Genomic DNA, 86,273 nt, shown 5'->3' with positions numbered 1-86,273 from the left:
GATGCTGACAAGCCATAAGCGTTTGGCACTTTGGATGACGACGTTTATGGCGATGGGTTACTCGGGCGGTTTGCTGTCGCTGATCATGCAGCAGAAACCGATTCTGGAAAGCCCCCATTTCTGGACGGGGACGCTGGTGCTGGGATTATTGGGTGCCAACGGTGCGATTTCCATGTCGAAGTTTGGGGGCGGTCAACCGGCATTGCGGACGGCCCATGCTTATTTGGGGTCGTTGGCGTTTGGTGTGATGGTGCTCCATGCAATTTTCGGCTTGCGGTTGGGCCTGTCGCTGTAAGCCATTGGCGATCGGGAGTGGGTTCGATGGCTAGTCTGAGCGCGGGTGCAGGGTGTTGGCGCGTTACAGACTGGCGCTTGGCCGAGTAAAGAATTGGGGCGATCGGGTGGCAGGATGTCTACTCGATCGCCCTTTTTAATCGCTTCCTGGTTTCAAAACGAGAATTTCACAACGAGGAGTTGAAGCAACGATGACGGGGCCGGCAATTTTGGGGTTGGCATTTGTGGCAGGATTGCTGGCTTGGGGACTGCCGGGTGGCGGGTTGTGGCTACTGGGTTTGGGGCTGGTGATGGCGGGGGTGCGATCGAGTGCGATCGCCCGGCGGTTGCCCTGGCTTGACCCGAGCTTGAAGCCCTTATTTTGGGTGGTGGCGGGTTGTGTGGGATTGATGGCCACGCTGTATTTGCAATGGCGGCTGCCACAGCCGGGCACGGATGACATTAGCCGCGCGATCGCCCGTTTGGAACAGACTGGCCAGGCGATCGAGCTGGCCACCGTTCGGGGTCAGGTGGACTCGGATTATCAGATCACCCAATCCGGTAAGGCCAGATTTTGGCTGCAATCCACGCAATTACTACAACTGCCAACGGCCACCGGCCCCGCCACCAACCCACCCCCTCAAAATTTGGCCCAGAGTGTCACGGGCCGAGTCTATGCAACGGTGCCTCTGCTCCAGGCAACGGGGCTGAAACCGGGTCAGATGGTGGAAGTGACGGGACGGTTATATCGACCGCAACGGCCCACCAACCCCGGCGGGTTTGACTTTGCTTGGTATTTGCAGCGGGAAGGTAGTTTTGCGGGGGTGGCCGGACAAACGGTTCAGACCATTGATGGGGCGGTGCAACCGGATTCCTGGTGGAGCCTCAGTGCCTTCAATCCCCAAATGGTACGTAAGCGCCTGGTGCAATCCCTGGTCAAGGTAATGGGATTTCCAGAGGGGGCATTTCTGGGGGCCTTGATCTTAGGTCGGCAGGCAGTGGACTTGCCCGCAGATCTACAGACGAATTTTGTGCGGGCTGGCCTGTCCCATGTGTTGGCTGCATCTGGTTTTCAGATTGTGGTGATTTTGGGGGTCTTTTTAGGGTTGATTCGGGCGCGTCCTTTGCCCCTGGTGGTGGCGATCGGGGGTGGCATTTTGCTTGGAATCTATGTTTGGCTGGCGGGGGCCAGCCCCTCCGTGCTGCGGGCAGGATTAATGGGTATAGCGGTTTTATGGGGGATGACTCAACAGCGCCAGGTCAATTCCTTAGGCGCATTGCTGGCGGTGGTGGTGGTGATGTTGTGCTGGAACCCGCTCTGGATTTGGGACTTGGGGTTTCAGTTTAGTGTGCTGGCCACTTTGGGGCTGGTGGTGTCGGCAACGGCGATCGCCCAGCGGTTAAGCTGGCTGCCGGAGTTTGCGTCGGAACCGATCGCCTCGGCCCTAGCGGCAACAATTTGGACGATTCCAGTGCAGCTATGGGCTTTTTATCAGATTTCTGTCTATGGGCCGATCGCCTCAGCCTTGACCAGTCTTTGGGTATCGGTGTTAACCGTGGCGGGGTTGATCGCAGCGGTGGCGATTGGCCTGTTGCCACCCCTGGGAAACTGGTTAGCCAGCGGCTTAGTTTATCCCGTGCGGGGATTGTTGACTTTTGGAGAATGGATTGCAGGCTGGCCAGGCAGTGCGATCGCCGTGGGAGCCATTTCGATCGGGCAGTTGTTGGCGTTATATCTCCTGCTGGTGGCCGTTTGGCAACTGCCCTGGTTCCAGCGAGCCAATCGTTGGGGCCTAGTGGCGATCGGGGCTTTAGTGGTGGCGATCGGGCCCGGCTGGTTGGCTCGCAGCGGGGAACTCACAGCCACCGTACTGGATGCAGGCAGCCAGCCAATGTTGGCCGTGCGGGATGGGGGACGCTTGTTGCTGGCGGGGGCCGGAGACTTGCCCATGGCCCAGTTCACGGTGTTGCCCTTTTTGCGCCAACAGGGCCTTAACCGCATTGAAGTTGGGGTGGTGATGAGCGATCGCCCCGATCGACGGCGGGGATGGTTGCGAATTTTGGAGCAACAACCGATCGCCAACCTATACGATCAACCGCTACAAACAGCCGCCTCCAACGTCGATCGAGCCATGGTCAGTGCTGCCCGAGTTCGCAACGGTCGCTACAGCAACCTGACAGCCGGTCAAACCTTTCGCATGGGCCGCGCCAACCTCACGGTCATTGACCCGATCGCCCCCGCCTTAACCTTGGAGTTGGGGAAAGAGCGCTGGTTTCTCCTGGGCAATTGTTCCGTCGCTCAACAAAAATTGCTCGCCCAAACGGGACAGTTGCGATCGGTCACGGGTCTTTGGTGGCCAGGTCAAGACCTCGCCCCGGAACTGGTGGCCGCTTTGCAACCCCGCTGGGCGATCGCCTCCACCCGTGAACTGGCCCCCACCGTTACGCCCCTCTTGCGATCACAACGGGCGCAACTCTACCAAACCGGCGAAGACGGAGCGATCACCTGGACGGCCCATCAAGGTTGGCGGGCCGCCCTAGACAGCACCCCCAGCGATCAACCGCTTTAGGCTTCAATGCTCAAGGCCCCAACACCCAAAAATTGAACGGGGGCACGCACGGGGTTATGAAATCTTTTTAGCGTTCCGTAGCAACGTTTCGGTCATTTCTGCCAACCGATCGAGATCCACCTTGAGGGCTTGGGCCCGCTCTTTGGCCGCCAACTTCCGAGCGATCGCCCGCCGCGCGACCGGCTCCTTCCCTTGCTGCATGGCTAACAACGCCACCTCGTGCCAATCCCGCAGCTCATCCACAGCCCGGTTGTATTGCGGTTGTAGGTTGTTCCAAACCGGCTTGATATCCGCCAAGGCGCGATCGAGAATTGCCTGCACCTGGGCCTGCTCATCTCCCGACTCCGTAGGCTGATGCAGCACCTGATCCACCCAATCAGGATCGGCTTTTTCCAGGAAAGGTAAAAAATCTTGTACTTGATGACTCACCGCCCGGCCCGTTTTGCACCAGGTGGCGAAATGCTCGCAATTATTCAGCAGCAGACTATATTTTGTTTCCCCTAACCGACTGGCCGCGCGCTGGATTGTCGCATCGGGCAAATAGCAAGTGGCATAGCGCTTCACGGTGACCGGCTGAGTGCTGGCAAATTCCAGCAGGGATGTGCGCGTCACCTTGGGTACTTCACCGCGCTTGGAGTAATGGATCACGGTTCCATCACCACAATCAATCCCGTGATGCTCATAGGCACTTTGCAACCCGGCCAGAGATCGCATCACATAAATTTGGTCGCCCCACGCCATGGGTCAAAATCCTCGCACCAAACCTCAAAACCAACCAACTTTCGACTGAATGGATCGCCACCGCTACAGTGATCGTGCTCATCGACAGTGATCAACGTAGCGATAGTGATCAACGTAGCGATCGAGAACAGTTACCATCGCCCCTTAGCCCCTTAGGGCCTGTCGTCGTTGAGCACGAAACCCTAGATCTGTCGTTAGCGGATCGCGGGAGACAAGGGACTGGGGACAAGGGGCTTAAGCCCCTTGTTACGACGATGAGGGGATGGAAGATCAAATGACGACACCCCCTAAGCCAAGAGGGGATTCGATCGAAATCGTATCCCCTCCAAGCTAGCGTTCTTTATGGACTTTCGGAATAACTTTCGGGTGCCGGGCCCGGTGTTCTTAGGAGGCAAACCATTCAACATGACATTGGGGGGGTGGTGTTCGGGAGCGTTTGAACCAGAGGGCTATGGGCAAGTCGGCGCACAGAGTCAGCAGCCAAGCTCAGCAATTCAATTCTCAGAACAGCGGCAACCCTTTGGACTTGGGTGGGAGAGCGTTACCCCAACACCCCCAGTTCGGTTCACCACAGGAACAAAGCGGGAGATGGAGGCAGCTCACACCGAGTCGATCGGGTTGAAGTTGAAACGGATGGGAACCGCTGCTTAGGGCGCTGGCTTAGGGCGCTTGGAAACGCTCACCGAGACCCCACTCGTGCTTCAGAAACTCCTTGTACATGGTTTCTTTGACGATCATTTGGCGATACAGCTCAACCAAGAATTGCTGGGCCTGCTCAAGGCTCATGTGGGCTACCTGACTTTCGAAGGAGCGGATGTTGAACTGCTGTTCGAGGCTCAATTCAAATGAATGATCCATGGTAGTCACCTCACTGGGTGTAGCGGTTGCGAAGTCCCGCGCGATCGCCGAGTTGTTGTGTCGTCGTAGGGATTCGGCTCGATCGCACCGCAGATGGTCGTTGGTTTCGGTCTTGATCCCCGTGGGTGGGGCAAAGTCAAGGTTGAATGACCTATCTGCTTTTTAGATTATGACATCTTGTAACGAGTGTTTGACAAAATGCATACAGTTTCACCTAAAGACTGATTGCATTTCCTCATGGTTCCCATCACGGTTGATAGCAATCCGGATGACTGGACACTTTTTCCCGATCGCCCTAGCAGGAAGCCAAAGCCTGTAACCGCGCGATGTTGGAGCGATTGGTTCCATTTTTCCCGATTGAAATCATCGATCGCGCAGGTCTGAAAACGGCTTCGGGAGACGAGGGCAAGGCAGCAGGGTGCTGCATCCGCAACCCAAGGCCACAACCCGATCACAGGGGGCGATCGGGGAAGTGCTAATGGTGTAGCGAATTTTTCCGAGGCAAAATGCTTGTGGCCAACAAAGAGCACGGAGCCAGAAACTGATGGGTTACACCAACCCATCCACCCAACAGCTCGGCCCCTGAGTCAGCCGCCGGGAACGATCGGGCCAAAAAGCAACCCCTGCCTGGTATTGACGACCACCAGGCAGGGGATTGATTAGCAACTTAGATTGAGCAATCGATCGGGAATTCGTCAGCAATCGATCGGGAATTCATCGGGATCAAATCGGCAAATTAGCGATCAATACCCGGGTTCCCTGACAAATCATCATGGGTTGTGCCTCATTTCAGCTTCCCGATCGCTCAGTACCGCCCAAATATTGCTCAATATTGCTCAATATCGCTCAGTGGCGATGGAAACGAATGCCCAAAAACACGTCATACATGAAATTCCAAAAATTTTTTTGATCTCCCAGAATGCCCAAGGTTTGCGGCGATCCTTTCTGATCCAACAACGGCTTCACCCGTTCATAAACCGTTTTGTAGTGATACCAGGGAATTGAGGGCCAAAGGTGGTGAATCAGGTGATAGTTTTGCCCCAAAATCAACCAATTCAGCAGAGCACTCGGATAGACCCGCGCATTTTTCCAGCGATTGCGCTCCTCAAACGGCCGATGCGGCAAATAGTCAAAAAACAGCCCCAGGGCCAACCCCACCACCAACGCGGGCGAGAACCAGAAATTCATCACATAGCCAATGAAATCCCAATGGATGCCGGCCCACACAATGCCCACCAGCACCATCCGACTCAGAAACCACTCCAGCAACTCATACTTACGCCAGAGCTTGCGTTGGAAGAAGAAAATTTCGTGATAGAAAAACCGGGGCGCAATCAACCACAGGGGCCCGCAGGTGGAAACGAAATGATCGGGGTCATTTTTGGGGTCGTTGACGTTGGCGTGATGTTGCAGGTGAACCCGCGTGAACACGGGAAAGGCAAACCCCAACATCAGGGCGCTGCTGTGGCCCAAGATGGCGTTGACGATCGGGTATTTGTGGGCGGCGTTGTGGGATGCGTCATGAATGACGGTTCCCGACAGGTGCATCGCCAGCACATTGGCACAAAAACAAATCCAGTCCGGCCAGTGCCATAGCCAATAGCCACAGACGGAGAGCACCACAATCGCGGTGGCGGCCACCATCATTAGCAGCGTGGGATTAAACAGTTCCTGGGGTGGGTCGAGATATTCTCGCGGAACGTGCTGCACTGCGGTCGTGGGCTGCTCGGGGGCCACCGCGATCGTCATGGTCGCTCCTTGGCTGAGAAACGTTATGGTTTGTTAAAAATACTTCTAAGAATGATACGGCAACAACCCGCAATCCTTTTTAACCAATTGTTGTATTTCTCTAAAGTCTTGTCTTTCAAGCCTGCAAAGTCCGGCAAGTTCTGGCCAACCGGTGCAGAGCGATGCTGATTGATCCGATTGCTCATCATGGGCCAAATCCATGAGGGCGCAGAGGACGCGCAACCGCACGCCCCTGATCAATTAACACTGAAGGCATTGACTGAGAAGGGCAGAAAAGAACCCGAGTCGTGATCGATAAGCCGTGATCTTACATTTTCCTAATCGGGAAGGCGCACCTCATTGGCGATCGGTTGGTGTTGCTCAAAGGCGGTGAGGTTTTCAATGGTGGTGCGAGCAATGTCCCCCAAGGCTTCGCGGGTAAAGAAGGCTTGGTGAGCGGTGATGATCACGTTTGGGAACGATTGCAGCAACTGGAAGGTATCGTCCTGAATCACGGTGTCGGACAGGTCACGAAAGAAGAGTTCGGCCTCTTGTTCATAAACATCAATGCCCAGATAGCCAATTTGACCCGATTTGATGCCTTCGATCGCGGCTTTGGTGTCCACTAGTTGGCCGCGACTGGTGTTGATTAGCATTACGCCGGGCTTCATCTGATTGATCGCCTGTTTGCTAATCAGATGGTGTGTGTCGTGGGTCAGAGGGCAATGGAGGGAAATGATATCTGATTGGGAAAACAGTTCCGGTAAGGAGACATAGCGGGCTGTCCCGATCGTTTCAAAGTGGGTGTTGGGGTAGACATCATAGCCCAGCACTTTGCAGCCAAATCCGGTCATGATCTGAGCCAAAATCACGCCAATTTTCCCGGTTCCCACAATCCCGACCGTTCGGCCATGAAGATCAAAGCCCAACAGGCCATTGAGGGAAAAATTATCGTCCCGCACACGGTTATAGGCTCGGTGTAGCTTGCGGTTGAGCGCTTGGATTAAGCCCACCACATGCTCAGCCACGGAGTAGGGAGAATAGACCGCGACACGAGCAACGGTGAGGCCACAGTCTTGGGCGGCACGCAGATCAACGTTGTTGTAGCCCGTGCAGCGAAGGGTGATCAGTTGTGTGCCGTTGTCGGCCAGAAGTTTGAGGGTTTCGGGCCCTCCGTCATCATTCACGAAAATGCAGGCGGCGGGAAATCCAGCGGCGAGGGCGGCGGTGTGGGCTTCGAGGCGAGTATCAAAGTAAACCAGTTCGTGGGGATGACCGGCGTTGGCGTTGGCGGCATCCAAAAATTGGCGATCGTAGGGTTCCGTGCTGAAAACGGCAACTTTCATAGATTTCCCCAAACTCTAAACGTCCCAAAACCCTTGAATCGGGCCTGTGGGCATGATGCCACGGAAATTTTGGGGATGGGCCGATCGCGCCGATGGCCTGCGATCGGCCCTGGTCCACTCCAGCCCCAGCCAGCAACCAAGATCGATCGCCTAGGACTGCTTGAGGGCGGTCACTTGGATTTCAATTTTCATAGCCGGGTCAGCCAACCCCGCCGAGATCATCGTGCAAGCGGGGCGCACTTCCCCGAAATACTGCTTCAGCACCGGCCAGCATTGGGGAAAATCCGCCGCATCCGGCAGGATATAGGTGACGCGCACCACATCCTTCAGCGAGGATTCGGCTTGTTGGAGAGCGGCTTCGATGTTTTTGAGGCACTGCTCGGTTTGCTCGGCCACGCTGTCGGAAATCGTCATGGTGTCATAGTTGAAGCCCGTCGTGCCCGACACGAAGACCCAGGGATCCTGGCGCACGGCGCGGCTATAGCCGATTTCTGCTTCAAAGGACGAGCCGGAGCTAATCAGTTGTCGAGCCATCTCGAAACATCCCTAGGAAATGATTTTTGAACCATGGGATAGGATAACCGACGCTAGCGGGGCCGACTGTTGACATATTCCCTTAATTTCTGGGCATCAGCAGAGTTGGGCCAGCGCTGAAGAACGATGTCTAGCTGGGCCCTGGCCTCGGCCCAACGATCTGACCAAACCAGGGCTTCGGCAATGCCCACTTCAGCCCGTTCCCGATCGGGATGGTCGGGCGGCAGTTGGGCCAGGGCAGCGCGGAAGGAGTCGATCGCCCGTTGCTGTTGTCCCCAAGTGAGATAATTTTTCCCCAGCTTCAGGTAAAAACCCGGCCCCTGGGGAGCGAGGGCCAGGGCCCGTTGATAGGCGCGATCGGCCTCGGCCGAGTCTCCTCGGGATTGGTATAAATCCCCCATCAGGTCTTCGACGATTGCCGCTTTGTCCGCTTCTCCCCAGGAATCGAGACCCGTGTGGGCATCCACCACCTGCCGCAGGGCGGCCCGGGCCACCGTTGGTTGATAGCGAATGGTGAGCAACGCGCCTAGGCGATAATGACCCCAAACCAAGTCCGGCTCTAATTTTAGGGCGGTTTGATAGGCTCGGATTGCACCTTCATAGTCCATCTGTCGCTCCAGAACCATGCCTAGCCCCAGGTGGGCTTGGGCAAAGTTGGGCCGCAGTTGCAGGGCGGTGCGATAGGCCTGGAGGGCGGCGGTCATTTGCCCAAGGCGATAGGAGTCGTAGGCTAGCTCAAACTGGGCACTGGCTGCGATCGAGGGTTCCGCTCGGGTGGGGCCGCTGTAGCCATTGCCCCGCAATCCAGAATCTGTGACCGGTTCCCCGAGGGGCGAAACCTGCCGTTCCAGGAATAAATCCAAGAAGCCATAGATCGGATCTCGCTCGATCGCTTGGTGGTAGTAATCCAAGGCGGCGGCGGGCTGTTCAGCCGTCAGGTGGGCCCGGGCGAGTTTGAACAGGGCGATTGTGACGGACACCTCGGCACTTTCTCCCAAGGCGCGGTAACCCGCCAAGGCCGTTTGATACCACTCGATCGCGGTTTCAGGATGCTGGGTGCAAAGCTGCCAATCACCCAGATTTTCGGCGGCTTCGGGAGGGAGGGTTTTGCTGCGATCGGGAGCCGGTTGCAGGTTTTGGCAATCAATCAAAACGGGCAAAACCGGTGGTTCGAGCGTTGGCGAAGGCATGGCCCGGGCGATCGGCTGGCCAGGGGCCGTCATCCCTAGCCACAGTCCCCACCCCGCTAGGCTGATTTTGATCGATCGCAGCATAGATGTTTGCTCCCTCTCCTGTGCTTTAGGGGTCGATCGTTTGGGGATCTAGCCCCAATTCCCGCAGTCGGGCCGCCAGGCGATCGGCTCGCTCCCGTTCCTGTTCGGCCTGCTGCTGGGCTTGCTCGGCCCGTTGGCGCTCCTGTGCGGCTTGTTGCTCGGCTTGTTCAGCCCGTTGGCGTTCTTCCAACAGGGTTGAAAACGGCTGGCCATCGGGCCACAACAGCGTCAGGGTTTCCTCATCCCACTGGAAGCGAATGCCCAGCCGGGGACTGACCCAATCATGGGGATCGTCAACTGGCTCAAAACTCCCCTCCGCCCCCCGCATCAAGATGCTCAGGTCGTTGCGATCGGGGTCATAGATGTAATATTCCTCCACGCCGTAGCGGTGATAGAACATCTGCTTTTTCATCATTTCGGTTAGGCGATTCCCCGGCGACAAAATTTCAAACACCACTTGCGGGGCGATGTTGTTTTCGCGCCATTGCATATAGGAACCCCGATCGCCCTTGGGTGCGCCAAACACCACCATCACATCGGGCGCTTGGCGAGTTTTGTTGTCGCCCTCGACGGGATACCAGAGCAAGTCGCCCGCTACAAATATTTGGGGGTCGTTGGCAAAGAGGGCGGCAAGGTTGCTGTGGATCGTTTGAATCCAAAGGAACTGTTTGGTGTTGTCTGCCATGGGTTGGCCGTCGCTGTCGGGATAGTCGATCGGTTTCGGCTGGATTATTCCCGGTGCGCTGGGGGTTTGGGCAATCATCGGTGGTTCCTCACGATCGCAATTGCTCCCATTATGGCAAGGGGCGATCGGCCGGGTCGGAATGGCCCGCGATCGCCCCTTGGATGGTGCTAAATGGTTCCGAAATCCGCCGGGTCAAACACCGCCGGACTCACACCCTGCACAAAGGCCAACACCTCACTGCCAAAGCGAATTTCTGCCCCGCCGCTGACCGTGGCAAAACTCAGGCCCCCAAAGGCCAAGGGAGCCGCCAGCAAAATTCTGTCCGTGCCGTCTTGGTAATCAGTAATCGTTTCCGTGCCCTTGCCGGAACCAATGATGAATCGATCGGATCCTGCGCCCCCCGTGAGGAGATCGTTGCCCAAATCGCCCGAGAGCAAATCGGCCCCGTCACCACCCACCAGGGTGTCATTGTCTTGCCCCCCAAAGAGGGAATCATCGCCCAAATCGCCCGAGAGCAAGTCTGCGCCGATGTTGCCAAAGAGGCTGTCGTTGTTTTGGCCGCCAAACAGGCTATCCGCATCACGGCCACCATACAGCTCGTCGTCACCGATGTTGCCAAAAAGCTGGTCGTTGCCCAGGTTGCCGAAGAGTCGATCGCGATCGCGCCCGCCAAACAGGAAATCCGCGCCATCACCGCCCAACAGGCTGTCATCACCCGCGTTCCCAAACAGGCTGTCATTGCCCGCATTCCCGAAAATATTGTCACTCCCGCTGAGGGCCACCACCCGATCGTTCCCGGCCAGGGCATCGGCAGAATCGGCATTATCCGTCAAGTTCACGTCATCATTGCCAGCGGTGAACTGACCGGCTGGGGGTGGAGTTGTACCACCGCCACCCCCGCCAAATTCCGTGGAGCCAATGTCGATCGCCCCATCGCGCGGCACACTGCGCTGATCCGTCGTCACGCCGGCCACGGCTTTTCCGGCATTAATGGCCGGGCTGCCCGCTTGCAGTAAATAGCCCAATTGCCCACCGCCAATGTCTTGCAGGGGCCCCAACTTGGGATCGACCACGATCGCGCTGCCGGTGATTTGTGGATCTTTGCCCCCGGGCAACGAGGCCGGAAATTGCAGGTTATTGCCCCCATCGGTCAGGGTGCGGTTGGTTTGGAACGATTCGCTAAAACTGTTGCCGGCCCGATTGTTCACAAACAAACTGTTCGTGACTTCCACGGAAGACGCATCGTTTTTGAAAATGCCGCCGCCAAAGCCGCTGGCGGTGTTGTTGGCCAAGGTGACATTAATTAGCTTGTTCGCCTGATTGTTGGCAAAGAAAATGCCGCCGCCAATCCCCCGCAGCGGATCGGGATTCACCGCTTTGTTATTCCCGATCGTGGTGTTGATGATTTGCACCGAAGCATCTTCGGCAATCCAAACCCCGCCGCCTTGGGTTTCAGCATTGTTATTGGCGATCGTGCTGTTGCGAATGATCGAATCGCCCACGGCCAAGCGCACACCGCCCCCCAGTCCATTTCCACCTGGATCGGCCACCACGGTGTTGTCAACAATGATTGAATTCTCAATCAGCGCCTTGTCTGGTCGGTAGGGATAGAGCGACAGCGCCCCCCCTTGGGCAGCAGCTCGGTTCGCCGAAAAGTAGCTGCTCCGAATGATCATCTGACCGCCCACCCCGTCGCCAAATTTGCTGGCCGCGTCAGCGTAGATGGCCCCACCTTGGCCCCAAAAGGCCGCGCCGCCTTTGCTGGAATCGTTGCCCACAAACCGGCTGTTTTCCACCAGCAGTTCGGTTTGGATTGTCCCGATCGCCCCGCCGTTGGTTCCTTTGTTGTTGGTGAATTCGCTGTTGCGCACCACCAGCGTTGTTTCGGCCCAGCTTTGTACTGCACCGGCCCCAAACTCCACGATCGAGCCGCTATTTTTTTGGCTGGCCCGGTTGTTGTCAAAGCGGCTGTTGGTGATTGTGCCCTTGCCTTGAAACTCCAAGGACACCGCACCGCCGGAGAAATTCTCCGCCTCGTTGTTGCGGAAGGTGACGTTATCGATCGTCAGGTTGACGCGAATGTCAGTGCCAATCCCCGCACCGGAAGTGCTGACGTTGGTGGCTCCTCGGGTGCGCCCATCGGCCACGGTCAGGTTGCGAAACGTGGCGGAACCGCCCTGCTTACTGACATAAAACACCCGGCTACTTTCATTGCCGCTAATCACCAACCCTGGCGCATTGGCTCCATCGATGATGATGTCTCGATCGACCAACAGTTGGCCACCAGTGAGGCGAATGGTTTGGTTGGCCAAATTGGGGGCGAAGGTGATGGTGTCGCCATTGGGGGCCGCTGCCAGGGCCGCACGCAAGGAGCCGGGGCCGCTATCGGCCAGGGAGGTAACGAGTGTCATAGATTTCCGGGAGAGACTTAATGAGGCCTGTTTTAGCAGACGCAACTTCCTGAATTCGAGTGCCGCCCCCTGTGCCACTTACCTCATAAGCACCCTGGATTTGAAAAACCGAATCTAAAAAGCCAAATCTAAAAAGCCCAAACCGATTTCTCCAAAACCAGTTCCTCAGTCATCTCATTGCTCAACCAATCCCAAATCAACAAAGACAAAAAGCTTTATCAATCAACCAAGACAAGGGGCTTAAGCCCCTTGCCCCATAACAACTGGTGCTCAGTCATCTCATTGCTCAACATCAGAGATCAACAAAGACAAAAAGCTTTATCAATCAACCAAGACAAGGGACTTAAGCCCCTTGCCCCATAACAACTGGTGCTCAGTCATCTCATTGCTCAACCAATCCCAAATCAACAAAGACAAAAAGCTTTATCAATCAACCAAGACAAGGGGCTTAAGCCCCTTGCCCCAGAGTCACTGGTGCTTGGTAAGTGCCTGGAAATACGTTTCAGAAATTCGCTTAGCCCTTCAGCCAGCGAGCCACATCCTTGGCGTGGTAAGTCAGAATCAAATCTGCGCCCGATCGCTTAAAACTGGTCATGGTTTCCATCACCACCCGCTGCTCATCAATCCAACCGTTGAGGGCCGCTGCCTTCACCATCGAATATTCACCGGAAACGTTATAGGCCGCCACAGGCAAATTGCTAGCCTCCTTCACGCGCCAAATGATGTCCATGTAAGCCAGGGCCGGCTTCACCATCAACATGTCCGCCCCTTCAGCCATGTCCAGGGCAATTTCCTTGATGGCTTCCCGACCATTGGCCGGATCCATTTGATAGGTGCGGCGATCGCCAAATTGTGGGGTTGATTCAGCCGCATCCCGGAACGGCCCATAGTAGGCCGAGGCATATTTGGCCGCGTAGGAAAGGATCGGAATATCTTGAAACTTGGCCGCATCCAAGGCTTCCCGAATGGATTTCACAAATCCATCCATCATCCCCGAAGGTGCAATGATGTCGGCTCCGGCATTGGCTTGGGAAATAGCGGTTTTCTTCAACAATTCCAAGGTGGGATCATTCAACACTCGCCCACTGAGATCGCCCGTTTCCAAATAACCACAGTGCCCATGGCTGGTGTATTCGCATAGGCAAGTATCCACCGCCACCACCAAATCGGGCACGGCTTTTTTAACGGCTTCCGTTGCCTTTTGGACAATGCCGCAATCATGCCAAGCACCGGTTGCATCGGTGTCTTTGTCGGCGGGAATTCCAAACAGAATGATGGCGGGAATTCCCAGGTCATAAACCTGTTTGGCTTCTTCAACAATTTTATCGATCGAGAGTTGATAAACACCCGGCATCGACTTCACTTCGTTCGCCACCCCTTCACCCGGCACAGCAAACAACGGGTAGATCAAATCGTTGGTGGTGACGACGGTTTCCGCAACCATGCGGCGCAGGGTTTCGCTAGTCCGCAAACGACGAGGGCGATGGGTGGGGAACATAGGGTGTTAAAGGATTGAGTCTCAAAAACAGGGAGGCCGATCGGCGTTTTTAGCGTAAAGCCTGAGGGGGCAATGGAGATGAGGGCGTAAAGATACGTAAAGTTTGATCAGGAAAAATTTGTTCAGGATTTGCCCGGGATTTGCTCGGGATTTGCTCGAGATTAGTTTTGGGCAGCTTGCCCTCCCCGATCGCCCCCTGGATCAGCGGGGGAACCCAGTGGCACTAATCGTCGAAAATGAGTGCAAATAAACATTACAAGCCGTCGAGACCTGAGGATGCTGTCCCCAAAAGCCGATAGAACTAAGGTATCGATCGAGTTGCCATTGGATATCGATCGACCAGCGATCGGGAAGTAGCCAGCAGCAGTAACCCGATACCAATCACGTCAAGGCTGCCTATGGAACCGCCCATCAACTGCCCATCTAAACAATCGCAGTCATCGCGGTTTTCTTGTGGCCCTGTTTTGACCTTGTTTTGGTTTCCTGATGGTTTTGTTGTGGCGTAGTTGCTAATACAAGTTGATTGACCCTGTAATTGAAACTCGGTTGAGACGGCCGCCGCGCATCGTCGCCCGCATCGACCGGTCAGGAGGTGTTTATGCGATGGCAACTTGGGCAATGGCAGTTTGAGCCTTGGCGCACCAATCCGCCCCAGCCGGATCAATCCGATTGGTTGGCAACCCTGGCCCACTGGTCAGTGTTCCTGGGCTGCGGTTTGGGCATGGTGACCCTGGCCCCGATCGGGGTCGATCGAGCAGTGTTGTTAGAGTTGGCCTGCTGCGGCTTGGCGATCGCAATTATGGTGGCGGCTCCTGACCCCCACGCCCAGGCCAACGCCCGATCGGCCGTGAATTTTCACCTCAACGTTTTGGTAGCGGCCGCCCTTTGCAGCGCCCTGGTGGGAATTCCGTTCCTGATTGCCCTCACGATTAAGGCGCTGGTGTCGCCCCTGTTGGCAGCCGCCCGCGTGGCCGAGGAACCCGGCTATATCCATCACTACGATTTCCTGTGGCAATGGCTGAACCCCGATCGCGATCGGGTGGGGATTTAGTGGAAATTTAATCGAACTAGGACTCCACGAACCAGCATCAATCAAACCAGCACTCATCCCCAAGCGAATGTCCATGGACGACAGGCCCTAAGCTGGATGGGTCGAAATTTATTGCGCTTCAGGAATTATTGCGCTTCAGAAATCCATGACCGCTCTACAAAAGCTTTACGAAGGCAAAGCCAAAATCTTGTACGCCACGGAGGATCCCACCCTTCTGCTGGCCTGTTACAAGGACGATGCCACGGCGTTCAATGCCCAAAAACGCGGGACGATCGCAGGCAAAGGGCGCATTAACTGCACCATGTCGGAACACCTTTTTCGCAAGCTGGAAGCGGCAGGCGTGCCGACCCACTTTGTGGACTGCCCCGCTCCCAACGAGATGCATGTGCGGGCCCTGACCATCGTGCCCCTGGAAGTGATTGTGCGGAACTTTGCCGCTGGCAGTCTTTGCAAGCAAACGGGCATTGCCCTGGGCACGCCACTGGAACCCCCGTTGATTGAGTTCTGCTACAAGAATGATGAATTTGGGGATCCGTTGGTGACGGAGGGCCGGATCTACGCCATGAAGTTGGCCACGCCGGCTCAGGTGCGAGAAATTACGGAGCTGACCCAACGGATTAACGAAATTCTGCGCGACTTTTTCCAGCAGTGCGACATTATCTTGGTGGACTTCAAGATCGAGTTCGGCATCGACTCCGGTGGGCGAATTGTATTGGGGGATGAGATTAGCCCGGATACCTGTCGCCTATGGGATGCCAAGGAGACCGACCCGATCGCCCGAGTGTTGGATAAGGATCGCTTCCGCCAGGATTTAGGGAATGTGGAAGGGGCTTATCAGCGAGTCCTGGAAAAGGTTTTGGCGAATTAGAGATCCCCTGGTCACTCTCAAGCGACGAACTCCTGCGGTAGGATTGCACTGTTTTGGTTGTTGGTTGGGTTGTCGGTTAGCGAACCGAATTCAGATGGAGTGAGATGGCTCCCGGTGGCGCGTGGTCGATTGCAATCCTCGATCGATGTCCGACCCCTAAATTCGGAGCAACGGCGCAACAGCGAGCCTCAAACCCATCTCAATGGCTAAATTGGACGCTAACCCGTTGTTTCCACCGCCACATCGAAAGTTGGCTGCGTCCTAAGGTGAGGAGTGTATGCGTGTTTTGCGTTTGATGATCCTGTGGCCAGTGCTGGCTGCAAGTGCCGCGATCGTCTCGGTGACCAGTCCAGCAGCCCGGGCGACAGAACCACCCACGGCAACGGAATCGGCAGCAGCATCAACGGCGGAATCGGCAACGAAGCCAACCACGGACTCGGCCTTGGCCACCCAGTCAACGGCGGAGCCAGCGGCGGAATCCGTGGCCATGACTCCGGAGTTGTCGCCGGTTTCCCCAACGGTCACGGCCCATCCTGTGCCACCCGCCCCGATCGCGGTGGCCGCCGGCCCGACAGCACCAACCCCAACGGCCAACCCGGTCAACGGCCCGATCGCCACCGGGACTGAACCCCCCAGCACCCAGCGCCAACCCGGGTCGATCGCCCAAGCGGAACCCGCCCCCAGCCCAGCCACCGAAGAACCCGCCGCCCCTGAGCAAACCCCAACCGAAGCCAGAGTTCTGGTTGCGGAAGTGGTTGTGGCCGGCGCAGAAGCCGCCTTGCAAGAGGAGGTTTACAAAGTCATTCGCACCCGGCCGGGCCAAACGGCCACCCGCAGCCAACTGCAAGAGGACATTAACCGCATTTTTGCCACGGGGCTATTCGCCAACGTGCGTGCCGTACCGGACGACACCCCCTTGGGGGTACGGGTCACCTTTGAGGTCACCCCCAACCCGGTTTTACAGGCAGTGCAGATCGAAGGATCCACGGTGCTGCCAGCCACGGAAATCGATCGCATCTTCAGCCCCCTGTATGGCTCCACCCTGAACCTGAACAAGCTGCAAGAGTCGATCAAACAGCTCACCCAGTGGTATCAGTCCAATGGCTATGTGCTGGCCCAAGTGGTGGGGTCGCCGCGCGTGGGTCGAGATGGCAACGTGACCCTGGAAGTGGCGGAAGGGCAAATTGAAGACATCAACATCACCTTCCTGAACGACGAGGGCAAACCCACCAACGAAGACGGCACAACGGTCACCGGCCGCACCCGCGATTTCATTGTGTTCCGCGAAATGGACACCAAACCGGGCGCAGTGTTTAACCGCGATCAAATTCAGAAGGATTTGCGGCGCGTCTTTGGGCTGGGCATTTTTGAAGATGTGCAGTTGACCCTCAATCCCGGCACGGATCCGCGCAAGGTGGATGTGTCGGTGAATCTTCAGGAGAAAAACACCGCCGTTTTGGGAACGGAAGTGGGCTTCAGCTCCACCAGCGGCATTTTTGGTTCCGTCAGCTTCCAGGAACAAAACCTGGGGGGCAATAACCAAAAGCTGGGCGCAGAAGTGCAACTGTCGGAGCGGGGTTTGGGCTTTGACCTCAGCTTCACGGATCCTTGGATTGCAGGTGACCCCAACCGAACGTCCTACACGGTGAACCTTTACAAGCGGCGATCGATCTCGCTGATTTTTGATGGGGGTGAGCGAGAAGTGGAGTTGGACAACGGCGATCTGCCTCGGGTCGATCGCACCGGGGGGCGCGTGGTCTTTAGCCGGCCCCTGTCCAGCACCTGGAGCGGCTCCTTGGGGGCAGAGTTCCAGCATGTGCGCATTGTCGATCGCGATGGCGACCTCAGCCCCGAAGACGAAGACGGCAACCAACTGGCCTTCAACGAGGATGGCAAGGACGACATCTTCACCCTGCAACTGGCCCTGACCAACGATCGCCGAAACGATCGAGTCACCCCCACCCAAGGCTCCTTCTTCCGCGTGGGTCTGGATCAAGCCATTCCCATTACCGGTATTTTCTTCACCCGACTGCGGGCCAACTACAGCCGCTATTTCCCGGTGGAATTCACCAAGTTCACCAACGGCCCCGAAACGATCGCCGTGAACCTGCAAGCGGGCGGCGTGTTTGGGGACTTGCCTCCCTATGAAGCTTTCCCCCTGGGCGGCACCAACTCCGTGCGCGGGTTTGATGAAGGCGAGGTGGGCAGCGGTCGCTACTTCTTCCAATCTTCGGTGGAATATCGCTTCCCGCTGTTGAAGGTGACGGAACAAATTCCCGTGGGCGGCGTGCTGTTCCTGGACTTTGCCACCGACCTTGGCTCCGGGGAAGATGTGCCCGGGCAACCGGCCGTTGTGCGTGAAAAGCCCGGTTGGGGTGTGGGCTATGGGGTTGGGCTGCGGGCCCGCACCCCGTTTGGCCCCATCCGGCTGGATTATGGCTGGAACAGCGAGGGCGGCAATCGACTGCACTTTGGTATCGGTGAGCGGTTCTAGGGGCGATGCAAAGGGAATTACCAACAGCATTAGAACCAGAACTGCAAGCGGAACCCCAACCGGAACCCGCAATGGTTGGGCCGTCCTCGGAGGCCATGGCGATCGCGCCGGAGATCCAGTGCCCGATCGCCCCCCTGCGCACCCTAGGCCAGGCCTTTAGTCGATCGGGCGTGGGGCTGCACTCCGGATTGCCTGTGACCCTGTGGGTGCAGCCCAGCTTGGAACCGGGCATTCGGTTTGTGCGCACGGATTTGCCCGATCGCCCGGTCATTCCCGCGCGTTGGGATTTGGTTTCCCAGACGCAACTGTCCACCGAGGTGCGGTCGCCCCAAGATCCACAAGCCACCGTCCGCACGATCGAACACCTGATGGCCGCCTTGGTGGCCTGTGGCGTGGGGGCAGCCCAAGTGGAAATTAATGGGCCCGAAGTGCCCCTGTTGGACGGTTCGGCCATTGAATGGTGTCGGGCGATCGCCCTGGCCGGTCTGCGGGCATTACCAAGCACCCGCACGCCAGCAACCGATCCGGAAACCATTGCCGAACCCCTTTGGATCCATGAGGGCGATGCTTTTGTGGCCGCCTTGCCCGCCACAGAACTGCGATTTAGCTATGGGATTGACTTTGCCCTACCGGCGATCGGCAACCAATGGCACAGTTGGTCACCCGGGGAAACCTTCTGCCCGATCGAGCCGGAACCCCAACCCGGCTCTTTTGCCCACGACATTGCCCCCGCCCGCACCTTTGGCCTAGCCCACCAAATTGAACAACTGCGGGCCGCCAATCTGATCCGAGGCGGCAGCCTGGATAATGCCTTGGTCTGTGGCGAAGCGGGCTGGCTGAATCCGCCCTTGCGGTATGAAAATGAGCCAGCGCGTCATAAAATCTTAGACTTAGTTGGCGACTTGGCCTTGCTCGGAGCCATTCCGCGCGCCCATTACTTGGCCTACAAAGCCAGCCATCGTCTTCATGGGCAACTGGTGACCAAACTGGCGGCAGTGATCGGCAATGGGTCATCGATCGAAAGTCGGTCGGCAATTGATTGATCAAAAATTGATTGATCAAAAGTCGATCAGTCATCGATCGAACCTTGATCGGAACCCGATCGGCAATGAGTCCTCGACAATCAGCGCCAACCCAGGGTCCCGCCATTGCTCAGTCAACACCCATCCAATTGCCCAGCAGCGGATAGGCACGCCCATCCCTCGCAGGAGTTCGTGACCATCCGTGGTTTTGCCCGCTCGATCGCCCACTGGCCCGTTGTTTAGGTTGTAAAGTCCTATGTCCACTGTTTCTGCTCCAGAACCCGTTGTCACCGCCCAGACCCAGGACACAACCACAACGGATCAGACCGATCGCCCCGCTGGGCCCACCACCTTCACCGTTGAAGACATTCATCGGCTGCTGCCCCACCGCTACCCCTTCGCCTTGGTCGATCGAATCATCGACTATGTTCCCGGTAAGCGGGCCGTGGGGCTAAAAAATGTCACCTTCAATGAACCCCACTTCCAAGGCCACTTTCCCAATCGCCCGATCATGCCAGGGGTGCTGATTGTGGAAGCCATGGCCCAGGTGGGCGGCGTGGTGCTCACCCAAATGCAAGACAACCCCGGTCAAGGATTGTTCATGTTTGGGGGCATTGACAAGGTGCGCTTCCGTCGGCCCGTGGTTCCCGGTGATCAACTGATCATGACCGTCGAACTGCTTTGGGTGAAGCAAAAACGCTTCGGCAAAATGCACGGCCGGGCGGAAGTGGAAGGGCAACTGGCCTGTGAAGGCGAGTTGATGTTCTCCCTGGTGGACTAGCGGACTAGTTGACGAACTAGACTTTTCAGCATTGGCTAAACGTATTAGTGTGTCAGGGCAGCGCGATCGCACCGATCCCATGAAAGCAGCGATTCATCCGACGGCGATCGTTCATCCCGACGCAGAACTCCATCCCACGGTGACAGTCGGCCCCTATGCCGTCATTGGCCCCGCCGTTTCGATCGGGGCCGAAACTCAGATTGGCCCCCATGTGATCCTTGACGGTTACACCATCTTGGGGGAACGAAACCAAATTTTTGCAGGAGCCGCGATCGGCACAGAGCCTCAAGATCGCAAATATCAAGGGGCCCTCAGCCAAACCATCATTGGCAACGACAACAAAATTCGCGAGTACGTGACCATCAACCGCGCCACCCACGAAGGGGAAGTGACCCAAGTAGGGGACGGGAACCTGTTGATGGCCTACAGCCACGTGGCCCACAACTGCCTGATTGAAGATGGGGTGGTGATTGCCAATGGGGTGGCCTTGGCGGGCCATGTGACGATCGAGTCGCGGGCCACCATTGGCGGCGTGTTGGGAGTTCATCAATTTGTCAGAATTGGCCGGTTGGCCATGGTCGGCGGCATGAGCCGGATCGATCGGGATGTGCCGCCGTTTATGTTGGTGGAGGGCAGTCCCGGCCGGGTGCGCACCTTGAACCGCGTGGGGCTAAAGCGGGCCGGCTATGACGAGCTAGACAACGGCCTGACCACCCAAACCCTAAACAAGGCCTTTCGGATTTTGTATCGTTCTGAAGCCACGCTGGAGCAAGCCCTTGAGGAGCTAATGTTGCTGCCCTCCTGCGAAGCACTGCAACACTTAATTCAGTTTTTGCAGCAGTCTAAGGCGGGACGGCGGGGCCCGATGACCGGCCGCAAACCACCCCGCAGCAGCCATGACTAACCTGGGCACGCCCGATCGACCCTTGCGGATTTTTCTGAGCACAGGGGAAGTGTCTGGGGACTTGCAGGGGGCCCTGCTGATCCAGGCCTTGCAACGGGCGGCAGCAGCTCGGGGTCAGGTTTTGGAAATTACGGCGCTCGGGGGGCCACGCATGGCGGCGGCGGGGGCCCGGCTAATTTTTGATACAAGTGCGATCGGCTCGATCGGCCTTTGGGAAGCTCTGCCCTTCGTGATTCCGACCCTGAAGCTCCAATGGCAAACCAAGGCCACCCTCCGCCAGCAGCCGCCCGATGTGGCCGTTTTTATTGACTACATTGGCCCCAATTTGACCATGGGCCATTTCTTTAAGCGCCAATTGCCCCAAGTGCCCACCGCTTACTACATTGCCCCCCAAGAGTGGGTGTGGTCCTTGGGCGATCGCAACACCACGCAGGTGGTGGGGCTGACGGATGTGATTCTGGCGATTTTTCCCCAGGAAGCCACCTACTATCAGCGTTATGGAGCCGCCGTGAAGTGGATTGGGCATCCGTTGATCGATCGCCTGGCCCAAGCCCCCGATCGGGCCGCCGCACGCCAACATTGGGGACTGAGCGCCGATGAATTGGCAGTGGTGTTACTGCCGGCTTCTCGTCGCCAAGAGCTGAAACTCTTGATGCCCAGCCTTTTTGCGGCCGCTCGCCAAGTACAGGATCATCACCCCAAGGCTCGGTTCTTGATTCCGGTTTCTCTGCCCGCCTACCGACCCGCCATTGAACAGGCGATCGCTGAATTTGGTCTCCAGGCGGAAATTGTCGGTGATAGCTTGCTGGCCATGGCCGCCGCCGACTTAGCCCTAACCAAATCCGGCACAGTGAATCTGGAGTTGGCGCTGTTGAAAGTGCCGCAGGTGGTGATTTACAAAGTCAGTCCGATCACCGCTTGGATTGCCCGTCACCTGCTGAAGTTTTCAATTACATTCATGTCGCCGCCCAATTTGGTGGCCGAACAGGCGATCGTCCCGGAGCTGATGCAAGAACAGGCCAGCCCCGATCGAATTGCCCAAGAGGCGATCGCCCTGCTGCAACCCGATCGGGCCGCCCAGCTTCAGCAGGACTACCAAGCCATGCGCGATCGGCTCGGGGGCGACGGCGCAACCGATCGGGCGGCCCAGGAAATTTTGAACCTGATTTAAGCGCTCCTAGCTTGCAGGCATTATGGGCAACAACCGCAGCCTTTAATGCTCAAAAATATTGTCATATTGCAGCAAATCGAGTTGCACGATCGTCTGGAGAGCCACAAAGCATTGTTGGGCCAATTCCCAACGTTCTTCACGCTGCAACATTGCCACTAATTTCTGTTGGGCATTGAGCAAATAGCGCACATCATTGGAAGCATATTCCAATTGCGCCACCGATAAATTCACCGCATTTCCCCAATCGGAACTCTGTTGGCGTTTATCCAACTCCACCCCCTCCAGTTCATTAATCAGGTCTTTGAGACCATGTTTAGGGCTGTAGGTACGGGCTAATTTGCTAGCAATTTTGGTGCAGAAAATGGGGTTCGTGGCAATGTCCAGGTGGTATTGCAACATAGCCACATCAAAGCGGGCAAAGTGGAAAACCTTCTCGATCGCCTCATTTTCCAAAAGCTGCTTCAGGTTGGGTGCGGCAGTCTGTCCTCGGGCAATTCGCACCACGGCCACTTGCCCCGCCGGATTACAAATCTGTACCAAACAGAGGCGATCGCGCCAGGGTTTAAGGCCCATGGTTTCCGTATCGATCGCCAGGGCAGAGGCTTGGCAATAGTCAGCGAGAGACTCCGCTGATAAGTCTTGTTCAAAAACCTGAAAATTTTCTAGCATTTTCCTCAAGAATCACGGACTAAATGAGTGTTACTCAAATCAGCATTAATTGAACTGGCACTAACCCGATTTATTGGACATTAACCCAATTGCAGCCTTTTCCTGAAACCATGGTTACGTTCCATCACAGATGCCATGAATCAGTGATTAGGTGGGCCATGATCAACCCAGGAGGGCACTCAATTCGCACTAGTCAGCTTGGTACTCGCCAACTCGAAATTCACAAAATTGGCAATCCCCAAATTAGCATTAACCCAATGGGCAATTCGCAAATTAACATTATTCAATTAGCAGAATTAACTCAATCTAAAGAAATAGCCTGCTCATCCACCCATAAGAGGATGTCTGAAAAGCCAAAATTGCTACTCTGTCCGCTCCAGTGCTCGACTTAGACAAGGGGCTTGAGCATCTTGCCCCCACAACTATTGGTGTTTGGCACAGGCCAAAAGATACTTTTCAAACATCCTCTAAGCGCCTCAAGCTAGCACAGAGAGCAAACACCCAGAAATAACCTGATCCAAATTCCAAAACCCCGGTGCTCGCGCTGCGATCCTGAACAATCAGGCCCTTGAGTTGCGAGTCAACTTCTGGCCAAGGGGCTGATTTTTTGGCCTTGGGCCCATGGCGCGGATGAATATCCCTAGAATGGGGGCGTAGTTTTTGCTGCAATCGTCTAGCACGCGCCCCAGTGGTTCAGTATGGATGCTTCGGATAGGGCTAAGAAGGCTGAATCGAACCAAACTGCCAAGCCTTCCTCGGCGGCGGGAGCGGGCCCCAAAGTGTCAAAACGCACGCGCCCCGATCGCGCTTCCGAGTTGGAAGCTGGCTTGCTGACAGTGGTGGGGAGCGCCGAAGTGCCGGAAGCGGTGCGCGATGCGAATCAACAGGCGGTGAATGGGCCAGCGCGGCCCCAGGGGCGGCCCTGGCTCGGTCTTTTGGGGGGATTGTTGGGCCTCGGAGCGATCGCGGCGGGCGGTTTTGCCTACCTTTGGTCAGCGCGGCAGTTGCCCAATGCCTGGCAGGCTCGCTTAGACCAAATGATCGGTAGCACCCCCAGCCCCACGGCTCCCGCCAGCCCTACGCCAGATCCCAACTCCCTATTGGGCCATTTACCCTACGAAGAAGCACCCCAATCGGAACTTAGCCCCATTGGCAACGATGGCCAAATGCGATTGCGGCGATCGGCGGCTCGGGCCTATCGCTCCATGGCCGCTGCGGCGCGGGCGGATGGGGTGAATTTGGTGGTGCTGTCGGCGTTTCGCTCCGTGGAACAGCAACAGTCCGTGTTTTTTAACATCAAGGCTGCCCGTAACCAAGCGGCCACCAAACGGGCTGAAGTGAGTGCGCCCCCTGGCTATAGCGAACACCACACGGGCTATGCGGTGGATATTGGGGATGCCAATGCGCCTTCAACCAATTTGAATCAAAACTTTGAACAAACGAGGGCTTTTCGCTGGCTGGCGGATCATGCGGCTCGGTTTAATTTCGAGTTGTCGTTTCCAGAGGGCAATCGTCAAGGCGTGTCCTATGAACCTTGGCATTGGCGCTTTGTGGGCGATCGCCACAGTCTGGAAACCTTCTATAAGGCTCGTCAGCAAGGGGTTGAACGATCGGGAAGCAGCCCTGCTGGAGCTGAAGTTCCTGAATCTACGCCAACTTCAACCGATCGCCCCAATTCGTCCTCTGAGTCTGATGAGGTAGACTCCCCGATCGAGTCGCGTCCCGATGCGGTGGATCAGCAAGATCGCGAAAGCCAGGATTCTAATAACTCGCAGCCTAATAACTCGCAGCCCTCTCCCCGCTCTCTAATCGATCGCTCCTAGTCGATCGCCTAGGTCTTGGGCTTCCGACCCCCAGGCAATCGGAGTTGCACCAAGGGACTGAGGGCGCAACCCCAGAAAAAGGATTGGCGCACCGTGGCCGTGAGGGCGATCGAGGGGTCAGAACTTTGGCGCAATTGTCCTAATTTCAGGGCTTTGTAGCCATTGGCAACCATGATTCGCAGCGCCAACCCGGGCCAGGCGATCGGGGGGGTAATGATCCGTTTGAGGGCAAACGTAGCCAACCCACAGGCCCGGGCCAGACGAATCAGATAGGCGCGATCGAGCCGCCAAGCGGGAATTTGGTGATGGGTTTTTAGGCGGGGTGCAAACCAAATTTCCCAGCCCGCACGCGCCAGGTACAGCAAGGGTTCATAATCATCCCCCTGCACGAATCGACCGGCTAATTTCCCGCTTAATTGGGGTTCCGGGGGCACGGTGGCTAACCAAGCGGCACGATTGACAATCAACGCCGCAGCGGGCGGGAGGCGTAACTGCTGGGCCAGGAAGGGGCCGGGGCGATCGGCAAACTCAGGATAGCTGCGAATGGCTAAATAGCCTTCCAAGTCACGCAGGGCAGGCGGCGGGTCGATCGCGTAGGCTCCCAAAACCTTGCCCCCAAAGGCCCCAACCTGGGGATGGGCCTCCGCAAAGGCGATCGCCTCCCGTAGCCAGTCCGGTTCCGGCCAGTTGTCATCGTCCAAAAAGGCCACCCAAGGGGCGGCCGTCAACCGCACGGCCCGTTGTCGGGCAAAGGCAGCTCCCTGGCGTGGTTCTTGGCTGATGTGTAAAGGGCAGCGGTTCCAAGTTTGTTGAATTTGGCGCAGTTGGGCGATCGTGCCGTCGTTGCTGTTGTTGTCGATCGCCCAAATTTCCCACCGCAAATCGGGCGGCATTTCCAACGCTTGGAGCCGATCGAACAGGGCAGGCAGTCGATCGGCTCCGTTGTAAATCGGAATCGTGATCGCAATTTGGGGAGTCCATGGCTGCGACGAGCTGGCCGCCAGTTGAGCTGCACGGGCAATGGCTTGGCGATCGCCCCGGTGCTCTTGATCGCGAAACCAGCGACCCATCACCCAAGGACTCGTCAGGGTGCTGATCAGGAGCGATCGCTCGCAAACCAAGACCGGATCTGACGATCGCCACCCCCCTGGATGTTGCAGCCACCAGCCCAACAACCGACGCAAATCGGACAGACCATAGAACCACGGGATGAGGAATCGGCGCGATCGATCCACCCGCAACAGCCGCACCACATAGCGACTCCAGCCAATGCCCTGAGCAAAGGAACGGAGATAATCCGCCGTGAAGCGGGTTGCCGGGAGCCGGTGACTCATTCGCAATGTGGGGCAGTAGGCTACCCGGTAGCCCGTTCGCTGAAGATAAACCAATGCTTCCAAATCTTCGGAAGTGAGCCAGGTGTTTCCCGTTCGCCCGCCCAAAATTAACCGAGGTGGCACGGCCGCCAGCCAAGCGGCCCGACGCACCACCAACCCCGCAGACGGCGGCAACAGGCCGCGCCCTGGCTCATAGACAAACGGCCGATCGCCCCGATCGACAATCGCAAAGAGCGATCGAATCCGTGCAAACCCCACCGGTTCCGGCCCCTCCAAAACCGGCAGGATGCGCCCCCCAAAAGCCCCCACCAGGTTTCGATCGACCCAATCGCTCTGGGCAAACTGCCACGCCTGGGCTACCCAATCGGGATCCGGCACGGTGTCATCGTCCAGAAAAGCCACCCAATCCGCACCCGATCGCACGATCGCCCGTTGCCGGGCAAAGGCCGCGCCCTGTTGTGGCTCTTGATCCCAATGAATTCGGGCCGATCGAGCTTGGAAGGCGGCCACCACCTCCCGGGTGCGATCGTCACTATTGTTGTCAATCACCCAAATGTCCCAGTCGATCGCCTGGGTTTCCACCTGGGCCAACAACGCCTCCAGAACGATCGGCAGGCGATCGGCCCCGTTATAGGTCGGAATCGCAACAGTCAGCACAGGATTGAATTAGGGGGATTCCATTCCGTCAGGGTTCAATCAACCACCTAGCCCCGAAAAGCACGAATTGCCGCTTCCACATCCGACCACTCCGCTGGGCTCCGATCGGGTTTCACAGGGTAGTGCTCAGAATCGCGGGTGATGGCAAAAGTCCGCTTTGGCTCAACCGGCGGCCCATCATAGTCATGTTGCACTTCGATAAAAACCCCGATTTCCTGAACAATGCCTTTGAAATAGCGCAAGGCAAAATCTAAAGACACACCATGACGATGCAAATCAACCAGCACATCGGTTGGAATCACATAGCAAATTTCCCGCAACAACCAACGAGCCTTTAGCGTTGCTTCCCAAACTTGATAATGCCAAACACATAAATGAAAATAATCATCTTCATTAATGTATTTCCGATGCCCCATGATAAATGCAGAATTCGACCAATTGTAGGGAGTCCAAAGCTCTAACTCCGCCCCAGAAACGCAGACGCGACTAATTTCCGGAAAAATGTGCCCCGTCCAATCATTGTCTTGGACATGCTCTAGAAAGTGGGATGAGTAAACCTTGTCAACACTTTGATCGGGCAGAGGAATAGGGTCAGACGTTAGATTTAAGACATAATCAACACCTGGCTGCGGAAAATTATCGATGCCAATCGTTCCTTCTCGTTTGCATCCACCACAGCCGAGGTCAATTTTAAAGAACGGTGCTTTCTTAAGAACAGAATTAGGATGGATCTTCATAGATAAATGAAACCAGCTAAAAATGATAACAGCCTAATCTCTGGGCAGTTGTGACTAAGATACAGCCTTTACCTACAACAATTGGTTCGTCATATTGCAGATGACCTGAAGCAGTCAGTAGATAGGTAATGCCTACTTTGCAGATCACTTTGCCTATGCAGTGAGGTAAAGGCTGTATGCTCACCCTATCTCCAAACCCATCGCACGCTCAATCATAGCCAGCTATAGGCCGATGCTTCACAGTATCAGGAGTTAGAACCATTTTGGCAACTCTTGAGTTGGACTCTTGATTTCAACAAGTCTTGACTGGGTTAACATCCGAATGACTTGAAGTTTTGTCAAAAACAGCAGCCTGATGACTGGTAGGAATAAGCGAATCTGAGTCATCACTCTGAAGAAGCATGACGAAACCTTTAGAAGAGAACCATTGAATTTGAGTTTTGAGTGGAGTTTGTGATTGATGGTTCAGACACCAGCAATTCAGAATCGGAATTGGAAGGTGCTCCCTGCGCGTTTGTCAGCTCTGCTTCCGAGGGACGGTCAAAAACAAAATATTTTGCGGGCGGATTATAGGAGGAATATTCCGCAATGATGGGCATGTCCGGTCGATGATTCACACTGGAATAATGCGTGATGATCGTAGGGCGCAAAATTTCCGGATCTTTCGGGAAACTGCCACGATGCAGCAGCCAAGCGTGCCAGATGAGTACATCTCCCTTTTTGCCACACCAGGTCACTGGTCTTGCACCCTTACGGGCAATCTCTTCATCGTAAAGGGGATTGAGAATCTTTTCTGCGTGCCATGGCCAATCTGGGTCGTGACGAACTTCCGGTGGCAATGCGGAGAGTACCTTTTCCATGCGACATACATCCCATCGATGGGAGCCGGGGACAAATTCAAACGGCCCCGCATCGGGATGGATATAGTCCAAAGCAAACCAAACACCTGCATAGTGGGCATTCACCCCCATTGGGTTTAGGTAATCATCCTGATGCCAATTACGCTGAGTAGATTTCCAGTTGGTCAAGTTCAGATGCATGGCCATTTCATGACCAATGAGTTCCCGCATTTTTTCTAAAAGTGGTGGATAAAGACAAAGATTCTTAATTTCATCCACTTCCAGATAGGGGGTTGGGCTAAGGTAGCCAATCTTTCCAACACTTAGAGTGTCTTGAACGAATCTCTCACAGTAGCGATCTATTAGATCATGTGGAATAAGATTTTCGACAACAAGATAGCCATATTTGCGCCAGTACTCCTGGTCGGGAGTCATGTGGGCGGGTGGGCTTGAGCGGTCTAGTAGCGGACGATCGGAGTCAGGAACTGTATCTGTAAATTGGCTGAGACTGTATTCCATGGAGGATTTAAATTCAGCGATAATGGGTTGACTGGATAACCTGAGGAGGAAAATACTGAATTTTTTACCCATCAAGCATCACGCTCAGTGTATATCACTTAAAGTTGTTTTTGATGAATTTTAGGTTAAATCATTTGTCTAGCTCAAAGTCTACCTAAATAGAGTGTTCTCGGTCAGAAAATGGCGTTTTCGGGGTTGGCCTTGGATGGCATTTTGAATCGCTGGCCTGAAGCAATGGTTGAGTTGGTTGTGGGCAAGGGGGACATTTATCCGATCGCCCAGAGGGAGTTGCTGAAGCGGCAAATGACCCGATAGGGTTGTGTTGCTTTGTTGATCGCCTGTTCTAGCACCCCTTTGCCATGATTGCTTCTGCCTTTGCCGAATCGGAGCTATTTCCCCAGGATCGGGCCCAGATGGGCCGTGCCGTGGATTATTCGGGCGCACAAAATTTGACTCAGGTGTGGGTGCGGGCGGCCCAACGCTTTGGCACGTTGCCGGCCCTGCGCGATTGCCACTCGTCACCAGCGCTGGAGCTGAATTTTGCGGAACTGCTGGAATACCTGCAAACGTTTGCGGCGGGACTGCAAACGCTGCTGAGTCCTGAGGATGCCAGTGCGCGGGAGGAGGCCGGATTGGCTGTGCCGCCTCGGGTGGCGCTGTTTGCGGACAACAGTGCTCGGTGGTTTGTGGCGGATCAGGGCACGATGGCGGCGGGGTTTGCCAATGCGGTGCGAAGTTCTTTGGCAGAAACGGAGGAGTTGCGCTACATCCTGGCGGACAGTGGGGCGCGACTCTTGATTGTTGAGAATCAAAAGACTCTGAATCGGTTGGCCGATCGCCTGGGAGATTTGCCTTTGGTGGCGATCGTGCTGTTGTCGGATGAGGAGCCGGTGCGATCGGGTGCGATCGGGGATGATGTGTTGCTTTTGAATTTTTTGGCGTTGCTGGAGCGGGGGCGCGATCGCCTGAAAACTCACCCTTGGCAGCCGCCCCAACAGGATCCAAACACCCTAGCCACGCTGATCTATACCTCCGGAACCACGGGGCAACCGAAGGGGGTGATGTTGTCCCACGGGAACTATCTCTATCAGCTCAGTGCGTTCCGAACGGTGGTGGCTCCCCAACCGGGCGATCGGGTGTTGACGCTGTTGCCCACCTGGCACTCCTTTGGCCGCATTGGGGACTATTACTTGCTCTGTCAAGGTTGCGTTTTGGTTTACACCAACATTCGCCAGCTCAAGGCGGATTTGAAGACCCATCGCCCCCAATACATGATGGCTGTGCCGCGCCTGTGGGAGTCGATTTATGAAGGGGTGCAAAAGCAATTCCAATCCCAACCGGCCGGTACCCAAAAAATTGCCCAAACCTTTTTGGGGTTCAGTGAGCGTTACGTGCGGGCCAAGCGCCGTTGGCAGGGGCTGGAGTTGCGATCGAAACCGGCGGCGGGTTTGGAAAAATTGCTGGCGGGGGCAGGGGCGATCGCCCATTGGCCGCTGCACCGATTGGGCGATCGACTGGTGTATCAAAAAATTCGGCAAGCCACCGGGGGCGAGCTGCGGTATGCCATCAGTGGCGGCGGTTCCTTGGCGGCCCACCTGGAAATGTTCTTTGAGATTGTGGGGGTGAATGTGCTGGTGGGCTATGGTCTGACGGAGACTTCCCCGGTGCTGACGGTGCGACGTAATTGGCGAAATTTGCGGGGGACTTCTGGGCTGCCGCTGCCGGCCACGGAGTTGCGATCGGTTGATTTGGAAACCCGCCAGCCGCTGCCAGCGGGCGAAAAGGGCCTGATTCTGGCCCGGGGCCCACAAATCATGGCGGGCTACTTTGGCAAACCGGAGGCAACGGCAAAGGCGATCGACCCGGAAGGCTGGTTTGATACGGGAGATTTGGGTTGGCTGTCGCCGCTCAGGGACATCACCATCACCGGTCGAGCCAAGGACACGATCGTCCTGACCAATGGGGAAAATATTGAACCCCAGCCGATCGAGGATGCCTGTATTCGCAGTCCCTACATCAGCCAAATTGTGTTGGTGGGTCAAGACCAAAAGACGCTCGGGGCTTTGATTGTGCCCAACCAGGAGGCGATCGCCGCTTGGGCCACAGAGCAGGGGCTTGATCCGGTGGATCTCCAAAGCGATCGGGTACAGGCCTTGATTCGAGATGAGTTGGCGCGGGAAGTGAAAAATCGCCCCGGTTACAAAGCCGAAGAACGCATTAGCATCTTCCGTTTTTTGGCGGAACCCCTGTCGATCGAAAACGGTCTGTTAACCCAAACGATGAAAGTGCGGCGAAACGTGGTGTTTGAGCGGTTTGCTGACCTGATTGCCACCATGTTTGCCAGCTAGCCCCCTAGGGCGATCGCAGCTTTGGCCCTTGGCCACTCCTTTAGAGGATGTCTGAAAAGCCCAAATTGCTACTCTGTACGCCCCAGTGATCGACTCAGACAAGGGGCTTAAGCCCCTTGTCCCTACGACTATTGGTGCTTGCCCGTGCCAAAGAATACTTTTTAAACATCCTCTTAGGCTTTGATCGCCCCTGAAATCAGACAAGGGGCTTAAGCCCCTTGTCCCTACGACTATTGGTGCTTGCCCGTGCCAAAGAATACTTTTTAAACATCCTCTTAGGCTTTGATCGCCCCTGAAATAGGTTTGAGAAACCCAGTTGCAATGATGTTCCAGGATCCAGCCTTGTTCAAACAGTTCCTTGGGCGGGCCGCCTTGCTCTCCGTGCTGCTCTGCGCTGGCGGCGCGGCCCGGGCGGGCGATCGCCCAGGGATGCCGGTTGCAAGGGAACAGCCGATTTCGGTTCAAGAACGGCGCATGGAACTGGTTTCGATCGCGGATCTGTTAGCCAATCCGCAACGGTGGGTCGATCGACTCATTGAAGTGCGGGGCCGTTTGCAACCCAGCCCGGATCCACAGGGGGCGATCGGCTGCACCCGTATGGCCTGTCCTTTTCCCAGCACCGCCCAACCCGGTGACCAGCGAGATTGCAATCGCTGCCAAGGGCCCGCCGGGTTACAAGCGGGGTCTCAATGGTTAGCCCTCAGCAATTTGCGGTGTACGGGCGTTGAGCAACTGACTTTGCGCCTGGGTGGTCAGGTCGATCGCGCCATTCGTTGGGAAAGTGCCCAACTGGAGGATCAAGCCTGGAGCCTCGATCGGTCTTACAGTGCCGTGGGAATCTTGCGGCGCAATACCGGCCCCGGGGCCGATCGCACCCGATACGAATTGGAGGTTCGATCGCTAGTAAACCTCGATCAAAATTCCTCTGAGCCGATTCCTGGACTCTGGTAGCGCTCAGTCAAAAGCGAGATCCCCTCAAAGGAAGACCTCGCTTTTGATTCAGATCGGTTTGCAGATTGATTGGTTGGCAGATTGATTGGTTGGCAAATTTAGCGATCGACCGATCCCATAATCACGTCAATGCTGCCCAGGATGGCCATGATGTCCGCCACCTTCACGCCCTTCAGCAAGTGCGGCAGAATTTGCAAGTTGGTGAAGTCCGGAGCCTTGATCTTGAAGCGCCAGGGGAACACATTGTCATCGCCCACGATGAACACGCCCAGTTCGCCCTTACCGCTTTCCAGGCGCACATAATGCTCGCCCTTGGGAATCTTGAACGTGGGAGCCAACTTCTTGCCAATGAATTGGTAGTCAAAGCCGTTCCATTCGGACTTTGGCCCACTCAGCATCCGTTGGGCTTCCAGGTTTTCGTAGGGGCCGCCAGGGATCTGATCCAGCGCTTGCAAGAGCATCTTGTTCGACTCGCGCATTTCCCGCACCCGCACCAGGTAGCGAGCGAAGCAGTCGCCGCCGGTTTCCCACTGCACATCCCAATCCAGTTCGTCGTAGCACTCGTAGTGATCGACTTTCCGCAGATCCCACTTCACGCCCGAACCGCGCAGCATCGGGCCCGATAGACCCCAGTTGATTGCTTCTTCGCGGCTGATTGTGCCAATACCTTCCACGCGGCGGCGGAAGATTGGGTTATTGGTGATTAGCTTTTCGTATTCGTCGATTTTGGGCGCGAAGTAGTTGCAGAAGTCGCGGCACTTGTCGATCCAGCCGTAGGGTAGGTCGGCAGCCACGCCGCCCATGCGGAAATAGTTGTTGTTAATCAGTCGTGCGCCCGTGGCCGCTTCCCACAGGTCATAGATCATCTCCCGTTCGCGGAAGATGTAGAAGAAGGGGGTTTGCGCACCCACATCAGCCAGGAAGGGGCCAAGCCACAGCAGGTGGTTGGCGATTCGGTTCAGCTCCAGCATGATCATGCGGATGTAGCTGGCGCGGCGGGGCACTTCAATGCCGGCGAGCTTTTCAGGAGCGTTAACCGTGATCGCTTCGTTGAACATCCCGGCGGCGTAGTCCCACCGACTGACGTAGGGCACAAACATGATGTTGGTGCGGTTTTCGGCGATTTTCTCCATGCCGCGATGGAGATAGCCAATGACGGGTTCGCAGTCGAGGACGTTTTCGCCGTCGAGGGTGACGATGAGCCGCAACACGCCGTGCATGGACGGGTGATGGGGGCCCATGTTCACGACCATCGGTTCGGTTTTGGTTTCAATCCGGGTCATAGGATCGATCGGTCTCCGTTGGTGGTTGCACTGGGCATCGCGTGTGGGCGATCGCCGCGTTGAATCAAGTCGGTGGCTGGGCGCACGACCGGTGGATGGCGATAGAACACCGCTTGCCATTATCAACCGAAATTGCGGCGGACTGGCGGATCAGTGGGGAGCGATCGATTGTTTTTTGTTTGATCGCCCATAATCGCGGTTGTCGGTCATGGAAATTCGGTCATGGCAATACGATGGCAATTGCGGTTGAGTTGCCCATCATCACCCCGCTGGACTCCTCTTTGGACTCCTCATCGGTAATGGGTCTTAATCCATCTCGCTTAATTCTGATTCATCCTGATTCATCCTGCTGGATCTTGATTCTGCTCAATTCTGGTTAATGTTTGATGCCTGATGCCTGAGGAATCGCAAGGGCCATGGGACAATGAAGCGACAGAAATTCAAAAGCGCCCCTTCAGGACTTGATCCATGGCTAATAGTTGGTGGGAAATCAACATTCGCTGCCACCCATTACTCGAAGACACCGTTTATTGGCGAACTCAAGATTTTGGTTGCCGAGGCACCTCTAGCCAATATAAAGGCAAGAATTGTTTGATTTCCGCCTATTTGCCCCAAGAGCAGGCGCAACTCTTAGATCTTTCTGCCCTGGCGCTTTGGTTACGCCAAGATGCCATTTTGGCCAATTTGCCTGAGCCAACGGTCAAATGGAATTTGATTGATGAAGAGGATTGGTCGAGCAGTTGGAAAGAACATTGGCAACCGCAGGAAGTGGGCGATCAGTTCTTGATTTGTCCGGCTTGGTTGGATGTGCCGGAAGCAGGTAAGCGGGTAGTGGTGCGTTTGGATCCGGGGGTTGCCTTTGGCACGGGGGCCCATCCCACCACTCAGCTCTGCATGGAGTCGATGGAGATGCGCTTTGACGGCAAGCCCACGGAGCAGATCATTGCGGACATTGGTTGTGGGTCGGGAATTTTGGCGATCGGGGCGTTGTTGGTGGGGGCCAAAACTGCCTACGCGGTGGATATTGATCCCTTATGTTTGCGGGCAACCCAAGAGAATATTTCACTGAATCAGATTCAGCCCGATCGGGTGCATCTGGAGCAGGGATCTTTTGAGAAGCTACAAGAGATGTTGGGCGATCGCAAAGTGGATGGCTTTTTCTGCAACATTTTGGCGGAAGTGATTGTGGATTTGATTCCGCAATTAGAGCAAATTAGCCATCAAAAGACTTGGGGCGTTTTGAGTGGCATTTTGTTAGATCAAGCCAAGGCAATTTCTGACACGTTGGAGCAAAGTGGTTGGATTGTGGCCACGTTGTGGAAGCGTCAGGAATGGTGCTGTATTAATGTGCGGCGATCGTAAAGAAATGGATCTAATTCTGGTCTGATGCTGGTCGAATTGCGATCGCCGGATCATCGCTCATCACCAGCGTCAATTAACCCAAGCGCGAGATCGAATCCTGGGCGATCGAACGCTTGGTTGATTGATTACAGCTTTGATCGCAGATTTGATCACAGATCACAGGTGGCTTTGGGCTGCGCAAAGTCGGGTAATTTGGCGCTTGGGGCCCACGGAAACCAGATCGCAACTGAGGCGATCGCCCTGGCCCACTTGGCTCAATTGTTGTTTGCCCGCTTGCCAATGGCTGGCCATTTGGTTGAACCAGCGCCCGGCCAGGTTTCCAGATCTGGCGGAGGCCACATCTTCAACGGTGGCCACCGCGATCGCCCCCAACAGAACCATGCTCGCGATTTGAATCAGACGCTTCATAAAAACGGGCGCTCCAGCGGATCGTAGCCAGAAATTGGATTCACTCAACAACACCAGCCGATCGGGGTGATTGTGCTGCGATGTTCATGGGTTGTGGCGCTCAGCGTTGAATCGCAGGATCGCTCAGCCTGGCACTGCTGCCCAATCCCTGCAACACCACTGCTACAGCCTTACTGTTGAATATGCCCTGCAACAGGACGATCGCTTCAGGTAGAAGGCCAGTTTAACAACTGCATGAAGGTTCTGCTGCAAAACGGCTTAAAGACTTGCTTAAAACCTTGCTTAAAAAATCTGTAGAAATCTTGTTTTAGAGTTTTAGTTCTGGCTGAGTCTGGCTAAATGGCAACTCAGCGTTAATGGCATCAATTTGTTGTTGTTCACATTGATTAATTTCATCGATATAGGTTCGCAAAATGCGATCGAGCCGGGGGTGATAAAGCCGGTGCAGGCTGTGGTTAGGGGTTGCCGGGAATCCGCGCCGCCGTTTGTGTTGTCCCCCCGCGCCGGGGTCAAAGAGTTGAATTCCGTGGGCGATCGCCCAGTCGATCGGCTCGTAATAACAGGCATTGAAGTGCAGATGGTCAATTTCCCGCGTGCAACCCCAATAGCGACCGTAGAGCCGATCGCCCTTGGTGATGCAAAAGGAGAGGGCGATCGGGTGGCGATCGTCACCGTGGGCATGGGCCGTAAACAACACCACGCGATCGGCTAATTGATCGGCCAAATCCACAAAAAACTTGCGTGTTAAATACTTACTGCCGCCCCAAAACTTCTCGCAAGTGCTGCTGTAAAAATCATAAACCTTGGAAAAATAACCATGGGGAATTTGCGAACCCTGCCAGGTTTTGAACTCCAAGCCACTATTCACCATCGATTTGCGCTCGCGTTTAATATTGCGGCGCTGATTGGCGTTGAAGCTGGCTAGATAATCTTCAAACGTTTGGTAGTTATGGCTTGTCCAAATGTAGCTGTGATGTTTCCAAGTAATGAAATCGCCTAAGGATTCAATGAGTTGTTGCCATTGGGGATCCACAAATAGAAAATGACAGCCCGACACATGATGTCGGCTACAAAAATGATCAATTTCTCCTAGCATCATTTCAGTGATTGCCCGTTCATCTTCAGCGGGATCAATTAAGAATCGATAGCCTTCCGCTGGCGTAAAAGGGGTCATTCCTAACAGCTTAGGATAGTAATCAACCCCTAGGCGATAGGACAAATCTGCCCACTGCTGGTCAAACACAAATTCGCCATAACTGTGTCCCTTGAGATACAGGGGAGCCGCCGCCACCAACTTTCCCGATCGGCGCACAACCAAGTGGGATGGCAACCAGCCTTCTTGAGGGATTGCGCTGCCCGATGTTTCCAAATTATTCAACCAAGCCCATTCCAAAAAGGGAGTTTTTAGGGGGTTGGCTAATGCATCCCACTCCTGCGGACTCAGATCCGCCATCCGACTAACCCAAGAAAGTTCGTAGGCAATTTGTTCGGTGGTTGCGGTTTGGGCCATGGTTCACAGGGCGATCGAGGGGGGCTGATCTGGTCAAAATGATGCGCAATCGGTGCTGCTCGGTCAACGGCAGCGCTTTCGATACCCTAGCGCGATCGCCCTAGGCTTTCAAGGCAAGTGAGACAAATGACAAAACCCCGGAAGGTGGGGTGGTATCCATCCTCCGGGGTTTTCTCGCTGTGGGGAATCGGCTTTCCTCAGATAATTATCAGATCATTAGAAGTAACTGATGATTACCTGAAATTACTTGAGGGCCGTTTTGGAATTGCTGGGGGATGACCTTTTCCAAAAGCCTGTCCAACGCCGCCAAAGAGCACGAACAACTTTCCACTGATCGATCGCGTGGGCAATCACAAACACCAAGAAGCTATAGGAAAACCAAAAGTGCAAGCCGCGTCCCAAATCCACCATTTCAGAATTTTGGGGAAACAGTTCCGGCACAACAATGCCAAAGAATTTGACATTATTAGGTCTAACGGAATTAGACAGAAAAACACCCGTGACCGGAACCACAATCATGAAGCCATAGAGGCTGCTATGCAGCAGAAATACACGCCACCAATGGGCGGACAGTTTGGGCAGCCGACGGGAATATTTGCGCCACCAAACTCGGAACAACAACAGCACCCGTCCCAACAACAAACCAATGGTTAAAATCCCGATCGACTTGTGGAAATCATAGAAACCGGGGCGAAAGGAAACCTCGCGCGGCAGTTGGGCCATGAAGGTTCCTCCCACAAACAAAACGAGATAGGCCAGCGCCATCCACCAATGCAAGGACATCAAATTTTGGAAGGCATTGTTGAGGCGGCGTTTGGGTGGGGCAACCTGGGCAGAATCAGCCATGACGTTTGGGAGTTAGTCATCATTATTTAGTCATAATCATAACGAGTACATATTGAATTGTGGGTACTTGCAGCCACTTGTGGGGATTCAGCCAAACCGGTTGGGCATTGTCGGGGCGATCGCCACCCACAGCACGGCCCATAAGGGGAAACAGCGCGGTAGCATAGAGTGCGCCAAAGTGTGCGACACAATGCACACCCAAAACCTCAAAATCTGTCGGCTCGATCGCCCCTTCCTATGGCTGAAAACTGGTTGGAATCCTTGGTTTGGACGGACTACCGCGTGGCGGTTTTGTTTACCGTTTTGATACCGCTAGGGCTGTTGCTGTGGGCGCTCGTGACCAAGGCCGACGCGCTGCAAAAGCTGATGGTGATCTATTGGCGGGTTTCGAGCCTGCTGGCCATCACCGTGTATTTGATGATTGGCTCTTTGCCCGTGAGCTTTGTGGCGGCGCTGGGGGCGCGGGTGCTGATTCCGCTGGGGCTGTGGTTCTGGGTCGATTTAAATGAAGAAATTGACGACCAACCCCAAGGCCGATTGAAGTTTGCGTTTAAGGCCTGGCGCTGGGCCATGACGATTTACTGCGCGATCGGGACGGTGGCGCAGGTGTTGACCTTGCCCTGTGCCCTGAAACCCACCGAAGTGCTGGTGAAGGATGCGGCTTGCCGTGTTTGGTTGGAACCCACCTGGCTCTATCGGGAATATTTCCACAACAACACCAATCCCAGTTTCTTGGGTGTGTTGGGGGTTTTAGGCTTGGCAATTTATGTCATTTATTTGGCCTATTTTGTGGTGTTTCGGTTGGGCAAACAGGGGCGATCGGCAACAGGGGTTTAGGGCTTATCGTCATTTCCTAGGATCAGGCGGAACCGATTGATTTTCCTTGTCCCAGTCGTTGTAACAAGGGGCTTGAGCATCTTGTCCCCCACGATCTGCCAACGGCGGAATCAGGGTTTCAATTGAAGCCCTGGGGTCTTGATGTTTCCGTTGCCAAATCTTGAGGGCAAGGGGCTGACCGTTCTGGCCCAGGGCGATCGGGGTGTGGATTTGGATCTGCGAGGCGATCGCCTAATCCTCTACAAATTGCCGCATTGGAATTTCAATCAAAAAGCTAGTTGAATGATTCAGTTCCGATCGACAAGTTAACCGGCCGCCATGTCGCTCCACCACAATCTGTTGGGCAATGGACAAACCCAAGCCAGTTCCCTTGCCCACATCTTTGGTGGTGAAAAAAGCATCAAACAAGTTTCGTTGCACCTCGGGTGCAATTCCGGGCCCGTTGTCCGTAATCACAATCTGCACCGTTTCGGGATCGGCCAAGGTGGTGGTGATGGCGATTTGTGGCGGTTCCCGATCGCCCCGCTTGTCCTCATCGATCGCGTCGATCGCATTGGTCAGCAAATTCATAAACACCTGGTTCATTTGCCCCGCGTAACACTCAACGGGAGGTAAATCGCCATAGTGCTTCTGAATCTGAATCGCTGGGCGTTGATCCGTGGCCTTCAGTCGGTTGCTCAAAATCATCAGCGTGCTATCCAACCCCGCGTGAATGTCTACGCTTTTCACCTCCGCTTCGTCCAGCCGCGAAAAGGTGCGCAAGGACAGGACAATTTCGCGAATGCGATCGGTTCCCACCCGCATTGATTTCAACAATTTGGGTAAATCTTCCTGCACAAACGTCACATCAATTTCGTCCGCCAGCTCCAAAATTTCCGGCGTGGCTTTGGGAAAGGCCAATTGATAGGCAACCAACAGCGCCAACACATCTTGCACATAGTTGCAGGCATGTTCGAGGTTGCCGTGAATGAAATTCACCGGATTATTAATTTCGTGGGCCACCCCCGCCACCATTTGCCCCAAACTGGACATTTTTTCCGTTTGAACCAGTTGTGTTTGGGCTTTTTTCAACACCGTCAGGGCTTCCGATAATTGGGCAGTGCGTTGTTTCACCCGCTGCTCCAGATCCTTGGCCAAGTCTTGCAGGGCGGCTTCGGCGGCCTCGCGATCGCGCACTTCCTGCTGAAGTTGCAGGTTTTGGTTGTCCAACTCCTCCTCAGCGAGTTCGCGGCTCTCATCGGTCAGCACCCACCACCAGACCGCAATCCCCGACAAAACCAGCAACATCGCATACAAAACCCCAAAGGTTTCCAGCAGCGGCATCGATTCGGCATCGGGTTGCGCGAGGGGCAACTCGGCGATCGGCCCGAGGGTGTAAACCAGCGCAAAAATTGCCCCCAGCAGGGCCGCCATGGCCGCAAACAACCCCACAAAACGCACCATCCGCTTGCCCAACCGCAAAGACAGGCGATCGCCAAAAATCGCCCGCGCCACAATGGGAGCCAAGCGCACCTGCTCGCCTGCGGAGGGCTTGCAGGAATCGTGACAATGGGCATCCAGACTGCAACAGAGGGAGCAGATATGGCCGTCGTAAACGGGACAAAAGGCCAAATCCGATGGCTCATACTCGTTGTCACAAACGCAGCAACTAACCAGGGTGGCGGCCGGAAAATTCAAGCGCACTTCATTGGGGCGGGCGATGTAGTAGCGGCCTTGGGTTGCCCAGGCGATCAAGGGCGACAGACCGAAGGCAATCCCCAGGGCCAAGAACGGCGCATAGGCCCGCAGTGTTTCCCCCAAAAGCCCCACAAAGGCCACCATGGCAATGACCGAAGCCACCGCCATTGAGCCAAATCCCACAGGGTTGAAGTTGTAAAGGTAGGCGCGTTTGAACTCAATGTAGGACGGACTGAGTTTGAGCGGTTTGTTAATCACCAAGTCCGCCACGATCGCCCCAATCCAAGCGATCGCCACGTTGGAATAGAGACCCAACACGGCCTCTAGGGTTTCAAACACCCCCAACTCCATCAACAGCAGGGCGATCGACACATTGAACACCAACCACACCACTCGCCCGGGGTGGGAATGGGTGAGCCGCGAAAAGAAATTTGACCAGGCCAGGGATCCCGCGTAGGCATTCGTGACGTTGATTTTGATTTGGGAGATGATTACGAAAAACACCCCCACCGTCAGCACCACTTGGGGATCGTCAAAAACGGTGGCAAATCCGGCCAAGTACATTTGAATTGGCTCCTTGGCCTTGGCAAAGGAAGCCCCATGCTCGATCGCCAAAGTGGCCAAAAAGGCCCCGCCCAACTGCTTGGCCGCCCCCAGCACAATCCAACCGGGCCCCGCCGCCAACACCGCTAACCACCAGCGAATCCGATTGTTGGGGCCACATTCCGGCAAAAAACGGAGATAGTCTACCTGTTCGCCCAACTGGGCAATCAGAGAAAAGGAAACGGTGGCCGCCGCGCCAAACAGCAAGGGATCAAAGGCGGCTCCGCTGGGGGAGTTTCCGGCAAAGTGCAGCCAGCGATCGAGGGCGGCCGGTTCCTTGAGGCCCACAAACACGAAGGGCAACCCCATCAAAATCAGCCAAATCGGTTGGGTCCAAAACTGCAACCGCTCGATCGCCGTGATGCCATAAAACACAATCGGCAACACCACCAAAGAGCAAAGGATATAGCCCAGCCATAGGGGAAGGTGCCAATAAAGCTCTAGGGCTTGGGCCAGGATCGCCGCTTCCAGCGCAAAGAAAATGAACGTAAAAGAGGCGTAAATCAGCGAGGTAATGGTTGAGCCAATATAACCAAAGCCTGCGCCTCTGGTGAGCAAGTCAATATCGACATTGTATTTGGCGGCGTAATAGGAAATCGGAATTCCGGCTAGGCCAATCAGCAGCCCCACCACCAAAATTGCCCAAAAAGAATTGCTGAATCCATAGCTAATCACTAAGGATCCGCCGATGGCTTCAAGGGCCAGAAAGGAAATTCCTCCTAAGGCCGTATTGGCAACTAAAAACTCCGACCACTTCCGAAAAGACTGGGGTGCATAGCGAAGGGAATAGTCCTCGATCGTCTCGGTGGCTACCCAAGCGTTGTACTCTCGACGCTTCTGCACAACCTTTTTGCGGGGAATATACGGGGTCGTCATAGCAGGTCAAAAAGATGACAGAATGGAGCAATTAATATACGGAGACGATTTGAATCCCCTTGAGCGGGAAATCAATCGATTGCGTTGGTTGCCGAAACTGGGCGATCGCGGCCATGGGCGGCAATTATGAATAACCATGAATTCCATGGATTTATGGCTAAAGCCGGGTTACACCCAATTAAATGGGCGATCGCGTCAAGGCTTGGCATCAGTACCCGGCATTAATGCACGAGTGAATGATCAAATGAATGATCGAAAAGACTGCTGCATCACAACTAGCCCATGGTTCTACCCTAGCGCGCTCCAAAGACTGACGATCGGGCTGATTCTTGGCAACAGAATTATTGATTATTTATTAATCATATCTATGATATCAATTGTTCTTCGGCCGCTTCTAAAGTGTTGCTCGATTGTCTCAAAGTTGGCCACATTCACAGCGATTAAACATGCTCAACTGAGTTGTCCCTTGGTTTTAGTATTCCCTGAGACAATTTGCTGAAGATTTATAAATCTCTCTTCATTAAAATTGCGAATTCAGGTCAGTTAGAGATAACCCAAATGTGCCAATGGCGCGTCCCTATGGCACGTAATCGCCTAACTGTTCTGATAGTGACCGACCTCCAGCGGGGGTTCAACCAAGCTGGGTAGGGTGATGGTGACGGTTGTTCCTCGATCGAGCTGACTATCCAAGCGGATCTGGCCCTGGTGGACTTGCACGATCGCCTGGACAATAGCCAGCCCCAACCCCGACCCGGCAGATTGACCAGTGCGATGGCGCGATCGAGCCACATCGGCACGGTAGAAGCGATCGAACAGATGGGGCAGCGCTTCCGGTGCAATGCCAATGCCGGTGTCCTGGACTTCGAGCTTTAAGGTGGGTTTGCGCAAGTCCCGATCGAGCCGCACCCAAACCCGCCCACCCGATGGCGTGTATTGAATGGCGTTGCCAATCAGATTGGTGAGCAACCGCGCCAACTGATCTCGATCGCCCCGCACCATCCAGGCTCGCGGATCGGGAATTTCGCTGAGTTCGGGAATCAATTCCAATTCTTGGCGGGTGGCCAGGGCCATTTGCTCCTCGATCGCCTCCAGCAGCAATTCCGCCAAATCCACCGTTCCCCACTGGGGTTGCACAATGCCGCTATCTTGGCGGGCCAAAAACAACAGATCGTCCACCAATTTTCCCAGGCGGCGAGTTAACCGCTCGATCGCCTCCAACTGCGATCGCTCCATTTGGGGATCAGTTTCCGCCAGCGCCACCTGCACATTGGTTTGAATGGTGGCGATCGGGTTGCGCAGTTCGTGGGATGCGTCGGCCGTGAACTGCCGCAGGCGTTGGTAAGACTCGCGCACCGGTTCCATGGCCAACCCCGACAGCCACCACCCGATCGCCCCGACAGCCCCAATCAACGCCACCACCCCCAAGCTCAGGTCGATCGCCAACTGCTGGGCCGGTTTGGTGACCTCAAACCAAGGGTGACTGACTCGCAAATAGCCCAAGGGTTGCCCACCCAGCGCGATGGACTGGGTACGTTGCCGCAACACCAATGGCGGTTCCACCGGGCCCCGCCCCTCAACTGGCTTTCCTGCCCCATCACGCAGCACTTTCACCGTTTCGCTTTTGCGCGTGGGATGCAGGGGAATGGTCAAAGGTTCCGCAAAACTGGTCCAAAGCTGCTGGCCCGTGGGGCTAAACCACTCCAAATCGATGCGATCGTCTTCCACATCATTCCAAACCGTACCCGTGTTGTCCCGAAAGCTGGCTTCCAGGTTCACCCGGGCCCGAGTAATCATCTGCTGTGGATCGATGGCGGCCAGGTCGCGCACCTGCACCGATTCAATCACCAGCGATCGAGCAACCAGTTCGATCGCATGTTCGATCGTGTCATCCACCCGATCGACCAGCGTGGCCCTCGCATAACCATAAAAGGTGATCGCAGCCACCAGCACCAACACCGCTGTTACGGTCGCGTACCAAAGGGCCAGCCGTCGCCGCGTTGTCTGAAACACGATCGTCCTCGAATGATGAGTAGTTGCATTCCCCCTAATCGTAATTCACTCGATCGGCTTGATTTAGCCTATGAATTGACTTGAGCTGGCTAGTTAGTTAACTTCTTGGATGTTTTTTGATTAACTTCTTGATTAACTTGATTAGTTTTGATTAGTTAAGTTTTTCCTGAATTGCTTGATTGAATTGGTTGATTGAATTGATTGGTTTGATTTTAAGAATTTAGATTTACTTCATCCCATAGATGATGACCAAATCGTGGGGTGCAAACTTCACACCCCCCAAAAACGCAACTTAGTTACAGTTCGCCACGAATTTCTTCCACGATGCCATCCCGTAGCAGAATTTCAACCTGCATTTTGTCAATCAAATTGTCGCCCTGTTGCACCTGAAACAGGCTTTCCATTTGCGTTTGAATCACTTCATTGTCCAGTTCCAAGGAGTGAACCCGGTTGAGCTGTTGCAACACTTGGTTTTTTTGCTCCAGCATTTGGGATTTCTGGTCGTTCACCTGGGCCTGAATATTTTCGATTTGGCGAGTCACTTCCGGGCCGGGCGGTTGAATGCTTTGGCGCTGAATTTCCGCGATCGCCCGCTGACCTTGGGTTTCCAGTTGCTGTAACTGGCGATCGAGCTGGTCAATTTGCCGCTGCAATTCAACCTGCGCATCTTCCTTCCAGCGCGGCGTAACAACGGCCTTCACAATCACGGGGCGCTTGAGCCACAGGCCCGCTGAAGTCGTATCCATGGGAGTTTGCACGCTTGAGGTGTACTGGGTGTTGATCATCGGTCTCACTGTTCTTGCATCGGCCAGAGACCATGGCCCGGGCGCGATCGTATCGCGGGACTGTGAGCCATGGCAATCAACCCTTTCCCCCCTTCACTTCATATTTGCCCGTTAATCGGCCATTTACTTGACCAAAAATTCATCAAAAAACTCAGGAACTGCCCCTACGATCAGGGAAGAAAGTATTAAGTCCTTTGGGTGTGTCTTCGGTTTCTAGCCATCTGAGTCAAAGCTTCAATTGCAAGTCAAAGTAATTTTTTATACCTGCAACGACTCAGGCAAAACCGCTCTCTAACTGTGCAACTATTCCACTCTCTGAAGTCTTCTCTACTCATGCGTAACCACATTCCTTCCTTCCTGCTCAAAGCAACCGTCACCGCCTCCGTGGCAACCCTGAGTGTTGCAGCCGGATCGGCCCAAGCATTTGACATCAATCCCCGTAGCACAGCACCGGATTACTTCCAAGAAGTGTTGCCCTCCATGGCTCCCTTTGTAGGCAAGGAAGCTCGGAAGTTAGACCCCAACGAGATTAACTTCCGCACCTTGGATGAGTCGCTGCTGCAACTGAAGCATGACCACGATGTGAAGGTTTACTTCCTCGGTGAAACGGCTGGCGGCTATCGCAACCGTCTGGACTTTGCCACCACCGGAACAACGGTTACAGCGCAGACGAAGATCTTTGGGGACACCTCTTGCAGCCCCAGCCAAAGCAAGACCTTGGTGAACTTCAGCGGCTTTTGCCAAAATCCGAACGCTGCCGTAGCAGGGCGATCGGTTCAAGACAGTCCCCTGAACGTGGGTGACTGGGTGAGCCTGGGCAAGTTCAAGGCTGGCACGATTTTTGATTTCAGCCTGGTTTCCAACTGGATTAACGGCGGCATTTCCGGCAAGGATGTGCGCACTGGCAAGACGGTTCCGGGTCAGTTCCGGGCTAATGCCAAGGACAATCCCGATGGCAAGCAACATGCCATGTCCTACTTCTACGAAGATTTGCTGGTGCTGGCTTTTGAAGATCTGTGGGGCGGTGGTGACCAAGACTTCAACGACACGGTGTTCGTGATCGACTTCGGCCGCAAGAACAACCGTGAAATTGCAGGGGTGGCCACGCCGGAACCGACGGTCATGATGGGTCTGGGCCTAGTGGGTCTGGGTCTGGCTGGGTCGGCGAAGCGTCGTTCGCGCAAGTCTGATACCGCATCCTAAGCACTGCAAAACCTGCGGATAGCAGGAGTTGAGCTAGGGTTGTTGAACTCTCTGGGTTCTGAAGGCTGAATCATTCGTCAGGATTTCGCAGGAATTGAACTGAGTCGAAGTTGATCAAAAAACCCCGGGGTTCCCTAATGATGGGAACCCGGGGTTTTTCTGATCAGATGCGTTGAATCAGATTCTGGTTTGGGTCAATCTTGAGCCAAATTTCCTAGCCAAATTTCCTAGCCAAACTTATAGTGCTTGCGGATGGTTTGGGTGATGTTCCATGTGCAAGCCAAACCGGCAGAGAAGGTGACTAAATCGCCTTTGCGAATGGTGATGGGTTCGCCGCCATCAGGAGTGACGGTCACTTCGCCTTCAAGGATGTAGCAAGTTTCCGCTTCATCATAGGTCCATGGAAATTCCGAAACCTGTTTGGTCCAAATGGGCCAGTTGTACACGTCCAAGGCCGCGAGTCGATCGGGGGTGGGGTGCGATTCGAGCTGAATAGTAGTGGTTGTGCTCATGGCAAAACATGGAAAAACACTAGAGAATTGATGGCGATTGTAGGACGGGATGGATTGCACTTGGCCAAGGGTCGGGATTTATAAAGATCGGCATCCCCAAGAGCAGCGCTCCAAAAATCAGGATTCAAAAGGTCGGCACTTGAAACCCCCAACTCACGCCGCTGTGAATCCCCATGCTGGGCACCGGGCCCGATCGCTCCGGTGGGGAGTGCTGTTGGCGGGGATGGCGGCCATTTCAACGGGGGCGATTTTTGCCCGCTGGGCGATGCAGTCGGCGGGGCGATCGGACTGGGGGTTTGGCCTGTGGTTGGCGGCGGGGCGGGTGACGTTGGCGGCGCTGGCGGTGGCTCCGGCTTGGCCCCAAACCGGGCGATCGCCCCGATCAGCCTGGCCTTGGGCAGTGGGGGCGGGGGCTTGCTTGGCGCTGCACTTCGTCTGTTGGCTCAGTTCGTTGGGCTACACCTCGATCGCCGCTTCCACTGTGCTGGTAACCACCACGCCGGTTTGGGTGGCCCTGATTACCGGTGTCATCACCCAAAAATTCGCCGGTTGGATTGCCTGGGCTGGTTTGGCGATCGCCTTGGGGGGCAGCGCCGTGATTGCCCTCAGCCAAGATGCCGGAACGATCGGCAGCGATCCTCGGTTAGGGAATGGGTTAGCCTTGGCAGGAGCCTTGGCCGCAGCGGGCTATCTACTCCTTGGGCGGGTTGCCCAGCAACGGGGGCTAGCCATTGGTTCCTACGCGGCTTTGGCCTATGGCAGTGCGGCCCTGTTGCTGAGTCCGTTGGTGGCCCTGTGGGGTGGCGGTTGGCAAACCATCACCCCCACAACGGTGCTGGCGATCGCCCTGTCGGCCTTGGTTCCGCAACTGATTGGCCACACCAGTTTTAATTGGCTGGTGACCCAAATGCCGCCCCTGTGGGTGACCCTGGCTATTTTGTTTGAGCCGGTGGGAGCCAGTAGTTTGGGGTGGGTGGTGTTTGGGGAACAACCGGGAATGGGCGTGCTGTTGGGGGGCGTGATTGTATTGCTGGGGGTGGTGCTGGTGGTGCTGGGGGGGCGATCGGCCCAGGGGTGATCCCGCGCCATTTGGCCGAACTGCGCTGAACTCTGCCGAACTGTACCGATCACCAAGACGATGGAGTGAGTGATGAAAGGGATAGTTCAGGGGTTGCCCACAGGGGAGTCAAGGGGGGCGATCGCCTGGGGGTAGGGGCACTGTCCGCAAGGATTTGAGGATTCATCGTGCTGAAGTTTTGGTCTGTGGCAGCATTTTGCACCTTTGCCCGATCGCGCTGGGTCCAAGAGCGAATCCCTGTGGGGCGCTGGTGGCGTTGGGCCCAGGCTTGGGCCGCAGCGGGCGAACTGGAGGCGGTCTTAGCGGCCCTGGAAGCGGCGGTGATCCAGCGTCCCGGCTCGTTCAAATTAGTACGGCAACTGCTGGATACCTATGGCCAAGCGGGCTATCGACGGGCGGCCTGGCGACCGGTACAGCGGTTGGTGGCCGTGCGGCCCCGGGTGGCCGGGCGGGCTTGGGCCGCTTTGGGGGACTTGTATTGGGCGATGGGCGAATGGTCGGAAGCCATGCACGCCTACGATGAGGCCAAACAAAATCAGTATCAGTCCACCTATCTAGAGGAGCGGGCCGCCCGCTTTTGGGCCAGTCGTCAGGATTGGACGCGGGCCAAGGGAGCTTGGTGGACGGCGATCGCCTGGGAACCGAGCGATCGACCCGATTGGCACGAGGCACTCTGTTTTGTGCTGCTGAGCGATCGCGATTTTGACGGGGCCATCAAGGCCGGAGAAACGGCCCTGGCCCTGGGGGGCGATCGGGCGGTGACTTGGCATCGGTTGGCCCAAGCGCACCGGGAACGGGGCGATCGCCCCACGGGTAACCGCTGTTTGCGGCGGGCCTGGCAAGTGGGAGCTAAGGATCCCTGGAGTTGGTTCCCCCAGGTCGGTGAATGTGCCGATCGCCCAGAATGGCAACGGGCTTGGCAAATGTTGCAGAGTGCGCCGGGTTTGGCCGTTCCCGAAACGGCCGCCGATTATCGCCGCTGGTCGCAACTGGCCAGCCAAGCGGGGGATTGGCCAGCGGCCATGGCCGCCCTCGATCGGGCCATGGCCTTGGATCCGTTGGCCCCGCCTGATGATTGGTGTGCCTTGGCGGATCTCTGTGCGCGATCGGGACAAGACCACCTGGCCAGCCTGGCTTGGCAACGGGCCTTAACCGCCGGAGCCAATCAGGGCGGAGTTTATTATGCCTATGCCGAATCCCAGCCCCGGTCATCATTGCCCGATCGCTTGGCCCTGTGGCGGCGAGCGATTCAAGCCAACCCCACTGATCCCCGGATGTATGACAACTACGGCCAAACCCTGGAAGCGGCCAACCGCCCGATCGCCGCGTTGGCCGCCCATGGCCGGGCCATTCTGCTAGCCGGCCGACGTTTGGATATTCCCTTTCGACAAGGGGGAACCCTGTTGCAACAATTGGGTTGGTGGCGGCTGGCCTGCTGGTTTTGGGATCAAGCCAGTCTGCTCGCCCCCGATAGTGTTTGGTTCCAAGCGGAACGCCAAGCGGCCCTGGCTCGCCGGGCCCAATCACAGGGGCAATGGCAACGGGCGATCGACCATTTCATGGCTGCCCTACGCTATCAGCCGGAATTTTGGCCCGCCTATGACGGCATCCAAGCGGTACTGGCGGCCGCCGGATTGCCCCCGGCCGATCCATCGCCCACTTCCCCGAGCCTGTTTTGCCAACTGCCTGATGGTCTGGCAGAAGCCACCAGCCTCCTAGCTACCGATTGGCAAGGTGTCGCGGCCGAGCTGCCGGGAACGGACTGTTTTCCCGCCTTTGAACCGGAAACCCATCCCCTGCGCGATTCCCAAGGCTTGGGCGATCCCCTGCCGGAATTACAGGCGATCGAGCCTACCTTGGATGCGCCGGCCGCCTACACCGTTGCGATTCCCCAAGGGCGAGCCTGGGGCGATAACCTTTGCAGCGTGGTGTTCAATGCCCACAATCAGGTGATTCGCGACTGTTCAACGGGTTACAGCGCCATTGTTGCCAGTTCGCCGCACCTGCCGCCGCCCCAACATTTCGCCGGAACGGTGGCTTTTTTGGCCACGCGCTGGGGCAAGGTCACCTATTTTCACTGGATGTTTGATCTGTTGCCTCGGTTGGAGGTGTTGCGGCGATCGGGCTTTGAGTGGGACTCGATTGATCGCTTTGTGGTCAATCTATATGAATTGCCCTTCCAGCACCAAAGCTTTGAGCGGTTGCAAATTCCCCTGGAAAAAGTAGTGGCCTGCTGCCATACGGAATGGTTTGGTTCCGTGGATCCGGTTCAGGGGCGAATCCCCCATCTAACGGCCGATCGGCTGTTGGTGCCAGCGATTCCCGAGTTGCGGATCTATCGGGGATCGCGCTGGGCCCATCAGTTTTTGCGCAATACCTTTTTGGAGTCGGCCCGCATTTCCCGCTTTCCCGATCGCCTCTACATCACCCGCCGCAGCGCCGCCTACCGCCAAGTGCTGAACGATCGGGAGGTGATTGAAACCTTGGAACAGTTCGGCTTTCGGGCGATCGATCCGGCCCGCCTGCCGCTGGTTGATCAGGCGGCGGCCTTCGCGGCGGCCAAGGTGATTGTGGCGGTGCATGGGGCCGGGCTAACGAACCTGGTATTTGCCCAGCCTGGCACGAAGGTAGTTGAAATTTTTCAACCCAGTCACCGCCAAAATACCTATTGGCTCCTAAGCAACTTGGGTGGCTTGGAACACTATCACCTCACGGCGGATCTAGCACCCGGCGCGGAACAGGCCACCGCCGTGCAACAGAACATTACGATCAACCTCGATCGCCTCAAAGCCCTGCTGAAGCTAGCCGGAATTGATTAGCAGAGTCGGGCTAGCGCAAAGCAGTAAAACATGAATGAAACCTGCGCAATCAAGTGCTGACAATTCCTGACCATTGCACGGTTTTCGTACCGTCGCGGCGATAGGAAAAGAACCGATCGCCCTCGCAATAGGTGCAGTGGGGCGCGATGGTGACCTGCTCCCGATCGAGACCCAAATTCAACACCTGCTGGACGATCGTTTGGCGCACATCCAACCGCGCCTTTCCCGGTTCCGGATCCGGCAACACGGGCGGTTGTTCCCAGCCTTGGGCCTCCTTCAGGGGCACTGCCAGCGAGGCCACCACCTCTTCAGCCACCGCTTCCGTCACTTGATAAACCGCACCGGAAATGGCCGGGCCCAGCGCCACCCGCAAATCCGCCAGTTGGCTGCCCTGTTGGCGCATCCGTTCGATCGCCTTGGGCACAATGGCCGCCGCCGTTCCCCGCCAACCGGAATGCACCGCCGCCACCTGACCGGTTTTTAAATCCGCAATCAAGGCCGGGGTGCAATCGGCGCTGCAAACCCACATCACCTGCCCCGGGCGATCGCTCAACAGTCCATCGGCTTGGGGATAGGTAGATTGCTCGCTGGCGGTGGCCGTTGCCTCCTGGAGCACGGCCCCTGCTGTAATTTCTGCAATTTCTGCTGGAGCCACCACCCGATCGCCATGCACCTGCTTGACTCGGAAGGTTTGGGCCGCGTCATCCAGCACCAAAGCCAGCTCAGCCGGCGGGCGGGGTGCAAAGTGCCGGGTAAAAAAACCGTGGGGAATTGGCTCCAACAGGGAGCAGGTGAGATAGGGCAGTCCTTGCCAGTTGCGCCAATGCCAGCCAGTCACGATCGAGCCTCCCAAGCATTCTGAGTTGGCATGATAGGTGGAATGGTAACCGAACCCAAAGTTTGCGGGTACAGAACAGCCATTGGGGCTTTTCAAAGATCCAGCCCAGAGATCCCGCCAAGACTGAAGAGTTGCTCAACTCTTGCCTCTCGTCCCCCTTTGCGGGGTATGATGGGACGGCTCAACGTTACCCGTTAACTTGAGTTGTCCTTAGGGGCGAGTCAGCTTAATTGATCGGTTTAATTGATCAATTGGCTCCACTAAGGGGGCATGGCGGAATGGTAGACGCTACGGACTTAAGACAATTGAGCCTCGGTTGAGAAATCGATCGAGTGGCAGCTCTCAAACTCAGGGAAACCTAAGGCACGGAACCAATTCTGGGACGTTGTTCGCAGATCACCCCGATCGCTACGGCAATCCTGAGCCAAGCCGAAGGTGCAAAAAGCTCGCGGGCTTTTCCTTCGGAAGGTGCAGAGACTCGACGGGAGCTACCCTAACGTAACCAGCCGAGGGTAAAGGGAGAGTCCAATCTTCAACGCCAAACGGTCGATCGAGCAGCTTTGCTGACTCACGAGCCGAATTGTGCAGGGGCGAAAGCCACAGGAAGATGAAAATCCGTTGACCCTAAACGGTCGTGAGGGTTCGAGCCCCTCTGCCCCCATCTTTAAACCCATAAACCCATTTCCGATCCAAAGCTCCGGTCAGTTCTTCTGGTCGGAGCTGCGCGTGATTCACCGGCAATTTAACTAGAAGCGCTGGTGTAGAACCGGAGGGCAAAACGCCAAAATTGATTGGACAAATACAACAGCCCGATCGCCAGCAACCCTGAAACGCCTACCAAAAACCAAGCATCGCGGCCCAAGGCAATTTGTGCCGGTACGGTTGTCATAAACAACACCGGCACAATGAACGTGAAAAAGAAGCGAAACGCCGCCGGATAGGCCGTGAGGGGATAGCGACCAGCTTCCAAAAGCCCCCGCAACACTTCCGTGATGTTATAGATTTTGGTGAACCAAATGCTGGTGGCCCCTAACACAAACCAGAGGCTATATAAAATTAGTAATCCAAAGCCAAGCGGCAACATTGCCCAGCCATATTGCCACCAGGGAAGTTGTAGGTTGATCCCGGCATAGAAAATCAACCCCAAACCGAGGGCAATGTCAGGAAAGCCCCAGAGGGAAACGGCGCGGGTGGATAGCCAAAATTGGCTGCTAATGGGTTTCAGTAAAACAAAATCCAGGGTTCCTAGCTCCACCTGGCGCACGATGCTGTTCAGGTTGGGAGCTAAAAAGGTGTTGGAAAAGCCTTGCAAAAACAGAAAAAGACCCAAGACCAAAAGTGCTTCATACCAGTTCCAGTCCTGGAAGGTATAGCCTGTTCGATAAAACAAAAAAAGCCCAAAGCCGCTGGCAATTCCCCCGCCAATGGAAGAGATGCTGGCTAAGAGAAAGTTGCCGCGATATTCCATTTCGGCCGCGATCGCGGTAGTGACAAACAACCGCAGGAGTTTCCAATGATGAAGCAGCATGGGGACGAAGTGGTAAGGGCCGATTGCAGCCGGGGCGATCGGGTTGGGCGATCGCCCTCAGGATGGATGGTTGAAGCGGACGGGCGGGACTAAGCCATTACCCCACCGGCTCCAGGGACTCATCGATCGCCTGTTCAGCGCGATCGCGGGCCGACTGTTCCGCCATTGCGATCAGGAACTGGAAGGCCTTCACCATGAAGGTGGCGCAATTGTAGGGCGACGTTTCATAGAACTGTTGCCAGGCCTGACCCTTGCGCTCGTTGTAAATGGGTTCATCCTCGGGATGGCGATCGAGCCAGGCCAACCGCACCGCATGGCCCACCAACACATCCAACACCAGGTAATCATCAATTTGCAACTCAGGGTTGCGATCGGTCAGGGCCGCCAACTCCGCCAACGCTTCCATGCAAACCTGTCGGTAAAGCGGCGCACCAATCTTGTTCAGCAGGTGTTCCACTTGCAGGGCGAAGTTTTTTTCACCGGGGGTCATTTCCGCCAACACCAAGGCACTGTCGAGCCGATTGCGGCGTTCCAGCTTGTCCCCAATCACCAGGCCCTTGCAATGGCCCAACAGGTTCCAAACCTGGGGATAAAAATCCTTGGGCACGCGATTTAACGCGCCGTCCAGTTCCCGCTGGCGGGCCCAACTCCCGGCGGGGGGCAGACCCTCTTCCCGCTGTGGCACAATCGTCCACTCGATCGCCCGGCCCGTGGCCCGCAGATGCAACGATTCCTGCTGTTGCAAGGCCAAAGTTGCGCCCTGATAGCCTTCCAGCACGTGGCGCAAGCGCAATTGCACCTCGTAGGGACTGAGTTCCATCAGTTGCTCGTAGGCCTCATCGGGCGTGACGAGCATTTCGCGACCCAATTCGCTCACCAACAGCAGCAGAAAATAGCTGGTGCGAAGGGTCAAAAAGCCTTTGAACAGGGCGGGGTTGGACTTAATCAAAACGCCCAAGGCCACCAAAATTTCCTGGCTCAAGACCCGATCGCGGATGTCTTCTCCGCAAAATTCGTCAATCTTGGCCATGATCTCGTCGTGGGGCATGGGGCGATCGATCAAGGATCCCTCGCTGTAGGCCCGGCCGACGGCAATAAACTTTTGCCGCACCAGCAAATCGGTCACCGCGTCCGAAAGGTTAATGTCTGCCTTGTTCAACAGGCCCGCCGCCCGCCGCACAATTGCCCAATAGGGCCGACAGCGAGCAATTCCGTCAGATTCCACAACGCTGTAGCCCTGAAGGGCCCGGTTATAGATTTCTTCCACCAGCAGGTTGAGGGGCACGGCGCGATCGTCCCCGGCAAAGCCCGTCTCAAAATCCGGGCCCACCAGTCGCCACAGATCTTGAATTAGCTCAATTTGTTCATAGAGATTCACCGTAGCCCGCAGCCGGGTGAGCAAGCTCTTGGGATTGGTTTCCGACTCCAGTTGAAATTCCTGGCGACTGCTGAGGGGTTTGGTGTCCGCCGCCGAAAAGGCCAGATATTGGGACAGGGGCAAGGGCCCACCACTGGTCGCAGATTGCTCGAACTCGTAGCCGTGGAGAAAGTCAATCCGCTCGCTCCCGGCGGTGAGCACAAAGGATTGCAGTCGTCCCAGGCGGATCGGCACATTGTTGCATTTGCCAGATTTGAAATCCGCAATCAGGGAGAGCAGGGGCGATCGGGTGTCGAGGTCGGCTTCTGTGGATCCCAACATTTCCCGGGTCAGCAACAGGGTCATGGTGGGTCGCCCCAACTGTCGCCACTGGCGGGCAATGTAAGCCAGTTCGCTGCGAATTTGGGAGGTCAAAAACTCCGGATCTGCCCCCGAATAGAACTGCTCTTGATCTAAAAAGGAGGGCAGAAACACCATGGTTTTGCCGCAAATCGAGAAAATTCGCGACGTGGTGAGGGTGCGCAGCCGCCGCAGGGGCCGCCCCGTGAGGCCCAGGGCTTCGTTGCGGCCGATTTGGGCATAGGCCGCCGAGAGATCCCGCGCGGGCCGCACCTCGATCGGGGCCACTTGATCCGGCGTTTGGGTTTCAATTCCGTAGATTGCCAGTTGATGTTGCAGGGCCGCATCTTCCGCCAACAACACCATTTGCACCAACGGTTCCCGCACGGCTCCCGGGCGCGATCGCCGGCCGAGGGGATCCAAATCCGCCACATCGATCAATTCTTCCAACACCAACTGACCCAGCAGCCACAGGGATTGGGCCCAAACCAGGGGTACGTTGTCGTTGGGCAAGCGGGTTTGGGAACCGGGGTTGGCCTGTTCGGCGGCGATCGCCTCCTCCGGTACGTAATAGACCTCCGGCAACAGGGCGAATCCCTCCCGCTCCACGGCCACCCCTTGCAATCGCTGGTGATAGTCCAAGGCCCTGTCCCGATCGCCCCGAAACAGGGCATCCAACATCAAATAGGTCCAAAACAGCGGCCACTCGCACTCAATATGCTCAAAGCGCTTGAGTTCATAGGGTTCGTAATGCAGACGGCTGGTGTCTTCCAGAACGGTTTGGTGACCATCCCGCAGGAACCGCTTGCAGCCGTAGCGCCCCTCCAGTTTTTCGACAATTTGCCGCCGCGTGCGATCGACCAAATTCGCATCATCCACCGCGAACGCCGGGAAGCCAATGATGCTCAACAGGGCCCCATCCACCTCCTTAGAAGCCGACTCGCGCGGCAACAGGGATTCCAGCGTGGCCCGCGATCGGGCAATTTCATCCTCCAGCACATGCAGCACGGATAATTGCGATCCCCTTGCCCCAAACAGATCAAACCCATTCAGCGCTTCCAACGCCGCCTTCGCCATCCCGATCGAGCTGGCGTTTAGCTCCGGGTTGCCGTGATTAATCTTGTTGCCCCGTTCCCAAATGCCGTAATCGGCCGTGCGGTAGGCACGCCCGATGTAATAGACCAGATTTTGGACAAAATTCACCTCGTCGGTGGTGTAAATCACCTCCAAACCCGAAGCCGTCATTTGCGCCAAGATCAACAAAAATACCGAAGTGGCATCAATTTGTAGATGGCCCCAGCCGTCATCGGCCACCACCGTGTTACCCGTGCTCGTGTCGTACTTGGCATGGAGCGCATCTAACGGATCTTGGGTGTGCTTAAAGCGCTCCACCTTGTGGGCTTGCCGCATCATCGATGACAACAGCCCCCGCATCAGCTTCACCACGCTCTGCTGAATTTCGTAGCCGCGTCCCGCTTCGAGTCCCGCCTTGCGATAGGCCAGCGCCAGCCCCCAGGCTGCCAAGATGCTGTAGACGTTATCGCGCACCCAAGCATCGGTGTAGTCCCCATGGATATTAACGGCGGTGCTGGCAGGCATCAGGCCGCTGATGGGGTGTTGGCGGTTCAAAATGACCTGGGAAATCAGCCGATCGAAATACTCCAGGCGATCGCGACGGGACTGAGAGGCGGTCATAGGCTACGGCAGGGACTTAAAGACACTATAGACGGTTTATTTTCCTGGATCGCGGCAACGCTGAAGCCTTTATAAAAGCCTTGGTTAATGCTCTAGGTTCAGGCTTCTGGATTCCGGCCTCTGGATTCAGGCTTCTAAACTCAGGCTTCGTCGTTGGTGAATGAATTGCCCATGATTCGGTGGCCTGACCCTTGAGGGAGACCCAGGAGCCACAAGCTGTGCCGGGGCGATCGGGAACATCCGCCCAAGGAGTGGGGGCAGTTGTGATCGGAATCTCCCTGGCTAGCCAGGCGATCGCCGTAAAATTGGCTCAAGGGGATTGCAACGGTTGTCAATTTCTTGTCAGCCCTTGGTCAGCAATTTGCAGCCACCAACGGTCAGCCGCTCTTAGCCCTGCCTCCAACAGCCCCCCAAAACGGGCCCAAGCTTCCCCATCCAGCGCGTTAAATTTCGGCTAATGAATGGGCCTTGCGTGTTCACGAAGTTCGAGAGGGGGGAATTGAGGTCTAACTCGAAATTCTACGGAGTCTTGCTCTGGGAACCGTTAGAATCGATTTCTAGATCTCAATGATGGGTCTCACCCCCCATGGCGATTGATCGGGGGAGTCCGCGCCGGGGACAACGGGGAGCCTATTCAACTTCAATGGGATGGGGGCTGGTTGAAAGTGATGCAACAAAACCGTTTGGGAGGCAAATCGGTTCGGAGAATTCGGCAAAATCGGGGTCGAATAGAGCGATCATTGCTGTTGGGGGCCGCTGAGTCCACAATCCCGCAAGAGTCTACGGCTGGGTTCAGCCTTGGGGTTGGATGTCTGATGTTGGGGGTCACAGCGCAAGTTGATGCAAGGCTGCAACAATCTACGCGGCTCTCTATGCGACTCTGTGCGAATCGATTGAGGCATTATCCCGACCATTGCCTCGCTGCTGTGGCAATTGAGGAGTAGCAACGCAAACACCTGCCTGAGTAATTCTTGTTGGACGAGTGAATGGTTAGTAATTGCTCGCGACTAGGGCAATTTGAAGCTAGGGGTTTCACCCCTCCTATGCTTGAGTTAGAACCCTACGGAATGACACTAGGGTTAAGTTGGGCGTGGGAGTGCGCTCCGAACCATTGTCGCGAATTGATTGGTCGCCAATTAAGTCTCCAATTGATCGATCGCGAATTTATTCAGGTGCATTTGCCGTTGCTGTTGCAAATCGTTGTGCAGTCGCCATGGCAGCTTCCAAGTCAGGTTCGACCGAAACCACCGGCCGAGACCCAGGGGTCTCCAGCCGATCGGGGGCAGTGGATCGATCAACCCTGTGGTCAACCATGGGTCAGGTCAGGTCAGCGATGTTGGCCCGAATCTATTGGCCAAGGGCTGATGTGGTGGAACTATCAGGGGGCCAGGAGGGTGATCGCGTGAACTTACGCCGAAAAACCTTGGCGATTGTGGGGATGGCGGCGGTGGTGTCGATCGTGACGCTCTGCATTGCGCTGTCGGTGTTGGTCTCTGGGGACTTTCGGGCCCTGGAGGTGCAATATGCGCGCCAAGATGCTCAACGGGCCATGGATGCCCTCTCGGCGGATTTTGACAGTCTGGCGGTGGCGGCTCAGGAATATGCAGAGTGGGACGATACCTATGAATTCATCGAAACGCGCAACCCTGCCTATATCCAATCCAATCTGATCGATCGCACGTTTACGGCTTTGCGGCTGAATGCGATCGCGATTGTGAATCGCCAGAAGCAAGTGCTTTACAGCCAAGGATTTGATGCGACGCGGGGGCGGTTGCAACCGGCCGATCGATCCCTGTTGAACTATTTGGCTGGGCCGGGCCAAACGACGCTTTTACAACAGGATCAGCCCGATCGCGTAATTTCGGGGTTGGTGTCCCTGCCGGAAGGGGTGTTGATGGTGGCGGCCCGCCCGATCGTCACCAGCCAAGGAGCCGGCCCCATTCGCGGCGCGTTGGTGGTGGGCCGCTGGTTGGATCAAGTGGAAATCGATCGCCTGGCGGAGGGGGTAGAATTACAGCTTTCTCTGCGGCCGGCGGTCAGCCTAGAGCAATTTCAGGCTGCGGACTCTGGAACCCTCGGCCAGCCCATGACCCTGGAGGTGAGCCGGCCCGGTTTGGCCCGCAGCCCAATCTCCATCACGGCCCTGGAATCCCTGGATCTGCTGCGGGCGGAAATTCTGCTGCGGAACCTGGAAGGGGAACCGGCCCTGATTTTGGAAGTGACCCTGCCTCGGGAAATTTATCACCGCAGCCAACGGGCGATCCGCTATCTGGGAGCCGCCACGGTGTTTTGTGGGGTGCTCTTTGGGGGCGTGGCCCTGCTGTCGATCGAGAAATTGGTGCTTGCCCGGTTAACTCGCCTCAGCACTGCGGTGGCCACCATTGGCCAGAGCGGCAACCTGGCCACTCGCTTAGAAATGCCTGGCAGTGACGAGCTGGGTCTTCTATCCAACAATATCGATGAGATGCTGGAGGCGCTCGATCGATTCCAACGGGAGCGATCGAGTGTCGAAGAGCGCTACCGGATCATGGCGGAGAACTCCACCGACTTGATCTCCCGGCAAACGGCCGACAATGTTTATATCTATGCCTCCCCCGCCTGCATGGCCCTGTTGGGCTATCACCCGGAAGAAATGGTGGGGCAACAACGTTGGGACTTTATCCATCCGGCCGATCGCGCTCGCCTCATCGAAGAAGACCAGCACGCCCGCGATCGCAAAGCCACCTACACCACCCAATATCGAATTCGTCGCCACGATGGGTTCTACATCTGGTTTGAAACCACCAGCCGCGCCATCTACGACTCCCACAGCGGCGAATTTCAGGGCACGTTGTCCGTTTCGCGGGACATCACCCCCCGCAAACAGGTGGAGCAAGATCTGCGCGACAGCGAAAGTTCCATTCGTCGCCTCTATCAAATTGCTGCCGCTCGCCAACTGACCTTTGACGATCGATTGCAACGGTTGCTGCAAATGGGTTGCGAGCAATTTGGCTTGGAACTGGGGCTGCTGGTGGAAATTGACGATCGATTTGCCACCCTCCCGGATCCAGACCCTGCGGACTACAACGGTGGCATGGCCGCCGTGGGCGATCTGCAATGTCGCGTGGTGGGCATCTTTCACACGGGCGATCGCGCCCAAATGCCCAGCACCTGGGACTGGCAAGCGGGCGATCGGTTCCCCCTGCGCAACACCATCTTTCAGATTGCCGTTGCCCGCGAAGAGCCACTGTATTTCGAGTCCAAATCCCTGGCCCAGCTTGGCCCCACCGCCGTCGATGCGGCCCTGGAAATCGAAGCCTACCTCGGCACGCCAATCACCGTCGGCCGTCGGGGCTACGGCACCCTCTGTTTTTGGAGCAATCAAACCCGCAACCAGCCCTTCAAAGCCGTTGATATTGGTCTGTTGGAGCTGATGGGGCAATGGATCGGCGGCGAACTGGAACGCAAACAGGCCGCCGACGATCTGGCCCGGGCCCGCGACCAAGCCTTAGAGGCCACCCGGGCCAAGAGCGAATTTTTGGCCACCATGAGCCACGAAATCCGCACCCCCATGAACGCCGTCATCGGCATGACCGGGTTGCTGTTGGACACGGAACTAACCAGTCAGCAGCGGGACTTTGTGGAAACCGTTCGCAGTAGCGGCGATGCCCTGCTGGCGATCATTAACGACATCCTGGACTTCTCCAAGATCGAATCCGGCAAGCTGGATTTGGAATCGCAGCCCTTCGATTTGCGCAGTTGTATTGAAGAGTCCCTGGATTTATTAGCCGCCAAGGCCAGCGACAAGGGCTTGGATTTAGCCTACTGGATGGGATCAGCCGTCCCTAACCTAATCGTGGGGGACATTACCCGCCTGCGCCAAATTTTTGTGAACTTGGTGGGCAATGCGGTCAAGTTCACGGCCCGTGGGGAAGTGGTGATTCAGGTCGAGGCCAAGCCCCACACCACCAGCGACGAATCAAATGCCTTGCTGCAAAGCGACAGCACCCTTCCCCCAACCCGTTCCCACGACTACAACGCACCGCTGTACGACATTCACTTTGCGGTGCGGGATACGGGCATTGGCATTCCGAGCGATCGCATGAACCGCCTGTTCAAATCCTTCAGCCAGGTGGATTCTTCCACCACTCGCCAATACGGCGGCACAGGGCTGGGGCTAGCGATCAGCAAGCGGCTCTCGGAAATGATGGGCGGGCGGATGTGGGTAGAAAGCGAACTGGGCAAAGGTTCCGTTTTTCACTTCACGATCGTGGCGGCGGCGGCTCCCTATGCGTCCCTGGTGGATTTCTATGAAGTCCAGCCCTATCTGCAAGGGAAGCGGGTGTTGATTGTGGATGACAACGCTACCCATCGGGATATTTTGGTGCGGCAGGTGGAGGCCTGGGGCACGGTGACCCACAGCACCGCTTCACCCCAGGAAGCGATCACCTGGATGATGCAAGGACAATCCTTTGATTTGGCGCTGCTGGATTTGCAAATGCCGCAGATGGACGGCTTGCAGTTGGCCCAGCGGTTGCAGGATTTGGCATTGCCCAAAACAACGCCATTGCGGATGATTGCCATGGCTCCAATGGGCTATCAGGAGCGCAGTGCCTCGCCGGTTTTTGCGACAGTGGTGAACAAACCCATCAAGCAATCTCAGCTCTACAACGCGATCGTGACGGTGTTGGGCGGGCGCACGGCGGAAACGGTGGCCGCGCGATCGGTCACGGCCGATGTGGATCCCCACATGGCCGAGTTCCACCCGCTGCGGATTCTGTTGGCGGAAGACCATGCGGTGAACCAAAAGGTGGCGTTGCAGATTTTGCAGCGCATGGGGTATCGGGCTGATGTGGCGGGTAATGGGATTGAGGTGCTGGAGGCTCTGCGCCGTCAACCCTATGACGTGGTGTTGATGGATATGCAGATGCCGGAGATGGACGGGCTGGAAGCCACGGAGCGAATCCGACAGGAATGGGTGACAGAGCAGGGGCCCTACATCATTGCCATGACCGCTAACGCGATGCAGGGCGATCGGGAGGCTTGTATTCGAGCAGGGATGGATGATTACATCAGCAAGCCGATCCGGATTCAGAAGCTGGCGGAGGCTTTGGGGCGCTGTCCCTCTCGGGGGTTTGTCCAAGGGGGAACCGGCGAAACTGCGCCGGAACCGCCAACCTTGTCCGATTCGGTGTTGCCTGCGGTGGCGGAGAACGGTGCGGGAGCCGTGGCGATCGCCTTGCCGCAATTGGTGACGGCCCTTGTGAGCGCCGACTCGGAAGCGGTTGTGACCGAGGCGGTGACCCATACCAGCCCTGGGGAGCGGAACGGAGTCGGGCCGGACGTTGATCGAGCGGGTGACCGAACGGCCTCGGAACCAGCCGGGCCGCCGTTGCCTCCGGGGTGGACAGCCCATCAGGAACCCATTTTGGATGAGCAAATCCTGAGCAGCCTGCGGGAGGTGGAGGTGCTAGATGAGGCGATCGAACTCTACTTGCGCGATTCTCCAATGCTGTTGGAAAAGGTGCGATCGGCCCTGAGCAATGGCAACACAGCCCACCTGAAAGATGCGGCCCATTCCCTCAAGTCCACCAGCGGAACCATGGGGGCCCTGTTGGTCTATCAAACCAGCCAGCACATTGAAACTGCCGCCAAACAGGGAGACTTGGCCCTCGCGCAGCGATGGTTACCCGCTGTGGAACAAGAACACCAACGGGCGGTGAATCAGCTCAAAAGTTTGGGGTTGGTGTTCCAGTCTTTGGAAGCGGAGGCTTGAAGCGACTGGGGCCGAAGTCTGATGGATCGGTGATCCCAGGCAGAGTAGCGAGAAACCCACAATGCAGTTTTGCTGTGCTACGAATCACAGCGATCGGGTAGTAATGGCCATACACTAGGAAACAGGGTGTCAGACCCCCTAAAGTCAACGCACTACCCTGCTAGTAACCATGGCTGCTCGTCCTGCTTGTATTGCGCCCAACGATCTGCGCGCCCGCAGTTTGGAGTTGCTGAATGCCTATCGGGCCTGTCCCTCAACGGAACTGCGCAATCGCTTGGTTGAGCTGAACTTTGGCCTGGTGAAGAAAGAAGCGGCCCACTGGGTTGCCCAATGCCAGGAAAGCTACGAAGATCTGCTCCAAATTGGCAGCATTGGCCTCATTCGGGCGATCGAGCGGTTTGATGCTAGCAAGGGCAACGCCTTTAGCTCCTTCGCCCTTCCCTACATTCGGGGCGAAATTCAGCATTACCTCCGCGATCGCAGTAGTTCAATTCGGATTCCTCGCCGCTGGTTGGAACTCCAGCAGCAATCGGCCGCCATCACCCGCAACTTGCGGGAATCCCTGGGCCGTCAGCCCAATGATTGGGAAATTGCGGAGGCCCTCGGGATTGAGCTGAGCGAGTGGCAGCATGTGGAGCTGGCTCGTCAAAATCGATCGCCCCTCAGCCTGGATGCGCCGGTACGCAGCGACGAAGAGGAACCGTCATCCTTGGGGGACACGCTCCCCGATCGTAAATATCGCAGCTTCCAACTGGCCGAAGAAGACCGCCTGCGTTTGAACCAAGCCTTGGTCAAACTAGAAGAGCGCACCCGCCAGATTCTGGAATTTGTTTTCCTCCATGACTTGACCCAAAAAGAAGTGGCCGATCGGATGGGAATCAGCGCTGTGACCGTTTCCCGTCGGGTGCGCAAGGGTCTCGAGTCCTTGAAGGACATGATGGAACCCGTTGACGATTAGTTAATGATTAACCATTGATGATTAAGCGTTGATGATTCAGCGTTGATGACTAAACCTTGACCACTCAGCGGTTCAGGTTGAACCTTTGGGTAATCACATAGCCCCGTTCTGATCGCTTAGGAGTTGATCTCCTCAAGCTCCAGAGGCCAGTTCTCAGCCCGATTGAAGTCGCTTCCGAGGCAGCATTGCCAAACCCGAAGCCAATCGGAGATCAGGGCCCAGAAAACGAGACGATCGCCTAGCCATTGGTTACAATGCTGGGCAGCTCAGTCCCTTGGACTCAACCATCCCGCGGACTCAACCATCGGAGAATTCACCTATGCCCAGCCTGGTACGGTTTGGGGCAGCCGTAGCCCTGCTGGTGGCAGCCACCAGTTGTGGTGGCCCCACAGACACTGCAACCACTGACGAGGCCAGCCCAACTGCGTCCCCCGCCAGCGGTACGGATGCGCCCGCCGCCACCGTGCCCAAGGCTGACTTCAAATCGCCCATGGTTGCCGGTCGCCCCAAGACGGCCGTACCCACCATCCAGCGGTTTATTCAGCCCACCAACATCGACGCAAGGGCCAAGCAAACCCAAACCGAAATTCAGCAAAATAGCAAAAACAGTCGGCGCGATCCCTTTGCGATTCCGCTGCAAGTGCAGCCCCTGGCCAAGTTGCCGGATGGCAGCCCTGTGGGACCCAGCGTGACCCAATCCCCCCGACCGATCGCCATTCCATCCCCCACTTGGCAAGAGCCGGAAACCGATGTGGAAGGCCGCGATTTCCGAGGCTATCCCCCGCCAACGCTGGTTGATCCGCCCAAGCCGCGGCCGGCGGTGCGTCGTCCCACGCCTGCTCGCTCTCCGGTGGCCGCGCGGCCGCAAGTGCCGCCTGTGACGGTTCCCAGCCAGCCGCCCGCGCCCCCTTCGCCCACGGATGCCCTCAGTTTGCGGGTGACCGGTGTGGTGCAAGTGGGCGATCGATTCCAGATCATTGTGCAAATTCCCGGTGAGAACTCCGAGCGCTACGTGAATGTGGGCGATCGAATTGCCAATGGCCAGGTTTTGGTGAAGCGGGTGGAACTGAGCAAGACTCTGGATCCGGTGGTGATTTTTGAGCAATATGGCCAAGAAGTGGCGAAAAATGTGGGTGACAGTGCCCAACCGATCGCCATGCGTTAGGGATTGCTTCAGCAAAATCGTTCAAGCAATTGCCGAACCCGATTTGCTCAGCCAAAGTTCCCGAACCCGATTTGCTCAGCCAGAATTACCCGGACAGAATTGCCCAACCAGAATTATTCAGCCAAAATTGCTTAACCAAGTTTGCTGAACCAAATTTGCCTGACGGTCTGTTATCAAATTTCTAAAACCCTGATGTTGTCGTTTGGGTGACTGGTGGCTGCTGATGGTTTTGGGTATCCGCAGTTCCCGACTCTTCATGGTTAAAGGCTGTGGAGAGAGTCCTCGGGTGCTTAAGGTTAAGAGCGGTTCAGCGATGGTTGAGCCACGCATCCGAGCGAGGAAGAAGTGAACCAGAAAGGAGTGAGGACATGGCTGGTTTAACGCGAACAACGTGGATTCGGGCCGTTTTGGCCACAACTTGCATGGCGGCCACTACAGCGGTGGTCATGGTCGGTAACTCGTTACCGAGCAACGCCCAGCAAAGTTGGCCGCCGGGTTTTTATCGGCGAATGAGCGATTCCACTATCCGTTGGGTTGCGGGTGATGGTCGCATGTGCCGCGTGATGAATCGCGATCAGTTGACGGCTTTTGGGGGCGATGGTGTGGTGCGAGTGGTGGGCGATCGCTCCACATTCGATCGGGGCCGGACGGATACGGGGATTTGCCCCTGGCCCGATGGCATCTATCGCGAAAGCAACTGGCGTAATATTTGGCAGCTTCTCTACACCGTGGGCAGCCGCCGGTATTACTGCAACATCACCACTCAGCAACACCTCCAGGCTTACAACTTGGTCGATGAGCAAACAAACCCTGTGATTTTGACGGTTCCCAATCGATCGCGCCTGGGCTTCAAGCGGGAATGGGCGGGGGACTGTGTTTGGCCCAACATCGGCGACAACTAATCAACGAGATTGATGATAACGATCCGCTTCAGGGTTCTATGCCAATGACTCGATCGACGGACTGATCGGCTGTCCTTGGTTTAGCGAGTAATAAAACTTAAAACCTCACCCCTTTAGTCGCTGGCTAGGCGATAGTAGCCTAGAGAGCAGCCACTTCACCCTGAATGGGACTGGCCTTCTGGGCTGTCCTTCCGATGTGGATGCGATTGTCACGGGCAGTCAGTCCGAGACTCAACATCGACGCGCCGATCGGGTTTCTCCAGATTTCTGGGGGCGATCAATGTAGCGTCAACCCATGGACGAATTAAACAGTTTCGACTGTTTAATTTAGGGCCGAAATTCCTGAGTCTTAGACCTGGGGATTGGGTCAAAAGAGAGAAAAATAAACCAAAGGAAGATAAACCTATGGCGGTTCAACGCGGTGCTAAGGTGCGGGTTCTGCGCCCCGAGTCGTACTGGTATCGGGATGTGGGCACGGTTGCTTCGATCGACCAAAGCGGCATCAAATACTCGGTAATTGTCCGTTTTGATAAGGTCAATTACTCGAACATTAACACCAACAACTTCGCGCCCGAAGAGCTGGAAGTGGTGGAAGCACCGAAGGCTGCTGCGAAAAAATAGGCGAATCATCGCTGCGATCGCCCGTTGGGGATGGTGGCAGCGTTTCGCAAGCCAAGGCCGTTGGCCTTGGTCTGATTCGTGGGTTGGTTCTTTGCAAGGCCGGGGGATGTTGTGCCAGAGCTGCCAGAGGTAGAAACCGTCCGGCGGGGGTTGGCCACAGCAACTCCCGGCTGGCTGATTGTGGGGGGTGAGGTGCTGCTCGATCGGGCGGTGGCGGCCCCGGAACCCGAGGCGTTTTTAGCGGGCTTGCAGGGCTGTTGCCTGGTGAGTTGGAAACGACGGGGCAAGTATTTGTTGGGCGAGTTGCAGCGAGCGCAACGGCCGGCCGGCTGGTTGGGGGCCCACCTGCGAATGACGGGCCAGTTTTTGTGGGTGGATCCGGCGACTCCGGTGCATCAGCATACGCGGATCCAATTGCGATTGCGATCCAACGCGATCGAGCGAGAATTGCGATTTGTGGATCAGCGCACCTTTGGGCATTTGTGGTGGGTGTCACCCGATCGCCCGATCGAGCAGGTGATTACCGGTTTGGCTAAGTTGGGGCCGGAACCCTTTGACCCGGCTTTTTCGATCGATTATTTTGCGGAGCGGCTGCGAAAACGCCACAAAACCATCAAAGCCACCCTGCTGGATCAAGATCTAGTGGCCGGTTTGGGCAACATCTACGCCGATGAATCCCTTTTTTTGGCGGGAATTTGGCCAGAAACAAGGGCCGCAGACCTGAGCTGGGAACAAGTTGGCAAGCTCCATCGGCAAATTCGGCAAGTGCTGGAAGCCAGCTTGGCGGCGGGCGGCACAACCTTTAGCGATTTTGTGAACTTGGAAGGGGTAAACGGTAACTACGGCGGGGAAGCTTGGGTCTATAACCGCAAAGGGCAACCCTGCCGCGTTTGTGGCACGGCGATCGAGCGGTTGCGGATTGCGGGCCGATCGAGCCATGTTTGCCCTCAATGCCAGCCCCGGTCGCCCCAAGCCTGAACCTGGAGCCATGGGGGCTAATCACTGGCTATGGCTCCAGGATGGCCTGGGCCCGATCGGCCGCTGACTTCACCAACGCAGGCAAGCTGAGGCTGCTGTAGTTGGCAGGCATCGAAGACGGTGCGGCCGTGAACCCGTTGTTCTGCGCGGCTCCCGATTGGGTAGGGGCCGTAAAGGGCAGTTGAGGGCTGGTGGTCGATCGCCCGGTGGCCGGCTCTGGGCTGGTTGCCTCTGGGCCAATTTCAAAGGAAATCGATCGGCGCGGGTTGCTGCCCATGGGGCTAGGTGTTGCTGATGGGCTTTCCGCCCCAGCCGCGCCGGCCGCCACGGAACGGTTGCCAGACCCCAACGCTTCATCCGTGGGGGCTTCCGCATTGCGCACCAGTTCGCTCAGTTCTACGGCAGTCATCAGTTGCGCCAGCCGATCACGTGCCGATTGACCACTGGCTTGAATTCGCTGGCTGATCGCGCTGCCGTCAGAGGGACTGATGGGGTTCGCCTCAACTTGGGAGGGGTTTTGAGGGGCGATCGGGGCACTGGCCACGGCGGGCGAGCTGCTGGGCATCAGAGCCGCTGCGGGGCTGGACAAGGGGGCAACCACGATCGGCAATTGCCCGTTGGCGGTTGCGGCCGATCGGGTAAAGCTCGGCAGTTGGGGTTGGGGGCGATCTCCGGTGGCCGTGAGTGGAGCCGTTGGGGCGATCGTCATTGGGAGGGCACTGGAACCAGGATTACCAAAACCGGGATTGCTTGAGGCAGAATCACCCAAGCCAGAGTTGGGAGCCAGATTGGGAGCCGATCGAGCCGTCAACACCATGGATTGGGTCAGGGGTTGGTCAAACCGGCGGGAAATGTAGGTTAGCTCCTGCAAAATCTCCTTCGCCCGATCGCCCTTAGCCACCCGGGGTTGGTAGTTTTGCACCCGCACCGGCACAAAGTCCACCTTCATTTGGCGATCGCGCAGGGCCACCCTCAACACCGCCGTATCGTAGGTGCTGCGCGAGTGGCCACCAAAAATGAAATTACCCAAGGAATAGACAATCGCCCGATCCTTGTAAACCTCAGCGCCTTGCAGCACATGGGGATGGTGACCCACCACCAAATCCGCCCCCGCATCAATAGCCCGTCGGGCGATCGACCGTTGATAGGGAGCGGGATAGCGTGCTAGTTCTTCGCCCCAGTGGAAATTCACCACCACCCAATCCACCTGATCGCGCACGGCTTGGATATCTGCCGCCAAGGCCTCGTTTTCGCGTGGGTTAGTGCCCGCGCTGGTTTCCGTGGCCGCGTGCCAATGGGCGTTGTAATAGCCAAAGTAGGCAATCCGTTGACCCTTCACCTCCAAAATTTTGGGGCGACGGGCTTCGGTGATGTTTTCTCCGGCCCCGATCGCGTGGATGTCGCTTTGATCCAAGGCTGCCAAGGTGTCCAACAGACCCGGCCGGTTATAGTCCATTGTGTGGTTGTTGGCCAGGGTCACCAGATCAATGCCCCCCGCTTCCAGGGCGGCCACCGATTCCGGCTCGGCGCGGAAATTGAACCGCTTGCCCGATCGCTTACGGTCAGCATCCGTAATTGGGTTTTCCAAATTCACCATGGCCACATCGACCGATCGGGACTCGGGAAACTGGGCCAACGCCGCCGACCAATCCCCGCCTAACCGTCGCTTCACCCGATCACTCAGGGTCACATCCCCCCCAAACATCAACGTCACCGCCGGATCCGTGGGGTTAGCGGGTGGGTGATTCACCACCGGCAGCAGCTCCAAAGCGCCCTGCACCACGGGCGGCCGCACTTGGCGCACCCGATTGGCCACGGGGGCGATCGCCGTGCGCAGGGGCAAGACCTGTTCCGTGGGGTTGCCGCTGCGAGGATTGGCCACGGGTTGCTGGGGGCGCGATCGGGTGGCATCGGGCGACGAACTGGCCAACCACAGGGCCAACACGAAGGGTACGATCGTTGCCCCGCCCAACAACACCGATCGCCAAATGGGTTCCAGGGCCGGATCCGTAGCCCATTGGGTTAGCCCCGCTAGCCCTAACTCCCGCCGACCCGCCGGAGCCGCAATCCGAATCGTTTGTTGCCAGAGGGGATCTGCCTGCCCCGTGACTGTGGCCCGAATTCGCACGCCGCTGACTTGGCCTTGTTCTGAGGCATTGAATTGCCACAGTCGTCGGCAAATGGTTTGGACAATATAGGGTTGACTCAGGGATTCTGAAGCGCTGTCTGAAGGGCTGCCTGAAGCGTTTGAGGTCGCCAGACTTTCCCCATCACTGGAGGTGACTTCGGCGGCCGTTGCTGCCATTGCGGCCTCCGGTGGCAACTGCACCTCCACCACCAAGCAGCGACCATTGAGCCGATCGACCGTTAGCCCAGCCCCCAAGCTTTGCCCCACCGGCTGTAGCCATTGGGAAATAGTGCCCAGATCCATGCCAGCGGGCGACTTCCAGCGATCGCGCGTGGCCGTCGCCAGCGCTGACCAACCATCCCGCGCCACCAACCAGCTATGGGCCAAGCGTTGCATCACCCGCTGCTCGGGCGATCGGGGTAACGCTTGCTGATAATAGGCCGTGGAACTCAGGCCCGGCCGCTGCTCCAACTGCACCGACTGCTGCCACAGCAATTCCGGTTGGCCCACGCGCCGGGCCATGATCCGCACCCCTTCCACCGCCGCCAAATTCAAGCTATGGAGTCGGTGGCAGATGAACCGCACCAACCGATCGCGCTCCGGTTCTTGTTGGCACTCCACCCACACATCAATCTGGCCGCTCATTTGCGCCGAAACCTTGGTGCGGATGCCATGGGGAGCCAGGTAGCGATCGAACCAACTCGCCAACGTGCCCGCATCCCACGTCAACCCGATGCTTCCCGAACCACTAACCCCAGCCGCATAAACCATTGTGTTCTAACTCCTCAACATCACGCGATCGGGCCCTGGGCGATCGGGGAATTGATCAACCGGGGCGATCGCTGGCGATGAACCCACTTAGTTGCCTGAACCGCTTGAATTACTTGGATTACTGGCACTGCTGAAACTGTAAGAATTGCAGGAACTGTTTGCACAGTGCTGCTATCCAGTCGTGATCTAAAAACTTACCCGCATCAAACTTGTTTGGGTAGGTTTGTTTGAGCAGTCTCTCAACCGTATTTCAGCAGGATCGCAATCTCAATCTCAATCGGTTTTAAACGATATGCGCGCAGGTTGCATGTTTTTGGGGCCGTCCCCTGGGGCGATTGCGAGCGCCTATAGCATCGCACCGATCGCTCCAAATCGGCTAACCCGCGCCCGGCCCCACGGCTTTGCGATCAGACAACAATGGTTGATTTTCCATGCCCCAATCGTCGTAACAAGGGGCTTGAGCATCTTGTCTTCCATGGTCTGCTAACGGTGGAATCAGGGTTTCAGGCGATTTGATGACAACGGTTGCTTTTCCACGCCCCAATCGTCGTAACAAGGGGATTAAGCCCCTTATCCTCCATGATCTGCTAACGGTGGAATCAGGGTTTCAGGCAAGGTTTCAGGCAACTTGACAACATGCCCCCAGCCAAAACCTAGAACAAGCTTTCTAGCCAATCCGCAATGCCCATGGCAATTCCCGGCTTGTCTAACATCCGCAGGGGCGATCGATCCCGCGTGACCAAATAGGCCACCTGTTCCCCCCGGGGCCCCGTCTCATTCCCCCGATTGGCCACCACGGCCAAGTGACCCCGCTGGAGCCGATCGTGGGCAATTTGCATCAGGGCTTCGTGAGTCACCCCCTCTTGATATTTGAAGCTGATCAGGCCTAACTGGGGAGCCAACTCGCTCACCAGGTCAATCACCTTTTCCGTGGGTTGCAGTTGGATGGTCTTCCACTGGCCGCCGCTGGGAATTTTGCCCGGGTGAATCTGAACGGGTTGATAGTCCGCCACAGCCGCCGAGAAAATCCCAAACCGATAATCCCGCTCCTGCAACAGGGACAACACCCGATCGCGGTAGTCCTGATAGGTCGGTGTAATGGTGTGGGGGATCCAGTCCGGTGGCGTGGTGGTTCCTGCCCCATGCACTAGATGCACCTGGGAGCCTCGGAGATAAAGTTCTTTGGCAATTTCAATCCCCAATTGCCCCGTGAAGCAGTTGGTAATTCGGCGAATGGCATCCAAGGGAACCGGCGTTGGCCCACCGGTCACGATCATCGGCACACCGCGCAGGGGCGATCGGCTCAGCAGTCGGCAAACATTCACCACAATGGTTTGCAGATCGGGCAAGTTGTTCTTGCCATAGGCGCGGCGGGGTTGAATCATCCGTACCCCAATCGATCGCAGGGCCTGCAACGAATCCGTCAGGAGGGAGTTGTGCATCGTGCCATGCATTGTCGGAGCCACCAAAACCTCCGTGCGGCCTGCCTCCATGCGCCCAATGGCCGAAGCCAGGGTCGCCGTCACTACGCCATCAGCAATCCCCAGCCGCATCTTATTAATCGTGTCGTAGGTGGCGGGAGCCACTAAGTAAGCCGCGAAGGGGTGAGCATCGCTCAGGTGTTCGGCCGCCGCCGTAAGCTTGGTGACAACGGGGTTTGTGGTGCTCCATTCCAGGGCCTCCAACGTGACGTAGCGGCGGGCTTCCTTTGACACAAAGGCCACCACATCCGCTCCTTGGCGACGCAGGGCCCGGGCCACATCAGGCGATCGATAGGCGGCAATGCTGCCACAAACGAGGAGGGCAATGCGCCGGCCGGCCAGATGCATCCCATCCAACAGCACCTCGCGATCCCCCATTTCAGAGGGCGGCGGAGGCGACAAATCCCAATCATCCATAGGGGGATTGATAGGCCTAGAAGAGGGGTCAAAATACCAGGAAAATGAGTCGGCAACGGTCATGGAGCAATCGGGGTCAGGAAGCTACCTGGATGGCTGGAAAGGTTGCCAACGGATGATGAAAAGTCTATTGAAAAATGGCTATTGAGTGGAAAAAGTCTTCAGAAATCGAGTCAATAGGATTGAAACGGCTGCAACAGTTGAATTGACAATTCAAAACGATCAAAAACGATTAAAACGGTTGAATTTAAGTTGCACTTGAGCGAAATCATCTTCAATTCAAGAAAACTTGCACGGAGTCATCTTGGATTTAAGCGGTGGGTTGGGTCGTGCTTCCGGCCAGTGGTTGGGGCTAGCGGCTGGCGAGACCGAACCGATCGAGCGGCCAAAACCGCCACCAGGCCCGCCCGATCGCGTTCTCGATCGGCAAAAAGCCCCACACATGGGAGTCATTGCTATTGTTGCGGTTATCACCCATGACAAACAACATTTGTGCAGGAACGGTGACGGGCGTTAGCTCATAGGTGGGTGGTTCCAGGGTGTAAGGCTCCGTGAGGGGTTGGTCATCCACATAAACCTGGCCGTTTTTGACGGCGATGGTTTGGCCCGGAAACCCAATCACCCGCTTAATAAACGCTTGATCGCGGGGGTAGCCAAGGGCTTGCAGTTGGGGCGGCGGCGCAAAAACCACAATGTCGCCCCGTTGCAGGGGCCGAAACCAGTGGGAAATTTTTTCCACCACTAGCCGATCGCCCACGGCCAAAGTGGGGTACATCGACTCAGAGGGAATGACGCGCGGTTCTGCCACAAAGGTGCGAATCAACAGGGCCAGCACCAGGGCAATGCCGATAATTTGCACGCTTTCCCGCCACCGCTGCCAACCGGATGGGCGATCGGGCAAGGGGCTGGGCTTGGGGCAATCGGCTGAATTTTGACTCAGTGGGGCCATGAACAACGTTCTCCAAAAGTTCTGTTGATTAACCCCCAACAGCATGGGTGGAAAAGAGGAATGGGAACAATGGGCCTATGTGGCTTTTGGGGTTCCGGACGGTGTTTCCTGCACTGGGTTAAAAATGCTGGCAAATTGAAGATCAAGGGCCAGCAATGCCCAGAAACCAGCGCAAGGGACACTGAACGCATGGTACAGGAGCAATTCACACCTGGTGCATTCTCACCGGCAGTTTATTAATTCAACGCTGTCGATTCATCATGTTCGGGCAGCCCCCCAAGTCAAGGGACTGAACGATCTTCCCGCTACTTTTTGGATTGAGCAATTAACTTATGACCGATGTTTCGCTGACGGATGACCGAACTGATGGCCGCACGGTGGCCGCGCCGATTACGCCAATGGCAATGCCGATTCCCCTGGTGGATTTGTCGATTCAGCACGAGAGCTTGCGGGCCGAACTCGATCGCGCCATTGCCAGCACGCTCGATCGGGGCGATTTTGTGCTCGGCCAGGCCTTGGCCACCTTTGAGGCGGCTTTTGCGGCGGCCTGTGGAGTCGAACATTGTGTCGGCGTGGGCACGGGAACCGATGCGTTGGCCCTGGGGCTAACGGCCTGTGGTGTGGGGCCGGGAGATCAGGTAATTGTGCCAGCCAACACGTTCATTGCCACGGTGCTGGGGGTGTTGCGATCGGGGGCCCAACCGGTGCTGGTGGATTGCGATCCGGACACGGCGCTGATCGATTTGGCGGCGGCGGAACGGGCGATCGGCCCCAAAACCAAGGCCCTGATTCCGGTTCACCTCTATGGGCAAATGGTGGATCCTGCGGCCCTGCTGGCCTTGGCCGATCGCACCGGGCTTTTGATTTTTGAGGACGCGGCCCAGGCCCACTTGGCGCAGCGAGGCGGCCGGTTGGCCGGTTCCTTGGGGCGAGCGGCGGCCTTTAGTTTCTATCCGGGCAAAAATTTGGGGTCGATCGGGGATGGGGGAGCCGTGGTTACCAACGATTCGGCCGTGGCGGCGAAGGTGCGGATGTTGCGCAATTACGGCGCACCGCGCAAATACTTCCATGAAGAACTGGGCATGAATTCGCGGCTCGACACCTTGCAGGCGGCGGTGTTGTCCGTGAAGTTGCCCCACTTGCCCCGCTGGAATCGAGACCGGGCCCAGTTGGCGGCGGCCTACGATGCACGGTTGGCGGCCCTGGCCGATCGGGGCATTGTCCCGATCGCCAACCAATCGGGGCCGGGCCATGTGTATCACCTCTACGTGGTGCGGGTGCGGCCCACCTGTCGGCTCGATCGCGATCAACTACTGGCGGCCCTGCAACAGCAACAGATCTTTGCGGGCATTCACTACCCCATTCCCTGTCATCTGCAACCGGCCTTGCAATCCTTGGGCTACGGAGTTGGATCCTTCCCGGTGACGGAACAGTTAGCCAACGAAATTCTCTCGTTGCCCCTGTTCCCGGGTCTGACCCTGGAGCAGCTCGATCGGGTTGTGGGGGCGATCGAGCTAGCCACCCGCTAGGGCCGCTCCCTTAACCAGCGGGCCGCATCCACCGCGTGATAGGTCAAAATCCAATCGGCCCCGGCCCGCTTCATGCCCAACAGGGTTTCCAGCACGATCGCCCGTTCATCAATCCACCCCTGTTCGGCGGCAGCCTTCACCATGGCGTATTCCCCAGACACGTTGTAGGCCGCCACCGGCAGTTGGGTTTGGGCCTTCAGTTGCCAAATGATGTCCAAATAGGCCAAAGCCGGTTTCACCATCAACACATCCGCCCCTTCTGCCAAATCCAACAGCGCCTCCTTGAGGGCTTCCCGTCGATTGGCCGGATCCATTTGGTAGGTTTTCTTATCCCCAAACTGCGGGGCCGAATCCAGGGCATCTCGAAAGGGGCCGTAATAGGCCGAGGCATATTTGGCGCTATAGGCCAGGATGCCCGTTTGCCAAAATCCAGCCGCATCCAAGGCTTGGCGAATGGCCCCCACTCGGCCGTCCATCATGTCGGACGGAGCCACAAAATCCGCCCCTGCTTCAGCTTGTGCCAACGCCTGTTGGGTCAAGACCGCTACGGTTTCATCATTCAAAATCCGTCCCGCCTCATCCACAATTCCATCGTGGCCGTGGGTCGTGTAGGGATCGAGGGCCACATCGGTGAAGACCAATAGATCGGGAAAGGCGGCTTTGATGGCTTTGACGGCCCGGGGCACAAGGCCGTTGGGGTTGTGGCTTTCGGAGCCGATCGCGTCCTTTTGGGCGGGCGGAATCACGGGAAACAGGGCGATCGCCCCAATGCCCACCCCTTGCACCATCTGCAACTTTTCCAACAACCGATCGAGCGATCGCCGATCGCAACCGGGCATTGAAGGAATTGGCTCCACCAGCCCCGTTCCTTCCATCACAAACACCGGATAGATCAAGTCTTGGGCCGTCAACACCGTTTCCGCCACCATTCGCCGCAGGGTGGCCGATCGGCGCAATCGGCGTGGCCGCGCGATCAACTCCGCTGTTGGTTCCAGCGTGGATTCCGGGGCGATCGGGTCTGTGGTGTGGGTGGCTGTGTTTGAGTCCGATCGCGCTGTGGATAGCCCTGTTAATTGCCCCGCCGTAGCTGGCTCCAGTTCCATGGGAGCGTTGGCTGTCGCATCGGTGGTTGGCGAAATGGGGGTGACGGTCATTAAAACACTCCGATTTTCAAAAGCCGTTTTCAAAAGCCAGTGCGATCCAGATGGCGCGATCACGCGTTGGCGCGATCACGCGTTGGCGCGATCACGCGTTGGCGCGATCGATGGGTAAGCCTCGCGCGTCAACCGGCATCAGCGATCTGCATCGATCTGCATCAGTGATTTGATGCTAAAGCGATCGCATGAGAATGATTATCATTATAATTTCTAGAGGGAAATTCAAGCCAGTTGCTCCAAATAACTGGTCTGATGCCAACCCCAGTCATGGAGCCAACGCTGGTTTCTAGGGCTGAATGGGTTGCGCCGCCCAAACTCTGAATCTCTTCAACCTGCACGCTCACCTACCCGATCGGGCTGGGTGGGCGTTTCCCAATCCACTCCAATTCACCGCGATCTCAATCCCTATGACCCTTTCGATCGAGTCACCTCGGCCCAACCTGATCACCACGGCGGCCAAACCCCCCGTCAGCCAGGCCGAGATGGAGCAAGCTGTGCGGACGCTGTTAATTGGATTGGGGGAAGATCCCGATCGCGAAGGCCTGCGCGACACCCCCAAGCGAGTGGTCAAAGCCTTGCAGTTTCTGACTTCGGGCTATCGACAATCCCTCGATGAACTGCTCAATGGTGCTGTTTTTCACGAAAACGCCAATGAGATGGTCTTGGTGCGCGATATTGACCTGTTTAGCTCCTGCGAACACCACATCCTGCCGATTATTGGCCGGGCCCACGTGGCCTACATTCCCGATGGCCGAGTGATTGGCCTGTCTAAAATCGCTCGGATTTGCGAAATGTATGCCCGACGGCTCCAAGTGCAAGAGCGGTTGACGGCCCAAATTGCCGATGCGATTCAAGGGTTGCTAATGCCCCAAGGGGTGGCCGTGGTGGTGGAAGCAACCCACATGTGCATGGTGATGCGTGGGGTGCAAAAGCCAGGATCCTGGACTGTGACCAGCGCAGTGCGTGGAGTTTTTGCGGAAGATCCGAAAACCCGCCAGGAGTTCATGGATTTGGTGATGCACCAACGAGGATTCCGCGCCTAGATCTCTAGGCTTTAGATTTCTAGGCCTGGGTCTCTAGGCTGAGAGGATGTCTGAAAAGCCAAAATTGCTACTCTGTACGCCCCAGTGATCGACTTAGACAAGATGCTCAAGCCCCTTGTCTCCCCGACTATTGGTGCTTGCCCGTGCCAAAGAATACTTTTTAAACATCCTCTGAGGTCTCTAGGCTAAAGATCTAGAAGTCTCTTGCTGGCGACGACATTTGGGGGGCTGCTGGCCCCCTGCCAGCCAATCTGGTCTTTTGAGGGGGCTGATTTCGCTGGGTTAGGCAACCCCAATCAATCGCCACCAGCGCCGTAACCAGCAAGGAATCGATCGGAAAAGGGATAAATCCAATGAAGAATTCAAAAATCGAAAATAGAGCAACAAAAATAGAGTAGTAAAAAATAAAAAAGGACTGCCTAGGCAGCCCTGGATGATTCCTTAGGTGATGGATTCTTTAGAGATCGAAGGGAAACTTAATGTTGATTGACCAAAAGAAGACTTTCTGAGAACGGATTCCTTGAAAAATGAGAATCCGTGGGTCTCGGGTGGCGGGTCAATTACAGGTTGGTGAGCCAAGTCACAACGCCATGGCCGGTGACTAATTCCACAGCCAGGGCAGACAGGAAGCCAATCATCGCCAGGCGACCGTTCAGTTGTTCGGCGTATTGGGTGAAGCCCACACGCTGCACGTCGTCTACATAGACCTTGGGTTCAACAGCAAAGTTGTTCAGACGACCCAGTTCTTCCGTGGTGTAGCCGCGTTGCGTCATGGTGATTGCTCTTGTTTGGGATGTTGTAAACAATTGTAACTCCTTTTTAAGAAATGTAAAGAGGTTTGTAACTTGTTTTTAACTCGGGGGCTGCCCGATCGCCCCGTGATCCCAAACACCAACGCAAAACTGCCCGATCGCCCTTGGCCACCCGTGCCACAATAGTCACTGGTTTTGCCGGATCGTGACGATTACTCTGGGGCCGTTTGTTGGCTGCATCCGTCACTGGCTGCATTCCCCGCCACCAGCCCCAGCCCGATCGCCCGGCTAAACAACTTTTGAACGTCCTGTCTTGTAACACAGGCTTGTGCGATGGAACCGCTTTACGAGTATGCGTGGCTCGTGCCGGTCTTGCCGTTGCTTGGTGCAGCGCTGGTCGGCCTGGGTCTGATTTCTTTTAACCAATTCACCAACAAGCTGCGGCAAATTAACGCGATCGTCATCCTCACCACGATCGGTGGGGCCATGACCATGGCCTTTGCCCTGTTTTGGAGCCAACTCAACGGCCACGAAGCCTTCGCCCGCAGCATTGAATGGGCGGCCGCCGGAGACTTCCACATCACGATGGGCTACACGATCGACCACCTGAGCGCCCTGATGTTGGTGATTGTCACCACCGTGGCGTTCTTGGTGATGATCTACACCGACGGCTACATGGCCCATGATCCGAGCTACGTGCGGTTCTATGCCTACCTCAGCCTGTTCAGCTCATCGATGCTGGGCCTGGTGATCAGCCCCAACCTGGTTCAGATCTATGTGTTCTGGGAACTGGTGGGGATGTGCTCCTATTTGCTGATCGGCTTTTGGTTCGAGCGCAAACCCGCTGCTGAAGCCTGCCAAAAGGCCTTCGTGACCAACCGGGTCGGCGACTTTGGCCTATTGCTGGGGCTGTTGGCGCTCTACTGGTGTACTGGCAGCTTTGACTTCACCGTGATGGGCGATCGCCTGCAAGAGCTGGTCTCTTCCGGTTCCCTGAGCGCGGGCGTGGCTAGCCTGTTTTGCATCCTCGTATTCCTCGGCCCCGTCGCCAAGTCTGCCCAATTCCCCTTGCATGTCTGGCTGCCGGACGCAATGGAAGGCCCCACGCCGATTTCGGCCCTGATCCACGCGGCAACGATGGTGGCGGCGGGCGTGTTCCTGATTGCCCGGATGATTCCGGTGTTTGAAGGGCTGCCCGACGTGATGAACATCATTGCCTGGACGGGTGGCTTCACGGCCCTGCTGGGCGCTTCGATCGCCATCACCCAAAACGACATCAAAAAAGGCCTCGCCTACTCCACCATGTCCCAGTTGGGCTACATGGTGATGGCCATGGGCGTGGGCGCATCCAGTGCCGGCATGTTCCACCTGATGACCCACGCCTACTTCAAGGCGATGCTGTTCCTCGGTTCCGGTTCCGTGATCCACGGGATGGAAGCGGTGGTGGGCCACAACGCCGTGTTGGCGCAGGATATGCGCTTGATGGGCGGCTTACGGAAATATATGCCGATCACGGCGGGCACGTTCTTTATTGGAACGCTGGCCATTTGCGGGATTCCGCCCTTTGCCGGGTTCTGGTCGAAGGATGAAATTTTGGGTCTGACCTTTGAGGCCAACCCGGCCCTCTGGGCGATCGCCTGGGTGACGGCTGGTGTAACCGCGTTCTACATGTTCCGGATGTACTTCAACACCTTTGAAGGCGAATTCCGGGGCAACGACAAGGACATCCAATCGCAACTGCTGGCGGCGGCCGCTGTGCCCGTGCCCGTGGAAACCGTGCCCAACTTCGGCCCCGGCGCGATGGATCCCAAGGAACTGAGCCACGACCACGACGATCACCACGCCCACGAGCCGCATGAGTCGCCCACCACGATGGTGTTGCCCTTGGTGGTGTTGGCCATTCCGTCGATGCTGATTGGGTTGCTGGGTGTGCCCTGGAACAACCTGTTTGAGCATTTCCTGGAGTCGCCCCACGCCGCCGAGCAGGCGGAGCACGCCTTTAACCTCACCGAATTTTTGGTGATGGGCGGTAACTCCGTGGGCATCGCGCTGATCGGGATTACCTTGGCTTCCTTGATGTATTTCAAGAAGTCGATCGACCCCGCCGCGATCGCCCAAAAGATTCCCTTCTTCTACCAACTGTCGCTGAACAAGTGGTACTTCGATGAAATCTACGATCGGCTGTTTGTCCAAGGCAGCCGTCGCCTGGCCCGCCAGGTGATGGAAGTGGACTTCCGGATCGTCGATGGTGCGGTGAACCTGACCGGTTTTGTAACCCTGATTTCCGGCGAAGGTCTGAAGTACTTCGAGAACGGTCGCGCCCAGTTCTACGCGCTGATCGTGTTCGCGGCGGTCTTGGGCTTCGTGGTGCTGTCGGGCATCACGGGCTAGTAATCTTTTGCTTTGTGGTGCTCTCGGGCATCACCCGTTAATAACTGAATTGACGGTTGAACGACCTGTTGAATTGCCGGTCAATTCATCACCCCCTGAACTGGTTCGGTTCAGGGGGTTTTTGTTGAGCGATCCAAACCCTTGAACTCAGCCTGACAAAAATTCCCGTGTCCCCACGTAGAGCTAGGGAATTTTCCCCAAACCCATGACAGCCAACAAAGCTTGATTGTTGAACTGTTAGTGGCCAATGGTGAAGTATTTGGGGGGGTAGGGCTGACGACACTCTACCGATAGTGAATCTGAATTTGCTAGACTCGGGATACGTTCATACTTAAGTGTTATTAAGTGCCTTTTTTTACACCAACTTGCTTTCGCTAGTGCTTACCTCTTGATTGCCATCACAAACCTTCGCGACTGATGAGCCAGAATTGGCAAAACTCGGCAGGAATTGGCGCTGGCCAATGCGAATCCCTGCTGAATCAATGTTGATCAAGTTGCTCAACTGTAATCATCAAGCAGCTATCAAGCAGCTATCACTAGGCCTGATGGCTGCGATCTCAATGAGTAAAGGTTCCGGGCTAATGCGGCAGGTTGGTAATCAGTTTGGAATGAGCAATTTCCAACCTATTCAACCCCATTTAACGTATTGCTTCTGGTTCATTGCATCTATAACCGATGGGTTTTTGGCATCACTCCACCATGGACGCTCTCCTGCCCTCCTCTCCTCTTTCTGCCATGAGCGATCGATCTGCCAGCCGCCACCAGTCCGATTCTCCGGGGCTAGGAGCTTCGCCTGCGTCCAAGGGTGAACTTCCAAGCCGTTTAACAGTTCCGCAAATTCAAGACATTATTTTTCAACATCTGATTCGATCGGTGCAGAATCTTTCACCGGAGGAAGTGCTGCACGAATTTTGCTGCTTGTTTATTCACTGCTGTGACACAACCGATAGCAAGCCTTTAAATGCTTTATATCAACTGGTTTTTCTAAATAATCAAGAGGCTTTTCAAACGACCCTTAAACGATCCTGTTATATTTTGATCAATAACTGGGCCAGCCGTCGGAATGAGGCTTTTATTTATCGCCTGATTGCGATGTTTGAGCATTCCCATGAACATAGTGATAGCGCGTCCTTGTCGTTGAATCGGGTGCGCAAGTGGGTTGCGGATTTCATTAGTAGTAATGACTATGACGAGCTGAAACTGTTCATTGCGCGTCACGAACTGGATCACTCCCAAGCTTCTGACCAAAGTCAGTCGGAAATGACGGCCACGCGCACTCGATGGCAGTCCGATCAGATTACGGAAACAGCCATTACACCCGAGGAGCAGCATTGGAGCAGTCGCTATGTGGGACAACTGTTGGTGGCTCAATCGGTGGATCCCAACAATCCCTTGGAACAACGGGAAGCGGCGGCGGTCTATGCGCGACAGTGGCGGGAGCGCTTTAAGTTTGATTTGGCGATGTATATGGCCAAATCGCAATCAAGCCGGAGCGATCGGGAGCGTCTGAAAAATCCAACCAATTTGGGTGATCAGGTGCTCAAAATCGTGAAGTCAATTGTTTTGCGAACGGGAAAATATAGCTACTCCAGTTTGGCCAATTTGTTTTTGCAACAAACGGAAGGGCTGAGGTATCACGGCTATAAGAAAAGCCTGCTGAAATACATCAGCTTGGAAAGTACCCAAGATCACATGACAAAGGTGGTTCGCCGAAAGTTGCAAGACAAGTTGGCAAGCCTGTTAGCGGAAGACCATGATCAGGTGATTACGGAGGATTTGCAAGCGGAAACCTGTCGCCATTTAATTCAATTTCTGACGACGGAGGACTTGCATAATCCCTCGCGGCTTTTTTTGCTCATTTTGTCGAATGGCAGTGCCTTAACGCTGACCATTTTCCTGCTGAAGTTGGTTTTGATTGCCCCCAGTACTCGATCACACTTGGATTTGTGTATTGCGCGGTTGGTGAAATATTACGAACAGTTTGATGAGGAGAAATGTCGCTGGGCCATTTATTTCTTTGACATTTTCAATGTGACGTTTGCGATTTATACGGAAAATGTCCAGTACAACCTGGTTTCGATCGATGGGCCGGAGCCATCGCCCTCGGCCTTGGAAACCACCCCCAGGGGAGATCGGGTGGTGCTTGAAGGGTTGTACGACAATGAGTTACGCCGCAGCCTGCGATCGGCCCAGCTAGATCGCTATCGGCTGTTTTTGCAAATGGCTCCCCATGCTCAATTGCCGTCCACGGGGGATTTGTTGGAAACGGATCCGGTGCTCGCGGATTCGCTGATTGCCGATGGGCCCGATCGCTAGGGGGCTTCAGGCCCTTTGCGTTTGGTGATCGTTTCCGTTTCGATCGTGCCGTCCTCTTGCACCCAAGCGAGCCGCCCAATGCGGCGGGCCCGGGCGCGATCGCGGGCCGACTCCCGAGTCACGGTGGGTTGCAAGTCCAGTTCCACCCGAATCAGGCTGGGGGCTTCCGTGCGCAGACGACGGGCATAGACAAAGGCTGCGGCTCGGGCGCGGGGCCCCGCCGGAACCACTAACCAGTCACTGGCGGGCAGTTGATTGGGCAGGCGCTCTCCGCTGGAAAGAACGCGGTGCAAGGGTTCCAGGTTTAAGCAAAAGCCAATGCCGGGATAGCTGTTGCCGTCGGGGTCGTATAGGCCCAGTAGTTGATCGTAGCGCCCCCCTTGGCCGAGGATTTCGTGGCCGGTGTCGGCGCTGCTGATCGCTTCAAAGACAATGCCGGTGTAGTAGTCAAAGGTTTGAATGAGGCTCAGATCCAGGACGATCAGCAGGGTTTGTTCGGTGGCTCGACCGTAATCTTGCAGCAGGTCAACGGTGGTTTTGAGCCGATCGAGCATGGCTTGCTGGTCGGGGGTTAAGTCCAGTTGGCCCACCTGTTGAATCACGTCCATGGGGCGGCCGCGCAGATCAAACAAAATCAAAGCCCGATCGCGCAGGGCGGGGTCAAGGGGCATGGCTTCGATGGCCAGGCGATCGAGCCGCGCCATGGCCGAACGCACCCGATCGCGCCAGGGTTGCGGGAAGGGTTCCAAGAGCGATCGGGTCAAGCCCGCCTCACTCAAAAGCAAGTGCCAATCGGCCACGCCCGATCGCTCCAGGCAATCCGTCAGCAGCAACAGCACCTCCACATCAGCCGCCACACCCCCAACCCCCAACAGCTCCACCCCCGATTGGAAAAATTCCTGCTGGCGGCTGGCACTGCCCTTGGGGGGCTTGCGAAACACATTGGCGCTGTAGCAAAGGCGCTGGGGGTGAGTCACGCCGGCCATGCGGGTGACGGCGGCCCGGGCGATCGAAGCCGTCAGCTCCGGCCGCAGCCCCAGATCCTCACTTTCGCTGTCGTAGATTTGGATCACCTTGTCTCGGCGCACCGAACCGCCCGCCACCAACGCATCGACCCGTTCCAGGGTGGATGTGACAATCCACTGATAGCCCCAGCGCTGAAACACGTCTTGCAGCTTGGTTTCGATCCAATGCTTCTGGGCCACATCAAGGGGCAACAGATCGCGCGCGCCGGTCGGGGGTTGGTGAATTGCCATGGTGTCAGGGGGGAAACGAAATCGATCGGGCAGTGAACATCGGCCCCCTACTTCTTACGGCCAAACAGGCCCCCAAACAACCCACCGCCGGGTTTATCTTTGCCACCCCCGATCGTTTTAGGCTGTGGTTTGGTGGTTTTGGCGGTTTGGCCCGTGGCTTGACCCGTGGTTTGGCCGCCCGTGGCGCGATCAAGTTCCTGCTTGGCGGCCAGGGCGATCGCATTGCGCGGATCAATGGCCAATGCCCGCGTCAAATGCACCTTGGCCAAGGTTCCTTGCTTTTGGGCCAAATACACCTTGCCCAACCAAGCGTGGCAATCGGCATTGTTCCCATCAATCTTCAGCGCATCCTTCAGCTCCTGCATCGCCATCGCAAATTGGCCCTTCGCGGTTAATTCCTCCGCCCGGTGCAAAGCCCGCAGCACAAACTGCGTATTGCTGGCGGCCCCTTCTCGGGCCCCCGTGGTTTCCCCGCCACTGCTGGGGGTGGATGCTGGTCGCTGGGCCGGCGGCGGTGGGGGTGGAGCAGCGGCCGGACGCGCTGGGCTGGCGCTGCCCGATGTGGTTTTGAGCAGGTAAACCAAATTCAGTTCGCTGATTTCAGCAATCCGGTTCAGCACCTGTTCCAAATCGTCATATTGGCTGGCGGTGAGGGTTTGTAACGCCTTGAGATACGCGCCCTGTACATTGGCGGCCTGACTTAGCTCGCGGGCCAGGGCCCCTTGGATGGCCACTTTGTTGGCCTGTTGGGGCAAGCGGCTATGCAACGTGCGCAACACGGCCTCGTAATCTGCCCGCTTGGCATCGTTGGAGAGGGTCGCATAGGCGGGGTTCACCAGCCGCGACATCAGTTGCTGGGCATAGGCCTTGCCCTGAGCATTGGCGGCGGAGCAGGTGTCGGGATGCAGCCGGGGGGCAATTTGTAAAAACCGCTTGCGCACGGTTTTGGGATCTGTCCCCAACGGAATGCCCAGGATGGCATAGTGATCCGTCACATCGTGACCAAAAAGCCCTCGTTGAATCTCGAATGACATAGCGCGCCGCCGGTGCTGTGAGTCGCTAAAGGGGGATGGGAGCAGGGGAAGTAGACGAGACAGGGGCAGAGCCTGGCCGGATAGAGCCGGGCTGAATGCCGTTGGGATAGATGCAGCCTGAGGAGCAATCTGAAAGATCGCCGTTGAATTGCTATTTGGTTAATCGCTATTTAGTAGTGTATCGGGTTCCTGGGGTGGTCATGGTGATCTTTGTTGCGGGTGCGAACTGAGGAATCTGACGGTTGTTGAACCCCCACTGGGCCCTATTGACCGACTTTGGGCCAGGTGGCGGGGGGCTGGTGCCACAGGTCAAGCTTGGGAACCGTTGCCAGAGCCGCACAGAGTTGATCATGTAGGTGGCCGTTGGTGGCCACGAGTCGGCCGCTGCTGGGATTGACGGGGCTGCCATCATAGGCACTGACTTGGCCGCCGGCCTCTTGCACCAACACGATGCCGGCGGCAATGTCCCAGAGGGAGAGGCCCCGTTCCCAATAGCCATCCAACCGCCCACAGGCCACATAGGCCAGGTCGATCGAGGCTGATCCGCCGCGCCGTACCCCTTGGGTTAAATGGGTGAGGTAGCAGAATTCAGGATAGTTGGTGTCGTTGGTGTCGCGGCGATCGTAGGCAAACCCGGTCACCAACAGGCTACGGCTCAGTTGCTCGGTGCGCGACACCCGCATCGGGATCCGATCGCGCGTGGCCCCGAGTCCTTTGGCCGCTCGAAACAGTTCCCCGCGATCGGGATCGGCCACGACCCCAACGATCGGTTGCCCCTGAAAGAGTAGCCCGATCGAAACGGCAAAAAACGGGTATTGGTGAGCAAAATTGGTGGTTCCATCCAGGGGATCGATCGCCCAAAGATAGTCACTGGTTTGGGTTCCCCCGATCGCCCCGGACTCTTCCGCCAAAATGGGAATTTGCGGACAGTGGCGACTCAGTACCTCAATGGTGGCGGTTTCCGAGGCGCGATCGGCTGCGGTCACCAGGTCGCCCGATCGCCCCTTTTCCTCGGCCTCAATTTTGCCGAGAAACGATCGCACCACTGCCGCTCCGGCCAGGGCCGCTTCCGTGGCAATCTCCAGCAGTCGTTGCAACGTTGCCTGATCTGGTAACTGACTCATGCTTCAATTCCACACTCTCTAAAATGTGCATCTTGCAAACTATGCATCTTGCAAACTTGCAGAAGTCTTGTCAGCTTCACGATGCCAGCTAGGAAGGATTTTGGCGGCGGAATTCGCTGGGCCGCAACCGCATGGGCGATCGGGGATTCCAAACACCTAACTCCAAAATCCGAGCATATTCCTGGGCGTAGAAAATGCGGCGATCGTACTTCAGCAGTCCCGATCGACTGGCGGGAACCGCATAGCCCGCCTTGGTCAGTTGCTCATTCACAAGCTGCCCATCCCGCCAAACATACGCCAAAAGCCGGCCGAGGCGATCGCGCGCTTCCCCGGACTCAAATTCCAACCAAACCGTTTGCCCCGCCACCAGTTCCATCAGGGTTTGTTGGGCCTTAATCCCCCAGGGCTGTTGGCGCAAGTCCGGAGCATCAATGCCCAAAAGGCGGACGGTTTCCAGTCGTTTGGCATCGGCCCCCGTGCCGCGCACCTCCAGGGTGTTGCCGCTGGGCACGCGGTTCACCACCACCTGCACCCCGGTGAGGGGCGAGTTGCCACAACCGGTAAGCAACCCCAAGATCAGGCCAAGGGCGATCGCCCTTGGCCAAGGCTGGCTGCGAATGACTTGGGGGAGTGGCCCGGTGCGGGGTTGAGTGGGCGTTTTGGCAAGCTGTTTGGGGCTGGTGGCTGTCTTGATGTTTGGGATTGCTGATGGGGTCGCGAATGGGCTGGTTGATGGGGTGCTCGATCGGCCTTGGGGCAACGGTTGACCCCGATCCAGTGGCTTAATCTTCATCCAGGGGCAGGCCGCGGCGGACTTTGCCCTTGCCAAAATAGCGGCCAAATTGCAGTTCATATACTTCGTCTTCGTCCTGGGTTTCCACCACCAGATCCGATTCGGCATAGCTAACACAAAGCAAGGCATAGCCCCGATCGCGCAAAGCTGGTGACAGGCCCATGGCCTCCGGCTGGCTCAGTTTGCCTTCCAACACGCGCACCGCACAGGCCGTGCAAGCCCCGTTGCGACAGGAGAAGGGCAGCGTTGCCCCTTGATTTTCTGAGGACTGCAAAATGTAGCGATCGCCGGGCACTTGCACTTCATGAACCGTGCCCCGTTGGCGGTTATGAATCCGCACCCGATAGGTTTGGGCGGCGGTCGATCGATCTTCAGCACTGTAGGTCATGGGGGATTTGGGCATCTAGGGGCCAACCAGTACAGCGCGATCGGATCCCAGGGATTGCCGCCGCGCTGAAGCTAGATTTTACCGTTCTCTTCCCATAACCGGCATGAGCCTGATAAGATAACGTCCTGTCATCTGGAGAGATGGCCGAGCGGTTGAAGGCGCAGCACTGGAAATGCTGTTTAGGGGTAACTCTAACGAGGGTTCGAATCCCTCTCTCTCCGTTTTTTAAGATCGCTCAAGCTCAGTTCCCTCAAGGGCGAGGGAGTCCCGACCAATCAGCGCACGGGGCTAACCACTGGCTTGGGCCGGCGGACTGTGGCGATCGATGGCCCAACCCAAGCGCTGCGAAAGTGGCTCAAACGAGCTACTTTGAAAAGCGATCTTGATCGCCCCCACTGGCTGGCGATCGGGGGGCTTCTATCGTTCCGCTGGGTGGTACTAGGCGATTGTTATGGTGACTTCCACTCCGTCCAATCAAGCTGCTAATGCCTCGCCGCTCGAGTCAGAGTCATCTGCACCGAGCACCGTTTCCCTCGATCAGCACGAGGTGCAAAACAGCGTGCGCCAGGCGGGCATTAACCCCAACTTCTGGTATGCGGTGGCTTGGTCTAATCAGTTGGCAGCGGGGCAAGTGTTGGGCGTGGAAGTGTGGCAGCAGAAAATCGCCCTCTATCGAGATCGATCGGGAGCGG

General features: G+C 56.5%; 65 protein-coding genes and 1 tRNA gene (2 of these 66 only partly in view). 31 read left to right on the top strand and 35 right to left on the bottom strand.

The features are described 5' to 3' along the window. On the top strand, positions 1-295 hold the 3' portion of the coding sequence (locus tag AC2IAX_RS13995; RefSeq protein ID WP_494388025.1) for a DUF4079 domain-containing protein. It extends 206 nt beyond the left edge of the window; the window shows 295 of its 501 coding nt (coding positions 207-501); the start codon falls outside the window, past its left edge; it ends in the stop codon at positions 293-295. A gap of 190 nt (positions 296-485) precedes the next feature. After that, positions 486-2,843 (top strand): ComEC/Rec2 family competence protein, encoded by a 2,358-nt coding sequence (locus AC2IAX_RS13990; RefSeq protein WP_494388024.1) that lies wholly within the window; start codon positions 486-488, stop codon positions 2,841-2,843. Positions 2,844-2,897: 54 nt separating this feature from the next. Here the strand turns inward: AC2IAX_RS13990 and AC2IAX_RS13985 are convergent, their stop codons facing one another. From AC2IAX_RS13985 to hemB (AC2IAX_RS13945), 9 genes are all read right to left on the bottom strand, one after another. Further along, complete coding sequence (locus AC2IAX_RS13985; protein WP_494388023.1) at positions 2,898-3,584, bottom strand: lecithin retinol acyltransferase family protein; 687 nt, start codon at positions 3,582-3,584, stop codon at positions 2,898-2,900. A 660-nt stretch (positions 3,585-4,244) separates the two neighbouring features. Then, a complete protein-coding gene (locus AC2IAX_RS13980; protein WP_099533531.1) occupies positions 4,245-4,442 on the bottom strand; it encodes an NblA/ycf18 family protein in 198 nt (65 codons plus the stop codon). An 846-nt stretch (positions 4,443-5,288) separates the two neighbouring features. Then, a complete protein-coding gene (gene crtR / locus AC2IAX_RS13975; RefSeq protein WP_099533522.1) occupies positions 5,289-6,191 on the bottom strand; it encodes a beta-carotene hydroxylase in 903 nt (300 codons plus the stop codon). Between the two features lie 317 nt (positions 6,192-6,508). Next, entirely contained in the window at positions 6,509-7,516 is a 1,008-nt protein-coding gene (locus tag AC2IAX_RS13970) for a 2-hydroxyacid dehydrogenase (RefSeq protein ID WP_494388022.1), read from the bottom strand. A gap of 150 nt (positions 7,517-7,666) precedes the next feature. Next, positions 7,667-8,050 (bottom strand): RidA family protein, encoded by a 384-nt coding sequence (locus tag AC2IAX_RS13965; protein ID WP_393010546.1) that lies wholly within the window; start codon positions 8,048-8,050, stop codon positions 7,667-7,669. A 53-nt stretch (positions 8,051-8,103) separates the two neighbouring features. Beyond that, entirely contained in the window at positions 8,104-9,324 is a 1,221-nt protein-coding gene (locus AC2IAX_RS13960) for a tetratricopeptide repeat protein (protein ID WP_494388021.1), read from the bottom strand. A gap of 25 nt (positions 9,325-9,349) precedes the next feature. Next, the gene (locus AC2IAX_RS13955) at positions 9,350-10,087 is read right to left on the bottom strand and encodes a Uma2 family endonuclease (protein WP_494388020.1); all 738 of its coding nucleotides are present in this window, start codon (positions 10,085-10,087) and stop codon (positions 9,350-9,352) included. An 89-nt stretch (positions 10,088-10,176) separates the two neighbouring features. Continuing rightward, positions 10,177-12,420 carry a choice-of-anchor Q domain-containing protein gene (locus tag AC2IAX_RS13950; protein ID WP_494388019.1) on the bottom strand — a complete coding sequence of 748 codons (2,244 nt, stop codon included), beginning with the start codon at positions 12,418-12,420 and terminating at the stop codon, positions 10,177-10,179. A 514-nt stretch (positions 12,421-12,934) separates the two neighbouring features. Next, positions 12,935-13,918, bottom strand: a complete 984-nt coding sequence (gene hemB / locus AC2IAX_RS13945; protein WP_494388018.1) for a porphobilinogen synthase — start codon at positions 13,916-13,918, stop codon at positions 12,935-12,937. 598 nt (positions 13,919-14,516) lie between these two features. Here hemB (AC2IAX_RS13945) and AC2IAX_RS13940 point away from each other — a divergent pair. The 7 genes from AC2IAX_RS13940 (at position 14,517) to lpxB (ending at position 22,209) form a co-directional block, all read left to right on the top strand. Next, positions 14,517-14,969, top strand: coding sequence for a hypothetical protein (locus AC2IAX_RS13940; protein WP_494388017.1), 453 nt, complete (start codon positions 14,517-14,519; stop codon positions 14,967-14,969). A gap of 145 nt (positions 14,970-15,114) precedes the next feature. After that, positions 15,115-15,837: a phosphoribosylaminoimidazolesuccinocarboxamide synthase gene (gene purC / locus AC2IAX_RS13935; protein WP_494388016.1), complete on the top strand. Its 723-nt coding sequence runs from the start codon at positions 15,115-15,117 to the stop codon at positions 15,835-15,837. 277 nt (positions 15,838-16,114) lie between these two features. Beyond that, positions 16,115-18,331 carry a BamA/TamA family outer membrane protein gene (locus AC2IAX_RS13930; protein WP_494388015.1) on the top strand — a complete coding sequence of 739 codons (2,217 nt, stop codon included), beginning with the start codon at positions 16,115-16,117 and terminating at the stop codon, positions 18,329-18,331. Between the two features lie 95 nt (positions 18,332-18,426). Continuing rightward, positions 18,427-19,374: a UDP-3-O-acyl-N-acetylglucosamine deacetylase gene (lpxC, locus tag AC2IAX_RS13925; protein ID WP_494390396.1), complete on the top strand. Its 948-nt coding sequence runs from the start codon at positions 18,427-18,429 to the stop codon at positions 19,372-19,374. Positions 19,375-19,609: 235 nt separating this feature from the next. Then, positions 19,610-20,134 carry a 3-hydroxyacyl-ACP dehydratase FabZ gene (fabZ, locus tag AC2IAX_RS13920; protein WP_494388014.1) on the top strand — a complete coding sequence of 175 codons (525 nt, stop codon included), beginning with the start codon at positions 19,610-19,612 and terminating at the stop codon, positions 20,132-20,134. A gap of 79 nt (positions 20,135-20,213) precedes the next feature. Beyond that, positions 20,214-21,038 carry an acyl-ACP--UDP-N-acetylglucosamine O-acyltransferase gene (lpxA, locus tag AC2IAX_RS13915; protein WP_494390395.1) on the top strand — a complete coding sequence of 275 codons (825 nt, stop codon included), beginning with the start codon at positions 20,214-20,216 and terminating at the stop codon, positions 21,036-21,038. Next, positions 21,031-22,209, top strand: coding sequence for a lipid-A-disaccharide synthase (gene lpxB, locus AC2IAX_RS13910; RefSeq protein WP_494388013.1), 1,179 nt, complete (start codon positions 21,031-21,033; stop codon positions 22,207-22,209). Before lpxA ends, lpxB begins: the two co-directional genes overlap by 8 nt. Before the next feature lie 42 nt (positions 22,210-22,251). Here the strand turns inward: lpxB and AC2IAX_RS13905 are convergent, their stop codons facing one another. Beyond that, complete coding sequence (locus tag AC2IAX_RS13905) at positions 22,252-22,878, bottom strand: ribonuclease D (protein WP_494388012.1); 627 nt, start codon at positions 22,876-22,878, stop codon at positions 22,252-22,254. Positions 22,879-23,576: 698 nt separating this feature from the next. On the opposite strand from AC2IAX_RS13905, the gene AC2IAX_RS13900 reads away from it, so the two are divergent. Continuing rightward, positions 23,577-24,701: a M15 family metallopeptidase gene (locus AC2IAX_RS13900; RefSeq protein WP_494388011.1), complete on the top strand. Its 1,125-nt coding sequence runs from the start codon at positions 23,577-23,579 to the stop codon at positions 24,699-24,701. An 8-nt stretch (positions 24,702-24,709) separates the two neighbouring features. Here the strand turns inward: AC2IAX_RS13900 and hpsE are convergent, their stop codons facing one another. The 3 genes from hpsE to AC2IAX_RS13885 form a co-directional block, all read right to left on the bottom strand. Next, a complete protein-coding gene (gene hpsE / locus AC2IAX_RS13895) occupies positions 24,710-26,692 on the bottom strand; it encodes a hormogonium polysaccharide biosynthesis glycosyltransferase HpsE (protein WP_494388010.1) in 1,983 nt (660 codons plus the stop codon). A gap of 47 nt (positions 26,693-26,739) precedes the next feature. Further along, positions 26,740-27,429 carry a methyltransferase domain-containing protein gene (locus AC2IAX_RS13890; protein ID WP_494388009.1) on the bottom strand — a complete coding sequence of 230 codons (690 nt, stop codon included), beginning with the start codon at positions 27,427-27,429 and terminating at the stop codon, positions 26,740-26,742. Positions 27,430-27,842: 413 nt separating this feature from the next. Beyond that, complete coding sequence (locus tag AC2IAX_RS13885) at positions 27,843-28,859, bottom strand: phytanoyl-CoA dioxygenase family protein (protein WP_494388008.1); 1,017 nt, start codon at positions 28,857-28,859, stop codon at positions 27,843-27,845. A 108-nt stretch (positions 28,860-28,967) separates the two neighbouring features. On the opposite strand from AC2IAX_RS13885, the gene AC2IAX_RS13880 reads away from it, so the two are divergent. From AC2IAX_RS13880 to AC2IAX_RS13870, 3 genes are all read left to right on the top strand, one after another. Then, the gene (locus AC2IAX_RS13880) at positions 28,968-29,102 is read left to right on the top strand and encodes a hypothetical protein (RefSeq protein ID WP_494388007.1); all 135 of its coding nucleotides are present in this window, start codon (positions 28,968-28,970) and stop codon (positions 29,100-29,102) included. Positions 29,103-29,146: 44 nt separating this feature from the next. Continuing rightward, complete coding sequence (locus AC2IAX_RS13875; protein WP_494388006.1) at positions 29,147-31,135, top strand: AMP-dependent synthetase/ligase; 1,989 nt, start codon at positions 29,147-29,149, stop codon at positions 31,133-31,135. Positions 31,136-31,477: 342 nt separating this feature from the next. Beyond that, entirely contained in the window at positions 31,478-32,086 is a 609-nt protein-coding gene (locus AC2IAX_RS13870) for a hypothetical protein (protein ID WP_494388005.1), read from the top strand. Between the two features lie 98 nt (positions 32,087-32,184). On the opposite strand, the gene AC2IAX_RS13865 is transcribed toward AC2IAX_RS13870, so the two are convergent. Continuing rightward, a complete protein-coding gene (locus AC2IAX_RS13865) occupies positions 32,185-33,369 on the bottom strand; it encodes an NAD(P)H-quinone oxidoreductase subunit H (RefSeq protein WP_494388004.1) in 1,185 nt (394 codons plus the stop codon). Between the two features lie 41 nt (positions 33,370-33,410). Between AC2IAX_RS13865 and AC2IAX_RS13860 the strand changes: the two genes are divergently transcribed. Together AC2IAX_RS13860 and prmA are read left to right on the top strand one after the other, a co-directional pair. Continuing rightward, positions 33,411-33,749: a hypothetical protein gene (locus AC2IAX_RS13860; protein WP_494388003.1), complete on the top strand. Its 339-nt coding sequence runs from the start codon at positions 33,411-33,413 to the stop codon at positions 33,747-33,749. 88 nt (positions 33,750-33,837) lie between these two features. Then, positions 33,838-34,731 (top strand): 50S ribosomal protein L11 methyltransferase, encoded by an 894-nt coding sequence (prmA, locus tag AC2IAX_RS13855; protein ID WP_494388002.1) that lies wholly within the window; start codon positions 33,838-33,840, stop codon positions 34,729-34,731. Between the two features lie 156 nt (positions 34,732-34,887). Here the strand turns inward: prmA and AC2IAX_RS13850 are convergent, their stop codons facing one another. From AC2IAX_RS13850 to AC2IAX_RS13840, 3 genes are all read right to left on the bottom strand, one after another. Next, complete coding sequence (locus AC2IAX_RS13850) at positions 34,888-35,139, bottom strand: hypothetical protein (protein ID WP_494388001.1); 252 nt, start codon at positions 35,137-35,139, stop codon at positions 34,888-34,890. A 307-nt stretch (positions 35,140-35,446) separates the two neighbouring features. Next, on the bottom strand, positions 35,447-36,649 hold the full coding sequence (locus AC2IAX_RS13845) for a GNAT family N-acetyltransferase (RefSeq protein ID WP_494388000.1): 1,203 nt from the start codon (positions 36,647-36,649) through the stop codon (positions 35,447-35,449). A 243-nt stretch (positions 36,650-36,892) separates the two neighbouring features. Next, positions 36,893-37,495 (bottom strand): cytochrome b, encoded by a 603-nt coding sequence (locus tag AC2IAX_RS13840; protein WP_494387999.1) that lies wholly within the window; start codon positions 37,493-37,495, stop codon positions 36,893-36,895. Between the two features lie 237 nt (positions 37,496-37,732). Between AC2IAX_RS13840 and AC2IAX_RS13835 the strand changes: the two genes are divergently transcribed. After that, positions 37,733-38,332, top strand: coding sequence for a DUF3177 family protein (locus tag AC2IAX_RS13835; RefSeq protein WP_494387998.1), 600 nt, complete (start codon positions 37,733-37,735; stop codon positions 38,330-38,332). A gap of 231 nt (positions 38,333-38,563) precedes the next feature. Here the strand turns inward: AC2IAX_RS13835 and AC2IAX_RS13830 are convergent, their stop codons facing one another. From AC2IAX_RS13830 to AC2IAX_RS13820, 3 genes are all read right to left on the bottom strand, one after another. Beyond that, on the bottom strand, positions 38,564-41,488 hold the full coding sequence (locus tag AC2IAX_RS13830; protein ID WP_494387997.1) for an ATP-binding protein: 2,925 nt from the start codon (positions 41,486-41,488) through the stop codon (positions 38,564-38,566). Between the two features lie 594 nt (positions 41,489-42,082). Beyond that, entirely contained in the window at positions 42,083-43,498 is a 1,416-nt protein-coding gene (locus tag AC2IAX_RS13825; protein WP_494387996.1) for a sensor histidine kinase, read from the bottom strand. 296 nt (positions 43,499-43,794) lie between these two features. After that, entirely contained in the window at positions 43,795-44,244 is a 450-nt protein-coding gene (locus tag AC2IAX_RS13820) for a YlqD family protein (RefSeq protein ID WP_494387995.1), read from the bottom strand. A 336-nt stretch (positions 44,245-44,580) separates the two neighbouring features. Between AC2IAX_RS13820 and AC2IAX_RS13815 the strand changes: the two genes are divergently transcribed. After that, the gene (locus tag AC2IAX_RS13815) at positions 44,581-45,486 is read left to right on the top strand and encodes a DUF4114 domain-containing protein (RefSeq protein ID WP_494387994.1); all 906 of its coding nucleotides are present in this window, start codon (positions 44,581-44,583) and stop codon (positions 45,484-45,486) included. Positions 45,487-45,713: 227 nt separating this feature from the next. On the opposite strand, the gene AC2IAX_RS13810 is transcribed toward AC2IAX_RS13815, so the two are convergent. Beyond that, entirely contained in the window at positions 45,714-45,998 is a 285-nt protein-coding gene (locus tag AC2IAX_RS13810; protein WP_494387993.1) for a cupin domain-containing protein, read from the bottom strand. A 139-nt stretch (positions 45,999-46,137) separates the two neighbouring features. Here AC2IAX_RS13810 and AC2IAX_RS13805 point away from each other — a divergent pair, with 139 nt between their 5' ends. Together AC2IAX_RS13805 and AC2IAX_RS13800 are read left to right on the top strand one after the other, a co-directional pair. Beyond that, the gene (locus AC2IAX_RS13805) at positions 46,138-47,076 is read left to right on the top strand and encodes a DMT family transporter (protein WP_494387992.1); all 939 of its coding nucleotides are present in this window, start codon (positions 46,138-46,140) and stop codon (positions 47,074-47,076) included. Positions 47,077-47,243: 167 nt separating this feature from the next. Further along, positions 47,244-49,895, top strand: coding sequence for a glycosyltransferase 61 family protein (locus AC2IAX_RS13800; protein ID WP_494387991.1), 2,652 nt, complete (start codon positions 47,244-47,246; stop codon positions 49,893-49,895). A 49-nt stretch (positions 49,896-49,944) separates the two neighbouring features. Here AC2IAX_RS13800 and pgeF read toward each other — a convergent pair whose 3' ends face one another. The 3 genes from pgeF to AC2IAX_RS13785 all read right to left on the bottom strand — a co-directional run bounded on the left by pgeF (position 49,945) and on the right by AC2IAX_RS13785 (position 55,673). Further along, positions 49,945-50,733 (bottom strand): peptidoglycan editing factor PgeF, encoded by a 789-nt coding sequence (pgeF, locus tag AC2IAX_RS13795; protein WP_494387990.1) that lies wholly within the window; start codon positions 50,731-50,733, stop codon positions 49,945-49,947. A 742-nt stretch (positions 50,734-51,475) separates the two neighbouring features. Continuing rightward, positions 51,476-52,258: an ABC transporter permease gene (locus AC2IAX_RS13790; protein WP_494390394.1), complete on the bottom strand. Its 783-nt coding sequence runs from the start codon at positions 52,256-52,258 to the stop codon at positions 51,476-51,478. Positions 52,259-52,358: 100 nt separating this feature from the next. Next, positions 52,359-55,673 carry a phosphorylase b kinase regulatory subunit alpha/beta gene (locus tag AC2IAX_RS13785; RefSeq protein WP_494387989.1) on the bottom strand — a complete coding sequence of 1,105 codons (3,315 nt, stop codon included), beginning with the start codon at positions 55,671-55,673 and terminating at the stop codon, positions 52,359-52,361. Between the two features lie 1,213 nt (positions 55,674-56,886). On the opposite strand from AC2IAX_RS13785, the gene AC2IAX_RS13780 reads away from it, so the two are divergent. From AC2IAX_RS13780 to AC2IAX_RS13755, 6 genes are all read left to right on the top strand, one after another. Further along, positions 56,887-61,428, top strand: coding sequence for a response regulator (locus tag AC2IAX_RS13780; protein WP_494387988.1), 4,542 nt, complete (start codon positions 56,887-56,889; stop codon positions 61,426-61,428). A 169-nt stretch (positions 61,429-61,597) separates the two neighbouring features. Beyond that, the gene (locus AC2IAX_RS13775) at positions 61,598-62,386 is read left to right on the top strand and encodes an RNA polymerase sigma factor SigF (RefSeq protein WP_494387987.1); all 789 of its coding nucleotides are present in this window, start codon (positions 61,598-61,600) and stop codon (positions 62,384-62,386) included. Positions 62,387-62,705: 319 nt separating this feature from the next. Then, a complete protein-coding gene (locus tag AC2IAX_RS13770; RefSeq protein WP_494387986.1) occupies positions 62,706-63,551 on the top strand; it encodes a hypothetical protein in 846 nt (281 codons plus the stop codon). 368 nt (positions 63,552-63,919) lie between these two features. After that, entirely contained in the window at positions 63,920-64,453 is a 534-nt protein-coding gene (locus tag AC2IAX_RS13765) for a hypothetical protein (protein WP_494387985.1), read from the top strand. Between the two features lie 405 nt (positions 64,454-64,858). After that, the gene (locus AC2IAX_RS13760; protein ID WP_099535372.1) at positions 64,859-65,074 is read left to right on the top strand and encodes a photosystem I reaction center subunit IV; all 216 of its coding nucleotides are present in this window, start codon (positions 64,859-64,861) and stop codon (positions 65,072-65,074) included. Positions 65,075-65,185: 111 nt separating this feature from the next. Next, the gene (locus tag AC2IAX_RS13755; RefSeq protein ID WP_494390393.1) at positions 65,186-66,052 is read left to right on the top strand and encodes a DNA-formamidopyrimidine glycosylase; all 867 of its coding nucleotides are present in this window, start codon (positions 65,186-65,188) and stop codon (positions 66,050-66,052) included. A gap of 28 nt (positions 66,053-66,080) precedes the next feature. Here AC2IAX_RS13755 and AC2IAX_RS13750 read toward each other — a convergent pair whose 3' ends face one another. The 3 genes from AC2IAX_RS13750 to lepB all read right to left on the bottom strand — a co-directional run bounded on the left by AC2IAX_RS13750 (position 66,081) and on the right by lepB (position 71,798). Next, positions 66,081-68,951: a CapA family protein gene (locus tag AC2IAX_RS13750; protein WP_494387984.1), complete on the bottom strand. Its 2,871-nt coding sequence runs from the start codon at positions 68,949-68,951 to the stop codon at positions 66,081-66,083. Between the two features lie 653 nt (positions 68,952-69,604). Beyond that, positions 69,605-70,849, bottom strand: a complete 1,245-nt coding sequence (locus tag AC2IAX_RS13745; protein WP_494387983.1) for a phosphopantothenoylcysteine decarboxylase domain-containing protein — start codon at positions 70,847-70,849, stop codon at positions 69,605-69,607. Positions 70,850-71,201: 352 nt separating this feature from the next. Then, on the bottom strand, positions 71,202-71,798 hold the full coding sequence (gene lepB / locus AC2IAX_RS13740) for a signal peptidase I (RefSeq protein WP_494387982.1): 597 nt from the start codon (positions 71,796-71,798) through the stop codon (positions 71,202-71,204). Between the two features lie 389 nt (positions 71,799-72,187). On the opposite strand from lepB, the gene AC2IAX_RS13735 reads away from it, so the two are divergent. Continuing rightward, a complete protein-coding gene (locus AC2IAX_RS13735) occupies positions 72,188-73,327 on the top strand; it encodes a DegT/DnrJ/EryC1/StrS family aminotransferase (RefSeq protein ID WP_494390392.1) in 1,140 nt (379 codons plus the stop codon). On the opposite strand, the gene hemB (AC2IAX_RS13730) is transcribed toward AC2IAX_RS13735, so the two are convergent. After that, positions 73,324-74,481, bottom strand: coding sequence for a porphobilinogen synthase (hemB, locus tag AC2IAX_RS13730; RefSeq protein WP_494387981.1), 1,158 nt, complete (start codon positions 74,479-74,481; stop codon positions 73,324-73,326). The two genes, AC2IAX_RS13735 and hemB (AC2IAX_RS13730), sit on opposite strands and share 4 nt — an antisense overlap. Before the next feature lie 410 nt (positions 74,482-74,891). On the opposite strand from hemB (AC2IAX_RS13730), the gene folE reads away from it, so the two are divergent. Then, complete coding sequence (folE, locus tag AC2IAX_RS13725; RefSeq protein WP_190354324.1) at positions 74,892-75,527, top strand: GTP cyclohydrolase I FolE; 636 nt, start codon at positions 74,892-74,894, stop codon at positions 75,525-75,527. A gap of 560 nt (positions 75,528-76,087) precedes the next feature. Here folE and AC2IAX_RS13720 read toward each other — a convergent pair. Beyond that, on the bottom strand, positions 76,088-76,300 hold the full coding sequence (locus tag AC2IAX_RS13720; RefSeq protein ID WP_099535357.1) for a chlorophyll a/b-binding protein: 213 nt from the start codon (positions 76,298-76,300) through the stop codon (positions 76,088-76,090). Positions 76,301-76,346: 46 nt separating this feature from the next. Further along, positions 76,347-76,601 (bottom strand): hypothetical protein, encoded by a 255-nt coding sequence (locus AC2IAX_RS13715; protein ID WP_494387980.1) that lies wholly within the window; start codon positions 76,599-76,601, stop codon positions 76,347-76,349. 11 nt (positions 76,602-76,612) lie between these two features. On the opposite strand from AC2IAX_RS13715, the gene AC2IAX_RS13710 reads away from it, so the two are divergent. Both AC2IAX_RS13710 and AC2IAX_RS13705 read left to right on the top strand, forming a co-directional pair. Next, complete coding sequence (locus AC2IAX_RS13710; protein ID WP_494387979.1) at positions 76,613-78,670, top strand: NAD(P)H-quinone oxidoreductase subunit 5; 2,058 nt, start codon at positions 76,613-76,615, stop codon at positions 78,668-78,670. 699 nt (positions 78,671-79,369) lie between these two features. After that, a complete protein-coding gene (locus AC2IAX_RS13705; RefSeq protein WP_494387978.1) occupies positions 79,370-80,986 on the top strand; it encodes a Sll1247 family protein in 1,617 nt (538 codons plus the stop codon). On the opposite strand, the gene AC2IAX_RS13700 is transcribed toward AC2IAX_RS13705, so the two are convergent. From AC2IAX_RS13700 to AC2IAX_RS13680, 5 genes are all read right to left on the bottom strand, one after another. Then, on the bottom strand, positions 80,983-82,242 hold the full coding sequence (locus AC2IAX_RS13700) for an ATP phosphoribosyltransferase regulatory subunit (RefSeq protein ID WP_494387977.1): 1,260 nt from the start codon (positions 82,240-82,242) through the stop codon (positions 80,983-80,985). The genes AC2IAX_RS13705 and AC2IAX_RS13700 overlap by 4 nt on opposite strands. A gap of 47 nt (positions 82,243-82,289) precedes the next feature. After that, the gene (locus tag AC2IAX_RS13695; RefSeq protein WP_494387976.1) at positions 82,290-83,276 is read right to left on the bottom strand and encodes a J domain-containing protein; all 987 of its coding nucleotides are present in this window, start codon (positions 83,274-83,276) and stop codon (positions 82,290-82,292) included. Positions 83,277-83,539: 263 nt separating this feature from the next. Further along, the gene (locus AC2IAX_RS13690; protein WP_494387975.1) at positions 83,540-84,400 is read right to left on the bottom strand and encodes an inositol monophosphatase family protein; all 861 of its coding nucleotides are present in this window, start codon (positions 84,398-84,400) and stop codon (positions 83,540-83,542) included. Between the two features lie 88 nt (positions 84,401-84,488). Then, positions 84,489-85,193: a thermonuclease family protein gene (locus tag AC2IAX_RS13685; RefSeq protein WP_494387974.1), complete on the bottom strand. Its 705-nt coding sequence runs from the start codon at positions 85,191-85,193 to the stop codon at positions 84,489-84,491. Then, a complete protein-coding gene (locus AC2IAX_RS13680) occupies positions 85,183-85,581 on the bottom strand; it encodes a 2Fe-2S iron-sulfur cluster-binding protein (RefSeq protein WP_494387973.1) in 399 nt (132 codons plus the stop codon). The genes AC2IAX_RS13685 and AC2IAX_RS13680 overlap by 11 nt, the downstream gene beginning before the upstream one ends. A gap of 134 nt (positions 85,582-85,715) precedes the next feature. On the opposite strand from AC2IAX_RS13680, the gene AC2IAX_RS13675 reads away from it, so the two are divergent. Then, positions 85,716-85,802: transfer RNA gene (locus AC2IAX_RS13675), tRNA-Ser, on the top strand. 230 nt (positions 85,803-86,032) lie between these two features. After that, positions 86,033-86,273 carry the 5' end (the start) of an aromatic ring-hydroxylating dioxygenase subunit alpha gene (locus AC2IAX_RS13670; RefSeq protein WP_494387972.1) on the top strand. Its footprint extends 941 nt past the window's final position, so 241 of the gene's 1,182 nt are visible here — the first part of the coding sequence; it begins with the start codon at positions 86,033-86,035; its stop codon lies off the right edge, out of view.

It is taken from the genome of Limnothrix sp. HT2024 (assembly GCF_059138625.1).
Note: the sequence above shows the minus strand (reverse complement) of the source record. Positions and strands in the feature narration are given on the sequence as shown.

Coding starts and splice junctions, on each gene's coding strand:
- AC2IAX_RS13835 (WP_494387998.1), top strand. CDS start 37,733: ATGGCTGAAAACTGGTTGGAATCCTTGGTTTGGACGGACTACCGCGTG.
- AC2IAX_RS13885 (WP_494388008.1), bottom strand. CDS start 28,859: ATGGGTAAAAAATTCAGTATTTTCCTCCTCAGGTTATCCAGTCAACCC.
- AC2IAX_RS13880 (WP_494388007.1), top strand. CDS start 28,968: ATGGCGTTTTCGGGGTTGGCCTTGGATGGCATTTTGAATCGCTGGCCT.
- AC2IAX_RS13970 (WP_494388022.1), bottom strand. CDS start 7,516: ATGAAAGTTGCCGTTTTCAGCACGGAACCCTACGATCGCCAATTTTTG.
- lepB (WP_494387982.1), bottom strand. CDS start 71,798: ATGGCCCCACTGAGTCAAAATTCAGCCGATTGCCCCAAGCCCAGCCCC.
- AC2IAX_RS13750 (WP_494387984.1), bottom strand. CDS start 68,951: ATGGTTTATGCGGCTGGGGTTAGTGGTTCGGGAAGCATCGGGTTGACG.
- AC2IAX_RS13850 (WP_494388001.1), bottom strand. CDS start 35,139: ATGAAGCGTCTGATTCAAATCGCGAGCATGGTTCTGTTGGGGGCGATC.
- AC2IAX_RS13845 (WP_494388000.1), bottom strand. CDS start 36,649: ATGGCCCAAACCGCAACCACCGAACAAATTGCCTACGAACTTTCTTGG.
- AC2IAX_RS13690 (WP_494387975.1), bottom strand. CDS start 84,400: ATGAGTCAGTTACCAGATCAGGCAACGTTGCAACGACTGCTGGAGATT.
- AC2IAX_RS13955 (WP_494388020.1), bottom strand. CDS start 10,087: ATGATTGCCCAAACCCCCAGCGCACCGGGAATAATCCAGCCGAAACCG.
- lpxC (WP_494390396.1), top strand. CDS start 18,427: ATGGCGATCGCGCCGGAGATCCAGTGCCCGATCGCCCCCCTGCGCACC.
- hemB (WP_494387981.1), bottom strand. CDS start 74,481: ATGACCGTCACCCCCATTTCGCCAACCACCGATGCGACAGCCAACGCT.
- AC2IAX_RS13930 (WP_494388015.1), top strand. CDS start 16,115: ATGCGTGTTTTGCGTTTGATGATCCTGTGGCCAGTGCTGGCTGCAAGT.
- AC2IAX_RS13680 (WP_494387973.1), bottom strand. CDS start 85,581: ATGACCTACAGTGCTGAAGATCGATCGACCGCCGCCCAAACCTATCGG.
- AC2IAX_RS13810 (WP_494387993.1), bottom strand. CDS start 45,998: ATGAGCACAACCACTACTATTCAGCTCGAATCGCACCCCACCCCCGAT.
- AC2IAX_RS13900 (WP_494388011.1), top strand. CDS start 23,577: ATGGATGCTTCGGATAGGGCTAAGAAGGCTGAATCGAACCAAACTGCC.
- AC2IAX_RS13780 (WP_494387988.1), top strand. CDS start 56,887: ATGGCAGCTTCCAAGTCAGGTTCGACCGAAACCACCGGCCGAGACCCA.
- AC2IAX_RS13950 (WP_494388019.1), bottom strand. CDS start 12,420: ATGACACTCGTTACCTCCCTGGCCGATAGCGGCCCCGGCTCCTTGCGT.
- AC2IAX_RS13695 (WP_494387976.1), bottom strand. CDS start 83,276: ATGTCATTCGAGATTCAACGAGGGCTTTTTGGTCACGATGTGACGGAT.
- AC2IAX_RS13785 (WP_494387989.1), bottom strand. CDS start 55,673: ATGACCGCCTCTCAGTCCCGTCGCGATCGCCTGGAGTATTTCGATCGG.
- AC2IAX_RS13685 (WP_494387974.1), bottom strand. CDS start 85,193: ATGAAGATTAAGCCACTGGATCGGGGTCAACCGTTGCCCCAAGGCCGA.
- AC2IAX_RS13840 (WP_494387999.1), bottom strand. CDS start 37,495: ATGGCTGATTCTGCCCAGGTTGCCCCACCCAAACGCCGCCTCAACAAT.
- AC2IAX_RS13875 (WP_494388006.1), top strand. CDS start 29,147: ATGATTGCTTCTGCCTTTGCCGAATCGGAGCTATTTCCCCAGGATCGG.
- AC2IAX_RS13775 (WP_494387987.1), top strand. CDS start 61,598: ATGGCTGCTCGTCCTGCTTGTATTGCGCCCAACGATCTGCGCGCCCGC.
- AC2IAX_RS13700 (WP_494387977.1), bottom strand. CDS start 82,242: ATGGCAATTCACCAACCCCCGACCGGCGCGCGCGATCTGTTGCCCCTT.
- AC2IAX_RS13960 (WP_494388021.1), bottom strand. CDS start 9,324: ATGCTGCGATCGATCAAAATCAGCCTAGCGGGGTGGGGACTGTGGCTA.
- AC2IAX_RS13760 (WP_099535372.1), top strand. CDS start 64,859: ATGGCGGTTCAACGCGGTGCTAAGGTGCGGGTTCTGCGCCCCGAGTCG.
- AC2IAX_RS13745 (WP_494387983.1), bottom strand. CDS start 70,849: ATGGATGATTGGGATTTGTCGCCTCCGCCGCCCTCTGAAATGGGGGAT.
- AC2IAX_RS13820 (WP_494387995.1), bottom strand. CDS start 44,244: ATGGATACGACTTCAGCGGGCCTGTGGCTCAAGCGCCCCGTGATTGTG.
- AC2IAX_RS13980 (WP_099533531.1), bottom strand. CDS start 4,442: ATGGATCATTCATTTGAATTGAGCCTCGAACAGCAGTTCAACATCCGC.
- AC2IAX_RS13990 (WP_494388024.1), top strand. CDS start 486: ATGACGGGGCCGGCAATTTTGGGGTTGGCATTTGTGGCAGGATTGCTG.
- fabZ (WP_494388014.1), top strand. CDS start 19,610: ATGTCCACTGTTTCTGCTCCAGAACCCGTTGTCACCGCCCAGACCCAG.
- AC2IAX_RS13985 (WP_494388023.1), bottom strand. CDS start 3,584: ATGGCGTGGGGCGACCAAATTTATGTGATGCGATCTCTGGCCGGGTTG.
- hemB (WP_494388018.1), bottom strand. CDS start 13,918: ATGTTCCCCACCCATCGCCCTCGTCGTTTGCGGACTAGCGAAACCCTG.
- AC2IAX_RS13770 (WP_494387986.1), top strand. CDS start 62,706: ATGCCCAGCCTGGTACGGTTTGGGGCAGCCGTAGCCCTGCTGGTGGCA.
- crtR (WP_099533522.1), bottom strand. CDS start 6,191: ATGACGATCGCGGTGGCCCCCGAGCAGCCCACGACCGCAGTGCAGCAC.
- prmA (WP_494388002.1), top strand. CDS start 33,838: ATGGCTAATAGTTGGTGGGAAATCAACATTCGCTGCCACCCATTACTC.
- folE (WP_190354324.1), top strand. CDS start 74,892: ATGACCCTTTCGATCGAGTCACCTCGGCCCAACCTGATCACCACGGCG.
- AC2IAX_RS13830 (WP_494387997.1), bottom strand. CDS start 41,488: ATGACGACCCCGTATATTCCCCGCAAAAAGGTTGTGCAGAAGCGTCGA.
- lpxB (WP_494388013.1), top strand. CDS start 21,031: ATGACTAACCTGGGCACGCCCGATCGACCCTTGCGGATTTTTCTGAGC.
- lpxA (WP_494390395.1), top strand. CDS start 20,214: ATGAAAGCAGCGATTCATCCGACGGCGATCGTTCATCCCGACGCAGAA.
- AC2IAX_RS13705 (WP_494387978.1), top strand. CDS start 79,370: ATGGACGCTCTCCTGCCCTCCTCTCCTCTTTCTGCCATGAGCGATCGA.
- AC2IAX_RS13905 (WP_494388012.1), bottom strand. CDS start 22,878: ATGCTAGAAAATTTTCAGGTTTTTGAACAAGACTTATCAGCGGAGTCT.
- purC (WP_494388016.1), top strand. CDS start 15,115: ATGACCGCTCTACAAAAGCTTTACGAAGGCAAAGCCAAAATCTTGTAC.
- AC2IAX_RS13765 (WP_494387985.1), top strand. CDS start 63,920: ATGGCTGGTTTAACGCGAACAACGTGGATTCGGGCCGTTTTGGCCACA.
- AC2IAX_RS13720 (WP_099535357.1), bottom strand. CDS start 76,300: ATGACGCAACGCGGCTACACCACGGAAGAACTGGGTCGTCTGAACAAC.
- AC2IAX_RS13865 (WP_494388004.1), bottom strand. CDS start 33,369: ATGACCCGGATTGAAACCAAAACCGAACCGATGGTCGTGAACATGGGC.
- AC2IAX_RS13965 (WP_393010546.1), bottom strand. CDS start 8,050: ATGGCTCGACAACTGATTAGCTCCGGCTCGTCCTTTGAAGCAGAAATC.
- AC2IAX_RS13890 (WP_494388009.1), bottom strand. CDS start 27,429: ATGAAGATCCATCCTAATTCTGTTCTTAAGAAAGCACCGTTCTTTAAA.
- AC2IAX_RS13940 (WP_494388017.1), top strand. CDS start 14,517: ATGCGATGGCAACTTGGGCAATGGCAGTTTGAGCCTTGGCGCACCAAT.
- AC2IAX_RS13710 (WP_494387979.1), top strand. CDS start 76,613: ATGGAACCGCTTTACGAGTATGCGTGGCTCGTGCCGGTCTTGCCGTTG.